Raw genomic sequence first — 105442 nt, 5'->3', positions numbered from 1 at the left:
CGCGGGGCGCGGGGCGCGGGGCGCGGGGCGCGGGGCGCGGGGCGCGGGGCGCGGCACAAAGTGGCGCGGCACAAAGTGGCGCGGCATGCGGGGGTGTGGCATGGGCGGCCCGCGGACACGGATGCGCGGGACTGGGACCCGAGGGCGCGGAAAGCGGGCGAGACGCGGCACACGGAGGCGCGGCACGCAGAGGCGCGGGGCGCGGCCAGGTGTTCCTGGTGGCCGAGGCGTCAGGCGGTGACCGGTACCGGGGTGGCGGCGTCGGCGGGGGCGGCCTCGGGTGCCGGTGTGACCGGACGGCGTTCCCGGGTGGACCACTGCACCGACAGGGTGGCCAGCAGCACCAGGCAGGACCCGAGCATGTGCGCGCCGACCAGGAGTGCCGGCAGGTGGGTGAAGTACTGCACGAAGCCGATCACGCCCTGCCCCAGCTCGACGGCGACCAGGATGATCGCGGCGCGGGTGGCCCGCTGCGCGCCGACGGCGCGGAACGCGAAGATCAGCGCCACCGACAGCCCGATCAGGAGGAAGACCCCGTCGGCGTGTACCTGGGAGATCGTCTCCGGGTCCAGTCCGTTGCGGGCGGCGCCGTGGTCGCCGGCGTGCGGGCCGCTGCCGGTGACCCAGGTGCCGATGACCAGCACCGTCACGGTGACGCCGGTGGTGATCCGGGCCAGTGTGCGCAGCGGCGTGGGCACCACGGCCTCGACCGGGCCGTCGGGGTCGACGATGCGCCGCCAGAGGGCGTACGCGGCGGCGATCACCGCCATCGAGGCGAGGAAGTGCAGCCCGACCACCCACGGGTTGAGGTTGGTCAGCACGGTGATGCCGCCGATCACCGCCTGGGCGGGGATGCCCAGGAAGACCGCCACGGCCAGTGCGAGGAGCCCGGGTCGGCGGGGCCGGTGGGCGAGCACGGCCAGCACGGTGGCCAGCGCGATCAGGCCCACCGCGAAGGTCAGCATCCGGTTGCCGAACTCGATCACCCCGTACACGCCCATCTCCGGGGTGGTGACGTAGGAATCGTCGGTGCACCGGGGCCAGGTGGGGCAGCCGAGGCCCGAGGCGGTCAACCGGACGGCCCCGCCGGTGACGACGATGCCCACGTTCGCGATGATCGAGGCGAGCGCCAGGCGGCGCAGCAGGATGCCGGAGACCGGACGGACGATTCGGTTCACGGCGCAAATCCTACGCACCGTAGTGATCGAGGTTCGTCCGACTCCATCGGCTCGGTGGTTGGGATCACCGGGGCCCAGGTTTGCGACCCTCCGGGCAATTACGTAACGTTGGCGTTGTGAAAAACGCGGCGGCGCTCTCCGGGCACCAACCGACGGCCGCACCGGCCCTCGGTGTGCCCGTCTCGGCGCCTGCTGTGTCCACGTCGCCGGGCCTCGCCGGGTCGGCGGCGGCGGAGGTCTCCACGCGAGATCGGGTGACCCAGTTGCTGCTGGAGCAGGGTGCCACCACGGCCGCGCAGCTTGGCGCGTCGCTCGGGCTCAGCCCCGCGGCGATCCGCCGCCACCTGGACGCGATGCTCGCGGACGGTGACGTGTACGCCCGCGAGCAGCCCGTGCAGGGCAGTCGCGGTCGGGGGCGCCCGGCGAAGGTGTTCCTGCTGACCGAGGCCGCCCGGGTGCGCTGTGGCACACACCACTACGACAACATGGCCACCGCCGCGCTGCGCTGGATCGCCCGCAGTGGTGGCTCGGACGCGGTCGAGGCGTTCGCCGCCGAGCAGGTGTCCGCGCTCGAGTCCCGTTGTCGGACGGCCATGGAGGACGCCGGCGACGACCCCCTCGCCCGAGCCGAGGCACTCGCCGCCGCGCTCACCGGCGAGGGTTACGCTGCCAATGCGACCACGATCGCCTCCGGCGGCCAGCTCTGTCAGCACCACTGCCCGGTGGCGCACGTGGCCGCCGAGTTTCCACAGCTGTGCGAGGCCGAGACCGCGGTCATCTCCCGTCTGGTCGGCACCCACGTGCAGCGTCTGGCCACCATCGCGCACGGCGACGGGGTGTGCACCACGCACATCCCGACCCAGCCGGGCCGCGCTCAATCCGGTAATCCCGTCACCACTGTGAGGACAGATAGATGACCGAGCAGATCGTCCAGCCCCTGACCCAGGAAGAGCAGCTCGCCGCCCTGGGCCGGTACGAGTACGGCTGGTCCGACCCGGACGCCGCCGGGGCGGCTGCCCAGCGCGGCATCAACGAGGCGGTGGTGCGGGACATCTCGGCCAAGAAGAACGAGCCGGAGTGGATGCTCGACCTGCGGCTGAAGGGCCTGCGGCTGTTCGGCCGTAAGCCGATGCCGGCGTGGGGCGCGGACCTCACCGGGATCGACTTCGACAACATCAAGTACTTCGTGCGGTCCACCGAGAAGCAGGCCACCAGCTGGGAGGACCTGCCCGAGGACATCAAGAACACCTATGACCGGCTGGGCATCCCGGAGGCGGAGAAGCAGCGGCTGGTCGCCGGTGTCGCGGCGCAGTACGAGTCGGAGGTCGTCTACCACAAGATCCGCGAGGACCTTGAGGAGCAGGGCGTCCTCTTCCTGGACACCGACACGGCGCTGCGTGAGCACGAGGACGTCTTCAAGGAGTACTTCGGCACGGTGATCCCGGTCGGCGACAACAAGTTCGCCGCGCTGAACACCTCCGTGTGGTCCGGCGGTTCGTTCATCTACGTGCCGAAGGGCGTGCACGTCGAGATCCCGCTGCAGGCCTACTTCCGGATCAACACGGAGAACATGGGCCAGTTCGAGCGGACGCTGATCATCGTCGACGAGGGTGCGTACGTGCACTACGTCGAGGGCTGCACCGCGCCGCTCTACTCCTCCGACTCGCTGCACAGCGCGGTCGTGGAGATCATCGTCAAGAAGAACGCACGCTGCCGCTACACGACCATCCAGAACTGGTCGAACAACGTCTACAACCTGGTCACCAAGCGCGCCGTCTGCCACGAGGGCGCGACCATGGAGTGGGTCGACGGCAACATCGGCTCCAAGGTGACGATGAAGTACCCGGCGGTCTACATGACCGGCGAGCACGCCAAGGGTGAGGTGCTCTCGGTGGCGATGGCCGGCGAGGGTCAGCACCAGGACGCCGGCGCCAAGATGGTGCACGCCGCGCCGCACACGAGCAGCACCATCGTGTCGAAGTCGATCGCCCGTGGCGGCGGCCGCACGTCGTACCGGGGTCTGGTGCAGGTGCTGGAGGGCTCGCACCACAGCCGGAGCACGGTCAAGTGCGACGCCCTGCTCGTCGACACCATCTCCCGCTCGGACACCTACCCGTACGTCGACATCCGCGAGGACGACGTGGCGATGGGGCACGAGGCGACCGTCTCCAAGATCAGCGACGACCAGCTCTTCTACCTGATGAGCCGGGGCCTGAGCGAGGACGAGGCGATGGCCATGATCGTCCGTGGCTTCATCGAGCCGATCGCCAAGGAGCTCCCGATGGAGTACGCGCTGGAGCTCAACCGCCTGATCGAGCTTCAGATGGAGGGCGCGGTCGGCTGACGCCGCCGCTCCCCGTGGCGGGCCCGGAACACCGGCCCGCCACACCCGGCCCCCACTTGTCGTCACGGAACAGACAGACCAAGGAAGAGATGACTACCCAGGCTTCCGCGCCGCCGCCCAGCACCAAGTCGCAGGCGCTGCGCTCGTACGACGTCGCCGACTTCCCGGCCCTCACCGGCCTGGAGGAGGATTGGCGTTTCACTCCGCTCAAGCGCCTCCGCGGCCTGACCGGCGAGTCGTCGGACGAGGCGCCGGCCGCGACCGGCACGGTCCGGCACGAGTACGGTGACCTGCCCGAGGGCGTCGCCATCACTCGCATCGGCCGTGACGACGAGCGGGTCGGCAGTGTGCTGATTCCCGTCGACCGGGTCAGCGCGCTGGCCTACGGCTCCGCCGCCGACGCCCTGCTGCTGCGGGTGGCTCCTGATGTGGTGCTCGGCGAGGCGGTGCGTCTGCGGGTGGTCGGCGAGGGCGTCGAGCAGCCGTCCTTCGGTCACACCTTCGTCGAGGTGGGCCGGTTCGCCGAGGCGACGGTGGTCCTGGAGCACGTGGGTTCGGCCACCCTGGCCGACAACGTCGAGGTGACCGTGGCCGACGGGGCGAAGCTGACCCTGGTCACGGTCGCCGACTGGGCCGACGACGCGGTCCAGGCCCAGCACCTGAAGATCAAGCTGGGCCGGGACGCCAAGGTCATCCACATCCAGGTGTCCCTGGGCGGGGATCTGGTCCGGCAGTTCACAAGCGTGGAATACACCGGGCGGGGTGGCGAGGCCGAGCTGTACGGCGTCTACTTCGCCGACTCCGGCCAGCACCTGGAGCACCGGCAGTTGGTCGACCACAACGTGCCGGACTGCCGCAGCTACGTCGGCTACCGGGGCGCCTTGCAGGGCGAGAGCGCGCACACCGTCTGGGTGGGTGACGTGCTGATCCAGGCCGAGGCGACAGGCACCGACACGTACGAGATCAACCGGAACCTGCTGCTCACCGACGGCGCGCGGGCTGACTCCGTACCCAATCTGGAGATCGAGACCGGCGAGATCGCCGGCGCCGGCCACGCCAGCGCGACCGGGCGCTTCGACGACGAGCAGCTCTTCTACCTGATGGCCCGGGGCATTCCGGAGAGTGAGGCCCGCCGGCTGGTGGTCCGCGGCTTCTTCGCCGAGCTGATCAACAAGATCCCGGTCGAGTCGCTGCGGGAGAGCCTCGGCGACGCGATCGAGGCCCGGCTGACCAAGGCCGGCGCCTGATGATCCGGCTCTGTTCCGCCGAGGACGTGCCGAAGGGCACCGCGATCCGCGCGGACGTCGACGGCACCCCGATCGCCCTGGTGCACGGCGAGGACGGCAACTTCTACGCCGCGTACGACGAGTGCTCGCACGCCGCCGTCGCCCTCTCCGAGGGTGAGGTCGACGGTTGCACGCTCGAGTGCTGGTTGCACGGCTCGCGCTTCGACCTGCGCAGCGGCGAGCCGACCGGCCTGCCCGCCACCGAACCCGTTCCCGTCTACCCCGTCGAAGTCCGCGACGGCGACATCTACCTCAGCCTGACGCCGAGTAATGGAGTGACCCGATAATGAGCACCCTGGAGATCCGCGACCTGAAGGTGTCGGTCAAGCTGCCCGAGGGTGAGCTCAAGCCGATCCTGGCCGGCGTCGACCTGACCGTGAAGTCGGGCGAGACCCACGCGATCATGGGCCCGAACGGTTCCGGCAAGTCCACCCTGGCGTACTCGATCGCCGGTCACCCGAAGTACGAGATCACCGGCGGCACGGTGACCCTCGACGGCGAGGACGTGCTGGCCATGACCGTCGACGAGCGCGCTCGCGCCGGCCTCTTCATGGCCATGCAGTACCCGGTCGAGGTGCCCGGCGTCTCGGTGGCGAACTTCCTGCGGACCGCGAAGACCGCAATCGACGGTGCGGCGCCCAAGCTGCGCACCTGGGGCGGCGAGCTGCGTGGCGCGATGGAGCGCCTCCAGATGGACCCGGCGTTCGCCCAGCGCAACGTCAACGAGGGCTTCTCCGGTGGTGAGAAGAAGCGGCACGAGATCGTCCAACTGGAGCTGCTCAAGCCGAAGATCGCGATCCTCGACGAGACCGACTCCGGCCTCGACGTGGACGCGCTGCGGGTGGTCAGCGAGGGCGTCAACCGGGTCCGCGACACCGGCGACACCGGTGTGCTGCTGATCACCCACTACACCCGGATCCTGCGCTACATCAAGCCCGACTTCGTGCACGTCTTCGTGGCTGGCCGGATCGTCGAGCAGGGCGGCCCGGAGCTGGCCGACAAGCTCGAGGCCGAGGGCTACGAGCGGTACGCCGCCGGGGCCGGCACGGCCAAGGCCTGAGTGGGAGAGGCGCTGCCGAGATGACCAGCATCGCGATCCCCGAGGGGATGCCGCAGTACGACGACGTGCCGCGTTTCGACGTGGCCCGGGTGCGCGCCGACTTCCCGATCCTCGGTCGGGAGATCAACGGGCATCCGCTGGTCTACCTCGACAGCGCCAACACCTCGCACAAACCCCGTCAGGTGCTCGAGGTGCTCGACGAGCACTACGCGCGGCACAACGCCAACGTGTCGCGCTCGGTGCACACCCTGGGCACCGAGGCGACCGAGGCGTACGAGGGGGCGCGGGCGAAGGTCGCCGCGTTCATCAACGCGCCGAGCGTCGACGAGGTGGTGTTCACGAAGAACTCCACCGAGGCGATCAACATCGTGGCGTACGCCTTCTCGAACGCCTCGCTGCGCCCGGACGCCGACAGTCGTTTCCGGCTCGGCCCCGGTGACGAGGTGGTGATCTCCGAGATGGAGCACCACTCGAACATCGTCCCGTGGCAGTTGCTCTGTGAGCGCACCGGCGCGACCCTGCGCTGGTTCCCGGTCACCGACCAGGGTCGGCTGGACGAGTCGGGCCTGGAGGATCTGGTCACCGAACGGACGAAGATCGTCTCGCTGGTGCACACGTCGAACATCCTCGGCACCGTCAACGCCACCTCCCGGATCACCGCCCGGGTTCGTGAGGTGGGCGCGCTGCTGCTGCTGGACTGCTCGCAGTCCGTGCCGCACCTGCCCATCGACGTGGTCGACCTGGACGCCGACTACATCGTCTTCACCGGCCACAAGATGTGCGGGCCGACCGGCATCGGTGTGCTCTGGGGTCGCGGTGAGCTGCTGGCGGCGATGCCGCCGGTGATGGGCGGCGGCTCGATGATCGAGACGGTCACCATGGCCCGCTCGACGTTCGCCGCGCCGCCGGCCCGCTTCGAGGCGGGCACCCCGCCGATCGCCGAGGCGGTCGCGCTCGGTGCGGCGGTCGACTACCTGACCGGCGTCGGGATGCGGGCCATCCAGTGGCACGAGAAGGAGCTGACGGCGTACGCGCTGGACGCGCTCGGCTCGGTACCGGACCTGCGGATCTTCGGCCCGACCGTGCCGGTGGGTCGGGGTGGCACCATCTCGTTCGCGCTCGGTGACGTGCACCCGCACGACGTGGGTCAGGTGCTCGACTCGCTCGGCGTGCAGGTGCGGGTCGGCCACCACTGTGCCAAGCCGGTGTGCAGCCGGTTCGGCGTCCCGGCCATGACCCGGGCCTCGTTCTACCTCTACACCACCACCGAGGAGATCGACGCTCTGGTGGCCGGTCTGGAGCAGGTGCGGAAGGTGTTCCGATGAGCCGGGCGACGCAGGAGCATGGCGAATCGACGGGAGTTCAGCCTGATGCAACTTGAGTCTCTCTATCAGGAGATCATCCTGGACCACTACAAGCGCCCGCACGGGCGTGGCCTGCGCGACGCCGACGACCCGGGCGACCAGGTCGCGGAGGCGCACCACGTCAACCCCACCTGCGGTGACGAGGTCACCGTCCGGGTGGCCACCGACGGCACGGTGCTGCACGACATCTCGTACGACGGGATGGGCTGCTCGATCAGCCAGGCCTCGGCCAGCGTGCTGCACGAGTTGCTGCGCGGTCGGGGTGCCGGGGAAGCATTCGAGGTGCACGAGGCGTTCGTGGAGTTGATGTCCGGACGTGGCAAGGTCACGCCGGACGAGGACGTGCTCGGTGACGGGGTGGCTTTCGCGGGCGTGGCCCGGTACCCCGCCCGGGTCAAGTGCGCGCTGCTGCCGTGGATGGCCTTCAAGGACGCCGCGGCACGCGCCGGTGTGGGCGTGAGCCCAGAGGTGAAGGCGTGACTGTGGGTCAGCGAGCGAACAACACGGTGGTGCCCTGTGGCATCACCCAGCGAAGCGGAGGGACGGCATGAGCGAGCGTCAGCGAGCGAATCAGTGGTTCAGCGCGTCGGTGCCTCATGGCGTCACGGAGCGAAGCGGAGGGACGGCATGAGCGAGAACACTGCCACTGAGGCCACGCCGGAGGCCGGTGACGCCACTACGACGCCGCTGACCGACGTCGTGACGACCGATGGCACCGGTGACGCCGCCGCCCCGACGGGTGGCGTCAGCAAGGCCATGCTCGCCGACATCGAGGAGGCGATGAAGGATGTCGTCGACCCGGAGCTCGGCATCAACGTGGTCGACCTGGGCCTCGTGTACGGCGTACACGTCGACGACGAGAACGTCGCCACCCTGGACATGACGCTCACCTCGGCGGCCTGCCCGCTGACCGACGTGATCGAGGACCAGACCCGGCAGGCGCTGACCACCGGCCCGGGCGGTGGCCTGGTCAACGACATCCGGATCAACTGGGTGTGGCTCCCGCCGTGGGGCCCGGACAAGATCACCGACGAGGGTCGTGACCAGCTCCGCTCGTTGGGCTTCAACGTCTGACCGATCCACTTCGTCGAGCGCGGTACCCCGTCGGGGTGCCGCGCTCGATGCGTTTCGGAACTGAACCGAGAATTTAGTGGAACGGATCATTCCGCTCTGCTAAGCTCGTCTTAGCAAACGGAGCGGAACATTCCGATCCGATGGCGGGCTGGTGGCCCGCTTTGGCAGCCGGCAGAGAGGGCAGGACCATGAGCGAGATGGCAGCGGGGCAGTGGCGGATCGTGCTCGCGGAGGCGCACGAGGCGCTTCGCACTGTCGTCGAGGGAGTTCCGGCCGACGCCTGGGAGCGGTCCACCCCGTGCGATCGGTGGAACGTCACCCAGGTGCTCCAGCACGCGACCGGCGACCAGATCGCCTTCGCCGCGGCGATCAGCGGCGGTCCGGGGCCGGCGGAGGACCCGTTCGCGCCCTCCGGTCGCCTCGACGGTGACAAACTGGCCGGCCTGGGCGCCGCCCTCGACGCGTCTGCTCGGGCCTGGAAGGGCGTCGCCGACGACGACCCGGCGGTGCCCACGCCGCTGCCGCAGGGCAAGTTGCCGGCTCACGTCGGCGCCGTCGCGTGCGCCCTCGATGCGGCGGTGCACGCCTGGGACATCGCGACGGCCACCGGCCAGCCGTCCCCGCTCGGCGCCGACCTGGCCCGCCCACTGCTGGCGGTGGCCCGGCAGATCGTCGAGCCGCTGCGGAACTACGGCGCGTACGCCCCGGCGATCGCCACCGGCTCGGAGGCCGACGAGGCAAGCGTCCTGCTCGCCTACCTCGGCCGCGACCCCCAGTGGTCCGGCGGGAAGCGCTGACCGGCCGACGGAGGCCCGTTCAACCCCGTGATCGTGCTCGATCATTGATGTAGTGGTTTCGGCGAGCGGTCGAGGCCACTACATCCCGGTTTGAGCACGATCATGGTGCCGACGCGTCTCGTGGCCGGCCTGCGCCGAATGCCTCGTCGTCAAGATCCGCGCACCATCAGGGATGTTGGTGCCTCCCGCGCGTCTGAGGCAGCAACATCCCCGCTGTTGTGGGGTGTGGGGTGTGGGGTGTAAAGCGGTGGCGGGGGTGGGGATCGGGCCGCAGGATGACTGTGTGATTGAGGCGTACCCGATGCAGGTCTTTGTCCGTGCGGCGACTGCCGTGCGTCGACAGCGGCCGGTTCCCGGGCGAGCCTCGACCCGCCACCGACGGCCATGACTGGGGCGTTCCTCGCCGGTCTGGTGGCCGGTTACGGTGTCGCCATCCCGGTCGGCGCGATCGCGATCCTCATCCTGGGGCTCAGTGCCCGTACCTCGTTCCGGGTCGGCGCGGCCGCGGCCCTCGCCGTGGCGACTGCCGACGGCCTGTACGCCGCAGTGGCCGCGCTGGGCGGCGCGAGCCTGGCCGGGATCATCGCGCCGGTTGCCGGGCCGCTGCGGGTGGTGGCGGTCGTGGTGTTGCTGGGGCTCGCCGCGCACGGCCTCTGGCGGACCTGGGCTGCCCACCGTTCGCGGGCGACGCCGGCGGCGCGGGCCGGTCGGGGCATGGGCACTCCGGGGCGGGCCTACGCGGCGCTGCTCGGGTTGACCCTGCTGAATCCGGCGACGGTCCTCTACTTCGTCGCGTTGGTGCTCGGGCGCCCGGACACCACCGATGCGAGCCTGCTGCCGGCGGCACTGTTCGTGGCGGGTGTGTTCCTCGCGTCGGCGAGCTGGCAGCTGCTCATCGCCGGTGGCGGCACCGTGGTCGGCCGGGCGCTGACCGGCCCGCGCGGGCGGCTGGTCACCGGCCTGGTCTCCAGCGTGCTGATCGCCGCGCTGGCGGTGCTCGCGCTGCTGCCGGGCTGAGCACCAGGCACACCGGGCCGTGGCGTACGGTCGGGCGGTGACCAGTCGACCCGCAGCCGGCGGAGGCCGGTGGGTCGAGGTCGACCCGGCCCGCGTCGGCCGCTGGGTGGAGGGCTTCGCCGACCGGCACGGTTCACCCACCACCAGCATGCGGGAGTACGGCCTGCTGCTCGCCGCCCCGGACGGCGCAACCGCCGAGCTGTACGCCCCACCGGGGGCGTCGCCGGGCGGGGATGTGGCCGGGTTCGTGGCCTCCGCCGTCGCGCCTCGCCGGATCGGCCTGCTGCTCGCCCGCAAGGGTGCGGTGGCGGTCGGGGTGGCCGACGGCGCCGACCTCGTGGTCTCCAAGGTGGACACCCGGTACGTGCAGGGGCGCACCGCCGCTGGAGGGTGGTCGCAGCAGCGGTTCGCGCGCCGACGCGACAACCAGGCGAAGGCGGCGCTAGGTGACGCGGCGGAGTTGGCCGTACGGCTGCTGTTGCCGGAGGCGGCGATGCTCGCCGCGGTGGTGTGCGGTGGTGACCGGCGGGCGGTGGACGGGGTGCTCGCCGACCGGCGGTTGGCCCCGCTCGTGCCGCTACGGGCGGAGCGGTTGCTCGACGTGCCGGAACCCCGGCACGCGGTGCTGGTCGCGGCGGTGGGCGCGGCCCGGTCGGTACGGATCCTGGTGCGCGACCCCGACTGACCTCGGCGTTCGCTGGCGGGTCGGCGCGGGAGACGACCGCCACGCAATACGGGGTTCTCGGCGTGCTGCCGCAGGGGTGGCCGGAGGATGGGCGTGTGGAGTTTCTGGTCGACATGGTGACGACGGTGCCGCGGGGGACGGCGTCGCCGACATGCGCGCGCCGTTGACGCCGCACCCGAACGACTCGGGTCAGCCGCACCGCTGAGCCTCGAAACCGGCTCGCAGGCACGTCCGTCAGTAGGGGGGCCATCATGTCCGAGGCGCAGATCCTGCGTACCGTCCTCGACCGCTGGAAGTCGGCTGTCGACGCCCATGAGCCCGATCGGGTCGCGGCGTGTTTCACCGACGACGCGGTCTTTCAGGGGTTGCAGCCGTACACGGTCGGTCGTGCCGGTGTCGCCGCGTACTACGCCTCCCAGCCGCTCGGGCTGACCGCCGCGTACGACATCCGGGAGATCCGTCGTTTCGCTGACGACGTGGTGTTCGGGTATCTGGAGGTGGAGTTCGGCTTCACCGACCGGCCGGCCCTGACCGTCAACCTCGGCGTGCTCCTGCGGCGGGTCGACGACGACTGGCTGATCGGGCACTACCAGGTCTCGCGGCTCACCTGACGGGGAGCTTCGGCAGGGAAAGTGATCGTGGCAGGCCCATCGAGGGGCCTGCCACGATGTCGGTGAGGGGTCAGAGCTGGTCGGTGCCGAAGGTGTCGCAGGTCTTCGGGTCACCGCGGTCGTAGCCTTGGGAGAACCAGCGCTTGCGCTGCTCGGACGTGCCGTGGGTGAACTGGTCCGGGTTGACCCGTCCGCCGGAGCGCTCCTGGATGCTGTCGTCACCGATCGCCTCGGCGGCCTGGACGGCCTCGCTGATGTCGGTCTGGGTGATGGACTTGAACAGCGGTTCCCGGCCGGTCTTGTCCTTGCTCTCGGTGGCGTGCTTGGCCCAGGCGCCGGCGTAGCAGTCGGCCTGCAACTCCAGCCGGACCGAGGCGGACTGGGGGCCGCTCTGGTCGCCCTGGCCGGCCTTCGCGTTGGTGCCGAGCAGGTTCTGGATGTGGTGTCCGTACTCGTGGGCGAGCACGTAGGGCTGGGCGAACTCGCCCTTCGCCCCGAACCGGGAGGCCAACTCGTCGTAGAAGCTCAGGTCGATGTACACCTGCTTGTCGGCCGGGCAGTAGAACGGGCCGACGCCCGAGTCGGCCTGCCCGCAGCCGGTGTTGACGGCGGACTGGAAGAAGTTGGTGTCGGTCGGCTCGTACTTGCCGTTGCCCAGCTCCGGGTACGCCGTCTGCCAGTAGGCCTGGATGCTGTTGACGTAGAGCAGGTTGCGGCAGCGGGCGTCGTCGAGTCGGTCGGCGTTCTGGGTCGAGCACAACTGCTCCAGGTCCGTGCCGCCGGCCTGGCCGCCCTCGTCGCCGTTGGTCATGGCGTTGAGGCCGAACCCGCCGCCGAGCAGGGCGATGAGCACGGCCACCACGATGCCGATGATGCCGCCCCGGCCGCCGCCGCCGGGGATGGGGATGCCGAATCCGCCGCCGCCCGACCCGCCGCCCCGACCCAGGTCGTTGGCCTGGGAGGTGTCGAGCTCGGCCCGCTCGTTGAGTTCCATGGTGACCCCGATCGCCGTATGCCGGTGAGTGTCTGTTGTGTGTCGTTTCGTTCATCAAGTGCCGGACGGGGTCCGGACAGGCGTTCCGGTACCCGATGATCTTGATTGGTAATCCGGGCAGACCGTTCGGCGGCGCCCGGTACACTTGTCGGGTGCTGCGCTGCGAAGGCTGAACCGCCCCGCGCCGTCGGGCCCCTCGAGCCCGCCGGCCGTTTCGCGTGCCCCGAGTCAGCCTTCCGACCCCGAGAGCGAGCCCGCAACCATGATCACTGCCACCGGCCTGGAACTGCGTGCCGGTTCCCGGATCCTGCTGTCCGACACCACCCTGCGGGTGCAGCCCGGTGACCGGATCGGCCTGGTCGGTCGCAACGGCGCCGGCAAGACCACCACGCTGAAGGTGCTCGCCGGCGAGGGGCAGCCCTACGGCGGCCAGATCGACAAGCGCAGCGCCATCGGCTACCTGCCGCAGGACCCGCGCACGGGTGACCTGGAGGTCACCGGCCGCGACCGGGTGCTGTCGGCGCGCGGTCTGGACGTGCTGATGTCCCAGATGAAGGAGATCGAGGCCCAGCTCGCCGAGGACGCCGACGACAAGCTGGTCCGTCGCTACGGCGCGCTTGAGGACCAGTTCGCCGCCCTGGGCGGGTACGCGGCCGAGGCCGAGGCCGCGCGGATCTGCGCCAACCTCGGCCTACCGGACCGGGCGCTCGCGCAGACCATCGGCACCCTCTCCGGTGGTCAGCGTCGGCGCATCGAGCTGGCCCGGATCCTGTTCCGCGACGCGGGTGAGAACGGCGGCGGCATCCTGCTGCTCGACGAGCCCACCAACCACCTCGACGCCGACTCGATCACCTGGCTGCGGGGCTTCCTCGCCAACCACAAGGGCGGCCTGATCGTGATCTCCCACGACGGCGCGCTGCTGGAGTCGGTGGTCAACAAGGTCTGGTTCCTCGACGCCACCCGATCGGTCGTCGACGTGTACAACCTGGGCTGGAAGGCCTACCTGGAGGCGCGCGAGACCGACGAACGGCGTCGTCGTCGGGAGCGGGCCAACGCGGAGAAGAAGGCCGGCGCGCTGATGGCGCAGGCCGACAAGATGCGGGCCAAGGCCACCAAGACCGTGGCCGCGCAGAACATGGCCCGCCGGGCCGAGAAGCTGATCTCCGGCCTGGAGGAGGTGCGGGTCGCCGACCGGGTGGCCAAGGTGCGTTTCCCCAGCCCCGCGCCGTGCGGCAAGACTCCGCTCACGGCGACGGGCCTCTCCAAGTCGTACGGGTCGCTGGAGATCTTCACGGACGTCAACGTGGCGGTGGACCGGGGCTCCCGGGTGGCCATCCTCGGGCTCAACGGTGCCGGCAAGACGACCCTGTTGCGGATGCTCGGCGGGCTGCTGAACCCGGACACCGGTGAGGTGCACGCCGGCCACGGCCTGCGGCTGGGCTACTACGCCCAGGAGCACGAGACGCTCGACGTGGAGCGCACCGTGCTGGAGAACATGCGGGCCGCCGCCGTCGAGCAGTCCGACACCGACCTGCGCAAGATCCTGGGCGCGTTCCTCTTCTCCGGCGACGACGTGAACAAGCCGGCCGGCGTGCTGTCCGGCGGCGAGAAGACCAGGCTCGCCCTCTCCACCCTGGTCTGCTCCGGCGCCAACGTGCTGTTGCTCGACGAGCCGACGAACAACCTCGACCCGGTCAGCCGGGAGCAGGTGCTCGACGCGATCGCCAACTATCCCGGTGCGATCGTCCTGGTCACCCACGACCCGGGTGCCGTCCTCGCGCTCAAGCCGGACCGGGCGATCCTGCTGCCCGACGGCGACGAGGACGCCTGGAGCGACGACCTGCTCGAGCTGGTCGAGTTGGCCTGACCTCGTCCCGGCGGCCGACGGCGTGCGCGGCGGTCGGCGGCGTTCGCGGCGTGCGCGGCGTCGTCAGCCGAGCAGGTCGACAAGTCGGCCGAGGACGCCGGAGCTGACCAGGATCACCACGCCGATGCCGATGAAGATCGTCGGGACCAGCCAGTGGCCGGCGCGTTCGACCAACGCGACCACCCGGGGGTGGCCGCCCAGCCAGGCGCCGACGGCACACCACAGCGCGATGAGCAGCACGAAGACCAGGAGGAACACCGCGCTGTCGGCCGGGCCGAGGGCTCGGAAGACGGGTACGTAGACGGCCACGTTGTCGGCGCCGTTCGCGATCGTCACCCCGGCCACGCCGAGCGCTCCGGTGACGACCGTGGGGGCCTCGTCCTCGTCGGAGCGACGCAACGCGCGCACGCCAAGCGCGATCGGTAGCAGGCCGAGAAGCCCCGTCCACGGATCCGGCACCACGAGGAGCCCGGCCGCGACCACAGCGCTCGCCAGCGCGAGCGCACCGATTCCGAGGTATTGACCGGCGACGATCTGCCAGGTGCGCGGTCGACCTGTGCTGCGGGCCGCCACGAAGAACAGGGTCAGGATGACGATGTCGTCGATGTCGGTCGCGGCGAAGACCACCGCCGCTCCGGCCGCCGTGCTGAACAGGTCGATCACGACGGCAGGTTACGGCTCGTCGGGGGCCGCCAGCGACTGCGGGGGGTACGCGCGGACGCCGCGGCGGGACCGATCGCCAGGATCACTCTATCGGGAAGCTGACATTGCATAGCGTGTCGGTTGGCGAAGAGTTGATATCTGGCGCATGATCGTTCGAGGCGGTCTAATAGGTGGGACCGTATCCGAACCGCACAGTCTGGGACGTGAGGACACAGCATGGCAGCCACTGGCACAGCCACCAGCACTGAGAAGGGTCGCCGGATCGTCGGAGCCGAGCGTCAGACGCTCGCCAAGGACCTGGTAAAGCGGTACACCTCGGGGGAGAGCATCCGCGCGTTGGCGGCCTCGACCGGCCGTTCCTACGGGTTCATCCACCGAGTGCTCACCGAGTCCGGGGTGCAGCTGCGTCAGCGCGGTGGTGCCCGGCGCCGCAAGAAGGCGTGACCCGCCCCTCAGCGTCGTCCACCAGCGCCGCGCCCCGGGACGTCCGGTGACCGCCGAGGCTACCGGGGTTCGGCTGACTTGCGACGGGCCGGTCGCCACGGTGACGTTGTGCCGGCCCGACGTGCTCAATGCTCAGACACCCGCGATGTGGCGAGCGATGAGCGACTTCTCCCGCGACCTGCCCGGCGACGTGCGGGTGGTGGTGGTCCGCGGTGAGGGTCGTGCGTTCTCGGCCGGCCTCGATCTCGCGGTGGCGGGTGCCTCCGGCCCGGGGTCGTTCGCCGAGTTGGCGACGCTGCCCGAGCAGGAGTGCGCCGAGCGCATCGCGGAGTTCCAGGCCGGTTTCACCTGGCTGCACCGGCCGGATGTCATCTCGGTGGCGGCCGTGCAGGGCCACGCGATCGGCGCCGGCTTCCAACTCGCGCTCGCCTGTGACCTGCGCGTGCTGTCGTCGGACGCGAAGCTGTCGATGGCCGAGGTGACCCTCGGCCTGGTGCCCGACCTGGCCGGCACGAAACGCCTCGTCGAGGTGGTCGGCTATTCCCGCGCGCTGGAGATCTGCGCCACCGGCCGCCGGTTGGATGCCGCCGAGGCGGATCGGATCGGGCTGGCCACGCTTGTCGTTGCCCCGGCCGAGTTGGACGACGCGGTACGGGACCTGACGGCCGGCCTGCTCTCCGGGGCTCGCGACGCCGTGGTGGAGATCAAGGCGTTGCTCGCCGGTGCGGGCGGGCGGTCGCACGCCGACCAGCAGCGCGCCGAGCGGGAGGCGCAGACCCGTCGGCTGCGTGACCTCGCCGGCAAGGGAGAATAGGTAAGGACCGCACGGGAAGATCCGGGTTACGACCGAGGTTGTCACACTCGTCGGGAGAATTGACCTGACGGTGCGGTCTGCCCGGCAACCCGGAGGTGAGCGATGTCCAACCCGATGTCCGGCGGTGGCATGGCCGGGTGGAGCATGCTCCGGTCGATGCGCAACCGCGACGAGGTCTCCACCCACCGGCTGAAGCGCGGGGTGGCCCGCCGCATCGTCGCCTTCGCCCACCCCTACCGGCGCGACATCGTCGTGTTCCTGGCCACCGTGGTGTTGGCCGCAATCATCGGCGTGGCCACTCCGGTGCTCGCCGGCGACGTGATCAATGCGATCAACCGGGGCGGCACCGAGGCCGGCCGGCTCGTGGTGCGGCTGGCCCTGTTCATCGCCGCGCTTGCGGTCGCCGACGCGCTGCTGTCGCTGGCCCAACGGTGGTACTCCGCCCGCATCGGCGAGGGCATCATCTTCAACCTGCGTACCCGGGTCTACGACCACGTGCAGCGGATGCCGTTGCAGTTCTTCACGCGTACGCAGACCGGCGCCCTGGTCAGCCGGCTCAACAACGACGTGCTCGGGGCCCAGCGGGCGTTCACCTCCACCCTGTCCGGTGTGGTCAGCAACGTGATCCAGTTGGTGCTCACCGCGGCGGTGATGTTCACCCTGTCCTGGCAGATCACCGCGCTCTCACTGGTGCTGCTGCCGATCTTCATCATTCCGGCGCGCCGGGTCGGCCGACGGCTGGCGGACATCACCCGCGAGGCGTACAACCTCGACGCCAAGATGAACGCGACGATGACCGAGCGGTTCGGGGTGGCCGGCGCGCTGCTGGTGAAGCTCTTCGGGCAGCCCGAGATCGAGGCCCGCCGGTTCGCCGACCGGGCCGAGCGGGTCCGCGACATCGGCATCCAGTCCGCGATGTACTCGCGCACGTTCTTCGTGGCGATGCTGCTTGTCGCGTCGTTGGCGCAGGCGCTGACCTACGGTCTGGGCGGCTGGCTGGCGGTGACCGGCGGCGTCAGCGCCGGCACCGTGGTGACGCTCGCGCTGCTGCTCACCCGGCTGTACGGGCCGCTCACCGCGCTCTCCAACGTGCGGGTGGACGTGATGAGCGCGTTGGTCTCCTTCGACCGGGTCTTCGAGGTGCTCGACCTCGAGCCGGGCATCGTGGAGAAGACCGACGCGGTGCCGGTGCCCCGTGGCGCCGGTCGGGTCGACTTCCGCGACGTGCGGTTCCGCTATCCGAGCGCCGCCGAGATCTCCCTCGCCTCGCTGGAGGAGGTCGCCGCACTCGACCGGACGGTCAACGAACCGGTCCTCAAGGGGGTCTCGTTCAGCGTCGAGCCGGGGCAGATGGTCGCGCTTGTCGGCCCGTCCGGTGCCGGCAAGTCGACGCTGTCGATGCTCATCTCCCGGATCTACGACGTCAGCGACGGGCAGGTGCTCGTCGGCGGGGTGGACGTCCGCGACGCGACGCTCGCCTCCCTGCGGGACGAGATAGGCGTGGTCACCCACTTTTTGGGCGAGGTTGGGTGGGGGAGCGGCGGGGACCCGTGCGGGGACGTGCAACGCCGGCCGTCCGTGCGACGCGAGCGCGGTGGGTGGGATCCCCGGCCCGGCAACTGGGAGGAGTGGACCCGATGGTGGACGCGACCACGAGGTTCTTCGAGGACCTGGACCGGCGGGGGTACGAGCCGCTGCTGGCCAAGACCTCCGGGACGCTGCGGATCGACCTGCACGAGGGGGCGCAGACCCGGCACTGGCTGCTGCGGATCGACCACGGCCGGCTGAACGTCAGTCAGGAGGACCGGGAGGCCGACACGGTGATCGGCGCGAGCCCGGTCCTCTTCGACGACATCGCCTCGGGGCGCGAACACGGCCTGGCCGCGCTGCTGCGGGGCGACATGACGGTGTCGGGCGACGCTCGTCTCGTCGTACAGGTGGAGCGGATCTTCCCGGGTTCCCCGGACGCCCGAGGGCCGCGTCGGCGATTCGCCGGGGAGGTGCACTGATGGGGCAGAGCAACACGATCCGGATCCTGGACGGCAACACGTTCGTCGTCTGCGAGGACACCGGCGACATCGAGGCGACGCCGAGCGAGCCCACCGGGCTCTTCTCCATCGACACCCGGTTCCTGTCGACCTGGGTGCTGACCGTCAACGGTGAACGACTCAACTCGCTCTCCTTCGACGACCTGCAGTACTTCGAGTCGCGGTTCTTCCTGGTCCCCGGGATGGCCACGCACTACATCGACGCGAAGCTGTCGATCATCCGGGAGCGCGCGGTGGGCGGCAGCTTCCGTGAGCAGTTGACCATCCTCAACCACGACGAGAAGCCCGTCGACCTGGAAGTCCGGATGGACGCGGCGTCGGACTTCGCCGACCTGTTCCAGGTCAAGGACGAGATCCTCAACAAGAAGGGCGAGATCTACACCGAGGTGGAGTCGGACCGGCTGCGGCTGGGGTACCGGCGGGGGAACTTCCGCCGGGAGACGGTGATCTCGTCGTCGATGGCGGCCCGGTACGACAGCAAGGGCTTCGCGTACACCGTCCACCTGGAGCCCAACGAGCAGTGGGAAGCCGCGATCGACGTGGAGACCCGCGCGGTCGGGCCCGGTGGCCGGGACCTGCGGTTCGGCCTGCGCATGCACGGCACCGAACGGCTCGCGCTCCAGCACGACCTGGAGCAGTGGATCGCCGACGCACCCAAGGTCAACAGTCAGCACGGCCGGGTGGCAAGCACGTACCGGCGCAGCCTCATCGACCTGGCGGCGCTGCGCTTCTCGCCGCTGTCACTCGGCGGCGCCACCCTGCCGGCCGCCGGTCTGCCCTGGTTCATGACCATGTTCGGCCGGGACAGCATCCTGACCTGCCTGCAGACACTGCCGTTCACCCCGCAGTTGTCGAAGACGACGCTGCGCATCCTGGCGTCCCTGCAGGGCAGCCGGTTCGACGACTTCCGGGACGAGGACCCGGGGCGCATCCTGCACGAGATGCGCTACGGCGAGACCGCAGCCTTCGAGGAGCAGCCACACTCGCCCTACTACGGCTCGGTGGACGCGACGCCGCTGTTCATCGTGCTGCTCGACGAGTACGAGCGGTGGAGCGGGGACGTCGCGCTGGTCAAGGAGCTGGAGCAGGAGTCCCGGGCGGCGCTCAGGTGGATCGACAACTACGCCGATCTGGTCGGCAACGGCTACATCTGGTACGAGCGACGCAACACCGACACCGGCCTGGAGAACCAGTGCTGGAAGGACTCCTGGGACTCGATCTCGTACTCCGACGGCACCTTGCCGCCGTTTCCACGGGCCACCTGCGAGGTGCAGGGGTACGCGTACGACGCGAAGGTCCGCGCGGCCCGGTTGGCCCGTGAGTTCTGGGGTGACCCGGAGTTCGCCGACCAGTTGGAGCGGGAGGCGGCGGAGCTGAAGGAGCGGTTCAACCGGGACTGGTGGGTGGCCGACGGCGAGTTCTTCGCCCTGGCCCTGGACCCGGACGGCCGCCAGTGCGACATCCTCAGCTCCAACATCGGCCACCTGCTGTGGAGCGGGATCGTCGAGCCGGATCGGGCGGAGAAGCTCGCCGCGCACCTGGTCGGGCCGCGGCTCTTCTCTGGCTGGGGGGTACGCACGCTCGCCGAGGGGGAGGCCCGGTACAACCCCATCGGCTACCACAACGGCACGATCTGGCCGTTCGACAACTCGTTCATCGCCTGGGGTCTGCGCCGCTACGGTTTCGCCGAGGAGGCCGCGACCATCGCCAACGGCATCCTGGACGCGGCCACGTACTTCGACGGCCGGTTGCCGGAGGCGTTCGGCGGCTATCCGCGGGAGCTGACCAAGTTCCCGGTGGAGTACCCCACGGCCTGCAGCCCGCAGGCGTGGTCGACCGGCACGCCGCTGCTGCTGTTGCGCACCATGCTCGGTCTGGAGCCGCACGAGGGTCACCTGGCGGTCGAGCCACGGCTGCCGGTGGGGATGGGTCGCATCGAGGTGCTGGACATCCCGGGTCGCTGGGGCCGGGTGGACGCGTTCGCCCGGGGTCGGCTGGACCTGAACAACCTCGGCGACTGACCGAGTCGACCACCGAACCGGCGGCGGTGCGCCACAGGCGCCGCCGCCGGTTCGCCGCTCAGCCGAACCCCAGCCGGTCAGGGTAGATTCTGCGAATGCCGGAGCTCGTGTACCCGCCCGTTATCGCCACCGCCAAGACGCTGTTCCGGGTCCTCGACCTGAAGATCACCATCGAGGGCGCCCACCACGTACCCCGCACGGGCGGCGCGGTGCTGGCCAGCAACCACGTCAGCTACCTCGACTTCGTCTTCGCCGGCCTGGGCGCGAACGCGTCGGGCCGGCTGGTCCGCTTCATGGCCAAGGACTCGGTCTTCACGCACAAGATCTCCGGCCCGCTGATGCGCGGTATGCGACACATCCCGGTGGACCGGCAGGCCGGCGCCGCCTCGTTCCGCGCCGCCGTGGCCGCGCTCAAGCAGGGCGAGGTCGTCGGCGTCTTTCCCGAGGCCACGATCAGCCGGTCCTTCACCGTCAAGGAGCTCAAGAGCGGCACCGTCCGGATGGCTCGTTCGGCAAAGGTGCCGGTGCTGCCGGTCGCGCTGTGGGGCACCCAGCGTCTCTGGACCAAGGGGCGCCCGCGCACGCTGACCCGCCGGCACACGCCGATCACCATCCTGATCGGTGAGCCGATCAACCCGGCTGACTTTCCGGACCCGAACGTTCTCGCCGCCGAGCTGACCACCCGACTCAGCGCCCTCGTCGACCGGGCGCAGCGGGATTATCCGGACACTCCGGCCGGCCCGGACGACACCTGGTGGCAGCCCGCGCACCTCGGCGGCAGCGCCCCCACGCCGGAGGAGGCCGCCGCGCTCGACGCGGCCACCGAACAGCCCGCCCCCAGCGCCTGACGCCGAACGGGTCCGTCGACATCCTCGGACACGGCCGGCCGTCGCCCGGGCCTGTCACAGGGCGGCCCGGGGCTTCGGCACACGCCGGGGTTGGCCGGATCGTTCCGCACCCGGGCAGGATGGTGTCTGCCGGCGCGAACGCCGTGCGGCCAGGATCGACGTCATGAGCAGAGCAGCACTCGTCGTGATCGACGTGCAGGAGTCCTTCCGTCAGCGCCCGATCTGGGCGTACGGTTCCAACCCCGATCTGGTCCGCCAGGTCGACCGCCTGGTGGCCGCCGCCCGGCAGCGCGGCGATCTGGTGGTCTGGGTCCTGCACTCGGAACCCGGCACAGGTGGGTTGTTCGACCCCGCCCTCGGCCACGTCCGGCTGATCGACGGGCTGGTCCCCGTCGACGGCGAGCCGACGCTCGTCAAGACCGCGCACAACGCGTTCACCACCACCAACCTCCAGCAGCTGCTCACCCAGGTGGGCGTCACCGACATCACCGTCTGCGGCATCCGCACCGAGCAGTGCGTGGAGACCACCACCCGGGTCGGCGCGGACCTCGGCTACCGGATGACCTTCGTCACCGACGCCACGCTGACCTTCCCCATCCCACACCGGGACCTGCCGGAGACCGCCACGGTCGCGGAGATCCTCGCCGACCCGCGCACCCTGGGCAACGAGGAGATCGTGACCCGCACCGAGTACGTGCTGGCGGGCCGCTTCGCGACCATCCGGACCGTGGACGAGGTGACCGGCGTGACCCTCGCCGGCACGCGGGGCTGACGGCGTGACCCGGGTGGTCTTCCTGCTGGTCCCACAGCTACACCTGTTGGACCTCGCCGGGCCGGCCCAGGTCTTCTCCAGCGCCGCCGACCTCGGGTACGACTACCGACTGCACTACGTCGCGGAACGCGAGCAGGTGCCCACCGTGCAGGGCGTACCGCTCGTCGCCGACACCCGATGGCCCGAGCTGGCCCCGGACGACCTGGTGATCGTGCCCGGTTGGCGGCCGGCGGCGCACGGGCCGCAGGGGCCGGTGTCGCCCGCCGACCTGCGGCGGCTCGCCGAGCACCACGCGGCCGGTGGCACGGTGGCAAGCGTCTGCGCCGGGGCGTACGCGCTCGGGAGGGCCGGGCTGCTCGACGGCCGACGCTGCACCACCCACCACGAGGTGCAGGACGACCTGGCCCGCCGGCACCCGGCGGCCCGGGTGGTCCGCGACGTGCTCTACGTGGTGGACGACCGGGTGGTCAGCTCGGCGGGCATCGCCAGTGGCATCGACGTGGCGCTGCACCTGGTGGCCACCCGGCACGGCCCGGCGACCGCTGCGAAGATCGCCCGCACACTCGTCGTCTACGCCCGCCGCAACGGGCACGAGCCGCAGGCCAGCGCGCTGATGCGGCACCGCTCCCACCTGTCCGACTCGGTGCACCGGGTGCAGGACCTGATCGACAGCCGGTACGCCGAGCCGTTGCCCCTGGCCGAGTTGGCCGCGGTCGGCGGCGTGGCCGAACGAACCCTGACCCGGCTGTTCCGGGCGAGCACCGGCCTCACCCCGCTCGGCTACCAGCAACTGCTCCGGGTGGAACGGGCCGAGCACCTGATCGGGCACGGCACGACGGTGGAGGCCGCCGCGCGGGCGGTCGGCTTCACCGATGCCCGGATGCTGCGCCGCCTGCGAGCCCGTCCCACGAGGGCGGTTCCGGTATCGAGCGGTAGTAGTCGTCCCGGGAGTGGAACTCCACCGGCAACGAGCCGGGCAGCGTGATCCGGGTGTCGCCGGCGAGCAGACCCGGGCCGGCCCGCAGCAGCAGCACGTCACGCTCCTGGCCCGAGAGGTCGACCAGTTGTGGACGGCTGAGCCGGAACATGGCCACCGCCCGGCGGACCTGCCGGGCCAGTGCCACGACCTCGGCGGCCACCCCGCTGAAGGCCAACGCCGGCTGCTGGATGGTGCGCAGCGCGTCACAGACGATCAGCAGCTGCGCCGGGGCGCCCTGCTCGGTCGCCGGCAGCTCCAGCCGGGAGGGCCACTGCCAGCGGATCTGACCACTCATCAGGCCGTTCAGCCGGGCCGGCGGCCGGGCCCGGTGCGCGCCGTCGGCGACAAGCGACAGCTGTGAGCCCCTACCCACCCAGCAGATCCGTTGGTCGGTGACGGTCACCGCGACCGGCTCGGGCAGCTGCCAACGGCACCGCACCTCGCTCGGCCCGAGCAGGTAGCCCGCGACCAGCAGGCGGTGTCGCCCGAGCAGCCGTTCGCCGGGCCGCGGTCGCAGGTTGTGGCGGCGGTCCAGGGTTGGCCCCACGTCGTCGTCCGGGGCGTCGAACCGGTGGGGACCGATGAAGAAGGGGGACGCGTCGGAGTGCATCGATCGTCACGACCTTCCGGTCAGCTGGCTGTGTACTGAAGCCTGGCGGACCGGAGTGCCCCTGTCATGACGCCCGTTAGGGGGTCGGCCGGTCGTGTGTCGCCTGTGACCGGTAGATGCCAATCTCCTCCGGCCGGACGAGACCGTCCTCGATCGCACGGGCAAGGAGTGCCGCCTTTGTGGCGGCTGGCCGACCCGCCCGGGTGTACTTGATCCGCGCCCGGTCGACGTACTGCTTCACGGTGTGCTCGCTGATCTGCATCCGCCGGGCCACCGACGCCTTGGACATCGACTGGAACCAGAGCAGCAGGGCCTCACGCTCCTTGTCGGACAGCATCGGCCGGTCCGGTCGTGGATCGCCGACCATCGCACCGGCCAGCGCCGGCGGCACGTACGGGCGGTCGCTCGCGGCGGCAAGCACGGTGGCGACGCAGTGTTCCCGGCCCTCGTGCTTGGCCAGGAACGCCACCGCACCGGCATCGAGCGCGGCAAGCATCGTCTGCGGGTCGGTGTGCTCCGAATAGACCACCACCCGCCGCCCGGCGGCGCTCAGCTCGGCCAACTTGTCCAACGCCATCCGCCCGTGCAGGCGCAGGTCGAGCAGGACGACATCGGCGCCGGGCGCCGCCCGCAGCACCTCGTCCGGGTCGTCGCCGGTGGCGAGCACCGTGAGGCGGGGCTCGGTGGCGAGCCAGGCGCGGACCCCCTCGACCACCACCGGGTGGTCGTCGACGATCGCCACCCCGATGGGCCGATCGCCGGTCACCGCCGCCACTGGGTCTGCGCCCATCTGATGTTCCCGTCCCGTTCGTAGAGGTACTGCACCGGCCCGTCGTCGTGTTCCCCGGGTGGAGGGCCTGTCGCCTCCGGCCCCTCCCGGTCCGGTGTGACGAGGCTGACCACCACCTCGTCCGGGCCGGAGACCACTGTCAGCCGCGCCCATCCCCGGGCGTCGGCGAGGGTGCCGGTGAGCGGGTCGGCCAGCCGGCGGCGGACCTCCACCGGCAGCGGCGGCGGGGTGCCGATGGTGACCAGGTCGATCGGTAGGCCGTTGCGTTCCGCAAGGTCGGCGGCGGCGCGCAACTCGTGCAGCAGCGGGTCGGGCACATCGTCGGACTCGGCGATCAGCCGGCGTAGCCGGGCGGCGGCAAGCATGCATCGGCGCTGCACCTCCGGGTCGTCCGGGTCGACCTGGCCGGCGGCCAGGTCACCGAGGACCCGTCCGGCCGCCGAGCTGACCAGGGCGAGCCGGTCCCGGCGGTCCTGAAGGCCACGCTCGGCGGCGTCCCGCTCCGCGGCCATCGCGTGCCCTGCGGCGGAGACGGCCGCCCGCTCCCGGGCCAGGCCGACGATGACGGTGCTGCCCACGAAGACCGCGACCGGCAGCGAGAACGTGCCGTAGACGTACATCACGTAGCGGGCCACGTCGGCTGGGTCGGGGCCGTGCCCGAGCACGGCGACAAGCGCGATCAACGCGTGCGTGCCCAGCAGGGCGATCAACCCCACGACGCGCCGCCCCCACACGGCCAGCACGAAGAACCAGCCGAGGGTGCCCCACACCCAGTTGGCGGCGGTGAACAACTGCCGCTCACCGGACGCGGCGAAGACTGCCGCGTCGACGACCAGCAGCAGCCCGGCCAGCGGCCACGGGGGCAAGGGGGTGCCCTGAAGCAGTCGTACCCCGGCCACCGCGCCGGTCCCGGCGACAAGCACCCAGGCGCCGAGCACCACCGCAGGCGCGGCGAACTCCGTGCGGGCGGCCAGCACCGCCGGCAGCGCGATCACGACGTGCCAGGCCAACGCGATCGCGACGGCGGCGATCCGGGCACCCCGGTCGGACGCGTGGGCGACGGCGGCCGGTGCCGCGAGCGACTCGGCGGGAACCGGCTCACGGGGTGTCGGAACGCTTGTCCGGTCCGGTGCCGCCGGAGCGTCGGTGGGGTGCGCCGGGGCGTTCAGGTCAGCCGACACCGGGCCACTCCAGTCGAATCCGGGTGCCCGCGCCGACCGCCGACCGCACGTCGGCCCGCCCGCCGACCGTCGCCATCCGCCCGTGGATCGACTCGCGCAACCCGTACCGATGAGGTGGGACGGTGGCCAGGTCGAAGCCGGGGCCGTCGTCGGCGACCTCGACCACGACGCCGATCGCGTCGCGGGTCAGCCGCAGTGTGGCCCCGGCGCCCGGCGCGTGGCGGACCACGTTGGACAACGCCGCGTAGGCGCTCTCACCTATCGCGTCGGCCACACCGACGGGGACGGCGCAGGACGCCAGGTCCAGTCGGACCGCAAGCTCGGGGAGCCGGTCGACGACCAGGCGTAGGCGTCCGTCGAGTGGCACCGGGCCGTCGCCGGCCACCGGGCCGCCGTCGCTGAGCGAGACGAGGGTACGCAGGTCGGCCGCGCACCGGTCCCGGAAGGCCGCCGAGGGCCCGGACACCGCGCCCAGCCCCACCATGGTCAGCGTCCCGAGCACGGTGTCGTGCAGGTCGCGGTTCTGTTGGCGTTCGGCCTCGCGGGCGGCGCGCGCGACCAACGTCTCCCGGGTGATCCGCTGGTGCTCGACGAAGGCACGGTCGGCCCGGCCGATGCGCCGGCGCATGACGGCCGCCATCATCGCCGTGCAGGCGGTCTGCGCCAGCAGCGTGGCCGCGTGCGCCCGAGCCTCGGTCGGGTTGCCGGCGGCCTGCGCCCCGGTCACGTAGGTGGCGATCACGAGTAACCCGGCCGGGATCGACCAGCGCGCCGACGCGGTGGCCTGCGTGTTGATCACCGTGGTGCTGGCCAGCACGGCGATCCAACTGCCCTCGCCGGGCAGCACCTCGGGCGCCACCAGCACAGGAATGAGGAGGCAGGTCAGCGCGGTGACCGCCACGTCACCGGCGACGAGGGCGGGGCCGATGCCGTGGCGCAACGCGCGGTGCGCATACCAGAGGGACCAGCCGGTCAGGACGCCCACAGCGGGCAGCAGCACCCCCTGCTCGACCGGCGGAGTCTGCACCGACACGGCCACCGCCGCGCCGAACAGCCCGCAGCTCAGCCGCAGCAAAGCCGGCAACGTGGTGAAGATGAGGCCCAGGGCGCCGCCGGCCGGGTTGTCCAACGTGGGTGGTGGCACGGCGGGAGTGGCAACGGCCGGCATCGGGAAGTGTCCTTCCGACAACGACCCGGTCCGGGTCCACACGGCGTAGATCGACATCGGACAATAGCATGGACATCGGTAGCGGGGTGACCCTATGTGTGCGGAGTGTCGCTAATGTGTCACTCTGTGCTGCGCGGCTGGAGGAGGTCCCACCGGTTACCGTAGAGATCGACGAACACTGCTACCGAGCCGTACGCCTCGTGCCGTGGCTCCTCCAGGAAGCGCGCCCCGGCCGCGGTGCTTGATCCACTCGGGTGCACGGAAGTCGGGGCGTCCGTGGCCATCCAACGCCCCGACATCACGAAACCGAGTCGATCACTAGCGACCACCGAGCCCCGGGAACCGGCTGCGTCAGTCGTCCGTCTCATCCTCGGGTGGAAGGGTGGTGAGCCTGATGCGTTCGTCCCGGACGGTACTTGCGGTGGCGCTGCTCGGCATGGCGCTGGGTGGCTGCGGTGGCACGGAGATCGGGCCGGACGGCGCCGCCGAGCCCGCTCCGGCCCAGATCGTCGACGGGTGGACCTCCTGCGCCAGGGAAGCACCGGGCGCCGGCGAGATGCTCTCGGTGCCGTCGCCGCCGGCCGTGGACGAGCCGACGACCGGTCGCATCGACCCCACGTTCACCCCGGTCGCGGCCGTGATCTGCGGTCGGGAGATTCGACCGGGCCCCAACGGCGGCCAGGAACAGGTCGCCACCGAGCGACGCGCCAAGGAGATCGCGCCGCTGTTGACCGCACTCCGCCTTCCCGATGAGGAGGCCGACGGGGAGGTCGCCTGCACTCTCGACATGGTCATCCCGCCGTGGCTGGCCCTGCTCGACGACCGGGAGCGCTGGCTGCGGCCCCACATCCCGACGAACTCCTGCGACAAGCCGCGTGCCGAGGTGATCGCCGCGTTGGCCGGGCCGCAGTGGACCACGGTGGACACCCGTACCATCCGGCAGGTCGAATCTCCGGCAGCCTCGGCCGCCGGATGCCAGCAGCAGTGGACGGACATGGTGGCTGTGGAGACCAGGAACGGCCGCGTCGCGCCGGTCGGGCCGGCCGCCCCGCCGGCCGCCGGGCCGTTGCGCCTCTGCGTCTACGAGGTGCCCGCGTCGCTTCAGGAGGGCGAGAAACCGCCAGGTGATTTCGTGTACGGCGGGCCGCTGCCACCCGAGCGCCAAGCGGGCGTGCTCCGGGCGATGTCCAACCGTCGAGCGGTGGTCGACTGTGCCACCCCGGCGTCCCGCTTCGCGGTGCTGCGACCGCTCGACGGAGCGGGCCCCGAGCGGTACGTGGAGCTGGACGGCTGCCGGCGCTTCCTGATCGCGCCGGCGACCGGTGCCGTGCACCTCGGTCAGGGCGACGAGGCGCTCGCCGCGCTGCTCGGGCCCGTCTAGAAGTCGGAGGTACGGGTTACCGTCCGGTCATGGCAGCTCGGATCTCCCTGACCCTCGACTCCACCGACGCGCAGGTGCTCGCCGCCTTCTGGAAGACGGCCCTGGGCTACATCGACGAGCCACCGCCACCACCCTTCGCCACGCGGGCGGAGTGGCACGCGCAGTTCGACCTGCCGGAGGACGACCGTCCCGAGCACGGCGCGTGGCTGTGCGACCCGGACGGCGCCGGCCCCTACCTCTCCATCCTCAACGTGCCCGAGCCCAAGACGGCGAAGAACCGGCTGCACATCGACATCCGGGTGCCCGGCCACGGCAGCCCCGACGAGCGGTGGGCGCGGATCACGGCCGAGGCCGAGCGGCTGGTGCGGGCCGGCGGCCAGGTCCTGGAGGAGGTCGACAGGCAACACGTGGTGATGGCCGACCCGGAGGGCAACGAGTTCTGCGTGGCGGCAGCCTCCGCCTGAGCACGGTGTCACCAGCTGTCCGGGTGGTCCAGGTCGCGGGCCGACCGGTAGCCGCCGAGGATCGTCAACCCCTCCGCCTCGGTGTAGCCGTTGCCCCAACCCTTCCGGAACGCCTCGACGGCGAACGGCTCGACCGTCATCTCCAGCACGTCGCTCCCTTGCCGGCGGGCCCGGTAGGGGCCGGCGACGAGATCCCCGGACCGGGCCTGGCCGCCGCCCGGGGCGGGCTGCGCACGGACGGTCAGCCAACGGCCGGATGCGTCACCCACCACCAGTGAGCCCTCGACGAATGGGTCCCGCGCCGACCGGCCGAGCGTGACCGAGCACTCCAGCACCCGTCCGTCGGGCAGCAGCGACTCCAGGCGGAACGGCACCACACATCGGTGGGCGCGGTCGAGCTCGACCCTGCTGGCCGAGTCGGTCGCCTGCTCCACGGTGGCCGCGTACGTCTCCCACTGGGCCCAGAGCCCGTCGGCGGGTTCCCAGCGGACGAACCACAGCTTCCGGTCGCCGGACGGGTCGAACCAGGCGACCGCCGGCCGGTCACCGACCCGCACGTGGACCCCTCCCTGGGGTCGTCCCTCCGAGGACAGCGTCTGCTGGAGCGTGTCCAGCGCCGCGTGATCGCGGGCCAACACGAAGCGGGCCTGACCGCTCGGGCCCCGAAACTCGACGCTCTCGGTGCCCCGCCCGGCGCGCCACGTCGCGACATCGGCATCGCTCACCAGGGAATCGGCTGAGAAGTGCACCACCGCGGGATCGGCGCCGACCTCCTCGGGTCGGGCGATGGCACCGGCCTGGGTCGGCGCTTGCGGCAGCATGAGCGCCGTCGCCGGCATGATCAGGTCGTCGGGGCTCCGGCCACCCGGGATCGTCAGCACCACCGAGGTGACGGCGACGCAGACTGCGGCCACGCCGCCCGCGACGAACCCCCGTCGCCGCCGTCGCAACCGCCGGCCGCGGCGCCGAGCGGTCTCGACGATCGCCGTCGGGTCGACGTCGTCACCCGCACGGTGCTTGAGCGTGGTGGCGAGCTGCTGATCGAGGTCGCTGAACATCAGAACTCTCCTGCCCGAGCGGGGGTTTCGGCAAGCTGTCGTTGACGCAGCGCCGCCAGGGCCCGGCTCGCGTGCGTGCGAACCGTCCCGGCCGAGCAGGCGAGGATCTCGGCGATCGACGTGTCGTCCAGATCCTCGTAGTAGCGAAGGACGATCACGGTGCGCTGGCGGGCCGGCAGAGCACAGACCAGTCGCCACAGCGCGTCGCGCTCGGCGACCCCGTCGGCCTCGTCGACGGTGGCCGCTTCGTCGAGTACGGCCGCGACGGCGATCTCGCGGCTGCTGCGCCGACGCCACCAGGAATTGTGGGCGTTGACGAGCATGCGGCGGACATAGGCGTCCGGGCGATCCGTCCGCGCGATGCGCCCCCACCTCGCGTACGCCTGGGCCAGGACATCCTGGACCAGATCCTCGGCCCGGTGCTCGTCGCCGGTCAGCAGTCGGGCGAGCCGCACCAGCGCCGGAGTGCGGGCGAACGCGTACTCCTCGAACGTCACGCCCTATTAACGCCGTGCGCCGGCCAACCCGTAGACACCCGCCGGGCACTTTTTGCGCCGCCACTCATCCAGCCGAACCGTCGACACCGGTCAGCCTGTCGATCGTCGCGTTCATCCAGGCAGACGGCCCAGGACATGAATCGCTTGGTCATCGGTCAGGATCGTTCAACCGGGGCGACGGTGCTTGCGGCGGGACCTGCCGGGCATGCGCGGGACTGCGCACTGTCGATGTCCGACGGTAGTCTGCTGCCCGTGAAACGGCTCGTGGACCGCCGCCGGGATGTCGCCGGTTGGTTGGTGGCGCCGCTGTTCACTTTGGTGGCAGCTCCGGTGTTGGCCTGCATCGCCTGGTTCACAGCAGATTTCTTCTACAACTCGCACAGCACGCCCTCGCTGTGCGAAGAAGCCGTGGCCGACAACATGTGCGAGGAGACCACCCTCGCGGTCATCGGTCAGCACGTGTTGATCACGGGCGGCATCTGGTTGCTGCTCTGGATAATCCCGTGGTGGCGAGGTCTCCGGGCGTTGCGCATTTTGCTAGCCGTCGTGGCGACAGCCGTCCTGGTCCTTCTGGCGGTACGGCTCGCCGGCTGACCCTTCGCCAGCATCTGATGGGGATTCGCGTACGGCACGCCACGCACCCCGGCGGTCGAGCTTGCTGTGCGCCCGGCAGGATTCGAACCTGCGGCCTTGGGATTAGAAGTTGAATCGGATACGGGTTAGCCCGTGATCGTGAGTTGCTAGGGGTGTCTATCTGTCCAGGTAGACACCCTTACCCATGCCAGTCCGTCTTGAGTTGTGACGGTAGGTTCGGAGGCATCCGGGCTCACACGGGGCTCACGGGCGTTCGGTGCTGCGGTGTGACGTAGTTGAACCAGCCTGTTCGTTCCGGGCATGTGAGGCGCGCGCACCGGCGGCCTCACTAAAAGGGTAGGGATGGCGTCTTAAGAGGTTGCTTGCTGGGTTGGCTCGGCGACCGCTTCGATGCCCGGCGAGCCCTCTAATCCGATAGACCCTGCTCGATCATAAACCTTGTTCATCAAATGAATGAGATGAGTCATCGCCTGCTCTATTGTGGCGGGCTTCTCGTCTGGAAATCGTCGGCTTAGCCAGGTGCTAAGTGCAACCCCAGCGAATGTCGAAAGCTGAGCTAGGAAGCCCATGGGGTGATCCCCGATTTCGCCAGGTGGGGCGTCTGCTGAGAATGCGTCGGTCAGGCTTCGGATCAGAGCAAATCTAGTCACAAAGCCCGGATGGGTTCCGGCGGAGTCGGACTCGACCCACTCGTCGGCGACATGCGCTAGCGTGATAAGTGCCAACGATGACCCGGCGACCGCGCGGTATAGGTCTGAAAAGTTCGGCTGACGTTCGATTGCCCGGGCGACAATTAGGAATGCAAGCAAGTCAGCGTGGAGCTCCTCGCGTTGAGAATTATTGAACGCCGCTATTGAATCGAATAGGCCCAGCCTCTCTACCGTCTGGTCGACTATCAACTTGGCTCGCCGCTTATCCCTGCGGCTGACGGTGTGTCCGAGTAGGTGGTGGGCCAGTTCATGAGCGATTACGAAAGATTCGGCGGCATCGACCATGTCCTCTTGTAGTGACTCACGGCCGGCGCTCAATCGAAGTTGAACGGGATTTCCCGTGGTCACTAGTCTCCGGTCCAGCCATGCCTTCCTTGCGCTATCCAGTTCACCCCAGGGTATGGCGAAACTTCTATTAATGGATGCGCTCAGTTCCTCGGCTTTGGAGGTATCTTTCAGGATATCGAAGTAGAAGTTCTTCAGGTGGTGAAAGAATTCGTCGTATGCTGCGGCGTAGGCGCTGAGCGTGAAAGAGTATTGTATGTTAATTTCCAGAATTCCGGCCTTGCGCTCTGTCCAGGCTGCGGCATTCACATCCCCTTGGAGGACTCTGCCTGCGAATAGATTCGCCGCTAGTGCACGCCATTCGCCAGGGACGGCATCAATCAAGTCCTCAAGTAGAAACGAGAGTCTTGGGCAGTTCGACCTCTCTGGCCGCCAGAGCTTCGCGCGCCTAACTAGGTTCGGGTCGAGGGCTGCCGTGGTGCCAGCTTTTTCGAAAAAGTAGATCCAGAAGTTAAGATCCGGCGGCATCTTGTGAACGTGGAAGAACTTTCCTCGTGAATTCTTGAGTGTAGCCACGCAATGCCCTTCTCTCGTCTATGAGTGGTTGGCGAAGTACAGGCGCAGCATCTCCGTTGTCCAGGTTGGTTGGTGAACTACGCCCCTAGGTCCAAAATCTGAAAACCACGGCTTGATATCCAGTACCGGCGTGCCGTCCACGGCGTCCAACTCCTCGACGTGAAGGTCAAGGCCATCAACCTTGACGAGTCGGCACCGAGAAACGCCCAACCAGTTGATGCGGCGCATATTGCGATGGCCGAAGATGCCGACCTCGGGCCACTCAGGGTTGTCTCTCGGGCGGCGTGCGCCCAGGTGCAGGTCCGTGGGGTCGGTGAGGTGGAAGCGGAAGACAATCTCTAGGTGCGAGAACTCTTCGAGCCCTTTGGTGGCGGCAGGAGTGAAACGCTCACCATCGATTCGGAGGATCGCGCGGCTACCGCCCCAGTAATCGTCGGTCGGCTCGGTTCGCCCCCCGACGACGTGCGCAATGGGCTCGACGGTGAAATTCTCGGCTGTCATTGCGGCCTCCGGTCTTTTGGGTTTGCTGTCGTCTAGGCGAAACTAGACAGATACGTCTTCGCTCGCACGTCGATGTCTCGGACCACCCGAATGTTGCGGCGGGCGTAGGGGGCAAGGATGGCGCGCATGTCGGCGGCAACTTGGCGTGTACGGCCCGAGCGGACGCCGTCCATCGCGTCCAGCGCGCGGGACCACGTCCCGCAGGCTTCCTCGATCTCGCCCTGTCGTGCCTGCACTGCTCCCATGTATCCGAGGGTGACTGCGTGGGTGCGCGTGAAGGCCGAGGCTTTCCGGGTCCTCACGCTGCGGCGGAAGTGTCTCGCCGCGCCCGCCAAGTCGCCCGTATCGCGAAGTGCGCAGGCGGTCTCGTGAGCCAGGCTGGCTTCCGCGAAGAAGAAGACCCTCCCGGGTTCGTCGTCGCCTTGGGTGGCGGAGGAGAGGTCATCCTCAGCACGAAGTAGCGCGCGGGCGGAGCGTTGTTTCTCGCCGTTCACCGCGAGCGCGCGAGCGTAGACAACGCCAAGTAGTGCGCGCTCTCTTGGGGACGCGGACTCGTAGCGCTTACCGTCGACGGAAGCCGCCGCCAGGTCGAGAGCGTGCTTGTGGTGCCCGAGGTCGACGGCCTGGTGCGCCATGGCACGTAGGACGTGGCCTGCCATCGCCGGGTTGTCGGCTTCGGCGGCCAGCTTCACTGCCACGTTGAAATAGTGCTGGCCGACGTTGTGTTCGGCGTTGTCGAATGCCATCCAACCCGCCAGGTAGGCCAGTTCGCTGGCAGCGGTGAACATGTCACGTCTGAGATTTTCGTCGGCGTACCGTCCGCGTAGGTAGGTCGCCACGTCGGAGGTGAGGTACTGGACGACTGCCGATCGGGCGTGTCCGCCACCTCGCCGTTGGTCAACGCGTGAGAACAGCGAAACCATGTCGATCACTGCCTCGACGTCGCCATTGCTCACGTGCCTGCCGGCTGCTGCGCCGCGTGCCTGGCCGCGCTCGGCCATGTGCGTCCACCAGCGATCGGACGGCAGAGCCAGCGCGGCGAGCGAGTAGGCGGCAGTGCTGAGAACGCGTCTACGTTCAGCGTCCACGTCGACTCTCCCGAGTTTGGTTAGCGCTGACAGCGTATCGACCTGCCAACCGAGCATGTCCGCTGAGGACAGCGGTTGGCCGGGCAACCCGATCTCGTCGAGTGTGACGACCCGACCGAGCTTGCGAGACAGCGCTTCACAGAGCAGCACAGGTGCCCGGCCTGAGGGCTTGGAGCCAGCGATCCAGTGGGAGACGTGGGAGCGGCCCACTCCGGCGAATTCGTTAGCGTTGCTCTCCTGGGCGACGCGGACCAGCGCTCGGGCAACCTCAGCGTGGGACATGCCTGCTTCCGCGATGACGGCTGCGAGCTTGGCGTTGCCGGGTCCTGGTTGCGGCACAGCGCACCCCCGCCTTTAGTCGATCTTTCACCACGTTCACCGCTTCGACGTGCGTCACAGCGTACCTACGGGCTGTGGTTTGCGATTCGCTATAGGTACGCAAGACAGCGGCCAACCTGGTGCACATTAGGCCATATCGCCTCCGTCTTGCATACCGGAGACCGCAACGGGCTCCCCATTGCTACGAGCGGTGCGCGCCGTGGTGGTGGGCGATGGGCGGGGCACGCCGTGTGACCAGCGTGGATGGATCCACGCGGCGTGCCCCACCCGCTTGGAGGCAGATCACGTGACGACTTACCTCGGTGGTGGTCAGGTCGACATCGCGCAAGCCGAGCTGAACCGGCACGCGGTATCGAGTGCAGATGGGCGGTGCATCGGCTGCGGGTCGCTCGGGTCGTGCTCTGTCCGGGAAAGCGCCGTGCGGGTGTTCCGCATCGCGCTGCGTCTACCGCGCCGGGTCCCGGGAGCGACGCGTCCGGAGTTGATCGGCGCACGACGGGTGGGCGGACCACACTGCTTCGGCGCGTCGCCACGGACCGCTGCCCAGCCGGCCCCTTCTCATGGATGACGACGATGACCTAGCCCGTCCCAGGCACCGTCCGCACCGGTCGCGCCGCTTCCCCGGCGGTCGGCCATGTGCCTGCCCAACCTGCCGCACCGCGCGGAAGGGGCGCCGGCCTTCTCCTGCGCCAATGTGGCCTACCTACTCGGCTTCTGGCCCCGTTCTCCCGCCTTCCGAGGCCGAGCCAGCGAGCGGGCCGGCGCAGATCGATTGGACCCGCGCGGCCGAGGCGGTGACCCGAGGCCAGCTCGGCCGTGCGCAAGGAATCCCACGAGTGAAAGGAGCGGACCCCTCCAGCACGTCAGCTCATGGCACCAACTTGTCAGCTTTTACACCGAAGGAGACACGACACCATGACGGACACGATCACTGGTAACCCGACCATCGAGGCGTACTCCGGTCCGCTGGACCTGTCCCGCCCGCATTTTGTGGGCGTCGGCGGGTGCGCGATGTCTGGCCTGGCGCGGCTGCTGGCCGAGCTGGGCCACGAGGTCAGCGGTAGCGACCTGCGCGACTCGGCCACCCTGGCGGCGCTGCGCACGGCTGGCGTGCGGGTACAGGTCGGGCACGACCCGTCGCACGTCCAGGGGGCGAGCTGCGTCGTCTACACCACCGTTGCGCAGGACGCCCCAGAGGTCCGCGCGGCCCGCGCCGCCGGTATCCCGGTGGTCCACCGGGCACAGGTCCTCGACAAGTTGGCCACCGAGCGGCGGCTCGTGGCGGTGTCCGGGTCGCACGGCAAGTCCACGACGGCCGGCATGCTCGCGCACATCCTGCGCACGCTCGGGAAGGACCCGACGTACCTGGTTGGGGCCGACCTGACCGGGCCGGGCTCTGGCGCCCACCTCGGGCGGTCGCGGTTGCTGGTCGCGGAGGCTGACGAGTCGGACCGCTCGTTCCACTTCCTCACCCCGTCCGTCGCGATCATCACCAATGTGACCGACGACCACCCGGAGAACTTCGTCAACCACGCCGACGTGCTGCGCGCCTACGTCGGTTTCGGCGCGCGGATCGTGCCGTACGGGGTCCTGGTCGTCAACGCCGATTGTGTGGGCGCGGCGGTGGCCGCCAACGTGATCGCCGAGGAGCGACCCGATGTGACGGTGCTGCGCTACGGCCGCGACCGGGCGGCGGACGTGCGCCTGTTGGACGTCAACGCCGAGGGGTGGAGCGTGTCCGCGACTGTGCGCATGCCCAACGGAACGGAGGTCGGGCTGACGCTGCCGACCCCGGCCGCGCATCACCTGGACGACGCGGTGGCGGCGCTGACGTGCGCGGTGTCGTTCGGGCTGGATCCCGCCGAGGTGGCCGGCGCGGCGTGCGCGTTCGGCGGGGTGCGCCGCCGGTTCGAGCACATCGACACCCGCTCGGGGGTGACGGTGGTCGACTCTTACGCCGATCACCCGAACGAGATCGCTGCCGACCTGGACGCCGCACGTACCCTGGCGCGGGGTCGGGTGTTCGTGGTGTTCCAGCCGTCCGGGCACGCCCGCGTCCTGGCGTTCGCCGAGCGCATCGGGGGAGTCCTGGCGGACAAGGCCGATTACGTCCTACTTCTGGACGTGCACAACACCGTGCCCACCGGTCGCCCGGTGGCGGACTCCCGGACAATCGTGGCGCGGCTGCGCGAGGGTGACTATTGCCTGCCGCTCGGCCCCGACCACGCCGCCCGGGTCATCGCGCGGATGGCGGGCCGCGGTGATGTGGTGGTGACGATGGGCACGGGTGACGTGAACGGCTACGGCGCGGCGATCCTGGACGCCCTGGGCACCCGAACCGAGGTGGCCCTGTCCGCCTGACCCCTTCCCCGTTAGGCGGTGACAGCGCCGGGTTCCTCGATCAGCCTCTTGGCGAGAGTGAGGAGTCCGGCGCTGTTGGCTGCCTTGACCAACACCACGTCCCCCGGTCGCAACCCGTCTCGGAGGAGTTCCCACGCTTCGGCTACGTCTGTCGCCCGATCCACGACAGTGCCGTTGCCGGCGGCTCCGGCGGCGTACTGCGCGGCGTCGGCCCCGCCGATCGCGACGAGCCATCCGGCCCCGATCTCGGCTACCTGCTGTCCGATCTCCCGGTGAACCTGCGGCGCATGCTCGCCTAGCTCGGCCATCTCACCGAGTACAGCGACCGCCCGCCGGCCGTCGCCGGTCATCGCCTTCAAGGCGCGCAGTGCCGCGCGCATCGCGTCCGGTGCAGCGTTATAGGCGTCGTTGATGACTGTCACCCCGTCAGCGCGGGTGCTGACCTGCATGCGTCCCGGCGATACCGCCTCGGCTTGTGACACCGCCTCGGCTACCGCCTCGATGGGGTGACCTAACCCGAGGGCGACGGTTGCGGCGGCCAGCGCGTTGGACGCCTGGTGCAACCCGTAGAGACGCAACCGCACCTCGGCCACCTGCCCGTCGTGCACGAGCCGGAACCCGGCACGACCCAACTCGTCCAAGGTCAAGCCTTCGGCGCGCACGTCCGCCGGTTTCTCGATTCCGTAGGTCAGCACGCGGGCGCGGGTGCGGATCGCCATCGCGGCCACTAACTCATCGTCGGCGTTGAGCACCGCTAGACCGCCGTCGTGTGCGGCGGGCAGCGCTTCCACGATTTCACCCTTGGCCTGGGCGATGTTTGCCACCGATCCGAACTCGCCCAGGTGCGCGTGCCCGACGCGGGTAACGATGCTGACGGTGGGCGGGGCGATCCCCGTCAGGTAGGCCACGTGCCCGATCCCGCGTGCGCCCATCTCCAAGACGAGATAGCGGGTGTTGGCAGTGGCGCGGGTGACCGTGTACGGCAACCCAAGCTCGTTGTTGTTGGACGCCCGGGTAGCAACCGTCTCGCCCCAGGCGGGAAGCACCTGGGCAAGGATGTCCTTCGTTGAGGTCTTGCCTACCGAGCCGGTCACACCGATCACCGTGGTCTTCGGGAGCCGGTCCACGACCACGCGGGCGATGCGTCCGTAGGCGGTGGGCACGTCCTCGACGATCACCGCGGGGACGCCGACCGGTCGTGACGCCAGCACGGCCACCGCGCCGGCCTCGATCGCCTGGGCGGCGTAGTCGTGCCCATCGACGCGCTCACCGGGCAGTGCGACGAACATCCCGCCCGGCTCAATCCGCCGGCTGTCGAACACCAGCGGGGCAGTTACCGTCACATCGGTTGCAGCGTCGTGAACGGCCCCACCGACAGCGGTCGTGATCTCGGCTAGTGTCATCGGAAGCACGAGGAAAACCTACCGTGCGAGGGCGCTGCGGGTGAGCTACCACTGTCTGTTGACGCCCACGGATTCGCCGAGGGCCGAGCTGTCCCCAAACGACGATCAAGTGTCAGCTCGATGAGTACCCGTCGGGGCGCTATGGCAGCTAGACGGTGGTGCGCCCGGCAGGATTCGAACCTGCGGCCTTGGGATTAGAAGTCCCCTGCTCTATCCGCTGAGCTACGGGCGCGTGTGGCGTGGGTGTCGCGCCCAGAGGGTACCGTCGTCCCACTGCCCGACGGCGAAAAGGGTGCCCGCGTCCACGTTGCCGAGCAGGGTCTCACGTCGGCGTCGGAGCGGGCATCCGGGTTACCGCGGACCGGCCCGGCGTTGGACCGTACCTTTGGCTGGTGTTGCTGGATTCCGACGCCGAGAGCGACGTCGCCTACGAGCTGTGCCAGGTCGTCGGTCGCGCCATCCTGCCGTACCGGTCGTCGGGTGACGTCGGCACCGCGTTCTTCTTCCGGGGTGGCGACGACCCGGTGGGGGAGTCGCTGCTGACGGCGGCTGACCTGGTGCGGGCGTCGGGTGGCGAGCTGAGTCTGCGGGCGAGTGTCACCGAGCCGGCGGGGGTCGCACCGGCTGTCGTCGCCGAGGCCGGGATCGTTCCCGGCTGGGCCCGCTTCCCGGGCGACGGGGTCGCGGTGTTGCCGACCGCTGGCTTGCACCGCTTCGCCGGCGACGGCGGCTGGCGGTGGCGCGTCCAGCCGGTGCCCGCGGCGATCGCCGCCGGGCCCGAGGTGGTCGCCCGGCTCGGCGCCGACGCCAGTTCCGCTTTCGTGCTGGCCCACGGGGTACGCGAGGACGGGTCGCGTCCGCTCGAGGTCGCGATCGAGCGGGTGGTCCGCGACGGGGACGCCGTGGTGATCACCACGGAGCTGCCGCGGGGGTACGTCGGCGCGCCGGTCTTCATCGTCCAGGCTGACGTCAGCGGCGAGGTGTCCCCGTACTGCCTGGGCCTGGTGCTGCCCGGCGTCGGCGTGCACCCGGTGGCGACCTTCGACCGGATCCAGGCCGTCCTGCCTGTCACGCCCGGCGACGTCTGAACCGCGACCCGAGTGGCCGTCCCGACCGATCAGCGCGGGGAGGTCGCCGCCGCACCTGACGCGTCGGCCGGGGCGGTGGGGCCGGCGGCGAGGAACGCCTCGGCCCAGCGGCCCACCTCGTCGAAGACCTTCTTGCGCACGGCGGGGCCGGAGAGAGTGAGGTCGTGCAACCCGCCGTCGAAGCGGGCCAGGGTGACGTGGCGGCCCAGGCGGGGCGCGTAGCGGACCATGTGCTCGACGTCGAGGACGGCGTCGGCAAGGGTCGCGTTGTCGTGCCACTTGGTGCCCCGGAAGGAGCGGGTCGAGCAGGCCAGCAGCACCGGCACCTGGATGTCCAACCCGGCACGGAGTCGACGTTGCCCGGTGCGGATGGCGTTCAGCCAGCCCGCCCGGACCGGGAACCCGGCCAACGGCTTCCACTCCAGGTCGTAGGTCCACTCGCCGCGGTGGTCGGAGTGGATGCTCTCGCCGTACACCGTGCCCAGCCCGAACGGGAGGATGCGGTGCGGCGCCCTGCGGCCCAGCCGGGACACGGCGGCCGCGAGGGGTCGACGGACCGCCCAGGGGGCGTTCAGGTCGAAGAAGGGACTGTTGAGGACCAGGCCGTCGATGGTGCCGGTGTCGCGGCGGGCGTCCGCCCAGAGCGAGAGGATCAGGCCGCCGGTGGAGTGGCCCATCGTCAGCAGGGTGTCGTGCCCGTCGTCCTTGCGGATGATCTCGGCGGCGGCGTCCAGCTCGGGGAAGTAGTCGCTGATGTCGCGGCAGAAGTTCGGGGTCTGGGCCGGGAGCAGGCTGCGACCGTATTTACGCAGGTCGAGCGCGTAGAAATCCCAACCTCGCTCGGCGAAGAAGTCGGCCAGGTGAGTCTGGAAGAAGTAGTCGACGAAGCCGTGCACGTAGAGCACGGCCCGTCCGGTGGGGCGCTCGGCCCGCCGCCGGACCAGGGTCGCCACGACCGGGCCTTCGTCGTCGGTGCCCAGGTCGATCGTCTGCCGCTCGTACGGCGGCCCCAACACGTCCGGTTCCACGAACGCGACGCTACGCCGCCGCCCTACCGAGCGGTAGCCCACGCCATCCCGGCGATGCCCTGCCCCCGCCCCGCGCCCGGCTCCCCGCCCTGCCCCCTGCCCCCGCCCCGCCCCCGCGATCTTGCACTTTCTGTCCCGGCATATAGGGCGATTGCCGCTGTTCGGCGTTCGAAAGTGCAAGATCGCGGGGCGGGGCGGGGCGGGGCGGGTGGGGCGGGGCGGGGCGGGGGTCAGGCCGTTTCTGCGTCGGCGCGGAGGGTTGGGTTCTCGGGCTCGTCGGCCTCTACCTGCGGCTGGGGGACGTCGCGCAGGTGCTTGTTGTGCCGGGGCTCCTGGCGGGTCTTGGCGTCGTTGAGCCGCCGCCGCAGGTCGTCGCGGACGTCGTTGAGGGCGGCGTGCAGATCCTCCTCGCCGGAGGTGGTGACGATCTTCTGCCGACCGGCGATCCAGCACTCAAGCGTGACCTTCTGCCCGCGTGCCTCCCGGTCCTTCACCGACACCTCCAGCTCGGTGGCATCAGCGTGGAAGCTGGCCAGCCGGGCGTCGAGGGTGGCGAACTGCTCAGCGATCCAGTTGCGGTCACCCTGAGAGAACCCGGCGCCCACCCGCAGGCACTCAGCCACGGTGGCCGGGTTCGCCGCGGCGCTCATCGCTGCGCCCCGGAGGCGTTCGCGGAGTCGATGGTAGTGATCGTCATGGCGCTGACCTCTCGTCGACGTGGAGCTGTCGGTGGTGCGTTGATCAAGTCCTTACCCAGTAGGGGCGGCGGGGGAAACCGTCGACGGCGGGTCGGGCGAGTCGGGCCTACCACATCCGGGCGTGATCAGGGCGTTGTCCACAGGTGGGTTCGTCATCCACAGGCCGGGGACGGGCGCTCGACCGAGACGCTCCCGGTGTCGAAGCTCGGTGGCGAGTCGACTCGCGCTGGCAGGCCCCCGATCCCCCTGGAGGGATGATGTTCGACACTTACGTGACAATCGTCGGCAATGTGCTGACCACGCCCGAGTGGCGGCGTACGACCCAGAGCAACACTCTGGTGGCCAACTTCAAGGTTGCCTCCACCGCCCGCCGACTCGACCGGGACAGCGGCCGATGGGTCGACGGCAACTCGCTGCGCGTCCGCGTCAACTGCTGGCGCAAGCTCGCCGAGGGGGTGGCCGCCTCCGTCATGGTCGGCGACCCGGTGGTGGTCTGCGGGCGGCTCTACACCCGCGACTGGACCGACGACGCCGGCAACCACCGCACGCTCTACGAGCTGGAGGCGGTCGCCGTCGGCCACGACCTGTCCCGGGGCCGAGCCCGGTTCCTGCGCAACCGGCCGAGCATGACGACCAGCACGGTGGAGGACGCGGAGGCCGAGAGTCGGGTGCACGGCGAACCCACCGAGCCGGTTCCCGCCGGGCAGACACACGTGCTGCCCGATGACCGGCCGCTTGACGACGACTTCGAGCTGCCCGACTACACCGAGCTGCGAACCAGCCCGTTCGGCGCCAGCCCGTTCGGCACCGTGCCGGAGGACGACGGCTCCCCGAGCGGCGGGCAGGCCGGGCCGGCAAGTGTCCCGCGGGACCTCGACGACGAGCTGGCGCCTCCCCCCGAGGCCGAGAACGGCAACGCCGACGCTGACCTGGACATCGAGTTGGGGCCGATGCCCGACGAAGGCCAGCCGGAGCCGGCGCAGCCCGGTCGAGGGCGGCGTGGTCGGGGCCGGATCCCGCAGCCGGCCTGACCGATCGGCACGCCACGGCACGACGGGGGCGGGATGGCGGCGTGACAAGCGTCGTCACCCCGCGTGACGGCCGTCGGCGGGGAGGGCCTGCCGGCTCGCTCCAGTGGTTCTCGTCGCGGGTGCGGCATCGTGGGGCTGGGCCGGCTCCCGGGGTGCTCGTCTAGGCTGGCCGGCCGGGGGTGGTGCGGGTGCGACGGACAGCGCCGATGGCGAACGCGGTGGGGCTGCTGGCCGGGTACGCACTGGACAGGCTGCTCGGCGACCCCCGCCGGTGGCACCCGGTGGCTGGCTTCGGGCAGGCCGCAGGCGCGCTGGAGCGCCGCCTCTACCGGCCGGACCGAACGGCGGGTACGGCGTTCACCGCGCTGGCCGTCGGAGGGCCGGTGCTGCTCGGGGCGGTCGCCGCGGCGGCCACCCGGCACCGGCCGGTGACCCGGGCCGTGCTCGTGGCAGCCGGCACGTGGAGCGTGCTCGGCGGTCGCACGCTACGGCACGAGGCGACAGTCATGGGTCGTACGCTGCGCGACGGTGATCTGCCCGCTGCCCGGCGACGCCTCGGTCACCTCTGCGGACGGGATCCGTCGACGCTCGGCGAGTCGGAGCTGGCCCGGGCCACCGTCGAGTCGGTCGCCGAGAACACCTCCGACGCGGTCGTCGCCCCGCTGCTCTGGGGTGCGGTCGCCGGCCTGCCCGGGTTGCTCGGCTACCGCGCGGCGAACACCCTCGACGCGATGGTCGGGCACCGGTCGGCGCGTTACGCGCGGTTCGGCACCCCGGCTGCTCGTCTTGACGACGCGCTCAACCTGGTGCCGTCCCGGCTGACCGGGCTGCTCACCATCGCCGTCGCACCTGTCGCGCACGGAGACCGGCAGCGCGCCTGGCAGGTGTGGCGGAGGGACCGCAACGACCACCCGAGCCCCAACGCCGGGCAGTGCGAGGCGGCGATGGCAGGTGCGCTCGGGGTCCGCCTCGGTGGCCGTAACGTCTACTTCGGGCGCTCCGAGGTGCGGCCGTTCCTCGGCGACGGTCCCCGCCCGGAGGCGCGGCACCTGAAGCGGGCCGCCCGGATCTCCGGAGCGGTGGGGCTTGCCGCCGTCGGGCTGGCCGCCGCGTACCCGGTGACCCTCGGCCGGCTGGTCGGCGCGGTGAGCAGACGAGTGTTGCTCGACGCCGCCGATCGGCGAGGGCGGGTTGCTGCGGGCGGCGTGCACGGGCTTGCTGGCGGGCGTGGGCTGGCTGGCGGGCGTGGGCTGGCTGGCGGGCGTGGGCTGACTGGCGGGCGTGGGCTGGCCGGTGTGCGTGGGCTGGCTGGCGTTCGGCCTGTCGGAGCGGACGAGGGCGTCGGGGCGCGGCGGGGGAGCGGGCGGTGAGCGGCGGGCTGCTCGTGGCCGGCACGACCTCAGACGCCGGCAAGAGTGTGCTCACCGCCGGCATCTGCCGCTGGCTGCATCGGCAGGGCGTGAAGGTGGCGCCGTACAAGGCGCAGAACATGTCGAACAACTCGGCGGTGGTCGTCGGGCCGGATGGGCGTGGCGGCGAGATCGGGCGCGCCCAGGCCATGCAGGCCGCTGCGTGCGGGCTCGCCCCCGACCTGCGGTTCAACCCGGTGTTGCTCAAGCCGGGCAGTGACCTGGCCAGTCAGGTGGTGCTTCTGGGCGAGGCGGTCGACACGATCACCGCCGGCACCTTTCGACAGCTACGTCCCCGGCTCGCCGAGACCGCGTACGCCGCGCTGGCCGAGCTGCGCGAGACGTACGACGTGGTGATCTGCGAGGGCGCCGGCAGCCCTGCGGAGATCAACCTGCGGGCCGGTGACTACGTCAACATGGGGCTGGCCCGGCACGCCAACCTGCCGACCATCGTCGTCGGCGACATCGACCGGGGCGGTGTCTTCGCCTCGATGTTCGGCACTGTGGCCCTGCTCGACCGGGCCGACCAGGCGCTGATCGCCGGCTTCGTGATCAACAAGTTTCGGGGCGACCTCGGGCTACTCCAGCCGGGTCTGGACATGCTGCGTCAGGTCACCGGCCGCCCCACGTACGGGGTGCTGCCCTGGGCACTGGACCTGTGGCTGGACGCGGAAGACTCACTCGCCTACGGCCGGGTACTCGGCCGACCCGCCGCCCCGCACGGCAGCGAATGGCTGGACGTGGCCGTCGTCCGCCTACCCCGGATCAGCAACGCCACCGACGTGGAGGCGCTCGCCACCGAGCCCGGCGTCCGCGTACGCCTCACCATCGAACCGGCCGAGCTGGCCGCCGCCGACCTGGTCGTCCTGCCCGGTTCCAAGTCCACCGTCGCCGACCTCGCGTGGCTGCGCGAGACCGGCCTCGCCGACGCGGTGGCCACCCATGTGGCGGCCGGCAAGCCCCTGCTCGGCCTCTGCGGCGGTTTCCAGATGCTCGGCCGCGCCATCCATGACCCGGTGGAGAGCCGGCAGGGCAGTGTGCCGGGGCTCGGCCTGCTGCCCATCGAGATCACCTTCGACCCGCGCAAGACCGTCCGGCAGTCGGTGGGCAGCAGCCACGCCGGCCTTCCGGTGCATGGGTACGAGATCCACCACGGGTACGTGTCACACGCCGACCCCAACCTGCCACCTCTGCTGACCCGCGACGACGGTGTGGCAGAGGGAGCCGTGCTCGCTGCGGTGCACGGCACCCACTGGCACGGGGCATTCGAGTCCGACGAGTTCCGCCGGTGGTTCCTCACCGAAGCGGCTCGCCTCGCCGGTCGCAGCGGGTTCCGGGTCGCGCCGACCACCAGCTTCGCCGCCGCCCGGCAACGCTCACTCGACCTGCTCGGCGACCTCGTCGAGGAACACCTGGACACTGACGCCCTCTGGCGTCTCATCGAGACCGGCCCACCCGCGGGCCTCCCCTTCATCCCACCCGGCCCGCCGCCTTCCTGACGACCCGCCGAGCGGGCGGACCTCCGTCCCAAGGGGAGTGTGGGTCGGCGCGCAGGAGGGATGATCGTGCTCGATCCTTGTTGTAGTGGCCTTCTGGACGTCGGGAGGGGCCTTCTTCCTGGATCGAGCACGATCTTGACTCGGCCGCCCGGGTGGATGGGCGTGAGTAGGCGGGTGATGACGCTCCCGGCTCCCGGGCCCACCTCTGGCAGCCCCAGCTTGCGGTGACCGCGCCGAAGGTGGCCATGATCCGCGCACTTTCCCCGAAACTGCCGCCTCGCCCGGTCGGGAGGCAGCAGTTTCGGGGAAAGTGCGCACGGAGCTCAGCGTGGTGGGTTCCGTGGCTTCGGCGGGGTCGGTCGCGGGTTGTTTACCTTCCCGGGAGGGCGGTTCCTGGTTCGGCCGCGCGATCCGCCAGGCGTGCCGCGCGATCGGCCAGGCGTGCCGCGCGATCGGCCAGGCGTGCCGCGCGATCGGCCCGGCGTGCCGCGCGATCGGCCAGGCGTGCCGGGGCAGGGGCAGACAGGGCAGGGCAGATAGGGCAGGGCAGACAGGAATCGGATCAGGGGCGGATGTCGGCGGGGCGGTCGGTTGTGGGTAGACCTGCGGCGAGCCAGGCGTCCACGCCGCCGATCATGTCGGTGGCCCGGCGCAGGCCGAGGGTCTGCAGGCTGGCGGCGGCCAGACTGGAGCTGTAGCCCTGCCGGCACACCAGCACGATCTCCCGGTCGTACCCGGTGGCTTCCGGGATCCGCCAGGCGCTGGCCGGGTCGAGGCGCCATTCCAGTACGGTCCGGTCGATGACCACCGCGCCGGGCAGGTCGCCCTGTTCGCGGCGCTGCAGTTCGGTACGGGTGTCGACCAGCAACGCACCGCCGCGGACCGCCTCGACGGTCTGTTGCGGAGTCAGTCGGTGCAGCCCGGCGCGGGCCTGTTCGAGTAGGGCGTCTATACCGGGGCTCATCACGTCTCGGAGCACCACCCGATCATGCCGAAAGGGTGGCACCTCGAACGGCGAACGGGCTGCCCGTCACCCGTCGCCGCCCCAATTCCCCCGGACGTGACGGCGGCCGGCCAGGGCAGTCAGCCGGACGTGTCAACGTGGCCCGCCATGCCGCACCGATCACCGTGGTCGACGGCCGTCGCGGCATACTTCGAGTCGTGCGCTCGCGGGGTCGCGCGGCGCGGGGTCGCACCTCGCCGCGGCCCGCTGGACTCGGAGGTTGAGCTGGACCCGGAGACTTGTCGGTCGACCGTGGCGGTTGTCGAGGCGTACGCCGGATTGGCTCGTCGGGTGCTCGCGGGCCCGGCGCGGTTGGGGCGGACCCGGCTGGTGGCTGTCGACGGGCCGAGCGGCGCGGGCAAGAGCCGGTTCGCCGCGCAGCTCGCGGATGCCCTGGCGGGGCCGCTCGGCGGCCGGCCGCCGGTGGTGCACACCGACGACCTGCTCGACGGGTGGGACGACCAGGTCACCTTCTGGCCCCGGCTCGACGAGGGGGTGCTCGCCCCGCTGCGCGATGGGGAGCCGGGCGCCTACCGACGGTACAGCTGGGTCCGGCGGTGTTTTCTGCCCCGGCCGGTGCCGGTGCCGGTGGCTCCGGTGCTTGTGGTCGAGGGGGTGAGCGCCGCGCGGGCTGTCGTCCGGCCGGAGTTGACGCTCGCCGTGTTCGTCACCGCGCCCGCGTCGTTGCGGTTGGCGCGCGCGGTCGCCCGGGACGGGCCGGAGATCCTGCCCGAGCTGCGTCGCTGGCATGACGGGGAGCGGGCGCACTTCGCCGCCGACGGGACCGCGACCCACGCCGACCTGTTGGTCGATGGTGCGCCGGCACTGCCGCACGACGCGGACCGGTACTACGTGCGGCTGCGCTGAGTGGGCCATGGACGCCGGGCGGTGACTGCGGCACGATGCGGGGAGCTACGGCGAACGGGGAGCCACCATGACGGCAGCGGACGCGCCAGCGCGGCGTCGGATCACCCTCACCGGCATCAGCTCGCGGGCCTGGGAGCATCCGGCCGACCGGGGTGCCCTGGTCGCGTTGCGGGAGCTACGCGGTTTCGACGACGTGGTGCGGGCGTTCTTCGGGATGTGGAACGAGCGCGGTTTCCGGCTGTCCGTGCTGGCCTCCGGCATCCGGGTCGACCACCGGCAGTATCCGGCGGTGTGGCAGCGCTACACCGAGGCTGCGGCGGCGCTCGACGTGGCCGAGCTACCCGAGCTGTTCGTGACCCAGTCGCCCTGGTTGGGCGCCGAGGCGGTCGGCCTGGAGCGGCCGTTCATCGTGGTGAACTCCGCCTGCGTGCAGCAACTCGACGAGGACGAGCTGCGCTGCCTGCTCGGCCACGAGTTGGGGCACGTGGGCAGCGGGCACGCGGTCTACAAGACCATGCTCATGATCCTCACCAGGTGGGCGGCCAACCTGAGCTGGTTGCCGGTCGGCGCGATCGCGCTGCGGGCGATCATCGCGGCGATGTTGGAGTGGTGGCGCAAGGCGGAGTTGTCCGCCGACCGGGCCGGCCTGCTCGCCGGGCAGGACCCGGCCGCCGCGCTGCGGCTGTTGATGAAGCTGGCCGGCGGCGGCGACCTGTCCCAGATCGACACCACCGCCTTTCTGGAGCAGGCCGCCGAGTACGCCGGCGGTGGCGACCTGCGCGACAGCCTGCACAAGATCCGGATGACCGCGTGGAGCACCCACCCGGTGCCGGTGGCGCGGGCGGCGCAGCTGCGCCAGTGGATCGACTCCGGGGCGTACGGACGGGTGCTGGCCGGGGACTATCCGCGCCGGGCGGACGACGGCTCGACGAGCGTCTCGGAGGAGATCAAGGCGGCTGCCGAGTCGTACCGGGAGGAGTTCAGCCGGTCCACCGACCCGCTCGTCGGGTTGCTGCGCCGGTTGGGTGACGGCGCGAGTGACGTCGGCGAGTGGGTGGGCGGCACCGCCGGTCGGGCCCGTTCGTGGATGGATGCCGCCACCGAGGCGGCGGGCCGCGCACACCGCGCCGGCCGGGCCGCGCCGGGCGCGCGGGCCGGCGCCGGCCCTACGGACAGCGGTGACGGTACGGGCTCCGCCGGCACGCCCCGGTAAGGCCGGCATACGATGCCGGTCATGACCTCACCGATCATGTCCGAGTCCGAGGTGCGGGCCGCCGTCGAGCGGGAGATGCCTGGCGTACGGGCCGACCTGGAGCGCCTCGTCCGCATCCCCGGCATCGCCTTCGAGGGCTTCGACCACTCGCACGTGGAACGCTCCGCCGAGGCGGTCGCCGAGCTGCTGCGCGGCTGCGGCCTCGACGTCGACATCGTGCGATCCGGCGGGCAGCCGGCGGTGATCGGCCGGCGGGCCGCCCCACCCGGCGCACCCACCGTGCTGCTCTACGCCCACCACGACGTGCAGCCGGTGGGTGACCTGTCGCTCTGGGAGTCCGACCCGTTCGAGCCGGTGGAGCGGGACGGCCGGCTCTACGCCCGGGGCGCGGCCGACGACAAGGCCGGCGTGATGGCGCACGTCGCGGCGCTGCGCGCGTACGGTGACGCGCTGCCGGTGGGCGTGGTCCTCTTCATCGAGGGTGAGGAGGAGTACGGGTCCGACTCGTTGGAGCAGCTGCTGGCCGAGCACCGCGAGGAACTCACCTCCGACGTCATCGTGATCGCCGACTCCGGCAACTGGGACATCGGCGTACCGGCGTTGACCACCTCGCTGCGGGGCATCGTCAACTGCTTCGTCGAGGTGCGCACGCTCGACCACGCGGTGCACAGCGGCATGTTCGGAGGGGCCGTACCGGACGCGCTCACCGCGCTGGTCCGGTTGCTTGCGACGCTTCACGACGACGCCGGTGACGTGGCCGTGGACGGCCTGGTGGGCCGGGAGGGCGCCACCGTCGACTACCCGGAGGACCGGGTCCGGGCCGAGGCGGGGCTCGCCGACGGCGTGCAGTTCATCGGCACCGGCCGGATCACCGACCGGCTCTGGACGAAGCCGGCGCTTGCCATCCTCGGTGTCGACGCGCCGTCCACCGGCGAGGCGCCGAACGCCCTGGTCCCGGCCGCGAAGGCGAAGCTCAGCATCCGCCTCGCCCCGGGCGACGACCCCAAGCGGGCGTACGCGGCGGTGCGCGCGCACCTGGAGCAGCACGCGCCGTGGGGAGCGCAGGTGACTGTCACCTTCGAACACGACGGTGACCCGTGCGTGATCGACGCGTCCGGGCCGATGTTCGACGCTGCCCGTTCGGCCTTCCGGACCGCCTGGGACGGCACCGACCCGGTGGACATCGGCGTCGGCGGCTCGATTCCGTTCATCGCCACCTTCCAGGAGATGTTCCCGAAGGCGGCGATCCTGGTGACAGGTGTGGAGGACCCGCACGCCCGCGCGCACGGCCCGAACGAGAGTCTGCACCTGGGGGAGTTCGCCCGGGTCTGCCTCGCCGAGGCGCTGCTCCTGCGCAACGTGGCGGCGACCGGCAGTTAGGTGTCAGAACGGCAACTTTGGGCCTGATCTGGGAGTTTACGGCGTGTCGGATGGTCAGCTGTTATAGCCTTTCGTACATGAGTACGAACGAGGTGATGGCCCGGTTGGGGGCCGCTGTCAGCGCGCTGGGAGATGTCGATGTCTCCGCGTGGTCCGAGGACACGCTCAACGAACAGCTCGGTGAGCTCTCCGCCGCCCTGGTCGCCCTCGACTCGGTGCTCTCCCGGGTCGCCGGTGAGGTCCGCGCCCGAGGGTTGCGCATCGAGGAGCCCGTCAGCGCCTGATCCGTCGTCCGCGTGAGCGGGCGGCACCCTGCCGACACCGCCCGGGCACGGCAATGCCCGGGCGGTGTCGGAGGTGACTGGCAGGATGAGCTGCGTGCGGTTCCTCGATCTGGCAGCCACCTCCGCCGCCGTCGGTGCCACAAGCGGCCGACGGGCCAAGGTGGCGCTGCTCGCCGACGCGCTGCGCCGCCTCGACCCCGCCGAGGTCGAGCCCGGCGCCGGCTATCTCGCCGGTGAGCTGCGCCAACGGCAGACCGGCGTCGGCTACGCGAGCCTGCGTGACCTGCCGCCACCGGCAGCCGAGCCGACGTTGACGGTGGCCGCCGTGGACGCGGCAATCGCGCAGATCGCCGCCGTGCACGGGTCGGGCTCGCAGGCACGGCGTCGGGCGTTGCTCGGTGCCCTCTACGCGGCGGCGACGGCCGACGAGCAGCGCCTGCTCACCGGCCTGTTCAGTGGCGAGCTACGCCAGGGCGCCCAGGCCGGGCTCCTCGCGGACGCGGTGGCCCGGGCCGCCGAGGTCCCGGTGGCGGCGGTCCGCCGGGCGCTGCTGCTCGCCGGTGACCTGCGGGCGGTGGCGGTGGCCGCGCTGTCCGGAGGGGCCGCCGAGTTGGCCGGTTTCGGCCTGCGGGTCGGCCGCCCGCTGGCGCCGATGCTCGCGCAGAGCGCCCCCTCGGTCGACGAGGCGCTCGCCGCCACCGGCACGCCGGCGGTGGTCGACGTGAAGCTCGACGGCATCCGCATCCAGGTGCACCGCTCCGGCTCCGACATCGCCGTGTTCACCCGCAGCCTCGACGAGATCACCACACGGGTGCCCGAGGTGGTCGCAGCGGTCCGTGCCCTGCCCGGCCGGGAGATGGTCCTCGACGGCGAGGCGATCGGCCTGGACGAGACCGGCCGGCCACTGCCGTTCCAGCAGACGTCGAGCCGAGCCGCCCGACGCACCACCCCGAGCACCACCGGCCGCACACCTGTCGCCCCGGCGGTGCTCGCGGCCGCCGCCAGCACGGGCGCGACGGTGCTCACTCCGTACTTCTTCGACCTGCTGCACCTCGACGGCCAGGATCTGATCGACCTCCCCGGCCGGGAGCGGTGGGCCGCCCTGGCCGGTGCGGTGGATCCGTCGCTGCTGGTCGGGCGGATGGAGGTCGACGGTCCGGAGCAGGCCGGCGCCGCGTTCGCCGCCGCGCTCGACGCCGGGCAGGAGGGTGTGGTGGTCAAGGCACCGGACGCCCCCTACGACGCCGGCCGGCGCGGTGCCGCCTGGGTCAAGGTGAAACCACGGCACACCCTCGACCTGGTGGTGCTCGCCGTCGAGTGGGGCAGCGGCCGACGCAAGGGCTGGCTGTCCAACCTGCATCTGGGTGCCCGGGACGCGCGCACCGGCGACTTCGTCATGCTCGGCAAGACGTTCAAGGGGCTCACCGACGAGCTGCTGCGCTGGCAGACCGAGCGCTTCCTCGACCTCGCCGTGGAGCGCGGCGACTGGGTGGTCCGGGTCCGTCCCGAGCAGGTGGTGGAGATCGCCTTCGACGGGGTGCAGACGAGTTCGCGCTATCCCGGCGGGATGGCGCTGCGGTTCGCCCGGGTGGTGCGCTACCGCGACGACAAGTCGGCCGCCGAGGCGGACACCATCGACGCGGTCCGCGCCATCCACGCCGGCCGGGTGAGTGGCTGACGGTTTGGTCAGGCAGACGCGGTGGGCGTCGGCTCGGCGGCCCGGTCCAGGGGCGCCGCCGTGGTGCCGATGCCGGCGGCCCGCCGGGCCTCTCGACGGGCCACCCAGCCGTAACCGAACAGCGCCATCACCGCGAAGAGCCACCACTGCACGACGTACCCGAAGTTCTGCCAGTTGTTGGTGTGCCCGACCGGCACCGCCTTGAACACCGGATCGGCTGCCGGGGTCTGCTCGTCGAGCAGCAGGTAGGCGCCGTAGACCGGGTAGGGAAGCTCGCCGGCCAGCCGGGACACCCCGATCCGCCGGATCTCCAGCAGCCCGTCACGTCGGTCCACCGCGCCCGCGCCGCTCTCGGTCTCGTGCACCCGACCGACCACCGTCACGTCGCCGGTCGGCGCGGCGGGCACCGACGGCTTGGCGACCGCGCCACCGGGCGCCGGTGGGATCCAACCCCGGTCCACGAGCAGCGCCGTGCCGTCGGCGAGCACCAGCGGGGTGAGCACCTCGAAGCCGACCCGGCTGTCCACCGTCCGGCCACGGACCAGCACGGTGTTCGTGGGGTCGTACCGACCGGTGACGGTGACCCGGGTCCAGACCTTGTCCTCGGCGGGGGCCGGCCCGGCAGTCCCCGCGCCCCCGGTGGGCGCGCGCAGCGCGTCGGCGAGCGGCGCGGGAGCCATCCGCTGGCCCGCGTCGATCCGCTCGTTGACCTCGGTACGCCCCCGGTAGCGGTCCAGCTGCCAGTTGCCGAGGAACACCATGACCGCGGCGGCGACCAGGGTCAGCGCGAGAGCGCCCAGCCAGCGTGGGCTCAGCAGGAACCGGTACACGGCACCGAGGCTACTCGTATGACCGGCGCCACTGACCTGGACCGGGCCGGACCGCGCCGGGACCGGCGTCAGGGGCCCCGGCCAGGGCCGGATGGGCGGCCCCGGTTGGCGGTGCTCGCGCCTTCGGCCGGGCGGGTATCGTCACGCCGACGGATCGGCCTCGGTCGTCCCGTCGCGTACCCGCCGCCGCTCGCGAGGAGTCGATGATGACCGTCGTGCCGCGCCTGGTGCTCAGCGCGCCGTCCTCCGGGCACGGTAAGAACGCGCTGGCGATCGGGCTGCTCGCCGCACTTGCCGAGCGAGGGATGGACGTCGCCGGGTTCAAGCTCGGGCCGGACCACGTCGACGCCGCCTACCTCGGCCTCGCCGCCGGTCGGCCCGGTCGGGTGATCGACTCCCGGCTGGTCGGCGTCGACCGCCTCGCCCCGCTCGTGGCCCACGGCGCCGCCGGTGCCGGGCTCGCCGTGGTGCAGGGCAGCATGGGGCTGTACGACTCGGTCGGTGGGCGTCCCGAGCAGGAGTCCACGGCTGCGGCTGCCGCCGCGCTGCGCAGCCCGGTGGTGCTCGTCGTCGACGTGGCCGCGATGGGTCAGTCGGTGGCAGCCCTGGTGCACGGTTTCCGCTCGTACGACGAGCAGTTGTGGCTCGGCGGGGTGATCCTCAACCGGGTGGCCTCGTCGCGGCACGAGGCGTTGTTGCGCGAGGCGTTGGACGACGTGGGAGTGCCGGTCTACGGCGCGCTGCGTCGCCAGGACCTGCCGGCGGTGCTGCCGTCGCGGCGGCACGGCGTGGCCCCGGTGGTCGAGGGTTCGGCCGACGCCGTTCGTGCGGTCCGCCGGCTGGGTGAGGCCGTCGCCGCCACCGTCGACCTGGAGCGGCTGCTCGGGCTGGCCCGCTCCGCACCGCCGCTGCCGGCGCCGGCCTGGTCGGCCGAGGAGGCCCTCGGCGCGTTCACGCCCCCGGCGAACCGTCCGCTGGTGGCGGTGGCCGGAGGGCCGGGTGGCAGCTTCAGCCACCCGGAGACCGCCGAGTTGCTCCGGGCCGCCGGCGCCGAGGTCGTCGTCGTCGACCCGCTTCGCGACGAGGCGTTGCCGGTCGGCACCCGCGCGCTTGTCGTCGGCGGCGCGCTGCCCGAGGCGTACGCCGAGCAGTTGTCGGCCAACCGGCGGCTCTGCATCGCGGTGGCCGAGTTGGCACGGACCGGGCGTCCGGTGATCGCCGAGGGCGCCGGGCTGCTCTGGCTGGCCCGGGAGTTGGACGGGCTGCCGATGTGCGGTGTCCTGGACGCGGTCGGCGTCAGCCGTGACGGGGTGGTGGCCGGCTACCGGGAGGCGACCGCCCAGACCGACAGCGTGGTCGCCGCCACCGGCACGGTGCTGGTCGGGCACAAGGCGCACCGTGCCGTGCTCACCCCGCGCGCTGGTCAGCGCCCGGCCTGGAGCTGGGACGGCGGCACGCCGGAGGGCTTCGTCTGGCGCAACGTGCACGCCTCGCAGCTCACCCTGCACTGGGCCGGTCACCCGGGGACGGCCGCCCGGCTGGTCGCGGCGGCGGCGACCGACCCGACGAGCGAGGTGGTGCCCGCCCAGCCGGGCGGGGTGTCGGTGTGATCGGTCAGGTGGCGGTACGCCGATTCCCGGCGCTCACCGTCTCCACCCCGCGTACCGAGGTGCGTCAGCTCACGGCGGCCGACGCGGCGGCGGCCGGGGAGATCTTCGCCGACAAGCTGACCCGGCGTTGGCTGCCGCTGCCCGACGACTCCGGCCCGATCGACGGGCTGGCCTGGTGCACCGATCTGGCCCGGCAGCGGCGCGACAGCGGGGAGGGCGACCACTACGCGGTGCTCCGGCGGGAGGACGACCAGGTGGTGGGCTCGCTCTGGACCCGGCGCACCGACTGGGGCGCGCGCCTGACCGAGATCTCGTACGCGATGGCGGCACCCGCCCGGGGCTTCGGCTTCGCCGCCGAGGCGGTCGACGCGGTGGCGATCGCGCTGATCCTGGAGCACGGCTTCCAACGGGTCGAGCTGCGGGTGGCACCCGGAAACCTGGCCTCGCGCCGGGTCGCCGAGAAGGCCGGGTTCAGCTACGAGGGTCTGCTGCGCAACGCCGGTTTCGTCAGCGGCGGCCGAGTGGATCTGGAACTCTGGTCGTTCGTCGCCGCCGACCTGCGCTGAAACGCGCCGACCTGCGCTGGCTCTCGTGCCGGTCAGCCGACGATGGCGTCCGATGGTGGGGTGAACTGGCGGGTCGGGGTGCCCTTCAGGCCGTCGCGCAGGGTCTGCGAGACCGCTTTGATCGGGATTTGGGACTGCCCGTCACCGACGGCGTTGAACGGGTTGTCCGGGTCGGAGATGAAACTCGCCGCGGCCAGCTCCGGGGTGTAGCCCACGAACCAGGCGGACCGCGTGCTGTCGGTCGTACCGGTCTTGCCGGCCACCGGGCGTCCGACGGTGCCCCGCACGCTGTCGGCGGTGGACCAGCCGCCGCAGCTGCCGCGCGCCGGGGTGTCTCCGGTCGGGCAGCGGGCCGCGTCGGTGGCCGCCCGTGCCGCGTCCGCGTTGACCACCTGCCGGCAGCGTGGCTTGGCCACCTCACGGTGCAGACCGCCCGGGGTGGCGTACGTGGCGGGTGTGCCGTCCCGGTTCATGATCGCCTGCACCGGGATGGCCTCGCAGTAGCGGCCGTCGGCCGCGATGGCGGCGTACGCGTTCGCCATCTCCAGTGGGGTGGCGTCGGAGACGCCCAGGGTGAACGCGCCCCACTTCTTCGCCTTGGCCGGGGACGCGTGGTCCCGGTCGACGTCGGTGCGCCACCGCAGCCCGAGTTGCTCGGCCAACCGGACCGCCCGGTCCGCGCCGACCTTCTCCTCCAGCCACACGAAGTACGTGTTCACCGACTTGCCGAAGCCGGACCACATGGTCTGCTGACCGGACATGGCACCGCTGGCGTTGGAGGGCGCCCACCCGTCGTAGACCTCGGACCGGTAGCGGTGTGGGGCGTTGAACGAGGTGGAGAGGGGCATCCCGGCGTCGAGCGCGGCAAGCATCGGGAACATCTTGAACGTCGACCCGGCCTGGTAGCCCGCCAGGTCACCGCCGCCGAGCAGTGGTGCCACCGTGTTCGGGTAGTTGGCCTTCACCTTCGGTCCGGCCTCGGGGTTGGAACTCTGCGGGTTCTCGGCCAGGTCCAGCGAGTACGTCCGGTTCACCGCCATCGCCTTCACCCGACCGGTGCCCGGCTCGGAGACCACGATGCCGTTTGCGAACGGGCTTCCGGTGGCGTCCTTGGACCCGACGTTCTTCTCCGCAGCCTCCTGGACCTTCGGGTCGAGGCTGAGCACGATCCGGTAGCCGCCCCGGCGCAGGTTGTCCATCCGTTCCAGCCGGTTCGCCCCGAACGCGGGCTGTGCGCTCCACCAGTTCTTCAGGTAGTCGCAGGCGAAGCCCCAGCTGTTGTACTTCTCGGTGACCGCGGCGCAGTCGTGCGGTGGGGTGGTCAGCTTGAGCCGGATCGGCTCGGACTTGGCCGCGGTGGCCGAGTCGGGGGAGAGGTAGCCGAGTTGGCTCATCCGGTCCAGCACGTAGTTGCGCCGTCCGGTGGCCTCCTTCTGGTCGGAGTCCGCCGGGTCGTACTCGGAGGGGGACTTGACCAGTCCGGCGAGGGTGGCCGCCTCGACCGGGGTGAGGTCCTTCGGGGTCTTGGAGAAGAAGATCTCGCTCGCCGCGTAGATGCCGTATGCCCGGTGCCCGAAGTACGCCGAGTTCAGGTAGCGCTCCATGATTTGTTCCTTGCTCAGCTCCTTCTCCAGGTCCAGCGCCATCCGCATCTCCTTGACCTTGCGGATGCTTGTCTGCTGGGTCGCCTCCTGCACCTCCCTGGGCGTGGTCGCGCTGTCCCGCAGGGCCATCCGGACGTACTGCATGGTCAGCGTCGACGCGCCCTGGGACCCGCCGGAGCGGGCGTTGGAGACGAAGGCTCGGGCCACGCCCTTCGGGTCGACGCCGTGGTGCTGGTAGAAGCGGGAGTCCTCGGCCGCCACGATCGCCTGCTGGATGTTCGGCGACATGTCCGACAGCTTGGTGTACTGCCGGTACTCCTCGTAGAACATGGTCAGCACGGTCTTGCCGTCGGGGGCGTAGAGGTACGAGGTCTCGGCGGGCAGGGCGGTCTTCAGCACCCGGGTCTTCTGGTCCACGGCGTGTGCGGTGGCCTTCGCGCCGAGCCCGGTGAGGGCGACCAGCGGGTAGGCCACGGCGGCGATCACGATTCCGGCGATCAGCCCGGCGCGGAGGAGAGGGACGAGTCGACCAGCGGCAGCAAGGGGTCGGTTGCTCACAGGGTCAAGTTATGACATTTCCGATACGTGCATGAGAAGAACTCTTAAACCGGCGAGTGGTGACGCGGCTTACGCCGAGATCGTCTGTCCCACCGGCCGCCTTCCCGGCAGGATCGCGGACATGTCCGAGCCGACGGCCGATTGCGAGGCCGACCTGACGCACCACGGCGACGCGGAGGCCACCGCAGGCCTGATCGACCTCGCCGTCAACGTCCGTCGGGCGCGACCTCCCGCCTGGCTGGCCGACCCGATCGCCGCGACCCTGACCGACCTGGCCCGCTATCCGGACCCGGCGCCGGCCCGCGCGGCGGTCGCCGCCCGACACCGCCGTCACCCGAACGAGGTGCTGCTCACCGCCGGTGCGGCCGAGGGGTTCGTGCTCATCGCCCAGGCGCTGCGCGGCGTTCGCCGCCCGGTGGTGGTGCACCCCCAGTTCACCGAGCCGGAGGCGGCGCTGCGGGCCGCCGGTCACCGGGTCGAGCGGCTGCTGCTCGACGCCGCCGACGGCTTCCGGCTCGACCCCGCCCGGGTGCCCGCCGACGCCGACCTCGTGATGATCGGCAACCCGACCAACCCGACCTCGGTGCTGCACCCCGCCCAGACGGTGGCCGCGCTGGCCCGCCCCGGCCGGGTGCTGGTGGTCGACGAGGCGTTCGCCGACACCACGATCGCCCCCGGGCACCCCGGCGAACCGGAGTCGCTGGCGCAGCGTCGCGACCTGCCCGGGCTGCTCGTCGTCCGCAGCCTCACCAAGACGTGGGGTCTGGCCGGCCTCCGGATCGGCTACCTGCTCGGCGCTGCGGAGCTGCTGTCCCGGCTGGCCGCCGTCCAACCGCTCTGGGCCGTCTCCACGCCCGCGTTGGCGGCCGCGTCGGCCTGCGCCAGCCCTGTCGCGGTCCAGGCCGAACGCGCGATCGCCGTCGCCCTCGCCGCCGACCGCGACCACCTGGTCGCGCGCCTCACCGACCTACCCGGTGTACGCGTCGTCGGCCGGCCCGCAAGCGCGTTCGTGCTGCTGCACCTGCCCGGTGCCACAGCGATCCGGGCTGCCCTGCGCGAGCGCGGCTGGGCGGTGCGCCGCGGCGACACGTTCCCCGGCCTCGGCCCAGACTGGCTGCGGGTGGCGGTACGCGACCGGCACACCACAGATGCGTTCATCGACGTACTGCGCGAGATCATGGAGGCATGATGCTGGAGACCACGATCGCGGCCATCCGCCCGGCGGACGAGGCGGCCATGGCCGCCGCCCGGGAGCTGCACGGCCGGCTGACCAAGCCGGCGGGCTCGCTTGGCGCACTCGAGGAGCTTTCGGTACGCCTCGCCGGCCTGGCCGGAGCCTGCCCGCCACCGCTGCCCGAGCCGGCCGCGGTGGCGATCTTCGCGGGCGACCACGGGGTGCACGCCCAGCGGGTGAGCCCCTGGCCGCAGGAGGTCACCGCGCAGATGATCGGCAACTTCCTGGCCGGCGGAGCGGTGGTCAACGCGTTCGCCCGCCAGGCCGGCGCCTCGGTCACCGTGGTCGACGTCGGCGTGGCCACCCCGCTGCCGACCGCCGAAGCGGCCGTGCCCGACCCGGCCGTGCTCGATTCCGCCGCGCCTCGGCTGGTTGTCGCGTCGGTGCGCCGTGGCACCCGCGACCTCACGGTGACCGCCGCGCTGACCCGGGACGAGGCGCTGGCGGCGGTGCAGACCGGCATCCGGATCGCCGACGAGCTGATCGACGCCGGCGCCGGCATCCTGCTCACCGGCGACATGGGCATCGCCAACACCACCCCGGCCGCCGCGTTGATCGCCGCGTTCACCGGCGCCGACCCGCTCGACGCCACAGGTCGGGGCACCGGGGTCGACGACGCGACGTACGCGCACAAGGTGGCGGTGGTGCGGGCCGCGCTGGCCCGGCACACACCCGATCCGGCCGACCCGCTGGGGGTGCTTGCCGCCGTCGGTGGCCTGGAGCACGCCGCCCTGGCCGGGTTGGTCCTGGGGGCGGCTGCCCGCCGTACGCCAGTGCTGCTGGACGGGGTGATCGCGGTCTCGGCCGCGCTCGCCGCCGCCGCGTTCGCCCCGGCGGCGGTGGACGCCATGGTCGCCGGCCACCGTTCGGCCGAGCCCGGAGCCACGGTGGCGCTGCGGCACCTCGGCCTCGACCCGTTGATCGACCTGGGGCTACGCCTCGGCGAGGGCACCGGAGCGCTGCTGGCGCTGCCCGTGGTCACCGGCGCGGTCCGGGTGCTGCACGAGGTGGCCACCTTCGACTCCGCCGGGGTGGCCGAGAAGTGACCACCCGCAACGAACTCGCAGTCCACCTCGGTGGTGCGGCGTGACCTCCAATCCGTACCCCCTCGGTCTGCGGCTGGACGGCCGGCGGGTGGTCGTGGTGGGTGGCGGCGCGGTCGCCACCCGGCGGGTACCCGCGCTGCTTGACGCCGGTGCGGACGTCCTGCTGGTGGCCCCGGAGCTGACCCCGGCGTTGCGCGCGCGGGCCGACGCGGGCCGGCTGCACTGGGTGCCGCGCCGGTTCGTGCCCGAGGACCTCGACGGTGCCTGGCTGGTGCAGGTCGCTGTCGACGACCCGATGGCTGCGGCTGCGGTGAGCGCCGTCGCCGCCGAGCGACGGATCTTCTGTGTCCGGGCCGACGACCGCACGGCCGCCACCGCCTGGACTCCCGCGGTGACCCGGCACGGCCCGGTCACCGTGGCGGTGCTCGGCGGCGGTGACCCCCGTCGGGCGATGACCGTCCGCGACGCGATCCGCGATCTCCTCGCCGTGCGCCTGGCACCGGACGGGGCCGCTCCGACGCGGGGCCGGCCCGACCCTCCGGCCGGTGCGACAGGTGGGCCCGACGTGCTCGGCGCTGACGGCACGGCCTGGGCGGCCCGCGCGGGTGGTGCGACCGACTCGGGTGGCGCGAGCAGCACGGCTGGCGCGGGCCCTGGACGGCAGGCCGGGCGGGTGGCGCTGGTCGGGGCGGGGCCCGGTGACCCGGAGCTGATCACGGTCAAGGGTTGGCGGCTGCTCACCGAGGCCGATGTGGTGGTCGCCGACCGGCTGGTGCCCGGGCTGCTCCTCGACGAGCTGCGCCCGGACGTCGAGCTTGTGGACGCCTCGAAGATCCCCTACGGCCCGTCCCGGGAACAGGAGGAGATCAACCAGATCCTGGTGGACCGCGCCCTGGCCGGTGCCTTCGTGGTGCGGCTCAAGGGTGGGGACCCGTACGTCTTCGGCCGGGGCGGCGAGGAGTTGCTGGCCTGTGCGGCGGCCGGCGTGCCGGTGACGGTGGTGCCCGGGGTGACCAGCTCGATCGCCGCGCCGGCGGCGGCCGGGATTCCGGTCACCCATCGGGGGGTCGCGCACGAGTTCACCGTGGTCTCCGGGCACGTGGCACCCGACTCGCCGGCTTCGCTGGTGCGCTGGGACGCCCTGGCGGGCCTACGCGGCACGCTGGTGATCCTGATGGGGCTCAAGAACCTCGCCGCCATCACGGCCACCCTGATCGCGCACGGCCGCTCAGCGGAGACGCCGGCCGCAGTCGTCCAGGAGGCCACGACGGGCACCCAGCGGGTCCTACGGTCGACGCTTGGCCAGGTGGCCGCCGACCTGCTCGCCGCCGACCTGCGCCCACCGGCTGTCGTCGTGGTGGGCGACGTGGTGCACACCCTCGACGAGGGCCCGCACTCATGATCAGGTGATGAGAAGTAGTTCCTCGGGGACGATTCCGAGCTACTTCTCATCACTCGATCATGGGACGGCGGCGAGCTGTCGAACTACTGCTTGAGCATGTTGTCCAGCAGCAGGGCACAGCGGATCAGGCCGAGGTGGCTGTACGCCTGCGGGTGGTTGCCCAGACCGCGCTCGGCGAGCGGGTCGTACTGCTCGGGGAGCAGCCCGGTCGGGCCGGCGGTCAGCACCATCTGGGCGAACAGCTCTTCGGCGTCGGTGCGGCGGCCGGTGCGCAGGTACGCCTCGATCAACCACGCCGTGCAGATGTGGAAGCCGCCCTCACGGCCGGGCAGGCCGTCGTCCCAGTGGTAGCGGTAGACGACCGGGCCGCTGCGCAGGTCCGCCTCGATCCGCAGGACCGTGGACAGGAAGCGCGGGTCGTCACCCGGGAGCAGGCCGGAGAGCCCGATCCAGAGCGACGAGGCGTCCATGTCCTCGTCCCCGTACGCGACGCTGTACGCCTCGACATCGGAGTGCCAGCCGTGCTCCAGCACGTTGGCACCGATCCGGTCGCGCAGGTCCTTCCACTCGGGCCGGTCCTCGCCGCCGTGCTCGCGCATGACGTGCAGCGCCCGGTCGACTGTCATCCAGCACATCACCTTGGAGAAGACGTGGTGCCGGGGTGGCAGCCGAGCCTCCCAGATGCCGTGGTCGGGCTCGTGCCAGCGGCGGCGGACCGCCTCGACCATGTTCTCCAGGACCCGCCATTCGTCGTCGCGGACCGAGCCGCGGGCGTCGGCGACGGCCGCGATCAGGTCGGCGATCGGGCCGAAGACGTCCAGTTGCAACTGGTGGTTGGCGAGGTTGCCGACCCGGACCGGCCGGGAGCCGGCGTACCCGGGCAGCGTGTCGATGACCGCCTCGGCGCCCAGCTCGTAACCGTCGATGGTGTAGAGCGGGTGCAGTCGTTCCGGGTGCCCGCCGGTGCGCTCGATGCAGCCGTCCACCCAGCGCAGCAGCGCCTCGGCCTCCTCGACGGAGCCCAGGTCGACGAGTGCGCGGGCGGTCAGCGCGGCGTCGCGCAGCCAGCAGTAGCGGTAGTCCCAGTTGCGGACGCCGCCCAGCTCCTCGGGGAGCGAGGTGGTCGCCGCCGCCAGGATCGAGCCGGTGGCTTCGTGGCAGAGCCCGCGCAGGGTGAGGGCGCTGCGCGCGACGAGGTCACGGGCTGTGGACGGCAGCCGCAGCGAGGCCACCCAGTCCTTCCACGGCTGCTCGGCGGCGGCCTGCCGCTCGTGGATCGGCACCCGGTGGTGCTCCAGGCTGTGCGTGCCGAAGCGCAGCTCCAGCACGACCTGCCCACCGGCGGCGGAGAGGTCGACGACCGCCTTTGCGGTCTCGTACCCGCCGTCGTTGCCGACCTCCCACTGCACGCCGGGGGAGTAGAGCGCGACCGGCTCGTTGGAGCCGAGCACCAGCAGGCCGTCACCCAGCGGCTGCAACTGGACGGCCACCTGACCGAACTCGGGCCTCGGCGCGAACTCCACAGTGGCCTTGCCCGCGCCGGTCAGCACCCGGACGAGTGTCGAGTCGCCGGTGATGACCGCCGGGCTGTCGTCCGGGGTGGTCTCCCGGGCCGGCTTGTCCAGCCAGTCGGTGACGGTGAGCCCGGACCAGCGGGTCTCCACGGTCATCGTGCCGGACCGGTAGCGCTGGCCGAGCGGGATGCCGCCGCGTTCGGGGGCGACGCTGAAGTGACCGGCCGGGCTGCCACCGACCAGATCGGCGAAGATCGCCGCCGAGTCCGGTTTGGGGTGGCAGAGCCAGCTCACCTTCGCCTCGGGCGTGAGCAGCGCGACGGTACGACCGTTGGCGAGCATGGAGTGCCGCTCGATCGGCACCGCCCGCTCGCCGAACAGCCAGTGCCGGCGGGTCTCCAGCAGCAGCGCCAGCGCGCGGGCGGCCTCCAACGGGTCGGCCACCCGGTAGTCGGCCTGGGTGTCACCAGGGCCGATCTTGATGCCGAGGTCGGGACCGTGCAGGTGGCCGAACGCGTTCTCGTCGGTGATGTCGTCGCCGATGAACAGCACCGCGCTGGAGGCGAGCTGGGTCCGCAACTGGTCGAGCGCGGTGCCCTTGTGGGTGGCCACCACGGAGAGCTCGATGACCTCCTTGCCCTGGGTCACCGTGACGCCGTCGAAGGTGGCCGGACCGTTGCGGACCGCCTCGATCGCCGCGGCGGCCACCTGCGGGTCGACCCCGCGGGTGTGCACCGCGACGCTTGCCGGCTTGCGTTCCAGCCGGATGCCCGGGTGCTTGGCGGCGATCTCGCGCAGCGCGTTGCGGACCTCGGTCCGCACGGCGACCAGCTCGGGGGAGAGCCGCTCGACGAAGCCGATGTCGAACTCGGAGCCGTGGCTGCCGACGAGGTGCACCTCGCTCGGCAGCCGGGAGAGCGCGGCCAGGTCGCGCAGCGCCCGACCGGAGACCACCGCCACGGTGGTCTGCGGCAGCGCGGCGAGCGCACGGACCGCGGCTACCGACTCGGGCAGCGGGACGGCGGTGCTCGGGTCCTCCACGATCGGCGCCAGTGTGCCGTCGTAGTCGCAGGCGACAAGGAGTTGGGGGACCCGGGCGATCCGCCCGATGGCGGCACGCAACTCAGGGTCCATGACCCCGGTGGCGACTGCCGCCCCATCGTTGACGGACGTGTTCACTCGGCCTCCGCCTCCGGAACTCCGAGCTCCGAGAGGAAAGACTTGGCCCAGTGACCCACGTCGTGGGTACGCAGGTGACGTTGCATTGTCCGCATCCGGCGGCGCGCCTCGGTTTTCTCCACGTGCACTGCCCGGAGGAGGGCGTCCTTGACCGCGTCCGGGTCGTGCGGGTTACACAAAAATGCCTGGCGAAGCTCGGTGGCGGCACCGGCGAACTCACTGAGCACGAGGGCGCCACCCTGGTCGGCACGTGATGCTACGTATTCCTTTGCCACGAGGTTCATTCCGTCTCGCAGCGGGGTCACCATCATCACGTCGGCAGCAACGTACATCGCCGCCAGCTCACTGCGACTGTACGACTGATGAAGGTAATGGACCGCCGGCACGCCGACCCGACCGAACTCGCCGTTGATCCGACCGACCTCGCGCTCAACTTTGACCCGTAGTGCCTGGTAGTGCTCCACGCGCTCGCGGCTGGGCGTGGCGACCTGAACCATGACCGCGTCGGGAACTGTCAACTTTCCGTCAGCCAGCAGCTCCCGGAAGGCCTTGAGTCGCAACTCGATGCCCTTGGTGTAATCCAGCCGGTCGACGCCCAGGATTATCGTCTTCGGGTCGCCCAGCTCAGCGCGGATCTGCTTGGCCCGGGCCTGGATCGCCGGATCGGCGGCCATCCGTTCCATCTCCTGCGTGTCGATCGAGATGGGGAAGGCGCCCGCCTTCACCTGCCGACCGTCGACCTGGATCATCTGCCCCTCGTAGCGGAGCCCGAGCAGGTGCCGGGCCAGCCGGACGAAGTTCTGCGCGGCCAGCCGCTGCTGGAACCCGACGAGGTCGGCGCCGAGCAGACCGCGCAGGATCTCGGTGCGGAACGGCATCTGCATGAACAGCTCGATGGGCGGGAACGGGATGTGCAGGAAGAACCCGATCCGCAGGTCCGGCCGGAGCTCACGGAGCATCGCCGGCACCAACTGGAGCTGGTAGTCCTGCACCCAGACCGTCGCGCCCTCGGCGGCGACGTCGGCTGCGGCCTCCGCGAACCGGGCGTTGACCAGGCGGTACGCCTCCCGCCACCGGCGCTTGTAGGCGGGCGTCTCCACCGCGTCGTGGTAGAGCGGCCAGATCGTCGCGTTGGACTGGCCCTCGTAGTAGCGCTCCAACTCCTCCGCGCTGAGCGGGACCGGGTGCAGCCGGATCCCCTCCAGGTCGAACGGCTCGGGGGCCGCGCCGGTGCCACCGGCCCAGCCGACCCAGGTGCCCTTGTGTTCGGCGAGTACGGGATGGAGCGCGGTGACCAGCCCACCAGGGCTGCGTCGCCACTGCCGGCCCTCGGGTGTGCTCACCTCGTCGACCGGCAGACGGTTCGCCACTACGACAAAGGAGCTACGGACGGTCACGATCGGCCACCTCCGGGTACTGACGGGTCCACCGCGATGAGCGTACTGAGCGTAGCTGCGGCGTCTTGTGCCTAGTGCCGGAGTCTCCTACCCGCCCCGGTCGGGCCGAACCCTGAAGGTGATCTTCTCGACAGCCGCGCTGGTCAGAGCTCGATGATCGGCCACTCCTTGGGCAGCACCTCACCCAGCAGTTCCCGCCGATCCGTCATGATCGGCACGAGGGGGTGGGCGGCGGCGTCCATCGCCAGCTGTGCGAGGTCCATCCGGCCGTTCATCCGGCGCGACCAGCCGCCGAGATAGTTGCACATCTCGGGTTCGACGGGGGTGATCTGAATATGCGGAAGTGCGCCGAGCAGTTCGAGCATCTCCCACTGCGCGGGGGTCGCCCGTTGATGTGCGTTGGCGAGGCACAGGGCGGGGACGAGCACCTGCCGGCCGCGGTCGGCTGCCTTCGCGATCCGGTGCCCGACGTCCAGCTCCGTCGAGGAGTAGGCGAGCAGTGCGGTGGTGTCCAGTGCGAGGCCGAAAGCGATCACCTGCGAGCAGTGGCGCGTGCTGCGTGAAACTTGTCGCGTGCTGCCAGAACCTCGTTCTGTAGCCTGGCAGCCTCTATGCGCAGCTCCGGCGTGATGCTCGCCTCTAGCTGGTCCATCTCGACCTGCGCTCGCGCCAACCCCTCGTCAGTGAGCGCGAAGCCAGCGCTCCGCAGGATCTCCCGCGTCCTTTCTCCGGCCACCCGGCGTCGCAGTGATTCCGCCACGTAGGCGGAAGCGTTCGGTTCCTGTGCGAGCCGTTCGGCGAGATCGTCAGGCAGGCTGACTGTGATCTTCTTGGTCATACCAAAAAAGCTACTTTGCCTTACCGGCTGGGGCAACGCGGCTCGCCGACGTACTCCTGGGGCGGGGTGATGTGGGCGAAGCGCGCCGTACCTGTCAGGATTGACGATGGCGTGCGCGCGGCCGGCTCCCGGCCGGCGGCGGCGGGCGGTCCTCGCAGCCCGCGCCGCGCCGCCGATCAGCGACAGCAACCGACGGAGGTAGCCCGCACCGTGGCCCAGTACATCTACGTCCTGGAAAAGGCGCGCAAGGCGCACGGCGACAAGGTCGTGCTCGACAACGTCACGTTGAGCTTCCTGCCGGGGGCCAAGATCGGTGTGCTCGGTCCGAACGGCGCCGGCAAGTCCAGCCTCCTCAAGATCATGGCAGGCCTGGACAAGCCGAGCAACGGCGAGGCCCGACTCATGCCCGGTTACACCGTCGGCATGCTCGCCCAGGAGCCCCCGCTCAACGAGGCCAAGACCGTGCTCGGCAACGTCGAGGAGGCGGTCGCCGAGACCAAGGCCAAGCTGGAGCGGTTCAACAAGATCGCCGAGCAGATGGCCACCGACTACTCCGACGAGCTGATGGAGGAGATGGGCAAGCTCCAGGAGGAGCTCGACCACCTCGACGCCTGGGACGTCGACTCCAAGCTCGAACTGGCCATGGACGCCCTGCGCTGCCCGCCGCCGGACGCCGACGTGACCCAGCTCTCGGGCGGTGAGCGTCGCCGGGTCGCGCTCTGCAAGCTGCTGCTCGAGGCGCCCGACCTGCTGCTGCTCGACGAGCCGACCAACCACCTGGACGCGGAGAGCGTCTCCTGGCTGGAGCAGCACCTCGCAAAGTACGCGGGCACCGTCATGGCGATCACCCACGACCGGTACTTCCTCGACAACGTGGCCAACTGGATCCTCGAGCTGGACCGCGGCCGGACCTACCCGTACGAGGGCAACTACTCCACCTACCTGGAGAAGAAGGCCGCCCGGCTGGCCGTCGAGGGCCGCCGCGACGCCAAGATGAAGAAGCGCCTCACCGAGGAGTTGGAGTGGGTCCGCTCCAACGCCAAGGCCCGGCAGACCAAGTCGAAGGCCCGCCTCGACCGGTACGACGAGATGGCCACCGAGGCCGAGAAGACCCGCAAGCTCGACTTCGAGGAGATCCAGATCCCGCCGGGCCCGCGCCTGGGCAGCACGGTGATCGAGGCGCAGAACCTCAGCAAGGGCTTCGGTGACCGGCTGCTGATCGACAACCTGTCGTTCTCGCTGCCGCGCAACGGCATCGTCGGCATCATCGGCCCCAACGGCGTCGGCAAGACCACCCTGTTCAAGACCATCGTCGGGCTGGAGGAGCCGACAAGCGGCCAGGTCCGGGTCGGTCCCACCGTCTCGCTGTCGTACGTCGACCAGAACCGGGAGGGCCTCAACGGCGACAAGACCGTCTGGGAGGTCGTCTCCGACGGACTCGACTACCTGATGGTGGGCAAGGTCGAGATGCCGTCGCGGGCGTACATCGCCGCGTTCGGCTTCAAGGGCCCGGACCAGCAGAAGCCGACGAAGGTGCTCTCCGGCGGTGAGCGCAACCGGCTCAACCTGGCGCTGACCCTGAAGATCGGCGGCAACGTCATCCTGCTCGACGAGCCGACGAACGACCTGGACGTGGAGACGCTCTCCAGCCTGGAGAACGCGCTGCTGGAGTTCCCCGGCTGCGCCGTGGTCATCTCGCACGACCGGATGTTCCTGGACCGCGTCGCCACGCACATCCTGGCCTGGGAGGGCGACGACCAGGACCCGTCCAAGTGGTTCTGGTTCGAGGGCAACTTCGAGGCGTACGAGAAGAACAAGATCGACCGCCTCGGCGCGGAAGCCGCCCGACCGCACCGGGTGACGTACCGCAAGCTGACTCGCGACTGACCGGCCGAGAAGGTGTCTGACCGCTTCGTCTACCACTGCACCCTGCGCTGGTCCGACCTGGACGCGTACGGCCACGTCAACAACTCGCGCTTCCTCACCCTGTACGAGGAGGCGCGGGTCGCGTTGATGTTCGCCGGCGGCCGGGCCTGGGGAGTCGGCTCGTTCGCCGACGGGGTGGTGATCCGCCGGCACGAGGTCGACTACCTCCGCCCGGTCGACTACGCGCTCGGCCGGGCCACCGCGGAGGCGGCGCCCACGGTGCGGATCGAGCTGTGGGTGGAGGAGATCCGGGCTTCCCGGTTCACCGTCGCCTACGAGCTGTACGACGGCGAGGTGCTGGCCAGCCGAGCCCGCTCGGTGCTGGTGCCGTTCGACCTGACCCGTCAGGTGCCCCGGCGGATCACCACCGAGGAACGGGACTTCCTGCTTACGTACGCGCCGAAGGGCGGTGTGGGGTGACCCGGCCGGGCACCGCTGAGCCGGGCCGGGTGGCGGCGTCCACCCACGGCATCGCCGGGGTGACGGACGCCGGTGCCTTCCTGGCCCGGCTGGTCCGGCTGGATCCGGTCGCGCCGGTCCGGCTGCGGCCGGCCGGCGCACCGGGCCGGGTCGCCCTGTGGGCCCGGCTGCCGTGGCAGGTCCTGGTGGTCCGCACGGTTGCCGGCGGACCGGCCGACGGTGTCGTCGAGGACGTCACGGTGAACGCCGGGGAGTTGCTCGCGGAGTTGGAGCGGGGCGGCACCGCCCTACCGACCCGCCGCGACGCCCAGTGGCGGTGGCCGCTGCCGCCGGCGCGGAGCCGACAGGTGGAGGCGCTGCCCGTTGCCGAGGTGCGACGGATCGCGGACGCGGCGGCGGGCACCCTGCGGACGGCGAGCGAGCAGGGTGTGGGCGGTCGTGCCGTGGGTCAGCGGGCGCTGCGGGACGCGCTGCTCGACCACGTGGCGGTGCTGATCACCCCGGACGGGGCGGCCGCCGCGCCCGTCGAGGTGCCGCAGCGGCTGGTGCAGGGGGTGGTCCGCATGGGCTTCCTCGGCGGTACGGCGGCCAGCACGGCCGGGAACGCCGTTCAGGTGCGGGTGGCCGGGCGTTGGGTCGGCCTGGTGGGACCGCACGGAGCGGCCTGGTTGCAGAAGGCCACGGATCTTGCCGTGACACCCCTGAATGCTCGTCCGAACGGATGACCCCAGATCATTCTTCTGGTCAGGGGCGGTCGTTGGGGGGGTGCTTCAACCCGGCTGTCCGGGTACCGTCCATCCTCGGATCCAACGCACCGTAGGCGACTGGATCCGCTGGGGAGTGAGGTGCGCGAGCGATGCCGTGGTGGTCATGGCGCCCCGGTCCCGCCGACGGCGGCGAACCGGAAACCCGAAGCGGGATCACAGTCGATAGCGCGGTCCGGATCGGGCCGCCAAGCCCTCGCCAGCCGGGGGACGACTGCCCGTCCAACGAGCGGCCCGTGCTGACCGAGATGCCCGCCACCGTCGAGCCGGTGAGTCTGCGTCGGGTCTGCGACGCGCTCGATCTGCTCGACGTGCGTTATCTGGCCGACGGCGACGGCAACCTGCTGGCGATGTGGGAGCGGCACGCGGTGCTTGTCACCCTCGAAGGCCCGGAGGACGAGATCCTGGTCATGCGGGCCCGCCCGCACGCCACGGTCCCGCCGGACTGGGCCGACCGGGCGTACCGGGTGGTCAACGAGTGGAACCACACCCGCCGGTTCTGCAAGGCCTACATCGGCGACCCGACCGAGCGGGGTCAGCTGCCGATCTACGCCGAGCTTCAGGTGCCACTCGGTGCCGGCACCCACGACGCGCTCCTGGTCGAGATGCTCGACTGCGGCGCGGCGGTCGCCACCAGCTTCGTGGACTGGCTGCACGACGAGGGCGCCCTGCTCTGACGCCGCCTCGGGTCGAGCGGGTCAGCCCCCGTTGGCCGGGTCGTCCTCGACGTTGACCATGAAGTACGCGGCCCGCTCCAGGTAGTCCCAGAGGGTGCTGGCGATCTCCGGCTCGAGGCCGAGGCGGTCTACGGCGCGGCGCATGTTGCGCAGCCAGGCGTCCCGTTCGGCCGCGCCGATCCGGAACGGCGCGTGCCGCATCCGTAGCCGCGGGTGCCCGCGCTGGGCGGAGTACGTGTTCGGCCCGCCCCAGTACTGCATCAGGAACAGCGTCATCCGGTCAGCGGCCGGGCCCAGGTCCTCCTCCGGGTACATCGGCCGCAGCAGGGGATCGGTGGCGATCCCGGCGTAGAACTCGTCGACCAGCTTGCGGAAGGTGGGTTCGCCGCCGACCGCTTCGAAGAGGGTCATCGACGCACCGGGACGGTCGGATTCACCTGCGGAAGTCACAGTTCCATCCTGCCAGGTGCGCCCGGCGCCCACCCGACCCGCGGAGCGTGCGTCGGATCACGCCGGTTCGACATCCCCGAATGCCGGTCAGGTGACCGCGTGCCGGCGGTGGCCGTCCCCGGCGTGCGGGTCTGACGTGCCTCCCACCTGGCGGTGGCCGGCTGAGCCGTCAGGTCCGGAGGCCGACGGATCGGCGTTGGCCGCCGAGGCGGCAGCGATCGCGTCGTCCACCGTCTGCCGGTCCGGCCAGCGCAGCGTGGCCACCGTCATCAGCACCACCCCGGCGGCGCTCCACACCCCGACCACGACCGGGATCGGGAACCGCTCGGAGAGCACCCCGGTGACGAGCACCGCGAGACCCTGGATGACCTGCACACCGGTGGCCATCACGCCGAAGGCGCGGGCCCGGAACCCGTTCGGCAGCGCCTGGACGAACAGACCGTTGGCCATCGGCAGCATGCCGGCGACCGCGAACCCACAGAGCGCGGCGAGCAGCGCGACCACCAGCGGCGGGGGGTCGAGGAGCACCGGCACGAGCACCAGCGGGGCGAGCACCGCGAGCGGTCGCATCAGCTTCAGCCGGCGAGCCGGCCCGAACAGGCGACTCACCAGCAGACCGCCGAGGATGAAACCGACCGGGTTGGCCACCATGATCGCTGCCTGCGCGGTGCCCGCGCTCACCGCGCCCCGGCTCTCCTCGTTGGCCCAGGCCGCGGCGAGCCCCTCGGGGACGATCGAGAAGAGCATCGCGCTGAAGACCAGGACCGCGATGGCCCGCAACACAGGTGTACGGAAGACGATGCCGAACCCCTGGCGAGTCTCCCGCAGCAGGTGGCTGCGGTGCGCCGGGTTCATCACCGGCGGCCGGTCGCGCACACCGAGCCGGACCAGCAACGCCGAGAGACCGAACGTGGCCGCGTTGAACAGCAGCGCCACCTCCGGGTCGATCGCGGCGACAGCGGCGCCGAAGACGTACCCAACGACCTGGGCGGCCTGCCCGACGCTGCTGTTCAACGACAGCCCCACCACCAGCCGGTCCCCGGCGAGCAACTGCGGAATCAGCGCGGACTTCGCCGCCTGGCTCGGTGGGTTGGCCAACGTGGCGGCGAAGATGAGCACCAGCACCGCCTGGTACGGCAGGCCGGGAATGGCGATGAGCAGCATCAACGCCATTCGGATGAGGTCACACGCCACCATCACCCGGCGGTACGCGTACCGCTCCGCGAGTGCGGCGAGCACGGGACCGCCGAGCAGCCAGGGCAGGAAGCTGACCGCGAAGGCGGTCGCGGAGAGCGCGACGGACTGGGTCTGCTGGTAGACCAGCAGGGTGACGGCTGCCTTCGCGACATAGTCGCCGACCCAGGAGAGAGCGCCAGCCACGAACACGGCCCGGAACTCGTGCTGGGCGAACACTTCGCGAAACGTGGCGGGGCCTTCCGCGGAAGGTCGCTCGTCAGGCACCGTCGCCTCCATCGGCCCCGGCTCGGCCGCTCGTGGCAGCCCGGCCGGAAGCTCTCGTCAGATCTACGGATCAGCGAGGATGTGATCACGCTTTGGTGGGAACGCGTGCTCCGGATTCTGCCCGATCGTCTGACAACTAGCTAGGTCGAACGGGTCGTTCGTCGCCTCCCCGACTGAACGAACGGACGATACCCGAGGGGCCGGGCGGATCGCGACCCCTGAATCACAGGACAGTGTCGCGGGTCAGGTTGCGCCGCCCTGACCAGTCTCACCCTCGGTCAGCGGCCGGGTCGACAGGCCGGGATAGATGCGGGCGGCCGCGATCTGCGCGGTGATTCCCGAGTTCTCCAGCGCCTCCGCGAGACGTCGACGCAGTTCCCGGCCCACCGCGAACTGCCCGTCCGCGGTCGTCTTCACCACGGTGCGGATGACCGCGCCGTCCACCGTCACCTGCTCGACACCGAGCACCTCGGGCTCCTCGACGATCTCCGGCGACAGCTCCGGGTCCATCGCGATCGAGGCGGCCGCGGTCCTGAGCACCGCCGTGGCCTCCTCGGTGCTGTTGAAACCGATCGGCAGGTCGACCACCACGAGGGCCCAGCCCTGGCTCTTGTTACCCACCCGGATGATCTCGCCGTTGCGGATGTACCAGAGCACGCCGCGGCCGTCGCGCACGGTGGTGACCCGCAGGCCGACCGACTCGACCACGCCCATCGCCTCGCCCAGGTCGACGTTGTCACCCACGCCGTACTGGTCCTCGATCAGCATGAAGAGGCCCGCGATCAGGTCCTTCACCAGGCTCTGCGCACCGAAACCCAACGCGACGCCGGCGATCCCCGCGCTGGCCAGCAGCGGAGCCAGGTCGAAGCTGAACTCGCGCAGGATCATCAGCAGCGCGATGCCGAAGACGAACGCGGTGGTCAGGCTGCGCAGCACCGACCCGATCGCCTCGGCCCGCTGCCGCCGTCGCTCGGGCACGAACTCGGCCGGGTCGGCCGCGGCGGTGGGCACCCGCTCGCGCAGCGGCCGCAGCATCGTCGGCACCGCACCGTCGGTGGTCGTCCGAACCAGCCGGTTGATCGTCCGGTGCAGCGCCCAGCGGGCCACCATCGCCAGTGCCAGGATCAGCAGCACCCGCAGCGGTTTGAGCAGGATCCAGTAACTCCCCTCGGCGAACCACGCCGACCTGGTGATGTCGTAGATCCACTCACAGGAGGTGCTGCCCTGGCAGCTCACCGAGACGGTGTCGGACAGGGCTAGGGGCGTCACGCTTGCGGCACTCACCCTGTCTTCGTACCGCAAGGGGCCGGAGGGCCCGCCGCCGACCCACCGGCCCGGATGCGGATGATCCTCATACCCCATGCGGGATTAGTACGTGCAATCCGGGGTCCGATCAGGGACTATTGGCGCAACGGACGTCGGTGATCGGCCCGGCGTCGACCGTGTGGGCAGTCGTGCCCGGCCCCGGTCGGCGGCGGTCCCCAGCAGCCGCTGAACCGGGAGGGTGAGCGCGATGCCTGACATACGACCCACGGTGGGCTCCGGCGCGTTGGTCCTCAACGCCACCTACGAGCCGCTGTGTGTCGTGTCGGTGCGTCGCGCCGCGATCCTCGTCCTCTCCGCCAAGGCGGTCTGCGTCGCCGACGGGGACGGCATCCTGCACAGTGCCCGGGACGCGCTCCCGGTGCCATCGGTGGTCCGGCTGACACGTTTCGTCCGGGTGCCGTACCGCACCCATGTCGGGCTGTCCCGACGGGCGATCTTCGCCCGGGACGGGTGGCGGTGCGCCTACTGCCGGGGCCCGGCCGAGACCATCGACCATGTCTTTCCCCGCAGCCGGGGCGGCCGACACGCCTGGGAGAACGTGGTCGCCGCGTGTGCCAGGTGCAACCACACCAAGGGCGACAAGACCCCGGCCGAGATGGGGTGGCGATTACACGCGTTGCCGGCCGCACCGAAGGGCACCGCCTGGCGGGTCCTCGGGCACCGCGCCCCCGACCCCCGTTGGGCCGACTGGCTCGATCTGCGCGAGCCCGAAGCCGCCGCCTGACCGGGTCAGTCCTGCTGTCCGGCGGCCCGGCGTGCCGCGCGGTCGCGGCGACGCACCGCACGGTCGTGCGCGATCGGCTGCCGTCGGACGCCTCTTCCGGCTGGAGATCGACGGCACTGTTCGCGCGACCGCAGCCGCGTTCGCCGAGCCGACGCTACGCAGCCTCGACGCCATTCACCTCGCCGCAGCCCAGGTTCTGACCAACGAGTCCGGATCGCCACTCATCGCATTCGTCAGTTACGACCGGCGACTGCTCGACCGTGCCAAGGCCGCCGGGTTGCCGGTGGCAAGCCCGGGCCAGACCTGACCCGTAGCCCCGATCTGCCCGCCCTCAACCGGAACGCGCCTTGACCAGCGAGGCGAAGACCACGACGTTGTCCGCGTAGCCGGTCTCGCCGCCGACCCACTGGCCCCCGCAGGTGATCAGCCGGAGGCTCGGGCGGCTGAAGTCGCCGTACACGTCGTCCACCGGCAGTTGGCCCTTGTCGAACTTCTCCACCGAGTTGACCTCGAAGACCGCCACGCGCTCGTCGGTGCGGGTGACCTCGATCTCGTCACCGGGGCGCAGTTCGCGGAGTTTGTGGAAGACCGCCGGACCGCTCGTGGTGTCGACGTGCCCGACGATCACGGCCGGGCCGTACTGGCCCGGGGTGGGGCCCTGGTCGTACCAGCCGGCCTCCTGCGCGCGGGCGGCGTCCGGCACGGCGATCGTGCCGTCCGGTGCGATGCCCACGTCGTGGACTGGCGCCCGCACGTCGATCTTGTCGATGGCGAGGCTGGTCGGATGGCTGGCCGGCAGCACCGGGAACTTCTTCGGCGGCGGTCGCAGGCCCGCGCTGAGCCGGTCCGGCAGCAGGCTCAATCCGGTCACCTGCTCGACGCCGAGCATCGCCACGATCAGCACCATCAGCGTGGCGATGGCCAGCACCGGCAACCCGGGGCTCGTACCGAACCGGTGTCGGGTCGATGGCGGCCCGGCCGGGCGCCGCGGTGGCAGCGGGCGGGCGGCCGGATCGGTGGTGGCGACGCTTGCCGACACGGCCTGCCCGGCGACCCGGCGCAGCCGCCCGGAGACGCGGGCCACCAGCCGGCCGGACGCGCGCAGCGCCGGCCCGGCCCGGAGGCGGGCGCGGCGGTCCTGCCGCGCACGCGCGGATCTGCGGGTCATGGCTGGTCCGGCTCAGGCGCCGGCTCCCGGTCGACGTCGACCGCCGGCCATGCCGAGCACGATCGCGGTCGCCACCAACGCCACACCGCCCAGCACCAGCAGCGAGCCGGTGCCACGACCGCCGGCCATTCCGCCGCCACCTGTCGCCGGGCCCTTGCTCGGCGAGGCCATGTTCAGCACGGTCACCGTGGTCGACGCCGTCTGACCGTTGTCGCAACGCAGGTCGACCGGGTAGTCACCGGCCGGCTTGTCGCGCGGAACGCTTGCCTGCGCGGTGAGGAAGCCCTTGTCGGGTCTCAGCGTCACCGACCCGAACGCGTCGGAGTGCACGCTCGACTGCCGGTTGTTGTTGTCGTTGTCGCAGCTCGCCTTGATGCTGACCCGGCTGCCGGCCTGGACGCTGTTCGGTGTCACCTCGACGAAGACGTTCTCGCCGGCGCTCGCCGGTGCGACAGACAACAGGACGAACGCCCCGACCAGCCCCACAAGTGTCAGTGCGGACGAGAGCGCGCGGTTGATCGTGCGGATTGCCTGCATGATTTCCCCCCAACCGGCGACGACCGCCGGAACCCTCCCCTGGGCACGAGCGCTGCTTTCCCCCCACCCCAAAGCCAAACCCGCCCAGCCCACGCCCTCACCCGCCCGCCCCAGCCCGCGATCTTGCACTTTCTGCACCGACGAATGCCTATGAGAAGGACATAACGTCAACAGAAACTGCAAGATCGCCGCAGGGGGGCGGCGGGGGCGCGCGGGACGGGGGGAGCGGGATTAGCGGGGTGGGTGGGGGAGGGGGGTTACGGGGTGCCAGTTCAAGGGGGAGGAGAGGACCATCGTGCTCGAGGGCTGGCCGTAGGGGGCGAGGCGGTCGATGACGCCCTCGAAGGCGCCGATCGAGCCGGCCGCCACCTTCAGCACGCTGCACGCGTCTCCGGTGATCCGGTGGATCTCCAGAATCTCCGGCCAGTCGGCCACCGTCGGGTCGTGCAGGATGCAACGCGCGCCGTAACAGGACATCCGGATCAGGGCGACCACGGTCCGGCCGGCGCGGCTCAGGTCGACATGGGCGTGGTAGCCGGTGATGACCCCGGCCTCCTCCAGCCGGCGGACCCGCTCCGCGACCGACGGTGGCGACAGGTGCACCCGCCGGGACAGCTCGCTGAAGGAGAGCCGCGCGTCGGCCTGCAGCTCACGCAGCAACGCCCAGTCCATGTCGTCCACGCTCAGACCTTACTTTCGTGAACCAACTTCGCCTAGTTGCCTTTGGTTTGCCTGGAGAACGCGGCGAGAGCCGTTGATTCGGCATTCCATCTGGCGATCCGACCGCGGGATCATGGCGGCGGCTAGTCCGGGGAGGGGAGACGAGATGGTGGATCAGACGGAGCGGCGGGCGCCGAACCGCCGTGCCACGGTGCAACCGGTGACTCCCGGGCAGCGGGTCGCGCAGGCGGAGCGTACCGGCGGTGAGCCGACGTTGGAGTTCGCCGACATGGTGCCGTACGACGCGTACGTGCAGGCCAGCGCTCTGCACAAGATGCAGCACCCGCTCAGCAGCGACCCGGGCGAGATGTCCTTCCTGATGGTTAGCCAGATCATGGAGTTGTACTTCGGCCTGACCTGCCACGAACTGCGGGAGACCCAGCGGCTGGTCCGCGCCGACCAGATCTGGGAGGCGTTGGCCCCGCTCGGCCGAGCCAAGCTGCACCTGGAGGGGCTCAACGCCGCCTGGCAGGGCCTGCGCTGGATGAGCCCGGCCGACTTCAACCGGTTCCGCAACCTGCTCGGCGAGGCCTCCGGCTTCCAGTCCGCGATGTACCGGCAGTTGGAGTTCCTGCTCGGGCTGCGCGACCCGACGCTGATCCGCCCGTTCCGCCGGCAGACCGAGGTGTACGCGGAGCTGACCGACGCGTTGGCCACCCCGAGCCTCTGGGACGATGTGCTCGCGCTGCTCGCCCGGAGCGGCTTCGACCTCCCCGCCGACCTGCTCGACCGGGACGTGGCCGTCGAGCACGACCCGCACCCGCTGGTCGAGGCGGCCTGGGTGCGGATCTACGACGACGCCGGCCCGGACAACCGCCTGCGGCTGCTCGGTGAGGCGTTGAGCGCTGTCGCCGAGGAGTTCGGCGACTGGCGCTGGAACCACGTCAAGGCGGTGCAGCGGACGATGGGCGCCAAGGTCGGCAGCGGCGGCTCTGCCGGCCTGGCGTGGTTGCAGCGCAGCATGGCCCGGGTGGTCTTCCCGGAGCTGTGGTCGGCCCGCACCGCGATGTGACCGGAGAGCGAAACATGCACACCCCAGAACACGAAGCACACCGCCTCGCCGGCGGCGAGGCCGAAGCACACCGCCTCGACGAGGCCGACCCCGGCCACCGGCACCTGTTCCACGTGCCGCCGGCCGACGGCGGTGACCACCCAGAGTCGGCGTACCTGGCCGGCAACTCGCTCGGCCTGCAACCACGGGCCACCCGCGACGAACTCCTCGCCGACGTGGACGCCTGGGCGCGACTCGGCGTGGAGGGGCACCTGGAGGCGGAGCGCGCCTGGCTTCCGTACCACGAGCTGTTGACCGGGCCGGCCGCGCGACTTGTCGGCGCCCGGCCCGCGGAGGCCGTGGTGATGAACTCGCTCACGGTCAACCTGCACCTGCTGATGGTCAGCTTCTACCGACCGGCCGGCGCGCGCACCCGCATCGTCATCGAGGACGCCGCGTTCCCGTCGGACAGCTACGCCGTGCGCAGCCAGGCCCGGTTCCACGGCCTGGACCCGGACGACACGGTGGTCCGGCTGCGTCCGCGTGCGGGTGAGGACGCCCTGCGCACCGAGGACGTGACCGACTACCTGGCCGCCGAGGGCGACCGGGTGGCGCTGCTGCTGCTCGGCGGGGTCAACTACCTGACCGGCGAGCTGATGGACATCCCGGCGATCACGGCTGCCGGCCGGGCGGCGGGCGCGGTGGTGGGGTGGGACCTGGCCCATGCCGTCGGCAACGTGCCGCTGGCCCTGCACGACTGGGACGTCGACTTCGCCGCGTGGTGCTCCTACAAGTACCTGAACTCCGGCCCGGGTGCCCTCGCCGGCGTCTTCGTGCACGAGCGGCACCTCGGTGACCCCGACCTGCCCCGCTTCGAGGGGTGGTGGAGCACCGCGGCGGCCACCCGGTTCGAGATGACGCCCGAGTCCCGGCCACCGGCCACTGTGGAGGCCTGGCAGATCTCCAACCCGCCGATCTTCGCGATGGGGCCGGTACGTACCTCACTGGAGCTGTTCGACAGGGTCGGCATGCCCGTGCTGCGGGCCCGCAGCCTGCGGCTCACCGGCTGGCTGGAGTCGCTGCTCGACGAGGTCGTCGCCGACCGTCCGCTGCGGGTGGTCACCCCGCGCGACCCGGCCCGGCGGGGCTGCCAGCTCTCGGTCCGCATCGGGTCCGGCAGCGCCGCCGAGCTGACCAGACGCCTGCGGTACGAGCACGGCGTCATCGCCGACGCCCGCGAACCGGACGTGGTCCGGTTCGCCCCGGTTCCGCTCTACTCCACGTACCTCGACTGTTGGCGGGCGGCCGCGGCGTTGGCGGCGACGGTCAGGCAGGAGCCGTCATGACCCCGCAGCGCGACGAGATCGCGATCATCGGTGCGGGGCTGGCCGGCTGTCTGGCCGCCTGCTTCCTGGCCCGGCGTGGCTACCCGGTGGCCCTCTACGAACGCCGGTCCGACCCGCGTACCGGAACGGCCGAACGGGGTCGCTCGATCAACCTGGCGCTCTCCGAGCGTGGCCTGGACGCGTTGCGCCGGATCGGGCTGGCCGAGCAGGTGATGACCGACGCGCTGCCGATGCGCGGCCGGATGATCCACCCGGTCGAGGGCGAGCAGCAGTTCCAGTCGTACAGCGCGGCCGGCGACCGGGCGATCAACTCGATCAGCCGGGGCGCGCTGAACAACGCCCTGCTGGACGAGGCCACCGCCCTGCCCGGGGTGCGGGTCGTCTTCGACCACCGCCTCGTCGGGCTCGACCCGACCGACGGCACGCTGAGTTTCGAGACCCCGCAGGGCCCGGTCGCGGCGAAGGCGTCGGTCGTACTCGGTGCCGACGGCGCCGGCTCCGCGGTGCGCGGGCAGCTGCTGGCGTACGGGCTGCTGGACGAGAGCGTGGACTTCCTCGACTACGGCTACAAGGAGCTGACGATCCCGCCCCTGGGCGGGGACTTCGCCCTCGACCCGGACGCCCTGCACATCTGGCCGCGCGGCACCTCGATGATGATCGCGCTGCCCAACCCGGACCGCTCCTTCACCTGCACGCTCTTCTGGCCCAACGACGGCGTCGGCAGCTTCGCCTCGTTGACCAGCCCGGCGGAGATCGAACGGCACTTCACCGAGCACTACCCGGACGTGGTGCCGCTGGCCCCGCAGCTTGTCGACGACTATCAGCACAACCCGGTGGGTGTGCTGGGCACCGTGCGCTGCACCCCCTGGCAGGTCAACGGCACTGTCGGCCTGCTCGGCGACGCGGCGCACGCCATCGTGCCGTTCTACGGCCAGGGCGCCAACTGCGCCTTCGAGGACGTGGTGGAGCTGGACCGCTGCCTGGACGAGTGCGCCGACGACTGGTCGGCGGCGCTGCCCCTCTTCCAGCGGCGTCGACAGGAGAACGCCGAGGCCATCGCGACGATGGCGCTCACCAACTTCGTGGAGATGCGGGACAAGGTCGCCTCCCCGGTCTTCCAGACCCGACGGCGGGTGGAGCACGCGCTGGAACGGGCCCTGCCCGGCCGGTACGTTTCCCAGTACGAGCTGGTGTCGTTCTCCACCACCCCGTACGCCGAGGTGCGCCGCCGGGTGCGCCGACAGCATCGCGTGCTCGGGGCGGTCGTCGGCGGGGCCGCGCTGCTGGTGGTCGGCGCGATCGGTGCGGCACTGAGCCGAGGGAGGCGCGCATGACCGGCAACTGGGACCCACGCTTGATGGCCGGCCACGCGCCGGACGGCCCGCACCGGTTGCGCAACTTCGTCGCCGGCGAGTTCGTCGACGGCGGAACGACCTTCGCCAAGGCCAGCCCGGTCACCGGTGAGCAGGTCTTCGAGGTGGACGAGGCATCGAAGTCCACGGTGGACGATGCAGTGGCCGCCGCCCGGGCCGCGCTGCGCGGGCCGTGGGGCCGGATGGGGGAGCGGGAGCGCGCCGACGTGCTGCGCCGCGTGGCCGACGAGCTGGAGCGCCGCTTCGACGATCTGGTCACCGCCGAGGTCGCCGACACCGGCAAGTCCATCGCCCAGGCCCGCACGCTGGACATCCCACGCGGAGCGGCGAACTTCCGGGCGTTCGCGGAGATCGTGGCGACCGCCCCCACCGAGTCGTTCACCACCGTCACCCCGACCGGTGGCCGGGCGCTCAACTACGCGCTGCGCAAGCCGGTCGGTGTGGTCGCGGTCATCGTGCCGTGGAACCTGCCGCTGTTGCTGCTCACCTGGAAGGTCGCCCCCGCGTTGGCCTGCGGCAACGCCGTGGTGGTGAAGCCCAGCGAGGAGACACCCGCGTCGGCGACGCTGCTCGCCGAGGTGATGGCCGCCGCCGGCGTACCGGCCGGGGTGTTCAACCTCGTGCACGGCTTCGGGCCGGGTTCGGCCGGCGAACACCTCACCCGGCACCCCGGCGTCGACGCGATCACCTTCACCGGCGAGTCGGCGACCGGCGGCGCGATCATGCGGGCCGCCGCCGACGGGGTGAAGGCGGTCAGCTTCGAGCTGGGTGGCAAGAACGCCGGCCTGGTCTTCGCCGACGCCGACCTCGACGCCGCGGTGGCCGGGTCGGTGCGGTCCAGCTTCACCAACGGCGGTCAGGTGTGCCTCTGCACCGAGCGCATCTACGTGCAGCGCCCGGTCTTCGAGGAGTTCACCGCCCGGCTGGCGAAGCGGGCCGGCGAGTTGGCGTACGGCTGGCCGACCGACGAGGCCACCGCCACCATGCCGCTGATCTCCCACCAGCACCGGGCGAAGGTGCTCGGGGCGTACGACCTGGCCCGGTCCGAGGGCGCCGAGGTGCTCACCGGCGGCGGCACCCCCACCTTCGGCGACGCCCGCGACGGCGGGTCGTACGTACAGCCGACGGTGCTCACCGGGCTCGGCCCGGACGCCCGGACCAACCGGGAGGAGATCTTCGGCCCGGTGGTGCACGTCGCCCCGTTCGACACCGAGGACGAGGCGTACGCCCTCGCCAACGGCACCGAGTACGGCCTGGCGGCGACGGTGTGGACCCGGGACGTCGGCGTCGCGCACCGGGCCGGCGCCCGACTCGACGCCGGCATCGTCTGGGTCAACACGTGGTTCCTGCGTGACCTGCGCACCCCGTTCGGCGGGGTGAAGGCGTCCGGGATCGGTCGCGAGGGCGGCGTGCACTCGCTGAACTTCTACTCCGAACTCACGAACGTCTGCGTGGACCTGTCGTGAGCGCACCGCAGCGAGGAGCGGACATGGAAGCTGACATCGAGGCCGCCAACCGGGAGTTGGCCGACGCCCGCAGCACCGGCAAGCCGTGCGCGCCGCTTCGGGGCCGACTGCTGCCGAAGGGCGACATCGAGGCCGCGTACCGCGTGCAGCAGTTGCAGGCGCGGGCCTGGCAGGGCCGCGGCGAGCGCCGGGTCGGCGCGAAGATCGGGCTGACCTCCCGGGCGGTGCAGGAGACCTTCGGGGTGTTCCAGCCGGACTTCGGCATGCTCACCGACGCGATGGCCGTCGGTGACGGTGTCGAGGTGCCCATCGACAGGTTGCTCCAGCCGCGCGTCGAGGCGGAGATAGCCTTCGTGCTCGCCACGGACCTCCCGAACCCGCAGCTCACCACGGTCGACCTGATCCGCGCGGTCGACCACGTGCTGCCGGCGATCGAGATCGTCGACTCCCGGATCGCCGCCTGGGACATCTCCATCGTGGACACCGTCGCCGACAACGCCTCCAGCGGGCTCTTCGTGCTCGGCACCACGCCACGGCAACTCGCCGATGTCGACCTTCGGCTGTGCGGCATGGTGCTGGAGCACGCCGGCGAGCCGGTCTCGGTGGGCGCGGGCGCGGCCTGCCTGGGCAACCCGCTGCACGCCCTGCAGTGGCTGGCCGGCACCCTGGCCCGCGCCGGCGACCCGCTGCGCGCCGGCGACGTGGTCCTCTCCGGGGCGCTCGGCCCGATGGTCCCGGTCACCCCCGGTGCCGCCTACGAGGCCCGGATCTCCGGGCTCGGCTCGGTGCGCACCTGCTTCAGCAAGGAGGTCTCGTCGTGACAACAGGTGTTGCCGTGCTCGGGTCCGGGAACATCGGAACCGACCTGATGATCAAGGTGTTGCGGCTGAGCGACAGCCTCCGGATGGTGGCGATGGCGGGCATCGACCCCGCCTCCGACGGCCTGGCGCGCGCTCGCCGGCTCGGCGTGGCCACCACCGCCGACGGTGTGGACGGGCTCGTCGCGATGCCCGAGTTCGCCGACGTCGAGCTGGTCTTCGACGCCACCTCGGCCGGCGCGCACCGACACCACGACGAGGTGCTGCGCGCCCACGGCCGCACGGTTGTCGACCTGACCCCGGCCGCGCTCGGCCCGTACGTGGTGCCGCCGGTCAACCTGGACGAGCACCTGCACGAACCGAACGTCAACATGGTGACCTGCGGCGGGCAGGCGACGGTGCCGATCGTCGCCGCGGTCCGCCGGGTCACCCCGGTGGCGTACGGGGAGATCGTCGCGTCGATCGCGTCGAAGTCCGCCGGGCCGGGCACCCGGGCCAACATCGACGAGTTCACCGAGACCACGGCCCGTGCCATCGAGGTGGTGGGCGGTGCCGAGCGCGGCAAGGCGATCATCGTGCTGAACCCGGCGGACCCGCCGCTGCTGATGCGGGACACCGTCTACTGCCTCTGCCCGGACGCCGACGCCGACACCGACGCGATCGCCGCCTCGGTCGCCGGGATGGTGGCGACCGTGCAGGAGTACGTCCCGGGCTACCGGCTCAAGCAGGACGTGCAGTTCGACCGGGTCGAGGCGTACCTGCCGTCGTTCGGGCGGCGGCTCACCGCCCTGCAGGTGTCGGTCTTCCTGGAGGTCTCCGGTGCCGGGCACTACCTGCCCGCGTACGCCGGGAACCTGGACATCATGACCTCCGCCGCGCTGCGCACCGCGGAGCGGCTGGTCGCCAGGCGGTCGACGGGAGCGGTGGCATGACCGAGCTGTACATCCAGGACGTGACGCTTCGCGACGGCATGCACGCCATCGCCCACCAGTACACGGTCGACCAGGTGCGCCGCATCGCCGCCGCGCTGGACGCCGCCGGGGTGGCCGCCATCGAGGTGGCGCACGGTGACGGGCTCGCCGGTTCCAGCGTCAACTACGGCCACGGCGCCGCAAGCGACGCCGAGTGGATCTCCGCCGCTGCCGAGGTGCTGACTACGGCCAAGCTGACCACCCTGCTGCTGCCGGGCATCGGCACGATCGCCGACCTGAAGGCGGCGAAGGCGCTCGGGGTGACGAGCGTCCGGATCGCCACGCACTGCACGGAGGCGGACATCTCCGCCCAGCACATCTCCTGGGCCCGGGAGAACGGCATGGACGTCGCCGGGTTCCTGATGATGTCGCACATGTTCGACCCGGCCGGGTTGGCTGGGCAGGCCAAGCTGATGGAGTCGTACGGGGCGCACTGCGTCTACGTCACCGACTCCGGTGGTCGGCTGCTGATGTCCGACGTGGCGCAGCGGGTCGACGCGTACCGGCAGGTCCTCGCCCCGGACACGCAGATCGGCATCCACGCGCACCACAACCTGTCGCTCGGGGTGGCCAACAGCGTGCTCGCCGTCGAGCACGGCCGGGTCACCGGGTCCGCGCCGGCCGGTCCCGACGCGGCCCACGGCCGGACCGTCCGCGTCGACGCGTCCCTCGCCGGCATGGGCGCGGGTGCCGGCAACGCCCCGCTGGAGGTCTTCGTCGCGGTCGCCGAGCTGCACGGCTGGAAGCACGGTTGCGACGTGTTCGCGCTGATGGACGCGGCCGACGACATCGTCCGCCCGCTCCAGGACCGGCCGGTCCAGGTGGACCGGGAGACGCTCTCCCTGGGGTACGCCGGGGTCTACTCCAGCTTCCTGCGGCACGCCGAGCGGGCCTCCGCGAAGTACGGCGTGGACGTCCGGTCGATCCTCGTCGAGCTGGGCCGCCGCCGGATGGTCGGCGGCCAGGAGGACATGATCGTGGACGTCGCACTCGACCTCGCCGGTACGGAGCGTTCGTGTGACCCGCGGTCGCGGACGGAGGATGAGGCAGCATGATCGGACCGGACATCGCGGGGATCGCCGAGAAGTTGGGCGCGGCAGCCGACACGGCCACCGCGATCCCGCAGCTCGCCGCCGAGACCGGCCTCGACGTGGACACCGCGTACGCCGTGCAGGCCGCGCTGCTGCAACGCCGGCGGAACGCCGGTGAGCGGCTGGTGGGGTTGAAGATGGGGCTCACCAGCAGGGCGAAGATGGCCCAGGTCGGCGTGGACGAGGTGATCTGGGGGCGGCTCACCGACGCGATGCGGGTGCCCGACGGCGGCACCGTGGATCCGGCCGCGTTCATCCACCCCCGGGTCGAGCCGGAGGTGGCGTTCCTGCTGGACCGGCTGCCCGAGCCGGGCGAGCCGGTCGGCGACTTCGCCACGGCGGTCCGGGCTGTCGCCCCGGCCATCGAGTTGATCGACTCCAGGTACGCGGACTTCCGCTTCTCCCTGCCGGATGTGATCGCGGACAACACCTCGGCCGCCGCCTTCGTCGTCGGGGCGTGGTCGCCGGTGCCGGCGGGGCTGGACAACCTGGGCGTGCTGCTGGAGGTCGACGGCCGGGTGGCGCAGGTCGGCTCGACGGCGGCGATTCTCGGTGATCCGCGCCGGGCGCTCGACGAGGGCATCCGGTTGGCGGGTCGGCACGGGGTGCGGCTGGAGTCCGGCTGGGTCTTCCTGGCCGGCGCCGCGACCGCCGCCGTTCCGCTACGTCCGGGCGCCCATGTCCGTGCCGTCGTCGAGAAGCTCGGTACGGCCTCGCTGCGGGCGTCGTCGTGACCGCGCGGGTGGTGGCCGGCAAGGCCGTGCCGCGAGGAGCTTTCCCGCACGTCAAGGTGGCGGGCGGCTTCGTCTTCGTCTCCGGTACGTCGTCCCGGCGGCCGGACAACAGCTTCGCCGGCGTGTCCGTGGACGAACTCGGCACCACGAACCTGGACATCCGGGTGCAGACGCGGGCCGTCATCGAGAACGTGCGGGACCTGCTGCGCTCGGTCGGTGCGGACCTCACCGACCTGGTCCAGGTGACGTCCTATCTGGTCAACATGAACGACTTCGGTGGTTACAACGAGGTGTGGGCGGAGTTCTTCGACGCCTCCGGACCGACCCGTACGACGGTGGCGGTGCACCAGCTCCCGCACCCGCACCTGCTGATCGAAATCCAGGCCGTGGCCCTTCTTCCCTCAGGAGGTCAGTCGTGAGTGAGATCGCCGAGCCGTTCAGCTTTCCGGGCTGGATCGCCGACAACCAGCACCTGTTGAAGCCTCCGGTGGGCAACAAGGAGATGTTCCCCGGCGGGGACGACTTCATCGTGATGGTGGTGGGCGGGCCCAACCAGCGCACCGACTTCCATGTGGACCCGTACGAGGAGTTCTTCTACCAGGTCAAGGGCAACATGCACATCAACCTGGTCACGCCGGAGGGGCCGCGTACGGTGCACGTGCGCGAGGGGCAGATGTGGATGTTGCCGCGCAACACACCGCACTCGCCGCAGCGGCCGGAGGCCGGCTCGATCGGTGTGGTCGTCGAGCGGGTCCGTGAGGAGGGCACGCTGGAGACCTTCCAGTGGTACTGCCCCGAGTGCGGCACCAGGGTGCACGAGGTGGAGTTGCAGGTCCGTGACATCGCCGCCGACCTGCCGCCGGTGTTCCAGGCGTTCTACGCCGACGAGGCGGCGCGCACCTGCGCCAACTGCGGCACCCTGCACCCGGGCAAGGGCTGATGCCCGCAGGCGTGGTCGACGTGCACACGCACGTCGTACCCAAGGGTTGGCCGGACCTCGGCGCGGCATGCGGCGGGTCCGGCTGGCCGTGGTTGCGGGTCGACTCCGAGCGGGCCGCCATGATCATGGTGGGGGAGACGGAGTTCCGCCCGGTCGGCGCCGAGTGCTGGGACGCGTCCCGCCGGCTTGCCGACATGGACGCCGACGGTGTGGCCGTGCAGGTGGTCTCGCCGACCCCGGTCTTCTTCAGCTACGACCGTCCGGCCGACCAGGCGGTCAAGGTCGCCCGGATCTTCAACGACCTGACCCTGGAGGTCACCGCGGCCGGAGGTGACCGGCTGGTGCCGTTCTGCCAGGTGCCGCTCCAGGACCCGGACGCCGCCTGCGCCGAGTTGGATCGCAGCCTCGCCGCCGGGCACGTGGGCGTGGAGATCGGCAACCACGTCGGCGACCGGGACCTGGACGACGCCGGCGTGGTCACCTTCCTCCAGCACTGCGCCGAGGTCGGCGCACCCGTCTTCGTCCACCCGTGGGACATGCCGGGCGGGCCGCGACTGGACCGCTGGATGGCCCGCTGGCTGACCGGGATGCCCGCCGAGACGCACCTGTCGGTGCTGGCGATGATCCTCGGCGGCGTCTTCGACCGGGTGCCGGAGACGCTGCGGATCTGCTTCGCGCACGGCGGCGGCAGCTTCCCGTTCTGGCTCGGCCGCGCCGACAACGCCTGGCACCGCCGTGGCGACCTGGTCCGGGGCGCGTCCGCCGGCCCGCCGAGCAGCTACCTCGACCGGTTCAGCGTCGACTCGGTGGTCTTCGCGCCACCCGCGCTGCGGCTGCTCGTCGACACGCTTGGGGAGGACCGGGTGCTCGTCGGCAGCGACTACCCGTATCCGCTCGGCGAACGGCCGGCCGGCGCGGTCGTGCACGCGGCCGACTTCCTCACCGACGCCCAGCGCACCAAGCTCCTGTCCACGAACGCCCTGCGCTTCCTGCACGGCTGATCGAAGCGCCGCGCCCTCGGTGCGAGGAGATCTTGGACAGTTTCCGTCAGCAGTTAACGGAAACTGTCCAAGATCTGCGGCTCGACACGTCGAGCCGACGGCGGCCATCCCATTGGTCCGTTTCTGGTTGCCGGCGCGTGTCGGCTGCGCGAAGGGGTGACGGCCGGCAGGATGGCGGCATGGCCGAGCCGCACGACCTGACCGCGTTGGAGCAGGCCGCCGCCGTCGCGCGCGGCGAGCTGTCAAGCGTCGACCTGGTCGAGCACTCGCTGAGCCGGGTGGCGGCGCTCGGCGACACCGTGGGCGCGTTCGTCACCGTCACACCGGAGCTGGCCCGGCAGGCCGCGCGCGCCGCCGACGCGGTGCCGGTCGAGCAGCGCGGCCCGCTGCACGGGGTGCCGACCGCGATCAAGGACCTGACGCTCACCGCCGGGGTCCGCACCACCTTCGGTTCGGCCGCCTTCATCGACTTCGTGCCACCTGTCGACGCCGACGTGGTCCGGTTCATCAAAGCCGCCGGTCTGGTCAGCCTGGGCAAGACGACCACCTCCGAGCTGGGCTGCTCGCTCTACTCGGAGGGTCGGGTCGCGCCTCCGGCCCGCAACCCGTGGCAGTTGGCGTACACCGCTGGTGGGTCCAGCGGCGGCGCGGCGGCGGCTGTCGCGGCCGGGCTGGTCCCGATCGCCCAGGGGTCCGACGGCGGCGGGTCGCTGCGCATCCCGGCGTCGCTCTGCGGCCTGGTCGGCTACAAGCCCAGTCGGGGTCTCGTCTCCGGCGGGCCGGTCGGCTCCGGCGCGTTCGGCCTACCCACGAGCGGCCCGCTCGGGCGGACGGTCACCGACGTCGCCGCGCTGCTCGACGTCATGGCGGTCCCGGTCGCCGGTGAGCCCTACCTGTCACCGCCCGCGCCGCCCGGCGGCTACCTGGCTGTCGCGCGCCGGGCCGAGCCCGGCCCGCTGCGGATCGGTCGCTTCACCACGCCGATGCTCGCCGACGAACCGGTGCACCCGGACTGCGTGGCCGCCGTGGACCGGGCCGCCGCGCTGCTCACTGCGGCGGGCCACGAGGTGGTCGAGGTGCCGCCGCCGCTCGGGCCCGCGGCGTGGCCGCTGTTCGAGATCCTCTGGTACGTGCTGGCGCTCGCCCCGGTGCCGCCGCAGCGGGAGGCGGAGCTGCTGCCGCTGACCCGGCTGCTCCGGGCCCGAGGCGCCGAGGTCTCCGCCGGCACCCTGGCCACCACCCTCGGCGAGTTGCAGGCGCAGGTGCGCCTCGGCACCCGCCGCACCGCCGGCTGCGACCTGCTCCTCTGTCCCACCCTGGCCACCCCGCAGGCACCCGTCGGCTGGTTCACCGCCGACGCGGACCCGGCCGCCGACTTCGAACGGCAACGCCGGTTCTCGCCCTACTGCGCCATCTTCAACGTCACCGGCGATCCCTCCGTCTCCCTGCCGCTGGGCACCACGACCGACGGTCTGCCCGTCGGGGTGCTGCTCACCGGACGGTACGGCGACGACGCGCGGCTTATCGCTACCGCTGCGCAACTGGAGAACTCCAGTGACGGATGGGATCGGCACCCCGCAATCTGGCGGGCCGCCGACTCCGCTAACGTGAATGGCGACGGAGTCGGGCGGTCGGCAGCGTGATCGTCCATCCGACCCGGTCTTTCAAGGTCGTCCTTCTTCCGCCTGGGGGCGTTGGGATTGTCTGTTACCGAGACGTTGCTGGTCTTCGTCGGCATCCCGTTGGCCGCGGTGCTGGTCATCGCCGGCCTGTCGTACGCCGGTAGCCGTGGGGGTGCCACTGGCGGTGGCGGTGGCGCCAAGCGCTACCGTCCGGGCCGGCCCTTCGACTTCACTCCGGTCTGGTTCCTGGGCCGTCCGGAGCAGCTGGCCGACTCGGCCGGCACCGCGCTGACGGCGGGGGCGCAGGCGCCCGCGCTGACCAGCCACAAGCTTGAGCAGGCCAGCGTCGAGGCGCCGGCCGGTGGAACCGGAGGCGCAAGTGACCGTTGGTGAGAAGCAGACCGGGTCGGAAAATCCACCCGAGGTGCTCGACGGGCCGTTCTCGACCCGCCAGCTGCTGCGCATCGACGAGGCGTTGCGGCTCGCCGACCAGGGCACCGGCCTGGTCTTCTCGGTCTTCGTCGGCGGTCTCGACGAGCCGATCCGCGAGCACGCCCAGCGGCTGCACCGGCAGCTCGCCGAGCCCGACAAGTCGGTGCTGATCGCGGTGTCACCCAACCAGCGTCAGCTGGAGATCATCACCGGGCGGTACGCCCGCAAGCGCATCCCCGACACGTACGCCAAGCTGGCCGCGCTCTCCATGGCCGGCGCGTTCAGCGGCGGCGACCTGGCCGGCGGCATCATCAACGGCCTCGACCAGCTCGCCAGTCACGCGGGCAAGGGCTGACCCACACCCACGACGCGCGGGCACGCATGATCGTGCTCGATCCAGGAAACAGGGGCCTCGGCTACGGCTGAGGCCCCTGTTTCACTGTTCGAGCACGATCTTCCAACGGAACGGCCCCGGGGCCGGCGCGGGCTCCCACCCACACCGGCCCCGGGCCGGACAATGCTGCTCAGGCGCTCTGGGCGTCCTTCGTGCGGGCCCTGAGGGCGCGCACCACGCCGTCGCGGCCCTCGGCGACCAGCCGACGCAGCGGGGCGGGGTGCCCGTCGCCGGCCAGCCACGCGTCGGTGGCCGCCACCGTGTCGTCCTCCACCAGGTAGGTCGGGTAGGCCAGCTGGGCGAACTCCTGTGCCGGCTCGCTGTCCCGAGTGGCCCAGATCTGCCCGACCGCGGCGAAGTACCGCTCCCGGTACGGGGCGACCAGCTCCACCTGTGCCGGGTGGGCGAAGCCCTGCAACAGCGCCCGGTGCCGCCAGTTGGGCAGCGCGTCCGGGCCGGTGAGCAGGCTCCACACGGCGGCCTTGTTCTCGGGCGTCGGCATCAACGCGTGCGCGTACGCGGCCTCCCGCTCGCCACTGGCCGTGCGGTCCCTGCTCAGTTCCGCCTCGATCTCGGCGGCGTCGGCGGCGCCATTGGCCACCAGCGCGGCGAGGACCGACCAGCGCAGCTCCGTGTCGACGGTCAGGCCGGCCGGCACGCCGGTGCCGTCCAGCCAACCGCGCAGCGTCGCCAGGTCATCCTCGGAGCGGACCGCCGAGGTGAACGCACGAGCCCAGGCCAGTTGGAACCCGCTGCCCGGCTCGGCGGCGGCGAGGGCGTCCCGGGCGGTACGGGCCAGGTCGGCCCAGCCGGTCGGAGCCCAGGCCGGGTCGGCGTACAGCGTGAGCGTGGTGGTCGCCTGCCGCAGGGTGGCGGTGACCAGGTTGATGTCGGTCTCGGCGGGCAGCCCGCTCAGCGTCAACGCCACGTAGTCGCGGGCGGACAGCTCGGCGTCGCGGGTCATGTCCCAGGCGGCGGTCCAGCAGAGCGCGCGGGCGAGCGACGAGTCGAAGCCGCCGATGTGCTGCACCACCGTCGCCATCGACCGGTCGTCGAGACGCAGCTTGGTGTAGCTGAGGTCGTCGTCGTTGAGCAGCAACACGTCGGCCGCCCGGACGCCACGCAGCGGGGCGAGGTCGGTGTGCTCGCCGGTCACGTCCACCTCGTACCGCTCCCGGCGGACCAACCGCCCGTCGGTCAGGTCGTACAGGCCCACACCGATCCGGTGCGTCCGCAGCGTCGGGTACGCCGCCGGCGCCTCCTGCCGCACCAGCACCTGCTCGTACGTGCCGTCCGCCCCGATGGTGACCTCCGGCCGCAGCGTGTTGACCTGCGCGGTCTCCAGCCACTGGGCGGCGAACTTGCGCAGCTCCCGACCGGATGCGGCCTCCAGCTCGGTGAGCAGGTCGTCGAAGGTGGCGTTGCCCCAGGCGTGCTTGTCGAAGTAGGCCCGCAGCCCGGCCACGAACGGCTCCTCACCCACGTACGCGACGAGCTGCTTGAGCACGCTCGCGCCCTTGGCGTAGGTGATGCCGTCGAAGTTGACCTCCACGGCCTCCATGTCCGGCATCTCGGTGTAGACCGGGTGGGTGGAGGAGAGCTGGTCCTGCCGGTAGCCCCAGTTCTTCCGGATGGACAGGAACGTCGTCCACGCCTCGGTGAACCGGGTCGCGTTGGTGTTGCACCAGTGGCTGGCCCACTCGGCGAACGACTCGTTCAACCACAGGTCGTTCCACCAGCGCATGGTGACCAGGTCACCGAACCACATGTGGGCCAGCTCGTGCAGGATCGTGTTGGCCCGCTGCTCGTACTCGAAGTCGGTGACCTGGGAGCGGAACAGGTAGTGCGACTCGGCGTGCGTCACGCAGCCGAAGTTCTCCATCGCGCCGGCGTTGAAGTCGGGCACCCAGAGCTGGTCGTACTTCGGCAGCGGGTAGCGCACGCCGAACTTCTCGTGGAAGAAGTCGAAGCCCTGCTTGGTGATCAGGAACAGGTCGTCGGAGTCCAGGTACTGCGCCATCGACGCCCGGCAGAAAGCACCCAGGTCGATGCCGTCGTGGGTGTCGCGCACCTCGTGGTACGGCCCGGCGCACATCGCCGTGATGTAGGTGCTCATCCGGGGCGACTCGGTGAAGTGCAGCGTCTTGAGCGCCTCACCCGCCGGCTCCTCGCGCTGCACGGGCATGTTGGACACCGCCCGCCAGTGCGCCGGCACGGTGACGTGCCAGGTGTAGACGCTCTTCAGGTCGGGCTGGTCGAAGCAGGCGAACACCCGCTGCGCGTCGGCGGTCTCGAACTGGCTGTAGAGGTACGTCTCGCCGTCCACCGGGTCGACCGTCCGGTGCAGACCCTGACCGCTGTTGGAGTAACCGAAGTCGGCATCGACCACCAGGACGTTGTCGCTGTCCAACCCGGACAGGACCAGGCCCTTCTCGGCGGACCAGTCGGAGAGGTCGACGGGTGTGCCGTTGAGCGTCGCCGAGCGCACCGACTCGGCGGCCAGCTCGACGAAGGTGCTCGCGCCCGGTTCGGAGCAGCGGAACCGGACCTCGGTCGTCGAGGAGAACGTGCGGCCGTCGGCCGCCAGCACGGCGGTCGACAGGTCCAGACTGATGTCGTACCCCGTCACGTTGAGCAGGCGTGCCCGCTCGGTCGCCTCGACCTGCGTCAGGTTGCGCACTCCCGGCACTGTTCGTCTCCATCCCACATGTCGCCGTACGCCCGGCGGCGCCCGTTCGCCTACCGCTCGTGACGGCTGGCCCGATTCGAGTCTTCCATGTACGGGCAGCCCGCGGTGGCCGAGGTCACGCTCTCATCCGGGTGCCGGTCGGTGCGCTGCGGGGTGAAGATTCTCCTGAGACGCCGACCCGCTGGCGCCACCCGTCGTGAAGGGATCTCACCGTGACCGAACGTGTCACTGCCGACATGTGGTTCGACCCGGCCTGCCCGTGGGCGTGGATCACCTCCCGCTGGCTGCTCGAGGTCGAGCAGATCCGAGACGTGGACATCCGCTTCCACGTGATGAGCCTGGCCGTGCTCAACGACGGCCGGGACGGGCTGTCCGAGGATTACAAGGAGTTCCTGAAGACCGCCTGGGGCCCGGTGCGCATCTGCATCGCCGCCGAGCAGGTGCACGGCAACGACGTGCTGCGACCGCTCTACACCGCGCTCGGCACCCGGATCCACCTGCAGAAGCAGGAGCGGGGGCCGGAGCTGTACGTCGCCGCGCTGACCGAGGTCGGCCTGGACCCGGCACTTGCCGCCGCCGCCGACAGCACCGACTACGACGAGGCGCTGCGGGCCAGCCACGAGGCGGGCATGCGCCCGGTCGGGCAGGACGTGGGCACCCCGGTCGTGCACGCGCCCGGCCCGGACGGCACCCCTGTCGCGTTCTTCGGCCCGGTGATCACTCCGGCTCCGAAGGGGGAGGCCGCCGGCCGGCTCTGGGACGGCGTGCTGCTGGTCGCCGGCACTCCGGGCTTCTACGAGCTCAAGCGCACCCGCGAGCAGAGCCCGATCTTCGACTGACCGACGGGCACCACGCCCTCGTCCACGCTTCGTCGACAGCGTGGACGAGGGCGTTTCCGTTGCGAGGCCGAGGTCGGCGGAGGGTCGTGGCGTCACCGGGAGGCGGGCGGCGTCGTTTCCCTCGGTGTCCGCCGCAGCGACCCGCAGGGCCGCGCGCCGCAGCTCGTGGAGGCAATCCCGATGGCCAAGCACCGTGCGTCCGGTGACGATCAGTTGACCCGGCAGGGGGTGATCGAGACTCCCGGCGCGGACTACTGGTCGGTCGACGACTCCCGCTGGCCGACGGTCCGCCCGGACCTACCCGCCCACCTGGTGGATCTGCTCGCGCCGCCAATCGTGGTGGGCGTGGCGCGGGTCCCGGTGACCTCCCGGCTCACCCCGCCCGCGTCGGTCGACCCACTGCCGTCGCCCGTCGACGCCGTGCCGGCGCTGGTGCCGGCGGGGGCGGCACCGGCCGAACCGGCGCCCCCACCGCCGGCGCCGGCACCTCCGCGTCCGGTGCCGACGCCGCCGCTGAACCCGCGGCCCGTGCCGGCGCCGCCCCCCGAGCGCCCCGTGCCGGGGCCGCCCGCGTCGCCCCGCCGTGCCCTGAACACCGGGCCGATCGGGACCGTTCGGCGGGGCAACAGTGGGCCGGTGAGCGCGGGTAAGCACCGCCGGGGCACCTCCGACCGCGCTGGCTGACCGGCCGGGCCCTTTCATCTGGTGGACGCCCCGCGGGTCCCCGTCGGTGGCGACACCGTCGCCGGTAGCGTCAGTGGGCATGACGGTCGTGCATCCGATCACCCGGGCCTGGGTCACCACTGGCGGCACCGGCGCGCAAAACTACGACGAGTTCGCCGACGACGCGGAGATCACCGCGATCATCGAGTCGAACCCGCACAGCGCTCTCGGCATCGAGATGCCGCACCGCGCCCCGCAGAGTCTGGGCACGTCGTTCCTCGACGCGCTGCCGGCCGCCGTGGCCCGCCTCGCCGAGGCCAAGGCCGACGGCAGTTACACCCCCGCCGAGCAGGTGGTGGTGCTCTACCGGATCACCGCACCGGGCGAGGAGCCGGCGTACGGGCTGTTCGCGATGGTGGACACCGACCAGATCTCCACCCGGGCGGACGAGCCGGGCCTGGTCATCCGCAACGAGGACGTCTTCATCGCCAAGGTGCGCGAGCGGGTGGCGCTCGCCGAGGCGCTGGGCCACCTGCTGTCCCCCGTACTCCTGCTCCAGACCGGTCGGGGCGACGAACTGCACGCCGCGTTGGCGGCGGCGACCGAGACGGCCGGCGCGCCCGCCGCGACGGACACCGACCAGGCGGGGCGCACGCACGCCATCTGGCTGCTCGGCCCCGGCCCGGAGCAGGCCACGCTCACCGCTCTCGCCGGTGGCGGGGAGCTGGTCGTCGCGGACGGCAACCACCGCAGCCTGGCCGCCCAGACCGGGGGGCTGCCGCGCTTCCTGGCCGTGGTCACCACGCCCGCGTCGGTGGCCATCCAGCCCTACAACCGGTTGGTCAGCGAGCTGACCACGACCCCCGCCGAGCTGCTCGACCGCCTGCGGGCCGCGGGCGCCGAGGTCGAGCCGATCGACGGCCCGGTCGAGGTCCCGGCGGCCGGCGGCACCGTGCACCTGCACCTCGACGGCAAGGGGTACGCGCTGCGCCTGCCCGCCACCGCCTCCGTCCGCCTGGAGAACCTGGACCACGCCCTGGTCGAGCGGCTGGTGTTGCGCGACGCTCTCGGTCTCGACCCGGGCGACAAGCGGATCACCTACGTCGGCGGTGACTACCCGGCGAGCTGGCTCACCGGTGAGGTCGACGCCGGGCGGGCCGAGTTGGCCATCCTCATCGCGCCGGTGACCGTGGCGGACTTCGTCGCGGTCAACCTGGCCAGGGAGAAGATGCCCCGCAAGAGCACCTGGTTCACCCCGAAGGCGCGCGGCGGTCTGGTCGTCGCCGAGCTGCCGCGCTGAGCGCCACCCCCACCACCGTGTGACGAACTCGGCTCGGGGACGCCCCTGTCACGTCCCCGAGCGCGGCCTGACAGACTGCCCGGTATGCGCGTCTACCTGGGATCCGACCACGCCGGTTTCGAGTTGAAGGTGCACCTGGCCAACCACCTGGCCATGCAGGGCTACGACGTGGTCGACGTCGGCCCGCACGGCTACGACCCGGACGACGACTACCCCACGTTCTGCCTGCACACCGGCGATCGGGTGGTGGCCGACGAGACGGGCCTCGGAGTGGTCATCGGTGGCTCGGGCAACGGTGAGCAGATCGCCGCGAACAAGGTCGCCGGCGTCCGCGCCGCCCTGGCCTGGAGCGTCGAGACCGCTCAGCTGGCCCGTCAGCACAACGACGCGAACGTGGTCGCGATCGGTGCCCGTCAGCACACCCTGGACGAGGCGACCGGCATCGTCGAGGCGTTCCTGAACACGCCGTTCTCCGGTAACGAGCGGCACGCGCGCCGGATCGCCCAGGTGGCCGAGTACGAGCAGACCCGGAAGCTGCCCGAGCTGCCCTGACCCTGCGGCGTTCAGCGCGGCGAGCGGGGCAGCTCCTCGCGGGGCACCCAGTTCCGACGGACGACCACCACCCGGGCCTCCGCCTCGGCCAGGTCGTCCTCGTCGGGGCGGGCCGCGTCCCGGGCCCGTAGCGCGGCGCTCAACCCCACCTGGGACGAGCCGGAGCCCACGAGCCCGCGCAGCCCGCGCTCGCTGTCGCGGTCGTCGCCACCAGTGCTCCTGCGCCGCGGGGGCGGGTCGTCACCGTCGTGCACGCCCAGCGTGCTGGCCGTCGGGCCGTCGGCACCCGGTCTGGCCGTGTCGGAGTCGCCGTGGTGGCGCAGCCGTCGCCGTCGTCGGTCGGGGTCACCCATCAGCCGACCGTACCGTGCCCGGGCGTGCTCCGCCGCCGCCGTGGGGCCTCGCGTCCCGGCCGGGGTCGGCGACCGATTTGCCGGCTGGCTACCCTCGAATCCAGGCGGTGCTGTTGCCGTCGGTCAGGGGGAGGACGAGATGGCAGACCAGACGCAGCCGTGGGCGGAGCGGACCGTGGAGGTGCCACCGCAGGCCGGCGTCGGGGTGCCGCCGCAGCGCGACGGGTTCCGTCGGGGGGTCGCCCCGGTGGGTGAGCCGCGTACCCCGCGGACCGAGCCGTTCCCGGTGGTCGAACAGGAGCCGACCGGCACCGGCTGGCCCGGTGGGCCGGTGCCCCGCCGTTCGCTGAGCTCGCGGATGGCGCAGCTACGACGGGGCGGTGAGTGGAGCGCGGCGGCCGGCCTCTTCGCGTTCGTGTGCTGGGGCATCTGGGCGTTGTCCGGTCAGGGTGACCTGAGCGGCCCGCTGCTGGTGCTGGTGCTCAGCCTGCTGGTGGCGGTCGGCCTGTTCGCCCTGTTCCGGCTGGTCGGCAGGGTGGTGCTGGAGCGGCAGCTGGGCCGGGTCCGGCGCAGCGCCCGAGGTGCCCACCTGGCGACGGCGGTGTTCCTCGCCGGCCTCGGGGTGGCCTGGCTCCAGCAGACGGAGTGGGTCGTCTCGGCCTGGAACTGGATCTCCTCGAACTGACCGGGCGTGCACGGGCGGGCCGGTCTGATACCGCCCACCCGTGCACCCGGTCGTCTCCCCACCAGGCAAGGTTGCCGCTTACCCGGCCGGCCGCGGTTCATCCGTGGCCGGCCGCTCCGACCGGTACTTGTTCGGGGGCCGGTCGGCCTGGAGCGTTCGGGTCAGCGTTGGGGTTTGTGTGCCCGGACCAGGATGCGCTGGGCGTGGGCCACGAACGGGCCGTGGCGACGGATGTGCTCGTGCAGGTCGGCGAGGCGGGCCCGGTACCTGTCCACGGTGAAGTCCGGCACCGTCCAGATGACCTTGCGGAGGAAGTGCACCACCGCGGCGACGTCGTTGAAGGTGGTCGGCAGCGCTTCGTGCCGTAGCTCGTCGATGACCAGGCCGGCGGCTCGCGCGTCGGCGGCGGCGCGGGCCGGGCTGCGCTCGTCGCCGATCTCCCGGGGGCCGGTGAGGAACTGCGCCAGCTCCCGGTTCGAGCCGGGGCCGATCTGCTGGGCAAGGTATCGCCCGCCGGGGGTGAGCACCCGGGCGATCTCGTCCCAGAGCACCACGTTGGGATGCCGGCTCACCACCAGGTCGAACGTCTCGTCGGCAAACGGGAAAGGAGCGTCCTCGGCGACGTCGACCACCTGCACGCCGCGCGGTTCGAGGGCGCGCCGGGCCAGTTGGAGGTTGGGCGGCCAGTGTTCGGTGGCCACCGTCACCGGCGGGAACGTGGGCACCTCGGAGAGCACCTCGCCGCCGCCGGTCTGGATGTCGAGTGCGGCGCGCGCCACCCTCATCTGGGCGGTCATGAGTCGCAGATATCCCCAGGATGGCCGCTGCTCTGTCGCGCGGCCGTGGAACCAGGAGAAATCCCAACCGTCCACGGATGCGTCGGCACCTTCGCGGAGCAGATCCTCGAAGGTCGCCGTGTCCTGCATTGCGCCAGGCTGACAGGCCGCAGTGGCGATGGCAAGCAGAAGTGTTCCGTGTCGGCGCACTGTGCATGCAATGACTCCTGTCAGTGATCTGACACCGATTCCGAACGATCTTTCGGCGAGAATTCGTCACGTGGCGGATCTCCTTCGTTTCGAGACTGATCAGGGCGTCCTCCTCGTCGAGGAACACGCTGGCACCGACCTGGAACGGGTCGGTCTGCTCGATCGAGTCCGTCCCGCCCGGCAGTCGCTGGAAACGGCGCTGGCCCACGTCAAGCCCGCGCTCGACGCGGCATTGGGCCTGGTTCAGGGGGTGTCGGTCCGCCCCGATCAGGTGGAGGTCGAGATCGGTGTCACCCTCACCGCGGAGGCCGGCGCCGTCGTCGCCCGCACCAGCGCGCAGGGCCACCTCAAGGTCACGTTGGTCTGGACCTCGGGCGTCGCCGCCCTGCCGTCACCGGGTGAGGACGGGCCCGCCGCGCAGGAGCCCGCCGCGCATGACTGACCGCCGCGCCGGCCGTCGGCGGCCGACCGTCCGGGTCGAGTGGTCGGCGGAGCACGGATGACCGGCACCCGGTCGCTCGCCGGCCGGGTACGAATACTCGGTGGCCACTCCCCGTCGGTCGTCGGCGCGGGCATCCAGTTGACCACCGACCTGGTGCTGACCTGCTGGCATGTCGTCGACGACGGCGCCGGGGGAGACCAGCACGGCCTGCTCGTCGACACACCGAGCCAACCCGGCACCCGGGTCGCCGCCGAGGTGCTCTGGTCCCGGGGTGTCGGGCCGGCGGGCGACGGTGACCTGGCGGTCCTGCGCTGCGCCACGCCGCTGCCGTCCACCCCCGCCGCCCTCGCCGATCGCGGTGACGACGAGTTCGACGTGCGGATCGTGGGTTACCCGGTCAACACCCCGGCGTCCGTCCTGGTGCTGGCGCGGGCCGTCGGTCCGGTCGACGCGAGCACGGGTTGGCGCCAACTCGACCGGGTCTCCGCCGCCACGGCGGGAATCGACCGAGGCTTCAGCGGCTCCGGGGTGTACGCCTCGGACGGCGCCGTGGTGGGCATGGTGCTGGCCCGCGCGAGCGTCGGCCAGCAGTTGGTCGGCTGGATGCTGCCGGTCGCCAAGTGGTCCGCCCTGCTGCCGCCCGGTCTGCTGCCGCCCACCGTGCTGCCGCCCCGACCACCGTCGGCTCTGCTGCCTCGACCTCGGTCGGCTCCGGACGGGGCGGCGTCCGCGCCCGTGCCCGCGCCGCCCTCATTCGCGCAGAAGATGGCGCTGGCGCGTCTGCTGGAGGACATTCCGGTACTCCGGCACCCCGACAGTCGTCAATTGGTCATTCAGTCCCTGCCACCGCACATCGGTCGGATGGTGAAACCATTCGGGCCATTGGGTCTCGACATGTTCGGTCTGATTCGGACGGGCCTAGAATACGAAGATGGGATCGCGGCTCTCTATCGCGTTCTGCTGTTGACGGAGGGGTCGGCGAGTAAGCCGCTGCAAGCCTTCCGTGACCTTGCTGAGAGCCTCGGTCTGCTGACGGGTACGGAGGACAATCGGTGACGACGCCCCGGATGCCGAGCGCTCAGGTGCAGGCCATCTGCGCCGCGCTGCTGTCGATGAGCTCGATCAACGACGTGAACACCCGTTCGCTCTACCTCGACGAGGTCGAGGGGGAGTTGCGCAAGCGGCTGTCGGTGTCCCGGCATCCCGAGGTCCAGTACGACGTCTACCGCATCGTCCGGGCCTGCGCCCAGGAGCCCCGGGGTGTGTCGACGCTGTTGCAGGTCATCGGCAACTTCCACCCGGGCGCCAACGGGGTCACCGTCGCCCAGCAGGTCTATCTCTCCTGGCGCCTCGTGCAGGTGCTCGCCGACGTCCCTACCGACGTGTTGACCGGGGCCGTCGCGGCAGTCGCGGATCGTCAGTTGCCTCCGGAGGATCTGCCCGGCCTGGTGGAGGCCGTCGGCTGGCAGCCGGTGGACGACGTGCCGGTCCCCGCCGCCGTGGCGCTGGCGGGCCTGGTCCAGGCGGGCCTGGAGTCCGACGGCACGCCGGTGGAGCAGTGGTTGCGGGACGCCGCGACGGCCCTGCGGCTCACCGCCGCCGACCTCGACGAACTGCGCGTGGCTGCGAAGGCGCACTGGACGTCGCTACGATCCCCGCACCAGGCGGCACCGGCCGAGGCCGGTGGAGAGGACCCTGAATCCGACATGCGCAGGACGATCATCATCGAGGAGACGACGCCCCAGCGATCCCGCACGCTCATCCGGGGCGGCGTCCCACCGCGCAACCTGTACTTCACCGGCCGGGAGAAGCAGCTCGTCGCGCTCGACGAGCTGCTCTCCTCACAGCACCGGGCCTCGGTGCTGCCGGAAGCGGCACTGCGCGGTGTCGGTGGGGTCGGCAAGACCCAGCTCGCGGTCGAGTTCGCCTACCGCTACGCGGACCGTTACCAGCTGATCTGGTGGATGGCCGCCGAGGACCTCAGCGCGCTGCGGACCTCGATCGCGGCCCTCGGCGAGCGGCTCGGCCTGGCCGCGAGCGCCAGTCTGGAGCAGACCGTACGCACGGTGCTCGACTCCCTGTCCACCAGCTCGCTCAGTTGGTTGCTGGTTTACGACAACGCCGACGACCCGCACGAGCTGGCCCCGCTGATGCCCTCCTCGAACCTCGTCGGTGAGCGCGGCCACGTCCTCGTCACCTCGCGCAACATGGCCTGGTCGGCAAGCGCCCTGACCCTGGACGTCGACGTGTTCACCCGGGCCGAGAGCGTGGAGCTGCTGCTCAAGCGACGGCCGGCGACCACACCTGACGACGCCCGCCGGCTCGCCGCGGAGCTCGGTGACCTGCCGCTGGCCCTGGAACAGGCCGCCAGTTGGCTGCTCACCATGCTCTCGTCGGTCGACGAATACCTCGTCGACCTCAAGGAACACGCCCGGGAGTTGCTGGGTGAGGGGCAGCCCCGGCAGTACCGGGGCACCGTGTTGACTGTCGTGTCGATGGCGCTCGCCGCGGTACGCGAGCAGAACCCCGCCGCCGCGCAGCTGATCCAGATGCTCGCCTTCCTCAGCCCCGATCCGGTCCCGATGCGCCTGCTCTGGGAGGGCCGCCGCGCCGGGTTGGACGAACCGCTCCGCACCAGCCTGCAGGAGCGCAACGACATAGCTCGGGCGATCCGGCAACTGGCATCGCTCGGGCTGGCGAAGGCGGACAACGCCGGCCGACACGTACAGGTGCACCGGTTGGTGCAGGCGGTCCTCCGGGAAGGGCTCGCCGAGCAGGGCGACGTCACCGCGCTGACGAACGCCCGTCGGCTGCTTGCCGCCGCCAACCCCGGCTTCCCCGACGACCGCAGCACCTGGCCGCGCCATGCCGACATCGCACCGCACGTGCGCGTCGCCGGCCTGATCCACGGTGACCTCGACGCCCGCCGAACGGCGATGGACCAGCTGCGCTACATCTACAACCTGGGTGACTTCGAAGGCTGCCGGGACTTCGCCGAGGAGATCCTGGCCGCCTGGGACCAGCGCGGCCCCGACGGCGAGCGCAGCGGCGACCCGCTGACCCTGCTGGCGATGCGGCGGTACGCGGACGCCCTGCGGCTGCTCGCCGACCCGCGCGCGGCCGAGTTCGGCCTCGAGGCGCTGGAGCGGATGCGGACGAGCCTCGGTGAGGAGCACGAGTACACCCTCGGTGCGGCGAACAGCGTCGGTGCCGACCTGCGACGGATCGGCGACTTCGCGGCCGCGGCCGACCTGGACCGGCGCAACCTCGACGTGCACCGCCGGGTGCTCGGCGACGGGCATCCGAGCACGCTGCGGGTGATGAACTCGATGGCGATCAACCTCCGCCTGATCGGTGACTTCGCGGGGGCGTACGACCTCAACCTCGAAGTGGCACGGCACGCCGGTGCGGCCGCTGAGGACGGCACCTACGCGCTGGTGCTGGCCCAGGAGGCCCAGGCGCGCGACCTCTACCTGCTGGGTCGGTACGCCGACGCGCTCGAACTGCTGGACAGCTCCCTGCCGGTGCAGCGTTCGTTGCTCGGCGCGGAGCACCTCACCGTGCTGCGCGCCACCTGCATCCATATCGCCTGCCTGCGCAAGACCGGGCGACTGGACGCGGCCGTCGCGGAGGGCGCTGCGAACTACCGGCTGGTGACCCGCCGCTTCGGGACCGACCACGTGCTGGCTGCGGAGGCGGGCATGACCTGTGCCAACGCCATGCGCGCAGCGGGCGACGCCACCCAGGCGTACGCCCTGGCCGCCCAGGGGCACGCCACCTTCCGCACCGCCTTCGGGGAGCGGCACCCGGTCACGCTCTGCGCCGCGGTCAACCTCGGGGTGATCCTGCGGGCGCGCAACTTCGACCGTGAGGCACGGGAGTTGGGCGCGGCGACCCTCCAGGCGATGGGCGAGGCGCTACCGCCCACCCACCCGTACCTGCTCAGCGCGCGTTCCGCGCAGGCGATCAACCTGGTCCGGTCGCACCGGCTGGAGCAGGCACAGGTGCTCTCCGAGGCGATCCTCGAGGACTCGCGGCGCCTGCGGGGGCCGGGGCATCCGTACACGCTCTACTGCGCGGTCAACGCGTCGGTCGACCTGATCGAGGTCGGCGAGGAGGCTCGTGGCCGCGAGTTGCTCGACGAGGCTGCCGCCGCGCTCGAGGCGTTGTTCGGGCCGGACCATCCGGAGGTGGACGCCGCCCGGGGTCAGCGGCGCATCGAGTGCGACATCGAGACCGTCGGGCTGACCTGACGCATCGGTCCGTGCGCTCAGCCGGTGGTGATCGTCGGCCGATGCGCGCGTTCGGCTTCCGCCACCTCCCGCCGCGCGGCGGCGTCGGCGGACGCCGGGACCTGCACGGCCGCCAACTGACCGATCCGTGCGGTCAGGTGGTCCGCCCAGAGCCGCCCGGCCGAGGTGAGGCTTGCGGCCCCTGCGAACTCCACCAGGGCGCGCTCCAGTTGCGCCCGTACCACTGCGAACCGCGCGGTTGCCTGCGCCGCCAGTTGCGGATGGGCGCGCAGCGCGGCCCACACCTCGGCGACGGCCGTGAACGCGTAGGCGCCGTGCAGCAGCCCGCCGATCGGGCGCGGGTCGGGGCGCCAGGGCGCGAAGTACCGCGCCGGGTCGGTCGGTTCGTATAGCTGGACCAGGCCGAGGACGGCGTTGAGTTTGCTGTGTTGCAGCTCGTGCACCATCGTCACGGCCAGCTCCACCGGGTCGAGGTCGGCGTCGGCGGCGAACGCCCCGAAGGCGTCGGCGTGCGTGACGCTGTGCCCGCGCTCGGTGCCGCCAGCCAGGGGCACGAACGTGCTGATCCCGGCGGCCAGTTCGGCGGCGTGCGTCGGGGCGTACCCGACGAGAAGGTGCCAGGCGTGCCCGACGGACCGTTCCAGCTCCGCGGCCCGCGGTGGGGACAGCCTGGCGGCCACCGGCAACCCGAAGCAGTCGCGGTACGGGTCCAGGTCGTCGACGCGCAGGTCGAGGGTGACCGACGTGTCGGCGAAGCGCCACCAACGGGTGGTCGTCCACTGTGCCCCGGTCAGGTCGGTCGGCCGTACCGTCGTGCGGCCGCCGGGTCGGCGCAGCACCCCGAGGCCCGGCACGGGCACCAGCCCCGCACGAGGCGTGACCGGCACTGCCGCGTCCGACCAACCGCTGCGGGCAGCCGCCGCGAGTGCCACGAACGGGAGGTAGTCCGGTCGGCCGATGCTGCCACGCCGGACCCGGTCGATCGCCCAGACGGCCAGCCAGGGGTGGTCGAGCAGCACGTCGGTGGCGGCGGCGTCGAGGCGGTGGGCGTGCCCGAGCAGGTGCGCCGACGCCGCCAGGGTGTCGTCGGTGTCGGCGAGGCTCTTGAGGACGAGCATCGTGCGGTTGCGGTGCGCGAGCCGCAGCGCGCGGACGACAGCCGGGCCGCCCCGACCGTCGGCCAGACCTGTGAACTCCGACCGGGTCAGGTGGAGTCGGCGCCGGGGTCGAGGAAGCTGTTCCAACCGGTCAGTGTCGTCTGCCGGGGGGACTTCAGGGTCGCGACCAGTTCCTCGATCCATCGGGCCAGTTCCGGATCCTCGTCGCGTAGCAGGTGGCTCAGGCCCTGCGACAACACGTCGACCACAACGAGGTGATCAGGTGCGGGTTGCTCAGTCATCGATGTCCCGGGTTGGCGCGCAGGCGTGCTGACATGAAAACACGTCAACGTCTGTGATCACCATCGGCTTACCGTGCGGCACCGAGGACGGCAGGTCGTGGGCCGTACCGCCGCCGGCCGCACCCGGCGGCGGTACGGACCCCGGAGGTCAGTCGGCGGCCGCCTCGGCGGCGGCGTAGTCGCGGGCCACCCGGACCATCTCGACCAGCCCGCCGGCGTACTCCTGGGACTCGCCGTGCGCCTCGTCGAACGGTGGCTGGAAGCCGACGCCCTCCCACTGGCTGGTCGCCGGGTTCCACCTGTCGTTGCCGACCTCGAAGTCCCAGGCGAAGATGCCCAACTCGTAGTAGAGCTGGTCGGCCGAGTTGCCGGCGGCGGAGTAGAGCACGTCGGCGACCGGTCCGGTCTGCGACGGCCAGGTGACGGTGCCCCGCTCCTGGGCGATGGCGCCGACGATCCGCCGGGCACTGTCGAGGAACAGCGTCGACTCGTCGATCGACGGTCGCGGCAGGGTGACCCTGCCGTCGGCCCGGTACGCCCCGGGCGGCCACATGAAGTACCCGCCGTAGGAGTGCACGTTCATCGCGAACTTGATGTTCGGGTGGTCCTGGGCGAGGGCGATGACGTTGCGGCTCTCCGCCTCGGACAGCTCCGCCGTGCCCGCGAAGTTGCCGGACAGGCAGTTGGCGCTGGCGCCCACGTAGCCGTCGAAGTACGACCCGACGGTGTAGTTGCGGTTGATGTCGACGCCCCACGAGGTGCGGTTCTTCGGGTCGCGGGCGGCCCCGACGCAGTGGTTGACGAGGTTCTTGCGCTGGAAGTTGAAGTCGTTGAAGGAGTAGTTCGCGCCGTCCGGGTTGACCGTCGGGATGACGAAGATGTCGACCTGCTCCAGCAGCTCACGGGTGGCCGGGTCGGTCCGGGCGTTGGCGAGCATCCGCTCGGCGAACTCAAGCGTCACCAGCGGGGTGGCCCACTCCCGGGCGTGTTCCTGGGAGTACGCGAGCACCCCGACCCGGGAACCGTCGCGGTGGACGCCGAGGCGCAGCGCCTGCACCGTCCACTGCCGCGCCGGCACCTCGGTGCCCTGGAGGCCGTCGTCGAGTCGGGCGGGGCCGGCGACGGGCATCGGCAGGCCGGCCGAACCGTCCTCCACCGTGGCCCGGAAACGCTCCGGTTGCCGGGCGTTGATCGCCGCCGCGACCTCGTCGGTGGTGCTCACCGTCTTGCCCGCCGTGTCGGTGGCAAGCGACACGGTCAACACCCGATCCCGGTAGCCCACGGTCAGCGGTCGGTTCGCCCGGCCCGGGTCGACGGTGCGCACCTGTACGCCGTTCATGTTCTGGTCGCCGAAGCGCACCGACTCGACCACCACCGCGGCTGCCGCCGGGTCGCCGAGGTACGCGGCGGCCGTGCGCCGGTATCCCTGCGTCCTGTTCGGCAGGTCGATCACCTCGACGAGGTCCCGGTACTGGCGCGCCAGCCGCTTGATCCGCGCCTGGATGTCCACCGGCGTCAGGTACGCGTCGATGAAGTCCTTCTGGTAGCCGGCCGGCAGCGGCGGCGGGGAGGCGTTCGGCCAGAGCGTCGGCGTGACCGCCCGGCTGACCCCGCCGAGGCTCGAGGTGGCGCTCACCTGCACCGGTCGGCTCGGCACCGGCTGGGGAACGTTGTAGTGGTACTGGTACTCGCCGGAGTCCTCGAACCGGTACAGCGGGAACGAGCCGGTGGCACCGTCCGCCGCCCGCCAGCTGACGGTGATCTCCACATCCGGGTCGTCGGTGGCGGTGGTGGCCACCTGGACCTGGAGGAAGGTCTGTCCGGTCGTGGTCCAGTGGTACGCCTGCTGCACCTGGAGGGTGTCCACGGCGGCGGCGGTGGACCGCTGGCCGGCGGCCGGGGTACGCAGCCCGGCGGCGGTGCGGGCCTGAGCCGCGCGGAGGCTCTCGGTGTAGTGCCGGTTACCGTCCCCGGCCCGCTGGACGATCTGCGTGGCCGTCGCGCCCTGCGCGGTCAACTCGGCGAGCTGCGCGCCGCTGAGCACCAGGTCGGCGAGAATCCGGCCGTCCCGTGCACGGGGCCGGTTGGCCAGGTCCGCGCCGGTGGCGACGAGCCGGTCCAGCTGGGCCTGATCGCGGAGCTGGACCCGGACCAGCGCGGTCTCGGTGGCGCTCAGGGTGATCGGAGCGACCGGGGCGGCGGGTGCCGCCGCCGCGGAGGCGGGATGGGACAACACTGCGCTGAACAGGATCACTGTGGTGGCGGCAGCTGTCCACCGTCGTCGGACGATCATGTGCCCTCCTGTGACGGACGTCGATGTGCTTGGTCCTTACACCAGTGCACAGATCGACACCTGTCAAGGTGTGCGGATGTGTCCTCGGCGTCCTTCCCGGCGTTGAGTTCGTGACATGTCCGCGAGTTCCGGTGCAACCTCCTGGGCCGGACCCCGCGTGACTACCTCGAAACGGGGATCGGAGGCCTGAATGAGCGGTCGCGACGAGGCGTTCGCCGAGTACTTCGCGCAACGGTCCGGCGCCATGCGCGGCACCGCGTACCTGCTGTGCGGCGACTGGCACCGCGCCGAGGACCTGGTCCAGACCACGTTCGTCAAGCTCTACCGGGTCTGGAGCCGGATCTCCCGGCACGAGGTGCTCGACAGCTACGTGCGGCAGATCCTGGTCCGGACCTTCCTCGACGAGCGTCGCCGCGGCTGGTGGCGGCGTGAACGGGTGGGTGGAGAGGACTCCGAGCGGGTGGCCCCGCCCGACTCGCAGGAGAGCCGACTGGTGCTGCTCGATGCGCTGGCCCGGGTGGCGCCGCGCCAGCGGGCCGTGCTGGTTCTGCGCTACGCAGCGAGATGGCGGCCACCACCCCGCCACCACCATTGAGTACGCAAGCCACGCTCGGCAAGGCGCGGCGGACGCACCTGCGACGCCGCGTGGTGTTGGCGTTCCTCGGATCGGCCGCCGTGGTGCTGGCGGTCACCGGCTTCGCGGTTGTCGCCACTCCGGACGGCCCCGTCTATCAACCGGCGGGCCAGGGGCCGCTGGCTCCGGAGGCGTCGGGGGAGACCAAGGAGGCGTGGCCGACCGGGCCGGACG

Annotated in this window: 100 protein-coding genes, 1 tRNA gene and 3 pseudogenes; 69 read left to right on the top strand and 35 right to left on the bottom strand. The window is 71.3% G+C overall.

Annotated elements, in window-relative coordinates; genetic code table 11:
- Nucleotides 1-230 precede the first annotated feature (230 nt).
- Nucleotides 231-1196, bottom strand: coding sequence for a COX15/CtaA family protein (locus tag ACWER9_RS12090; RefSeq protein WP_452301852.1), 966 nt, complete (start codon nt 1194-1196; stop codon nt 231-233).
- A gap of 98 nt (nt 1197-1294) precedes the next feature.
- Between ACWER9_RS12090 and ACWER9_RS12085 the strand changes: the two genes are divergently transcribed.
- From ACWER9_RS12085 to ACWER9_RS12030, 12 genes are all read left to right on the top strand, one after another.
- Nucleotides 1295-2095, top strand: coding sequence for a helix-turn-helix transcriptional regulator (locus ACWER9_RS12085; protein WP_452301851.1), 801 nt, complete (start codon nt 1295-1297; stop codon nt 2093-2095).
- Nucleotides 2092-3522 carry a Fe-S cluster assembly protein SufB gene (sufB, locus tag ACWER9_RS12080; RefSeq protein ID WP_452301850.1) on the top strand — a complete coding sequence of 477 codons (1431 nt, stop codon included), beginning with the start codon at nt 2092-2094 and terminating at the stop codon, nt 3520-3522. Before ACWER9_RS12085 ends, sufB begins: the two co-directional genes overlap by 4 nt.
- Before the next feature lie 89 nt (nt 3523-3611).
- A complete protein-coding gene (sufD, locus tag ACWER9_RS12075) occupies nt 3612-4769 on the top strand; it encodes a Fe-S cluster assembly protein SufD (protein WP_452301849.1) in 1158 nt (385 codons plus the stop codon).
- Nucleotides 4769-5095 carry a non-heme iron oxygenase ferredoxin subunit gene (locus tag ACWER9_RS12070; protein WP_452301848.1) on the top strand — a complete coding sequence of 109 codons (327 nt, stop codon included), beginning with the start codon at nt 4769-4771 and terminating at the stop codon, nt 5093-5095. The genes sufD and ACWER9_RS12070 overlap by 1 nt, the downstream gene beginning before the upstream one ends.
- A complete protein-coding gene (sufC, locus tag ACWER9_RS12065) occupies nt 5095-5868 on the top strand; it encodes a Fe-S cluster assembly ATPase SufC (RefSeq protein ID WP_452301847.1) in 774 nt (257 codons plus the stop codon). The genes ACWER9_RS12070 and sufC overlap by 1 nt, the downstream gene beginning before the upstream one ends.
- Before the next feature lie 20 nt (nt 5869-5888).
- Nucleotides 5889-7193: a cysteine desulfurase gene (locus tag ACWER9_RS12060; RefSeq protein ID WP_452301846.1), complete on the top strand. Its 1305-nt coding sequence runs from the start codon at nt 5889-5891 to the stop codon at nt 7191-7193.
- A 45-nt stretch (nt 7194-7238) separates the two neighbouring features.
- The gene (sufU, locus tag ACWER9_RS12055; protein ID WP_452301845.1) at nt 7239-7712 is read left to right on the top strand and encodes a Fe-S cluster assembly sulfur transfer protein SufU; all 474 of its coding nucleotides are present in this window, start codon (nt 7239-7241) and stop codon (nt 7710-7712) included.
- Nucleotides 7713-7859: 147 nt separating this feature from the next.
- Nucleotides 7860-8306 carry a metal-sulfur cluster assembly factor gene (locus tag ACWER9_RS12050; RefSeq protein ID WP_452301844.1) on the top strand — a complete coding sequence of 149 codons (447 nt, stop codon included), beginning with the start codon at nt 7860-7862 and terminating at the stop codon, nt 8304-8306.
- Between the two features lie 188 nt (nt 8307-8494).
- Nucleotides 8495-9103 carry a TIGR03086 family metal-binding protein gene (locus ACWER9_RS12045; protein WP_452301843.1) on the top strand — a complete coding sequence of 203 codons (609 nt, stop codon included), beginning with the start codon at nt 8495-8497 and terminating at the stop codon, nt 9101-9103.
- A gap of 384 nt (nt 9104-9487) precedes the next feature.
- A complete protein-coding gene (locus ACWER9_RS12040) occupies nt 9488-10120 on the top strand; it encodes a LysE family transporter (protein ID WP_452301842.1) in 633 nt (210 codons plus the stop codon).
- A 37-nt stretch (nt 10121-10157) separates the two neighbouring features.
- Nucleotides 10158-10805: an acVLRF1 family peptidyl-tRNA hydrolase gene (locus ACWER9_RS12035; protein WP_452301841.1), complete on the top strand. Its 648-nt coding sequence runs from the start codon at nt 10158-10160 to the stop codon at nt 10803-10805.
- A 251-nt stretch (nt 10806-11056) separates the two neighbouring features.
- Complete coding sequence (locus tag ACWER9_RS12030; RefSeq protein WP_452301840.1) at nt 11057-11416, top strand: YybH family protein; 360 nt, start codon at nt 11057-11059, stop codon at nt 11414-11416.
- A 70-nt stretch (nt 11417-11486) separates the two neighbouring features.
- Here the strand turns inward: ACWER9_RS12030 and ypfJ are convergent, their stop codons facing one another.
- Nucleotides 11487-12410 (bottom strand): KPN_02809 family neutral zinc metallopeptidase, encoded by a 924-nt coding sequence (gene ypfJ, locus ACWER9_RS12025; RefSeq protein WP_452301839.1) that lies wholly within the window; start codon nt 12408-12410, stop codon nt 11487-11489.
- Between the two features lie 262 nt (nt 12411-12672).
- Here ypfJ and ACWER9_RS12020 point away from each other — a divergent pair, with 262 nt between their 5' ends.
- On the top strand, nt 12673-14277 hold the full coding sequence (locus ACWER9_RS12020; RefSeq protein ID WP_452301838.1) for an ABC-F family ATP-binding cassette domain-containing protein: 1605 nt from the start codon (nt 12673-12675) through the stop codon (nt 14275-14277).
- A 63-nt stretch (nt 14278-14340) separates the two neighbouring features.
- On the opposite strand, the gene ACWER9_RS12015 is transcribed toward ACWER9_RS12020, so the two are convergent.
- On the bottom strand, nt 14341-14940 hold the full coding sequence (locus ACWER9_RS12015) for a cadmium resistance transporter (protein WP_452301837.1): 600 nt from the start codon (nt 14938-14940) through the stop codon (nt 14341-14343).
- 216 nt (nt 14941-15156) lie between these two features.
- Here ACWER9_RS12015 and ACWER9_RS12010 point away from each other — a divergent pair, with 216 nt between their 5' ends.
- The 8 genes and pseudogenes from ACWER9_RS12010 (at nt 15157) to ACWER9_RS11975 (ending at nt 22872) form a co-directional block, all read left to right on the top strand.
- The gene (locus ACWER9_RS12010; protein ID WP_007462679.1) at nt 15157-15384 is read left to right on the top strand and encodes a helix-turn-helix domain-containing protein; all 228 of its coding nucleotides are present in this window, start codon (nt 15157-15159) and stop codon (nt 15382-15384) included.
- A gap of 46 nt (nt 15385-15430) precedes the next feature.
- Nucleotides 15431-16198, top strand: coding sequence for an enoyl-CoA hydratase/isomerase family protein (locus ACWER9_RS12005; protein WP_452301836.1), 768 nt, complete (start codon nt 15431-15433; stop codon nt 16196-16198).
- A gap of 114 nt (nt 16199-16312) precedes the next feature.
- A pseudogene (locus tag ACWER9_RS12000) lies at nt 16313-17707 on the top strand (ABC transporter ATP-binding protein); the annotation flags it as partial.
- A 128-nt stretch (nt 17708-17835) separates the two neighbouring features.
- Entirely contained in the window at nt 17836-18207 is a 372-nt protein-coding gene (locus ACWER9_RS11995; RefSeq protein ID WP_124822132.1) for an SCP2 sterol-binding domain-containing protein, read from the top strand.
- Nucleotides 18207-20267, top strand: coding sequence for an amylo-alpha-1,6-glucosidase (locus ACWER9_RS11990; protein ID WP_452301835.1), 2061 nt, complete (start codon nt 18207-18209; stop codon nt 20265-20267). Before ACWER9_RS11995 ends, ACWER9_RS11990 begins: the two co-directional genes overlap by 1 nt.
- 95 nt (nt 20268-20362) lie before the next feature.
- On the top strand, nt 20363-21115 hold the full coding sequence (locus tag ACWER9_RS11985; RefSeq protein ID WP_452301834.1) for a lysophospholipid acyltransferase family protein: 753 nt from the start codon (nt 20363-20365) through the stop codon (nt 21113-21115).
- A gap of 163 nt (nt 21116-21278) precedes the next feature.
- Nucleotides 21279-21887, top strand: a complete 609-nt coding sequence (locus ACWER9_RS11980; protein ID WP_452301833.1) for an isochorismatase family protein — start codon at nt 21279-21281, stop codon at nt 21885-21887.
- 4 nt (nt 21888-21891) lie between these two features.
- The gene (locus ACWER9_RS11975; protein ID WP_452301832.1) at nt 21892-22872 is read left to right on the top strand and encodes a GlxA family transcriptional regulator; all 981 of its coding nucleotides are present in this window, start codon (nt 21892-21894) and stop codon (nt 22870-22872) included.
- Here ACWER9_RS11975 and ACWER9_RS11970 read toward each other — a convergent pair.
- The 4 genes from ACWER9_RS11970 to ACWER9_RS11955 all read right to left on the bottom strand — a co-directional run bounded on the left by ACWER9_RS11970 (nt 22754) and on the right by ACWER9_RS11955 (nt 26615).
- The gene (locus ACWER9_RS11970) at nt 22754-23476 is read right to left on the bottom strand and encodes a hypothetical protein (RefSeq protein WP_452301831.1); all 723 of its coding nucleotides are present in this window, start codon (nt 23474-23476) and stop codon (nt 22754-22756) included. The two genes, ACWER9_RS11975 and ACWER9_RS11970, sit on opposite strands and share 119 nt — an antisense overlap.
- Nucleotides 23477-23552: 76 nt before the next feature.
- Nucleotides 23553-24266, bottom strand: coding sequence for a response regulator transcription factor (locus ACWER9_RS11965; protein ID WP_452301830.1), 714 nt, complete (start codon nt 24264-24266; stop codon nt 23553-23555).
- A complete protein-coding gene (locus tag ACWER9_RS11960; RefSeq protein WP_452301829.1) occupies nt 24239-25447 on the bottom strand; it encodes a hypothetical protein in 1209 nt (402 codons plus the stop codon). Before ACWER9_RS11960 ends, ACWER9_RS11965 begins: the two co-directional genes overlap by 28 nt.
- Nucleotides 25437-26615, bottom strand: coding sequence for a sensor histidine kinase (locus ACWER9_RS11955; protein ID WP_452301858.1), 1179 nt, complete (start codon nt 26613-26615; stop codon nt 25437-25439). The genes ACWER9_RS11960 and ACWER9_RS11955 overlap by 11 nt, the downstream gene beginning before the upstream one ends.
- Nucleotides 26616-27009: 394 nt before the next feature.
- Here ACWER9_RS11955 and ACWER9_RS11950 point away from each other — a divergent pair, with 394 nt between their 5' ends.
- Both ACWER9_RS11950 and ACWER9_RS11945 read left to right on the top strand, forming a co-directional pair.
- Nucleotides 27010-27996 (top strand): hypothetical protein, encoded by a 987-nt coding sequence (locus ACWER9_RS11950; protein WP_452301828.1) that lies wholly within the window; start codon nt 27010-27012, stop codon nt 27994-27996.
- Between the two features lie 29 nt (nt 27997-28025).
- Entirely contained in the window at nt 28026-28460 is a 435-nt protein-coding gene (locus tag ACWER9_RS11945) for a VOC family protein (RefSeq protein ID WP_452301827.1), read from the top strand.
- 8 nt (nt 28461-28468) lie between these two features.
- Here the strand turns inward: ACWER9_RS11945 and ACWER9_RS11940 are convergent, their stop codons facing one another.
- Both ACWER9_RS11940 and ACWER9_RS11935 read right to left on the bottom strand, forming a co-directional pair.
- Nucleotides 28469-29518, bottom strand: coding sequence for a hypothetical protein (locus tag ACWER9_RS11940; RefSeq protein WP_452301826.1), 1050 nt, complete (start codon nt 29516-29518; stop codon nt 28469-28471).
- On the bottom strand, nt 29518-30015 hold the full coding sequence (locus tag ACWER9_RS11935) for a SigE family RNA polymerase sigma factor (protein WP_452301825.1): 498 nt from the start codon (nt 30013-30015) through the stop codon (nt 29518-29520). The genes ACWER9_RS11940 and ACWER9_RS11935 overlap by 1 nt, the downstream gene beginning before the upstream one ends.
- Before the next feature lie 252 nt (nt 30016-30267).
- Between ACWER9_RS11935 and ACWER9_RS11930 the strand changes: the two genes are divergently transcribed.
- On the top strand, nt 30268-30609 hold the full coding sequence (locus ACWER9_RS11930; protein WP_452301824.1) for a hypothetical protein: 342 nt from the start codon (nt 30268-30270) through the stop codon (nt 30607-30609).
- A 350-nt stretch (nt 30610-30959) separates the two neighbouring features.
- Here ACWER9_RS11930 and ACWER9_RS11925 read toward each other — a convergent pair whose 3' ends face one another.
- Genes ACWER9_RS11925 through ACWER9_RS11915 form a run of 3 tightly spaced genes read right to left on the bottom strand, consistent with a single transcriptional unit; the run spans nt 30960 to nt 34051 of the window.
- Nucleotides 30960-32180 carry a hypothetical protein gene (locus ACWER9_RS11925; protein WP_452301823.1) on the bottom strand — a complete coding sequence of 407 codons (1221 nt, stop codon included), beginning with the start codon at nt 32178-32180 and terminating at the stop codon, nt 30960-30962.
- An 18-nt stretch (nt 32181-32198) separates the two neighbouring features.
- Entirely contained in the window at nt 32199-32681 is a 483-nt protein-coding gene (locus ACWER9_RS11920; protein WP_452301822.1) for an SAM-dependent methyltransferase, read from the bottom strand.
- Between the two features lie 32 nt (nt 32682-32713).
- The gene (locus ACWER9_RS11915; protein ID WP_452301821.1) at nt 32714-34051 is read right to left on the bottom strand and encodes a Tat pathway signal protein; all 1338 of its coding nucleotides are present in this window, start codon (nt 34049-34051) and stop codon (nt 32714-32716) included.
- 972 nt (nt 34052-35023) lie between these two features.
- On the opposite strand from ACWER9_RS11915, the gene murC reads away from it, so the two are divergent.
- Entirely contained in the window at nt 35024-36469 is a 1446-nt protein-coding gene (gene murC, locus ACWER9_RS11910) for a UDP-N-acetylmuramate--L-alanine ligase (RefSeq protein ID WP_452301820.1), read from the top strand.
- Nucleotides 36470-36480: 11 nt separating this feature from the next.
- Here murC and ACWER9_RS11905 read toward each other — a convergent pair whose 3' ends face one another.
- Together ACWER9_RS11905 and ACWER9_RS11900 are read right to left on the bottom strand one after the other, a co-directional pair.
- On the bottom strand, nt 36481-37872 hold the full coding sequence (locus ACWER9_RS11905) for a UDP-N-acetylmuramoyl-tripeptide--D-alanyl-D-alanine ligase (protein WP_452301819.1): 1392 nt from the start codon (nt 37870-37872) through the stop codon (nt 36481-36483).
- Between the two features lie 156 nt (nt 37873-38028).
- Nucleotides 38029-38104: transfer RNA gene (locus tag ACWER9_RS11900), tRNA-Arg, on the bottom strand.
- A gap of 160 nt (nt 38105-38264) precedes the next feature.
- Here ACWER9_RS11900 and ACWER9_RS11895 point away from each other — a divergent pair.
- Nucleotides 38265-38960 carry a hypothetical protein gene (locus ACWER9_RS11895; RefSeq protein ID WP_452301818.1) on the top strand — a complete coding sequence of 232 codons (696 nt, stop codon included), beginning with the start codon at nt 38265-38267 and terminating at the stop codon, nt 38958-38960.
- Between the two features lie 29 nt (nt 38961-38989).
- Here ACWER9_RS11895 and ACWER9_RS11890 read toward each other — a convergent pair whose 3' ends face one another.
- Both ACWER9_RS11890 and ACWER9_RS11885 read right to left on the bottom strand, forming a co-directional pair.
- Nucleotides 38990-39988: an alpha/beta hydrolase gene (locus ACWER9_RS11890; protein WP_452301817.1), complete on the bottom strand. Its 999-nt coding sequence runs from the start codon at nt 39986-39988 to the stop codon at nt 38990-38992.
- Between the two features lie 230 nt (nt 39989-40218).
- The gene (locus ACWER9_RS11885) at nt 40219-40638 is read right to left on the bottom strand and encodes an HPF/RaiA family ribosome-associated protein (RefSeq protein WP_452301816.1); all 420 of its coding nucleotides are present in this window, start codon (nt 40636-40638) and stop codon (nt 40219-40221) included.
- Between the two features lie 305 nt (nt 40639-40943).
- Here ACWER9_RS11885 and ACWER9_RS11880 point away from each other — a divergent pair, with 305 nt between their 5' ends.
- The 3 genes and pseudogenes from ACWER9_RS11880 (at nt 40944) to ACWER9_RS11870 (ending at nt 44625) form a co-directional block, all read left to right on the top strand.
- Complete coding sequence (locus ACWER9_RS11880; RefSeq protein WP_452301815.1) at nt 40944-41717, top strand: single-stranded DNA-binding protein; 774 nt, start codon at nt 40944-40946, stop codon at nt 41715-41717.
- Between the two features lie 206 nt (nt 41718-41923).
- Nucleotides 41924-42907 (top strand): annotated as a pseudogene (locus ACWER9_RS11875) (cobalamin biosynthesis protein); the annotation flags it as partial.
- Between the two features lie 176 nt (nt 42908-43083).
- Entirely contained in the window at nt 43084-44625 is a 1542-nt protein-coding gene (locus ACWER9_RS11870; protein WP_452301814.1) for a cobyric acid synthase, read from the top strand.
- 562 nt (nt 44626-45187) lie between these two features.
- Here the strand turns inward: ACWER9_RS11870 and ACWER9_RS11865 are convergent.
- Nucleotides 45188-45589 (bottom strand): rhodanese-like domain-containing protein, encoded by a 402-nt coding sequence (locus tag ACWER9_RS11865; RefSeq protein ID WP_145785474.1) that lies wholly within the window; start codon nt 45587-45589, stop codon nt 45188-45190.
- A gap of 291 nt (nt 45590-45880) precedes the next feature.
- Between ACWER9_RS11865 and ACWER9_RS11860 the strand changes: the two genes are divergently transcribed.
- The 5 genes from ACWER9_RS11860 (at nt 45881) to ACWER9_RS11840 (ending at nt 51050) form a co-directional block, all read left to right on the top strand.
- Complete coding sequence (locus ACWER9_RS11860) at nt 45881-46495, top strand: uridine kinase family protein (protein WP_452301813.1); 615 nt, start codon at nt 45881-45883, stop codon at nt 46493-46495.
- 67 nt (nt 46496-46562) lie between these two features.
- The gene (locus tag ACWER9_RS11855) at nt 46563-47708 is read left to right on the top strand and encodes a M48 family metallopeptidase (RefSeq protein ID WP_452301812.1); all 1146 of its coding nucleotides are present in this window, start codon (nt 46563-46565) and stop codon (nt 47706-47708) included.
- Nucleotides 47709-47744: 36 nt separating this feature from the next.
- Complete coding sequence (locus ACWER9_RS11850; protein ID WP_452301857.1) at nt 47745-49088, top strand: M20/M25/M40 family metallo-hydrolase; 1344 nt, start codon at nt 47745-47747, stop codon at nt 49086-49088.
- A gap of 77 nt (nt 49089-49165) precedes the next feature.
- On the top strand, nt 49166-49372 hold the full coding sequence (locus ACWER9_RS11845) for a hypothetical protein (RefSeq protein ID WP_030333429.1): 207 nt from the start codon (nt 49166-49168) through the stop codon (nt 49370-49372).
- 85 nt (nt 49373-49457) lie between these two features.
- Nucleotides 49458-51050, top strand: coding sequence for an ATP-dependent DNA ligase (locus ACWER9_RS11840; RefSeq protein WP_452301811.1), 1593 nt, complete (start codon nt 49458-49460; stop codon nt 51048-51050).
- An 8-nt stretch (nt 51051-51058) separates the two neighbouring features.
- Here ACWER9_RS11840 and ACWER9_RS11835 read toward each other — a convergent pair whose 3' ends face one another.
- Nucleotides 51059-51880, bottom strand: coding sequence for an SURF1 family cytochrome oxidase biogenesis protein (locus tag ACWER9_RS11835; RefSeq protein ID WP_452301810.1), 822 nt, complete (start codon nt 51878-51880; stop codon nt 51059-51061).
- A gap of 206 nt (nt 51881-52086) precedes the next feature.
- On the opposite strand from ACWER9_RS11835, the gene ACWER9_RS11830 reads away from it, so the two are divergent.
- Both ACWER9_RS11830 and ACWER9_RS11825 read left to right on the top strand, forming a co-directional pair.
- A complete protein-coding gene (locus ACWER9_RS11830) occupies nt 52087-53490 on the top strand; it encodes a cobyrinate a,c-diamide synthase (protein ID WP_452301809.1) in 1404 nt (467 codons plus the stop codon).
- Nucleotides 53487-54056: a GNAT family N-acetyltransferase gene (locus ACWER9_RS11825; RefSeq protein ID WP_452301808.1), complete on the top strand. Its 570-nt coding sequence runs from the start codon at nt 53487-53489 to the stop codon at nt 54054-54056. Before ACWER9_RS11830 ends, ACWER9_RS11825 begins: the two co-directional genes overlap by 4 nt.
- 32 nt (nt 54057-54088) lie before the next feature.
- Here ACWER9_RS11825 and ACWER9_RS11820 read toward each other — a convergent pair whose 3' ends face one another.
- On the bottom strand, nt 54089-56218 hold the full coding sequence (locus ACWER9_RS11820; RefSeq protein WP_452301807.1) for a transglycosylase domain-containing protein: 2130 nt from the start codon (nt 56216-56218) through the stop codon (nt 54089-54091).
- Nucleotides 56219-56339: 121 nt separating this feature from the next.
- Here ACWER9_RS11820 and cobC point away from each other — a divergent pair, with 121 nt between their 5' ends.
- Genes cobC through cobA form a run of 3 tightly spaced genes read left to right on the top strand, consistent with a single transcriptional unit; the run spans nt 56340 to nt 59900 of the window.
- The gene (gene cobC / locus ACWER9_RS11815; protein WP_452301806.1) at nt 56340-57407 is read left to right on the top strand and encodes an Rv2231c family pyridoxal phosphate-dependent protein CobC; all 1068 of its coding nucleotides are present in this window, start codon (nt 56340-56342) and stop codon (nt 57405-57407) included.
- Nucleotides 57407-58498 (top strand): nicotinate-nucleotide--dimethylbenzimidazole phosphoribosyltransferase, encoded by a 1092-nt coding sequence (cobT, locus tag ACWER9_RS11810; protein ID WP_452301805.1) that lies wholly within the window; start codon nt 57407-57409, stop codon nt 58496-58498. The genes cobC and cobT overlap by 1 nt, the downstream gene beginning before the upstream one ends.
- A gap of 40 nt (nt 58499-58538) precedes the next feature.
- On the top strand, nt 58539-59900 hold the full coding sequence (gene cobA / locus ACWER9_RS11805) for a uroporphyrinogen-III C-methyltransferase (RefSeq protein WP_452301804.1): 1362 nt from the start codon (nt 58539-58541) through the stop codon (nt 59898-59900).
- An 83-nt stretch (nt 59901-59983) separates the two neighbouring features.
- Here the strand turns inward: cobA and otsB are convergent, their stop codons facing one another.
- From otsB to ACWER9_RS11785, 4 genes are all read right to left on the bottom strand, one after another.
- Nucleotides 59984-62548, bottom strand: a complete 2565-nt coding sequence (otsB, locus tag ACWER9_RS11800) for a trehalose-phosphatase (protein WP_452301856.1) — start codon at nt 62546-62548, stop codon at nt 59984-59986.
- A gap of 41 nt (nt 62549-62589) precedes the next feature.
- Complete coding sequence (locus ACWER9_RS11795; protein ID WP_030333449.1) at nt 62590-63990, bottom strand: alpha,alpha-trehalose-phosphate synthase (UDP-forming); 1401 nt, start codon at nt 63988-63990, stop codon at nt 62590-62592.
- A 143-nt stretch (nt 63991-64133) separates the two neighbouring features.
- A complete protein-coding gene (locus tag ACWER9_RS11790) occupies nt 64134-64526 on the bottom strand; it encodes a hypothetical protein (RefSeq protein WP_452301803.1) in 393 nt (130 codons plus the stop codon).
- The gene (locus ACWER9_RS11785; protein ID WP_452301802.1) at nt 64523-64828 is read right to left on the bottom strand and encodes a hypothetical protein; all 306 of its coding nucleotides are present in this window, start codon (nt 64826-64828) and stop codon (nt 64523-64525) included. Before ACWER9_RS11785 ends, ACWER9_RS11790 begins: the two co-directional genes overlap by 4 nt.
- 210 nt (nt 64829-65038) lie before the next feature.
- Here ACWER9_RS11785 and ettA point away from each other — a divergent pair, with 210 nt between their 5' ends.
- The 4 genes from ettA (at nt 65039) to ACWER9_RS11765 (ending at nt 68615) form a co-directional block, all read left to right on the top strand.
- Nucleotides 65039-66715: an energy-dependent translational throttle protein EttA gene (gene ettA, locus ACWER9_RS11780; protein ID WP_452301801.1), complete on the top strand. Its 1677-nt coding sequence runs from the start codon at nt 65039-65041 to the stop codon at nt 66713-66715.
- A 12-nt stretch (nt 66716-66727) separates the two neighbouring features.
- On the top strand, nt 66728-67174 hold the full coding sequence (locus tag ACWER9_RS11775; RefSeq protein ID WP_452301800.1) for an acyl-CoA thioesterase: 447 nt from the start codon (nt 66728-66730) through the stop codon (nt 67172-67174).
- Nucleotides 67171-67899: a hypothetical protein gene (locus ACWER9_RS11770; protein WP_452301799.1), complete on the top strand. Its 729-nt coding sequence runs from the start codon at nt 67171-67173 to the stop codon at nt 67897-67899. Before ACWER9_RS11775 ends, ACWER9_RS11770 begins: the two co-directional genes overlap by 4 nt.
- A gap of 131 nt (nt 67900-68030) precedes the next feature.
- Complete coding sequence (locus ACWER9_RS11765) at nt 68031-68615, top strand: type III secretion system chaperone family protein (RefSeq protein ID WP_357356583.1); 585 nt, start codon at nt 68031-68033, stop codon at nt 68613-68615.
- A 21-nt stretch (nt 68616-68636) separates the two neighbouring features.
- Here the strand turns inward: ACWER9_RS11765 and ACWER9_RS11760 are convergent, their stop codons facing one another.
- The 3 genes from ACWER9_RS11760 to ACWER9_RS11750 all read right to left on the bottom strand — a co-directional run bounded on the left by ACWER9_RS11760 (nt 68637) and on the right by ACWER9_RS11750 (nt 71888).
- The gene (locus ACWER9_RS11760) at nt 68637-69026 is read right to left on the bottom strand and encodes a globin (RefSeq protein WP_452301798.1); all 390 of its coding nucleotides are present in this window, start codon (nt 69024-69026) and stop codon (nt 68637-68639) included.
- A gap of 126 nt (nt 69027-69152) precedes the next feature.
- Nucleotides 69153-70538, bottom strand: a complete 1386-nt coding sequence (locus tag ACWER9_RS11755) for an MFS transporter (protein WP_452301797.1) — start codon at nt 70536-70538, stop codon at nt 69153-69155.
- A 231-nt stretch (nt 70539-70769) separates the two neighbouring features.
- The gene (locus tag ACWER9_RS11750; protein ID WP_452301796.1) at nt 70770-71888 is read right to left on the bottom strand and encodes a mechanosensitive ion channel family protein; all 1119 of its coding nucleotides are present in this window, start codon (nt 71886-71888) and stop codon (nt 70770-70772) included.
- Nucleotides 71889-72039: 151 nt separating this feature from the next.
- On the opposite strand from ACWER9_RS11750, the gene ACWER9_RS11745 reads away from it, so the two are divergent.
- A complete protein-coding gene (locus ACWER9_RS11745) occupies nt 72040-72576 on the top strand; it encodes an HNH endonuclease (protein WP_030333470.1) in 537 nt (178 codons plus the stop codon).
- A gap of 31 nt (nt 72577-72607) precedes the next feature.
- A complete protein-coding gene (locus ACWER9_RS11740) occupies nt 72608-72883 on the top strand; it encodes a hypothetical protein (protein WP_452301795.1) in 276 nt (91 codons plus the stop codon).
- Between the two features lie 24 nt (nt 72884-72907).
- On the opposite strand, the gene ACWER9_RS11735 is transcribed toward ACWER9_RS11740, so the two are convergent.
- The 3 genes from ACWER9_RS11735 to ACWER9_RS11725 form a co-directional block, all read right to left on the bottom strand.
- The gene (locus ACWER9_RS11735) at nt 72908-73681 is read right to left on the bottom strand and encodes a class F sortase (protein ID WP_452301855.1); all 774 of its coding nucleotides are present in this window, start codon (nt 73679-73681) and stop codon (nt 72908-72910) included.
- A 75-nt stretch (nt 73682-73756) separates the two neighbouring features.
- On the bottom strand, nt 73757-74281 hold the full coding sequence (locus ACWER9_RS11730; protein WP_452301794.1) for a hypothetical protein: 525 nt from the start codon (nt 74279-74281) through the stop codon (nt 73757-73759).
- Nucleotides 74282-74512: 231 nt separating this feature from the next.
- Complete coding sequence (locus ACWER9_RS11725; RefSeq protein ID WP_452301793.1) at nt 74513-74962, bottom strand: Lrp/AsnC family transcriptional regulator; 450 nt, start codon at nt 74960-74962, stop codon at nt 74513-74515.
- Nucleotides 74963-75110: 148 nt separating this feature from the next.
- Between ACWER9_RS11725 and ACWER9_RS11720 the strand changes: the two genes are divergently transcribed.
- The 14 genes from ACWER9_RS11720 (at nt 75111) to ACWER9_RS11655 (ending at nt 88141) form a co-directional block, all read left to right on the top strand.
- Complete coding sequence (locus ACWER9_RS11720; RefSeq protein ID WP_452301854.1) at nt 75111-76013, top strand: tryptophan 2,3-dioxygenase; 903 nt, start codon at nt 75111-75113, stop codon at nt 76011-76013.
- A gap of 14 nt (nt 76014-76027) precedes the next feature.
- Nucleotides 76028-77338, top strand: coding sequence for a kynureninase (kynU, locus tag ACWER9_RS11715; RefSeq protein ID WP_452301792.1), 1311 nt, complete (start codon nt 76028-76030; stop codon nt 77336-77338).
- Nucleotides 77335-78672, top strand: a complete 1338-nt coding sequence (locus ACWER9_RS11710; protein ID WP_452301791.1) for an FAD-dependent oxidoreductase — start codon at nt 77335-77337, stop codon at nt 78670-78672. The genes kynU and ACWER9_RS11710 overlap by 4 nt, the downstream gene beginning before the upstream one ends.
- A 23-nt stretch (nt 78673-78695) precedes the next feature.
- Complete coding sequence (locus tag ACWER9_RS11705; RefSeq protein ID WP_452301853.1) at nt 78696-80177, top strand: 2-hydroxymuconic semialdehyde dehydrogenase; 1482 nt, start codon at nt 78696-78698, stop codon at nt 80175-80177.
- A 23-nt stretch (nt 80178-80200) separates the two neighbouring features.
- On the top strand, nt 80201-80998 hold the full coding sequence (locus ACWER9_RS11700; RefSeq protein ID WP_452301790.1) for a 2-keto-4-pentenoate hydratase: 798 nt from the start codon (nt 80201-80203) through the stop codon (nt 80996-80998).
- Nucleotides 80995-81927 (top strand): acetaldehyde dehydrogenase (acetylating), encoded by a 933-nt coding sequence (locus ACWER9_RS11695; protein WP_452301789.1) that lies wholly within the window; start codon nt 80995-80997, stop codon nt 81925-81927. Before ACWER9_RS11700 ends, ACWER9_RS11695 begins: the two co-directional genes overlap by 4 nt.
- Nucleotides 81924-83021, top strand: a complete 1098-nt coding sequence (gene dmpG / locus ACWER9_RS11690; RefSeq protein WP_452301788.1) for a 4-hydroxy-2-oxovalerate aldolase — start codon at nt 81924-81926, stop codon at nt 83019-83021. Before ACWER9_RS11695 ends, dmpG begins: the two co-directional genes overlap by 4 nt.
- Complete coding sequence (locus ACWER9_RS11685; RefSeq protein WP_452301787.1) at nt 83018-83791, top strand: 2-keto-4-pentenoate hydratase; 774 nt, start codon at nt 83018-83020, stop codon at nt 83789-83791. The genes dmpG and ACWER9_RS11685 overlap by 4 nt, the downstream gene beginning before the upstream one ends.
- Nucleotides 83788-84210 (top strand): RidA family protein, encoded by a 423-nt coding sequence (locus tag ACWER9_RS11680; protein ID WP_184177831.1) that lies wholly within the window; start codon nt 83788-83790, stop codon nt 84208-84210. Before ACWER9_RS11685 ends, ACWER9_RS11680 begins: the two co-directional genes overlap by 4 nt.
- Nucleotides 84207-84731 (top strand): 3-hydroxyanthranilate 3,4-dioxygenase, encoded by a 525-nt coding sequence (locus tag ACWER9_RS11675; RefSeq protein WP_452301786.1) that lies wholly within the window; start codon nt 84207-84209, stop codon nt 84729-84731. The genes ACWER9_RS11680 and ACWER9_RS11675 overlap by 4 nt, the downstream gene beginning before the upstream one ends.
- A complete protein-coding gene (locus tag ACWER9_RS11670) occupies nt 84731-85732 on the top strand; it encodes an amidohydrolase family protein (RefSeq protein WP_452301785.1) in 1002 nt (333 codons plus the stop codon). The genes ACWER9_RS11675 and ACWER9_RS11670 overlap by 1 nt, the downstream gene beginning before the upstream one ends.
- 179 nt (nt 85733-85911) lie before the next feature.
- Nucleotides 85912-87375, top strand: a complete 1464-nt coding sequence (locus ACWER9_RS11665) for an amidase (protein ID WP_452301784.1) — start codon at nt 85912-85914, stop codon at nt 87373-87375.
- Between the two features lie 57 nt (nt 87376-87432).
- Nucleotides 87433-87747 carry an aa3-type cytochrome oxidase subunit CtaJ gene (gene ctaJ, locus ACWER9_RS11660; protein WP_428842198.1) on the top strand — a complete coding sequence of 105 codons (315 nt, stop codon included), beginning with the start codon at nt 87433-87435 and terminating at the stop codon, nt 87745-87747.
- Nucleotides 87734-88141, top strand: a complete 408-nt coding sequence (locus ACWER9_RS11655) for a DUF5130 family protein (RefSeq protein ID WP_357356614.1) — start codon at nt 87734-87736, stop codon at nt 88139-88141. The genes ctaJ and ACWER9_RS11655 overlap by 14 nt, the downstream gene beginning before the upstream one ends.
- A gap of 169 nt (nt 88142-88310) precedes the next feature.
- Here ACWER9_RS11655 and pepN read toward each other — a convergent pair whose 3' ends face one another.
- Entirely contained in the window at nt 88311-90860 is a 2550-nt protein-coding gene (pepN, locus tag ACWER9_RS11650) for an aminopeptidase N (protein WP_452301783.1), read from the bottom strand.
- 221 nt (nt 90861-91081) lie between these two features.
- Here pepN and ACWER9_RS11645 point away from each other — a divergent pair, with 221 nt between their 5' ends.
- From ACWER9_RS11645 to ACWER9_RS11630, 4 genes are all read left to right on the top strand, one after another.
- Complete coding sequence (locus ACWER9_RS11645) at nt 91082-91708, top strand: mycothiol-dependent nitroreductase Rv2466c family protein (protein WP_452301782.1); 627 nt, start codon at nt 91082-91084, stop codon at nt 91706-91708.
- 180 nt (nt 91709-91888) lie between these two features.
- Entirely contained in the window at nt 91889-92392 is a 504-nt protein-coding gene (locus ACWER9_RS11640; RefSeq protein WP_452301781.1) for a hypothetical protein, read from the top strand.
- A 79-nt stretch (nt 92393-92471) separates the two neighbouring features.
- A complete protein-coding gene (locus tag ACWER9_RS11635; protein ID WP_452301780.1) occupies nt 92472-93671 on the top strand; it encodes a DUF1015 family protein in 1200 nt (399 codons plus the stop codon).
- 84 nt (nt 93672-93755) lie between these two features.
- On the top strand, nt 93756-94223 hold the full coding sequence (locus ACWER9_RS11630) for a ribose-5-phosphate isomerase (protein ID WP_452301779.1): 468 nt from the start codon (nt 93756-93758) through the stop codon (nt 94221-94223).
- A gap of 11 nt (nt 94224-94234) precedes the next feature.
- Here ACWER9_RS11630 and ACWER9_RS11625 read toward each other — a convergent pair whose 3' ends face one another.
- On the bottom strand, nt 94235-94576 hold the full coding sequence (locus ACWER9_RS11625; RefSeq protein ID WP_452301778.1) for a hypothetical protein: 342 nt from the start codon (nt 94574-94576) through the stop codon (nt 94235-94237).
- Nucleotides 94577-94715: 139 nt separating this feature from the next.
- On the opposite strand from ACWER9_RS11625, the gene ACWER9_RS11620 reads away from it, so the two are divergent.
- Nucleotides 94716-95261, top strand: coding sequence for a hypothetical protein (locus ACWER9_RS11620; protein ID WP_452301777.1), 546 nt, complete (start codon nt 94716-94718; stop codon nt 95259-95261).
- Nucleotides 95262-95422: 161 nt separating this feature from the next.
- Here the strand turns inward: ACWER9_RS11620 and ACWER9_RS11615 are convergent, their stop codons facing one another.
- Entirely contained in the window at nt 95423-96187 is a 765-nt protein-coding gene (locus ACWER9_RS11615; protein ID WP_452301776.1) for a class I SAM-dependent methyltransferase, read from the bottom strand.
- 130 nt (nt 96188-96317) lie between these two features.
- On the opposite strand from ACWER9_RS11615, the gene ACWER9_RS11610 reads away from it, so the two are divergent.
- Genes ACWER9_RS11610 through fxsT form a run of 3 tightly spaced genes read left to right on the top strand, consistent with a single transcriptional unit; the run spans nt 96318 to nt 100942 of the window.
- On the top strand, nt 96318-96689 hold the full coding sequence (locus ACWER9_RS11610) for a CU044_2847 family protein (RefSeq protein WP_452301775.1): 372 nt from the start codon (nt 96318-96320) through the stop codon (nt 96687-96689).
- A gap of 57 nt (nt 96690-96746) precedes the next feature.
- On the top strand, nt 96747-97745 hold the full coding sequence (locus ACWER9_RS11605; protein WP_452301774.1) for a trypsin-like peptidase domain-containing protein: 999 nt from the start codon (nt 96747-96749) through the stop codon (nt 97743-97745).
- Nucleotides 97742-100942: an FxSxx-COOH system tetratricopeptide repeat protein gene (fxsT, locus tag ACWER9_RS11600; RefSeq protein WP_452301773.1), complete on the top strand. Its 3201-nt coding sequence runs from the start codon at nt 97742-97744 to the stop codon at nt 100940-100942. Before ACWER9_RS11605 ends, fxsT begins: the two co-directional genes overlap by 4 nt.
- Before the next feature lie 17 nt (nt 100943-100959).
- Here the strand turns inward: fxsT and ACWER9_RS11595 are convergent, their stop codons facing one another.
- The 3 genes from ACWER9_RS11595 to ACWER9_RS11585 form a co-directional block, all read right to left on the bottom strand.
- On the bottom strand, nt 100960-102186 hold the full coding sequence (locus tag ACWER9_RS11595; protein ID WP_452301772.1) for an aKG-HExxH-type peptide beta-hydroxylase: 1227 nt from the start codon (nt 102184-102186) through the stop codon (nt 100960-100962).
- Nucleotides 102147-102341 (bottom strand): hypothetical protein, encoded by a 195-nt coding sequence (locus ACWER9_RS11590; protein WP_452301771.1) that lies wholly within the window; start codon nt 102339-102341, stop codon nt 102147-102149. Before ACWER9_RS11590 ends, ACWER9_RS11595 begins: the two co-directional genes overlap by 40 nt.
- Before the next feature lie 148 nt (nt 102342-102489).
- The gene (locus ACWER9_RS11585) at nt 102490-104634 is read right to left on the bottom strand and encodes a M14 family zinc carboxypeptidase (RefSeq protein WP_452301770.1); all 2145 of its coding nucleotides are present in this window, start codon (nt 104632-104634) and stop codon (nt 102490-102492) included.
- Between the two features lie 190 nt (nt 104635-104824).
- Here ACWER9_RS11585 and ACWER9_RS11580 point away from each other — a divergent pair, with 190 nt between their 5' ends.
- Nucleotides 104825-105229, top strand: a complete 405-nt coding sequence (locus ACWER9_RS11580) for a sigma factor (RefSeq protein WP_452301769.1) — start codon at nt 104825-104827, stop codon at nt 105227-105229.
- A pseudogene (locus ACWER9_RS11575) lies at nt 105226-105442 on the top strand (hypothetical protein); the annotation flags it as partial. The gene ACWER9_RS11580 and the pseudogene ACWER9_RS11575, both read left to right, overlap by 4 nt.

It is taken from the genome of Micromonospora sp. NPDC003944 (assembly GCF_053605225.1).
Note: the sequence above shows the minus strand (reverse complement) of the source record. Positions and strands in the feature narration are given on the sequence as shown.

What these genes read in the sequence shown, in the direction of transcription:
- sufB (WP_452301850.1), top strand. Translation starts at nt 2,092, where the DNA reads ATGACCGAGCAGATCGTCCAGCCCCTGACCCAGGAAGAGCAGCTCGCC.
- sufD (WP_452301849.1), top strand. Translation starts at nt 3,612, where the DNA reads ATGACTACCCAGGCTTCCGCGCCGCCGCCCAGCACCAAGTCGCAGGCG.
- ACWER9_RS12070 (WP_452301848.1), top strand. Translation starts at nt 4,769, where the DNA reads ATGATCCGGCTCTGTTCCGCCGAGGACGTGCCGAAGGGCACCGCGATC.
- sufC (WP_452301847.1), top strand. Translation starts at nt 5,095, where the DNA reads ATGAGCACCCTGGAGATCCGCGACCTGAAGGTGTCGGTCAAGCTGCCC.
- ACWER9_RS12060 (WP_452301846.1), top strand. Translation starts at nt 5,889, where the DNA reads ATGACCAGCATCGCGATCCCCGAGGGGATGCCGCAGTACGACGACGTG.
- sufU (WP_452301845.1), top strand. Translation starts at nt 7,239, where the DNA reads ATGCAACTTGAGTCTCTCTATCAGGAGATCATCCTGGACCACTACAAG.
- ACWER9_RS12050 (WP_452301844.1), top strand. Translation starts at nt 7,860, where the DNA reads ATGAGCGAGAACACTGCCACTGAGGCCACGCCGGAGGCCGGTGACGCC.
- ACWER9_RS12045 (WP_452301843.1), top strand. Translation starts at nt 8,495, where the DNA reads ATGAGCGAGATGGCAGCGGGGCAGTGGCGGATCGTGCTCGCGGAGGCG.
- ACWER9_RS12040 (WP_452301842.1), top strand. Translation starts at nt 9,488, where the DNA reads ATGACTGGGGCGTTCCTCGCCGGTCTGGTGGCCGGTTACGGTGTCGCC.
- ACWER9_RS12030 (WP_452301840.1), top strand. Translation starts at nt 11,057, where the DNA reads ATGTCCGAGGCGCAGATCCTGCGTACCGTCCTCGACCGCTGGAAGTCG.
- ypfJ (WP_452301839.1), bottom strand. Translation starts at nt 12,410, where the DNA reads ATGGAACTCAACGAGCGGGCCGAGCTCGACACCTCCCAGGCCAACGAC.
- ACWER9_RS12020 (WP_452301838.1), top strand. Translation starts at nt 12,673, where the DNA reads ATGATCACTGCCACCGGCCTGGAACTGCGTGCCGGTTCCCGGATCCTG.
- ACWER9_RS12010 (WP_007462679.1), top strand. Translation starts at nt 15,157, where the DNA reads ATGGCAGCCACTGGCACAGCCACCAGCACTGAGAAGGGTCGCCGGATC.
- ACWER9_RS11995 (WP_124822132.1), top strand. Translation starts at nt 17,836, where the DNA reads ATGGTGGACGCGACCACGAGGTTCTTCGAGGACCTGGACCGGCGGGGG.
- ACWER9_RS11990 (WP_452301835.1), top strand. Translation starts at nt 18,207, where the DNA reads ATGGGGCAGAGCAACACGATCCGGATCCTGGACGGCAACACGTTCGTC.
- ACWER9_RS11985 (WP_452301834.1), top strand. Translation starts at nt 20,363, where the DNA reads ATGCCGGAGCTCGTGTACCCGCCCGTTATCGCCACCGCCAAGACGCTG.
- ACWER9_RS11980 (WP_452301833.1), top strand. Translation starts at nt 21,279, where the DNA reads ATGAGCAGAGCAGCACTCGTCGTGATCGACGTGCAGGAGTCCTTCCGT.
- ACWER9_RS11970 (WP_452301831.1), bottom strand. Translation starts at nt 23,476, where the DNA reads ATGCACTCCGACGCGTCCCCCTTCTTCATCGGTCCCCACCGGTTCGAC.
- ACWER9_RS11965 (WP_452301830.1), bottom strand. Translation starts at nt 24,266, where the DNA reads ATGGGCGCAGACCCAGTGGCGGCGGTGACCGGCGATCGGCCCATCGGG.
- ACWER9_RS11955 (WP_452301858.1), bottom strand. Translation starts at nt 26,615, where the DNA reads ATGCCGGCCGTTGCCACTCCCGCCGTGCCACCACCCACGTTGGACAAC.
- ACWER9_RS11950 (WP_452301828.1), top strand. Translation starts at nt 27,010, where the DNA reads ATGCGTTCGTCCCGGACGGTACTTGCGGTGGCGCTGCTCGGCATGGCG.
- ACWER9_RS11945 (WP_452301827.1), top strand. Translation starts at nt 28,026, where the DNA reads ATGGCAGCTCGGATCTCCCTGACCCTCGACTCCACCGACGCGCAGGTG.
- ACWER9_RS11940 (WP_452301826.1), bottom strand. Translation starts at nt 29,518, where the DNA reads ATGTTCAGCGACCTCGATCAGCAGCTCGCCACCACGCTCAAGCACCGT.
- ACWER9_RS11920 (WP_452301822.1), bottom strand. Translation starts at nt 32,681, where the DNA reads ATGACAGCCGAGAATTTCACCGTCGAGCCCATTGCGCACGTCGTCGGG.
- ACWER9_RS11915 (WP_452301821.1), bottom strand. Translation starts at nt 34,051, where the DNA reads ATGTCCCACGCTGAGGTTGCCCGAGCGCTGGTCCGCGTCGCCCAGGAG.
- murC (WP_452301820.1), top strand. Translation starts at nt 35,024, where the DNA reads ATGACGGACACGATCACTGGTAACCCGACCATCGAGGCGTACTCCGGT.
- ACWER9_RS11905 (WP_452301819.1), bottom strand. Translation starts at nt 37,872, where the DNA reads ATGACACTAGCCGAGATCACGACCGCTGTCGGTGGGGCCGTTCACGAC.
- ACWER9_RS11885 (WP_452301816.1), bottom strand. Translation starts at nt 40,638, where the DNA reads ATGAGCGCCGCGGCGAACCCGGCCACCGTGGCTGAGTGCCTGCGGGTG.
- ACWER9_RS11880 (WP_452301815.1), top strand. Translation starts at nt 40,944, where the DNA reads ATGTTCGACACTTACGTGACAATCGTCGGCAATGTGCTGACCACGCCC.
- ACWER9_RS11865 (WP_145785474.1), bottom strand. Translation starts at nt 45,589, where the DNA reads ATGAGCCCCGGTATAGACGCCCTACTCGAACAGGCCCGCGCCGGGCTG.
- ACWER9_RS11855 (WP_452301812.1), top strand. Translation starts at nt 46,563, where the DNA reads ATGACGGCAGCGGACGCGCCAGCGCGGCGTCGGATCACCCTCACCGGC.
- ACWER9_RS11850 (WP_452301857.1), top strand. Translation starts at nt 47,745, where the DNA reads ATGTCCGAGTCCGAGGTGCGGGCCGCCGTCGAGCGGGAGATGCCTGGC.
- ACWER9_RS11845 (WP_030333429.1), top strand. Translation starts at nt 49,166, where the DNA reads ATGAGTACGAACGAGGTGATGGCCCGGTTGGGGGCCGCTGTCAGCGCG.
- ACWER9_RS11840 (WP_452301811.1), top strand. Translation starts at nt 49,458, where the DNA reads ATGAGCTGCGTGCGGTTCCTCGATCTGGCAGCCACCTCCGCCGCCGTC.
- ACWER9_RS11830 (WP_452301809.1), top strand. Translation starts at nt 52,087, where the DNA reads ATGACCGTCGTGCCGCGCCTGGTGCTCAGCGCGCCGTCCTCCGGGCAC.
- cobC (WP_452301806.1), top strand. Translation starts at nt 56,340, where the DNA reads ATGTCCGAGCCGACGGCCGATTGCGAGGCCGACCTGACGCACCACGGC.
- cobT (WP_452301805.1), top strand. Translation starts at nt 57,407, where the DNA reads ATGCTGGAGACCACGATCGCGGCCATCCGCCCGGCGGACGAGGCGGCC.
- otsB (WP_452301856.1), bottom strand. Translation starts at nt 62,548, where the DNA reads ATGGACCCTGAGTTGCGTGCCGCCATCGGGCGGATCGCCCGGGTCCCC.
- ACWER9_RS11785 (WP_452301802.1), bottom strand. Translation starts at nt 64,828, where the DNA reads ATGACCAAGAAGATCACAGTCAGCCTGCCTGACGATCTCGCCGAACGG.
- ACWER9_RS11765 (WP_357356583.1), top strand. Translation starts at nt 68,031, where the DNA reads ATGCCGTGGTGGTCATGGCGCCCCGGTCCCGCCGACGGCGGCGAACCG.
- ACWER9_RS11760 (WP_452301798.1), bottom strand. Translation starts at nt 69,026, where the DNA reads ATGACCCTCTTCGAAGCGGTCGGCGGCGAACCCACCTTCCGCAAGCTG.
- ACWER9_RS11755 (WP_452301797.1), bottom strand. Translation starts at nt 70,538, where the DNA reads ATGGAGGCGACGGTGCCTGACGAGCGACCTTCCGCGGAAGGCCCCGCC.
- ACWER9_RS11750 (WP_452301796.1), bottom strand. Translation starts at nt 71,888, where the DNA reads ATGGGGTATGAGGATCATCCGCATCCGGGCCGGTGGGTCGGCGGCGGG.
- ACWER9_RS11745 (WP_030333470.1), top strand. Translation starts at nt 72,040, where the DNA reads ATGCCTGACATACGACCCACGGTGGGCTCCGGCGCGTTGGTCCTCAAC.
- ACWER9_RS11730 (WP_452301794.1), bottom strand. Translation starts at nt 74,281, where the DNA reads ATGCAGGCAATCCGCACGATCAACCGCGCGCTCTCGTCCGCACTGACA.
- kynU (WP_452301792.1), top strand. Translation starts at nt 76,028, where the DNA reads ATGCACACCCCAGAACACGAAGCACACCGCCTCGCCGGCGGCGAGGCC.
- ACWER9_RS11710 (WP_452301791.1), top strand. Translation starts at nt 77,335, where the DNA reads ATGACCCCGCAGCGCGACGAGATCGCGATCATCGGTGCGGGGCTGGCC.
- ACWER9_RS11705 (WP_452301853.1), top strand. Translation starts at nt 78,696, where the DNA reads ATGGCCGGCCACGCGCCGGACGGCCCGCACCGGTTGCGCAACTTCGTC.
- ACWER9_RS11700 (WP_452301790.1), top strand. Translation starts at nt 80,201, where the DNA reads ATGGAAGCTGACATCGAGGCCGCCAACCGGGAGTTGGCCGACGCCCGC.
- dmpG (WP_452301788.1), top strand. Translation starts at nt 81,924, where the DNA reads ATGACCGAGCTGTACATCCAGGACGTGACGCTTCGCGACGGCATGCAC.
- ACWER9_RS11685 (WP_452301787.1), top strand. Translation starts at nt 83,018, where the DNA reads ATGATCGGACCGGACATCGCGGGGATCGCCGAGAAGTTGGGCGCGGCA.
- ACWER9_RS11670 (WP_452301785.1), top strand. Translation starts at nt 84,731, where the DNA reads ATGCCCGCAGGCGTGGTCGACGTGCACACGCACGTCGTACCCAAGGGT.
- ACWER9_RS11665 (WP_452301784.1), top strand. Translation starts at nt 85,912, where the DNA reads ATGGCCGAGCCGCACGACCTGACCGCGTTGGAGCAGGCCGCCGCCGTC.
- ACWER9_RS11640 (WP_452301781.1), top strand. Translation starts at nt 91,889, where the DNA reads ATGGCCAAGCACCGTGCGTCCGGTGACGATCAGTTGACCCGGCAGGGG.
- ACWER9_RS11635 (WP_452301780.1), top strand. Translation starts at nt 92,472, where the DNA reads ATGACGGTCGTGCATCCGATCACCCGGGCCTGGGTCACCACTGGCGGC.
- ACWER9_RS11630 (WP_452301779.1), top strand. Translation starts at nt 93,756, where the DNA reads ATGCGCGTCTACCTGGGATCCGACCACGCCGGTTTCGAGTTGAAGGTG.
- ACWER9_RS11625 (WP_452301778.1), bottom strand. Translation starts at nt 94,576, where the DNA reads ATGGGTGACCCCGACCGACGACGGCGACGGCTGCGCCACCACGGCGAC.
- ACWER9_RS11620 (WP_452301777.1), top strand. Translation starts at nt 94,716, where the DNA reads ATGGCAGACCAGACGCAGCCGTGGGCGGAGCGGACCGTGGAGGTGCCA.
- ACWER9_RS11615 (WP_452301776.1), bottom strand. Translation starts at nt 96,187, where the DNA reads ATGCAGGACACGGCGACCTTCGAGGATCTGCTCCGCGAAGGTGCCGAC.
- ACWER9_RS11605 (WP_452301774.1), top strand. Translation starts at nt 96,747, where the DNA reads ATGACCGGCACCCGGTCGCTCGCCGGCCGGGTACGAATACTCGGTGGC.
- ACWER9_RS11590 (WP_452301771.1), bottom strand. Translation starts at nt 102,341, where the DNA reads ATGACTGAGCAACCCGCACCTGATCACCTCGTTGTGGTCGACGTGTTG.
- ACWER9_RS11585 (WP_452301770.1), bottom strand. Translation starts at nt 104,634, where the DNA reads ATGATCGTCCGACGACGGTGGACAGCTGCCGCCACCACAGTGATCCTG.
- ACWER9_RS11580 (WP_452301769.1), top strand. Translation starts at nt 104,825, where the DNA reads ATGAGCGGTCGCGACGAGGCGTTCGCCGAGTACTTCGCGCAACGGTCC.